Source organism: Macellibacteroides fermentans, from assembly GCF_013409575.1.
Classification (GTDB): Bacteria; Bacteroidota; Bacteroidia; order Bacteroidales; family Tannerellaceae; genus Macellibacteroides; species Macellibacteroides fermentans.
In genome coordinates this window covers 1,033,187-1,148,529 of the sequence record NZ_JACCCY010000001.1, presented here as the reverse complement: position 1 = coordinate 1,148,529, position 115,343 = coordinate 1,033,187, and the positions used below count along the sequence as shown (strand labels likewise).

Sequence of the window (115,343 nt, the reverse complement as noted above, 5' to 3'; positions counted from 1 at the left end):
ACTATGATCTTAATAATTGATAGTCTTATATCTTCGAGACTACAAAAATAAGCGTTTTAGAGCAGATTTTGTTCATTTATGCTAATAAATAGTGTTATAAAACATAAATAAAAAGGTTGCAGGTTAATTAAAATAAATACATGAGTTAAACTGTAAATAATATCTTGTTGTTTCTTAATTACTTAGGATTAATAAGGTGCAAAGATGAAAAATTGTTTACAAAATATCATTGTGTTTTCAAAAAAAGTTCTACCTTTGCAGAGCTTTTGAAAAGCAGCGCAATCGAAGCGTCATTTGGAGAGATGGCAGAGTGGTCGATCGCGGCGGTCTTGAAAACCGTTGAACTGAGAGGTTCCGGGGGTTCGAATCCCTCTCTCTCCGCAACAAAGGGTGTAAATTTAGCAGTTATGCGATTTACACCCTTTTTTTTATCCCCAAAAGTCATGGGTAGAGAATAAGATGAGGTTGACTGAAGGAGTCTCTTTGCAAACGGTTATAAAGCCAATTCCTTTATTTCTCTGATGTGGAGGTGCAGGTGATCAAGGTAGCCATCAATCATCTCTTTTAGTGTAACTTTTGTCCCTTCAAAGTCGCACCAGTAGCTGTCCAGCTTCGATAGATCTACGGAATTAATCACCTGGATGATGTGAAGATTAAAAAACTTCCACAGTTGAATCAGATTTTCCCAATCGGCATTTTGATAATCTTGTAAAGCGATCCACAAATCATTGTCCTGGCGATAGTCGGGAAAGAAAAGTAAGTCTTTACAATATTGCAGCCTAACCATGCGCTGGTGATTGTTAGAGGCCGAATCGACCAGGTGCCCCAGTATCTGTTTGATAGACCGATTCTGGCTGTTCCGCCTGAGGGTAATCACATCAACCGGCAGAGCACTTAAGAAGCCCTGTTCCGCATCAATTACTTTTTTAATGCCGTCGGTTATTAGTTTAAAATCATTTCCTTGCATAACATTCTCAAATTTGTATTAATAATTGGTCTTTACTCATTCTTACAACTTTGCATTTTCAACCTATTTCATCCATTTGTCGGCAAAGTTTAAATAACATTGCCAGTCGAAATCAGTTACATCATGTACACCAGTACGGATATGATATCCAACGCGGGATATTACAGGCGTATTCAATGCGGGCATCTCTTCGGAAGGAAGTCCATCGTAGCCGTACAAACGGTAAACTTCACCGGCATGGAATGCAGAGAGATATTCACCTTTCGGGTCGGCCCACCGATCATCAACGGCACTGGCTACATATACGGGCCGCGGAGCAATCAAGGCAATCAGTTCGTGCTGGTCGAAGGGCAGGGATTGTTCATTATTGGCAAATCTGCTGAAGTTCGGACAAAACCAATGTGGAAAGCTATTTGTAATAACTGCAACTGTTTCGCCGTATGCCCGTTTGGATAAGGCAGCTCCGCCGCATCCCGATTCATTCGAAATGACGATGGCAAAACGTTGGTCTTGCGCACCGGCCCATAGGGCCGCTTTTCCATGGCGCGAATGTCCCATCAGGGCAATCCTTTTCGCATCAATGCGAGAATCCGTTTCAAAGTAATCCATAGCACGGCTCATACCCCAGGCCCAAGCACCGATAGCTTGCCAGCTGTCGCCTTCCAGAGGCTGTCCCGGATTGTATCCCAACAGCGGAAGTATGCTTTCCGCATGCTTATCTTTTTCGTCGTAAAAGATATCGTGGTAGCAGGCAGTAGCTACTCCGTACCCTTTTGAAATAATCATTTCGATGGGCCAGCGGCGTACTTTAAGCCCTCTTTTGTTTTCCGATGTATGGTTGCTGAACAGAATGCCCGGATCAGAGCTTACAGTCTGGTTTCCATCAAAATTGTATGCGAAAAACAGGGGAACTTTCCCTTTTATATGATTGGGAAGATAGATCAACATCAGCATGCTCCGCTCAGTGTTGCCGTTGGAAAAGCTGATCCGTAGTTGCTTGCAGGTTGCTTTACCATCCAGCGCATTGGCATCTTCCGAAACAACCTCATAAGAAGTGGTAAATGGAGAAACGGGCGTTTTTCCGAACATCTGCGAAGAAAACATCTCCAGTATTTCCGGACGGCGGATAGACTCCCACTGCTTTATAGATTTAATCTGCTTTCCTTTTGCCGAAACCAGGAGCGGCGGCAACTCATAAACAGGAACTTTGGATTCATCGTAGTTAGGTTCAATCCGCTGTGCCACCATGGATATAAAGATTCCGGTAAGCAGCAAAGTAGTCAAAATCAGCTTTTTCATAACAAAGTATTTAATTAGAAGGATATGCAAATATAGAAAAAAACTATTGGTTCTTCCCCTTATAAAGTTTCAATCCGTCATTACACGGATTCAGATGCACATATTCCTCTATTATAGTTTCTCTCAAGCGACTTGGCTGACTGATAAAAAAAGGAAAGGTATTGCCCCACTTTCCCCACGACACAAAGAATGTTCTGTTGGTTGGCAACAGAACATTATATATCAGGAGAGACAATCAATTGGTTTGAAATGGAAGAATAGTTACTTCTGCGAACGAATGCGGCTGAGGGTGTAGATGGAGATACCCAGAAAGACGGCTACGTATTTTAGTTTCACCCGGTTGATTAGTCCGGGATAACGCAGCATAAAGTTCTCGTACCTCTCTTTGGGAGGCAGCTGCAGCCGGTCAACAAAGATATGGCTGAGTTCTTTGTTCACATCCTGGTGCAGAATCCGTCCCCAATTGGCAATGTCGATATATGTTTCGTACAGTTCATTCAGCTTATCGATGGAGATAACATACATTTTGCAGTCCTCCAGCGTCTCGATACTCTCTATCGATGGCCTGTTGTAGTAGAGCGAATCCATCCCGAAGGTAACATCACCCTCCTTGCTGAACCAGGTGGTGGTATCCTTCCCGTCGTGATGGAAAACCGACCGGGTGATACCTTCTTCAATGAAATAGACCATACGGTCGGTTGTGCCGGAATGAACGATACACGTATTCTTGGGGTAATACTTCACCTCCATTTCAGAAATGAGCGCATTCAAAGCTTCATCAGAAAGGGGATGTATCTGTTTTATCTTGGCAATAATATTTTTCATTGAATCATTATTTTATACTTTCTACAAAAATAATGAACTTTTCTCAGGCAGAAGCCATATAAAAGAAGAATCCCTTCTCAAAATAAAACGATCAGTTCATTTTGAGAAGGGATGAGGTATTGAATGCAAGAAGCTCTTTACTTGCTCTTCTTCTTTAAAAAGTGGGCTGCCAACCATTTTCGTACCGGTTCGTCGTAAACCCTCAGAACGATATAGGCCAAAAGGATATTCCAGAAATAAACACCCAGTGCAACCTGCCAGGTCTCGGCAAAGGTAAACAGCTGGTTCTTTATCAGCCAGGCGTAAAACAGATACATAAAAGGATAATGAACAATGTATAGCGGAAACGAGATATCTCCCAGAAATTTACAGATCTGGGTAGACCGTTTGTCGGTTGTATTTCCGGAAGCACCCATCCAGACAAGGATCGGGAAGATAACGATGATGCAGAACGCCTCGTAAAGTCCGTTCCACGATATGGGAGATGTTCCTTCAATATAAGGAACCGTAAACAACACCAGCAATACGGCAGAACAGATCCAAAAGGCACCCCTTACCTTGATAGGTTTAAAATTGCGAGAAAGAAGCATACCCATCGTAAAAGGGAAAAGCATCCGTAAAGCACCTCCCAGAAAGTTTACACTGTCTAATGTCCATCCCACACCGATACTTCCGTAACCCGAGATGTCGAACATGGCAAACCAGGTGAGTGCAATCCCCAAAAGGACAGTGAGAACCATCAACGCTTTGGTAGATAATTTACGGATAAACAGGGCATACAGTATATTGCCGATGTATTCAAAAAACAGCGACCAGCTCGGACCGTTCAGCGGAAACATCTCCCCATTACCGCGAACCTCATAGTTGGCCCCGGGAATGGCAGGGATAAAGAACATCGTAAGCAGCAAAGCCACCATCACCATCGAAGTAGCGATGTGCGTACCATCCCATTGCACACTCCCCTGAATCAGGAAGGTGATGGCACCCAATACCGCACCCATAACCACCATCGGATGGAGACGGATCAACCGACGTTTAAAGAAATCTTTCAGCGTAAGGCTCTTGCCCCATCGGTCGTCGTAGGCATAGCCGATAACAAATCCTGAGAGGATAAAAAAGAAATCTACGGCCAGATACCCATGGTTGATACTCTCAATAAGCGTTCCTCCGGCAAAGGCATAGCCCTCAAATATGTGATACCATACCACTAAAAGTGCTGCAACACCCCTCAATCCATCCAATAAGTTATAATGGGGTTTGGAATCGGTAAAAGCTGCAGATGCATAAATTTTCGACATTGCTAGATCAGTTTATTTGGTTCGTTCTTTAATCGGTGGACAAAAGTACGGATTGCCTCTTGACCGGGAATTGCTTTAAAGCAAAAAAAACAACAATTAAATACCATCTCATTTTATATTTTAGGCTTAAGTAATTCTTTTTTTATTTCCTTTGTACTATAAATGATTACTACGATTTTTGCAGCAACCAATTGCCCGTTAGCAATCATGTCTGATACAAAAAGAATGATAGTTAGAAACAGACCAATAAAAAGAATAAGAAAATGGAAAATCACAATGTAGCCTACTGCGGACTCTACTGCGGCGCCTGTAAAAGTCAGCTTAAGGGCAAATGCCCCGGATGCTATGGAAACGAGAAAGCCACCTGGTGCGAAATCAGAAAATGCTGCAACGAACACGGCTACGCCACCTGTGCCGATTGCCAGCTTATGCCGTTAAAGGAATGTAAGAAATACAACAACATCATTGCAAAGGTGATAGGCTTTGTATCGAGAACAGACCGTAGCAAGTGCATAGATCGCATCAAAGCAATCGGAGTGGCAGAGTTTGCTGCCGAGATGAAGCTGGCAGGAAGAATGACCATCAAAAGGTAACACACAATCCGGCTCAACTATGGAGATCACTCAAATAACCAACCATAAGAAACAATACCTGGAATTGCTGTTACTGGCAGACGAGCAGGAATCCATGATAGACCGCTATCTTGATCGCGGAGAAATGTTTGTGCTTGAAGATAACGGCGTGAAGGCCGTCTGTGTGGTAACAGACGAAGGCGATGGCGTATGCGAATTAAAGAATATCGCAGTGACCCCTGGCTCGCAACGGCAAGGATACGGAAAGAAACAGATCAACCACCTGCTGAACCACTACATCGGCAAGTACACCCGTATGATAGTAGGCACCGGCGATGTACCCAGTTCAGTCCGCTTTTACGAACGTTGCGGCTTTGAACCCTCGCACCGTATCGAAAACTTCTTTACAGACAACTACGACCACCCCATGATTGAAGACGGCATCCTGCTTAAAGACATGGTTTACTTTAAGAGGGAAGTTGGGGTATTCTAATTTTAGTGATGTATCAGAAATGGACTGTCTTATTATTCTATAAATCAATTATTAATCTTATATTTGAGAGCTACCTTTTTGTTGGCCAACATGTATTAGCTACCTTAATGGAATGCGCTGTGTCTCATTCGAATGCTTTAAAGAGTAAAGAAATAGAAAAACTAGATAAAAATGATGAAAAATAGAACATGGATTGTGTTTGCCAATGAAAATAAATGCGATCATATTGGCAGTTTTAAAAAACTGGGATTTATTAATTGGGTTGAAAATAAAACAAAATTTGCGTTAGGCGATATTGTTTATGTGTTTGTATCTTCTTCCACTGAAAGGCGTATAAGGTACAAAACCGAAGTTGTTGCAATACATTCTCAAAGAGAAGATTCAGCGTTCTGGATCGGAGAGGCTCCTAACGATATAACCAGTAAGTTGCAACTTGTTAAAGAATTTGAAGGAAATGAACTGAACGAGTCATTCTTGGTAAGTCATGGATTTAATGGTGGACGCAGCATACAAAGGCCTATGTGTAATAATCCCGAATTGTTTGAATATATAGAAGGTCTTTTTAATTCTAAATAGTTCATTAATATACAATCGAATAATGACCAGAAGCAAAATATACAAATTTGATGATGAGTTTAAACGTAAAGCTCGAGCTCATCAGTTTAAATTTAGAGATGAAATATTGAGAGTGTCATACGATGATAAAAATCCACAAGTAATGCTTACTCCAGAAGCGGCTAAAGATGGATTAATATTCTATGCCGGTTATCGGGATTATATTCGTAAGAAGGTCACAGATTTCAGAGCAACAGCTCTATATTCGAATATGTTACGCAGCGAGCATATACCATTTAATATATTTACTCCAATGGAACTAGATAAGTCTGGGGCTGTAAATCTATTTAACAAAATTATTGGAGGAGGCATTTCTCTTGTTAAAGACATAAAGATTGAATTTGCGGGGAATGAAAACCGAAGTGCTTATCTTAATGATGGTACTTCATTTGATGTTTATATTGAATATGTTGCTGTAGATGGAAGGAATGGAGGTATTGGAATTGAAGTCAAATACACTGAACAGGGATACCGCTTGGGTAAAAAGGAGAAAGAAGATATTTTAAAGCCTGACGGACCATACAAACTTAAGACAGAGAGATGTGGGTTTTATAAGGATGATTTAACTATTTCACGCTTTATAACTGATAATGACTTAAGGCAGATATGGCGTAATCACATATTAGGATTTTCAATGATTGATATTGGGCAAATTGCTTATTTTCATCACATTCATCTCTACCCAAAAGGTAATATTCACTTTGCAGAACACGCACTTCCTAATTATAAGAAACTTCTTACAGACAAAGGACGTGAGAGTTTTAAAGATATATGTTTTGAAGAGCTTTTCGAATTGATGAAGACAATTTTCAAGACAGAAGAACAAACTAACTGGATTAATTATTTACAAAGGAGATATATAGTCGATAATGAATAATATATACTTGATAGGTGAAGAGTTTTCAATTATAAATACTGCAAGTACAATTTAAAGGCAACCGGTCGGGGTGTTGTAATTTCTGACATTGTTAGATTTTACCCGCTAAAAGCAATTTTAGGTGACACATTCCTGCCCTAAACCTTGTTTTTCCTTGATCCCTATTTTTTGATACATCCTAAACGGAAACGACTGAGCCGACGGAAAGACGCATAAAAAATGTCGAAAACGCGAGAATAGATAAAAATGGGAACATGAGCTCTCTCATCTCTGAAATCTTCTTAAATATGGCGAGTCATGCTTTCCGGTTATTTCTCTCTTAGGCATGTCATCATTTCTTCAATCCTCGTGTCATCATCCTGAAACACATCTCCAAATTCTCTACCCAAATCATCATCATATTCTATTTCTGGTTCTTCAAACTCCTTTCTCTTTTCTTCTAGATAACCTAAAAAATCATTTTCAAAATATTCGTAGGGTATAAGATTTGTAATTTCATCAAGTAGTCCGTATAACTCTTCTGCCGTATTTTCATCAGAGACATTCGTGTCAATCTCAGAGTAAACATCTTCCTCTATTGTTTTTATTAAATGTTTATCCTTTTTTCTCTCAGACATCCCTAGCTCATCGAACATTAACAGTAAATCTCGATGTCCTACAATATCTTTAGGCTCATATAATATATCTTCTATTATTATATTCAAATCTGCGGAGATTTTTGTCCAATCTAATTTTGCTAAAAGGTTTGCTCTATCGGAAAAAGATGTAGTTTGATATGTAAATTCATTGGGGTCGATGCTTCTTTCTAAAAGCCCTTCATTTCTTCTGAGAAGTATAGGAAAACTATCTAAGAAGTTTTTATAGAATAAAATCTCATTATATCCTCTATGTCTGTACATCCAACCTTTGTACCTTGAAAGTTCACAAGATACAGGAGTGCCGTTCATTATTTGCTTGAATCTATCAACAATATCCTTGTAAAGGTTCTCAGTTATGATGACATAAGCATCAGCTCCAAAGAAAGACCTTGGAGAATCTCTGAATATCGTACAGAGTTGCTCTACAAAATAGGAGTTTTGTATAAGCAACCTCTGAATATCCTTGAAATCTGCCAAATAAACTATAATAAAATCAAGAACAGAGGGATTAAAATAAGATACTATCGTATGTCCTTCGCAATTTTTTGTTTTAATGAAACAGTCTTGCAAAACCTTTATAATTTTCCTCCATTCAAATTCATCGCATACTAATCCCAACTGGGAATGCGTTGTTTTGCAAAAATAGATAAAGGATGTGTACCAATCTTCAAGAAATATTTCTTTTCCTATTGACGCAAAAACTAGTAGCGCATAACGTGCTTTAATGTCAAGATTTTCAAAAGCTTGTTGCCAGACCATCGTAGGTTTGTAAAAGAATTCTTCAAAGCGTTGCATAAACTCTTCAACAGGATATTTTTTCCACAATCCTCTATCTATATAGGTTTCAATAATTCGTGGGTTAAAGTTAGGATGACCAATTAAACTTTTGTATCTCTTATTTCTTAATAATTGATCAATGTATGTATCAGGGAGATTTGCATTCGACAAATGGTTATATAAGATGTTCGCTCTTATGAATTTAGTATAGGAGCTAAGGTCCACTGTACACTTAGCTATTTCTATATTGTTTATTTGAAACTTTTCATATCGACTTTTGGCTTCAGAAAGGATGTATTCACGGGTGGTTAGAATAAACACCTTATCCTTTTCTCTTTTTATGGCATCAATAAAAGATGTCAGCTTCTTGTCAAAATCCTTTTCTACAGGTTCAAAGACATTTGAACCGAGAAAATCATCAAAGAAAAAAACTTGTTTTTTCCCCTTCTGAAAGAGTTTAGCTCCATCGCTTAAATTATCAGTAATACACACAAACTCTTCGTAGCCACTAGCAAGAATATTATATGACAACATCCTTGCCAAGGTGGTTTTACCTATACCGGGGATTCCAGAAATAATTACATAGCGATATTCTTTAAGAATTTCATATGCTTGATTAAAACTGTCATTGTGAACATATGAAGTGATTTGTTCCTTTATCTGGTTGATCTCAAAACTAGACCAATTAATAACATCTTTGTATATAATCTCCTGCAAAATATTTGTGCTTGCCAACCAAAGTTTATAGTATTTCTGCTCTATCTTTTTGTGCTTACCTAAGAGATTATTCAAATCATCACGACCGTAAATATCATTAGTGTCCTCTATATAAGGAGAGAACATCTCCATAATAATAGACTTATTCAGAGGAGAAAGACCAACAGAAGTAGATAATAAATATTTCTTCGGATTAAGTTTTTGTACTTTTGACACCTCCTTTTCTAGCTGGGTCTTAAGTTCGTTCCATTCTTTATATCTCTTTACTTGAACTATTGTTGTCTCTCCCTTAACTTTTCCAAAACGTAAGTCAATACCATTATCTCTTCCATCTTTAAAACTCTCTATATGAATACTAAACTCTTCTTGAAGCAAATCTCGAGTAAGGCATTCAAACTCGTTATATTGCAGAACTTTAAAATCGTAATCAATCATATGTTAATAGAATCTTAGAAAGCAAAGTTACGCCTTCATATGGAGAAAGACTAATATAATAATAAGAAAATATCCTTTCGAGTCAATAAATTCGCAAGAGGTTTAAATTGTAAGTCGTGGTATAAAAAAAGGGAAATTTCATCTACCTTTTTCGTAACAAATACCGCCCGTTACAACCTACTCCATGCATTAGCTAATGTTGTGTGTTGCAAGATTGATTCGTTACAGAAACGGTTCACAAATAATTATTTTTTTCTTGTTGGACGGAGCGGTAAATTGGCAATCTATAGTCGGCACGAGATTGGTTCTTTACAGTGCAACAGATGGTAACAAGCTCGTAGCCCTCGCCCCAGTCTGCTGGCAGGCATTGAGTCAAACGGTCTGTTCGCTTCGTAATTATCAAGAAGTGAAGGTTGCTCCGTTGGCGAATCATCTTCCAGGCATCGGAACTCCACAGGTTGTCATCCTCCACAAAGAAATCGGAAGTAAAGCAGGTTTAGACCAGCGTGCCGGAGGGGATCTTGTACTCTCCGTTTCGTTTCCCTCGGACGGGCACATCAAAACTTTTCGTCTGCGTTATCACCGATCTGTCTATGTTTCGTCGTGCATCCCCACGGTATACGTAACAATGGTGGCGACCCTCACTCAGCTTGTGGTATCGGTGCCACGGATTCCAAAGGGTCGATTTCTTTTCGACGGCATTTACCTCCATAGCACTTGCTTTTTAGAACCTTTACCATTTCAAACAGCTTACCTTTCCGTATCGATAACGTACAAATCTAATCACTATTAAACCTATATTATCCGAAAAAAAGGAATAATTTAAGACGAAATTTAGTAAGACAAAAGATTTAGTACATGTTATATCCAAGGAAATTAAACACCGTATTTGCAAAACGTAGAATGAAAGATTAAGCTCTTCTGTGGAGGCTTTTCTTATTAAGTAAAAACCCCCGTCCGTTGCGAAAAGTGGACGGGGGTAAGAGAGATAGATAACCTAAACCAAATAAATCAATCAACGTGAAAATGTATTTTAGGCAGCCGGTCAGGGTGTTGTAATTTCTGACATTGTTAGATTTTACCCGACCGGTGCCTTTTTTATTTATACCAGACTACGGGCCTGTTTAGTTGTTTGCTTACTTCGGAGAGTTGGGAACGGAGCTTCATCAATTCGGTATTGATCTGCATTCGCTCGGGGCCCTGACCGAAAAGGAAGCGTTTGCTTCCCAGCTTTCGCATTTGGTGTTGCAGTTCCTGCTCCCGTGCCATTAGCCGGGGGCGATCGCTTTGCAATACAGCGTCACTGCTGTTTCCTGATTGTCTTTCCGTTCCTTTTATATCTAAACTGTCAGCCTCCAGATAGTGACCTTCTATATTTGTTGCTTCCCCATTCATCTGGATTACTTCTTGGTTTCCGGTTCCGGCTGTTCCTTGTAAGCCTGAAGGGTCTCCATTTCTGTTTGACAGGGTAGAAGAACTTCCAAGTGTAGAAGATGCAAAACTTGCCAGCTCCATTCCGGTGCTTTCCTTTAGTGCTTGCAAATGTCCGGTTAGTTGGGATTCTGCAACGATGGTGCGGAAGGCGTGTTTTCCTATGCGGCGGAAGAGGGAGTCGGGGTCTTCGCCGGGTGGGAGAAGCAACTCGCTGGTCTGCATGCCGTGGCGATGGAGTACGGCGATGGCTGCAGCTGCTATCTCGCGTCCGCGGTCGTCGGCATCCATCAATACGGCTACGCGTTTGGTGTAACGCTTCAGCAGCTCGGCGTGATCGTCGGTAAAGGCGGCGCCGCACTGGGCAACGGTGTTCTTAAATCCTGCTGCCACCATGGCCAGGGTGTCTTTGTAGCCTTCGGTCAGGAACGCAAAGGTCTCTGTCCGTATGGCTTCTCCTGCCAGATGCAAACCGTACAGGGTGCGGCTTTTGTTGTACAAGTCGCTTGTTTGGCTGTTTACGTATTTAGGGGTGTAACTCCTGTTTTCGTCCGTGATGGTCTGGGTGGTTCGTCCTGCAAAGGCAACCAGCCGGTTGTTTTCGTCGCGGATGGGGAATACAATCCGTCCCCTCATGGCTTTAAATGCGCTGGGCACCGTACTTTTTGCCATGCTTACTTCGTAATCCACATAGGTCTGGGTAATGCCATCGCAATCGGGGTGGTATTTGCCTCCTTCCATCCAGCTATAGTATTCCGGTTTATAATGGCGGTTCAACCCGTTGCCGTTCCCACCAGTATTATCCTCCAATTCAGGGTTGTTCAATAACCCTGTGTCGTTTAACAACCCAGCATTACCCATCAATCTGGTGCCCTTTACCAACCCAGCATTACCCATCAATCTGGTATCGTTAACCAACTCAGCATTACCTAGTAACCTGGTGTCGTTTACCAATCCGGTATTAACTATTGATCCTGTATAACCTGCTTTCATTAAATCTCCCAATGTAGCCAGGGGAGGGTGAAACCCATACATCGACCGCATGAACTTTACGTTTTCGGCTTCCATGGCGGCAAGCTGTGCGGGCGTAGCGGCGGGCTTCTGTGCCTTGGCTTTTGCCCTTCGCTCGATGTGTTGTGGCGGAGGGGTTGATCCGTTGCACCATTCCTGGCGCAACAGATTAACAGCCTCGGCAAAGGTGCACGATTTTATTTTGCTGATAAAGGCGATCACATCACCGCCTTCGTTGCAGGCAAAACATTTAAAGATCTGCTTTCCGGTGTGTACGTGCATGGAGGGGGTGGAGTCATCGTGAAAAGGGCATAATCCTAAACACTTACCTCCTAATTTGTACTCCAGTTCCACGTAGGTGCCGATTACGTCTTCGATGTTCAAGGCCTCCTTCAGCTTCGCTATCTCTTCTTTGCTGTTACCCATAGTAGCTAGTAATCAGAGATTCTCGTCATGTGGGTGTTGTAGCGAAACTTCGTTGTACCGGTGGCTCCGTTACGGTTCTTCAGGATGTTGATGGTGCCAATACCCACCAAGGATTCGCCGTCATCGCCTTTGCCATTGCCCTGCAGTTCGGGGCGGTTGATAAAGTACACCACGTCCGCCGCCTGTTCCAGTACCCCGGAGTCGCGCAGGTCGCTCAGCTTGTGCTTATAGTTGTCGTTGCGCTTCTCAATCTCACGGTTCATCTGTGCTATCACGAGTGCCGGAATATTCTCTTCCACCGCCAGGTCCTTGATGCGCTTCATGGCATGGCCCAACGAAGTAGCCAGGTTCTCGCCGTGGGCATTTCCCAAATCCAACTGGTTGATATAGTCCAGAATCAAGAAGTCGCATTGCTTACGTTTACGTGCCAGCTTTACTTTGGCGCGGATATCTTCGGGTCTTGCCGATGGGATGTAGTCGATGTAGATGGGCAGTTCACGCAGCGTTGTTTCGTTCAGACTTTTGGCAACAGCAATCTCTGTTTCGGTAAGTCCGTGCATACGCAGGTTCTCCGGGGACACATTGGAGAGCGACATGAGGATACGTCCATAAAGCTGTTCCATACTCATCTCCAGAGAGATGATATAGACCGGTATGTTTTGAAGGGCAATCTGTACAGCCATGTGAAGGGAGAGGGCTGTCTTGCCGTGGGAGGTTAGGGCAGAGGCAATGGCAACCTCGCCCCTCATAAAGCCACCCATAATGTTATCCATGCCTTTAAGGCCAGTGGAGTAGCCCACCGAAGTACCGCCGTTTTCCAACAATCGGGTGTGGCGGGCAACCACCTCCTGACCGATTTCACTGATCTGTCGGGTGCTGGTGCTGTTAACGCCCATGCCGGCAATCTCTTCCAGCTTGCTGTTTGCCAACTGTAGGATTTGCTCTACGGGAATGTCCCGGCTACCGCACTTTCCGGATAGCTCCATGGCCAGCAGACGGAGGCTGTTACGCTGGTACTCTTCCACAATCAGATCGGCATAAGTGGTAACGTGTACATCGTCCACTACAGACAATAATCCGTCTCCCACGTAGTTTAGTCCGTTCATCTCGGCATATAGCTCGTGGTCCAGGGCCCGCATCTCGTGTTCTACCAGGGTGTAGTCCATGGCTTTTCCGTTGTTGAAAAGCTCGATAATTCCCTTGTATATCAGCGCTAATTCGCGGCTGGTAAGCATTTCTGCTGTAACGCGAGGATAAACCTGACTGCTTTCGGCTACTCCCGTAAGGAGAGCGCATACGAAACTGATTTCGTTTTTGAATCCAATATTTTCTGATTTCATGTTGTTTGTTATTTAAATTTAGGGTTAACGAACTGCCTGTCGGCGCCAACTTGCCTTTCGTGTTTTCCTGTGATTTTTTTATTTTTACCTTCCCAATGTTATTGTGTAGATGACTATCTGAAGATGGTTTTTTGTTTGCTTTCTACCTCTCTTCATCCCTTTTTTTAAGGGCCCGTAATTTCTCCAAATCAATCTCAAGCGGGGGAATGTCGCAACCCTTTACGTGGTGCTCGGGGTAGTAATTTTCTACCATCACACCCAGTTTAGGCTTTTTAGCTTTGGGAGCTGCATCTTCTGCTGCTTTATCACCTCCGTTGGTTTGCTTGTACTGGGCACTTTTCTTACCCACAATGCAGTCGTAAGCTACCAGAGTGATGCGGGTGCCGCCTCTTACCTGTTCGGTGCGGATGATGTTTTCTCTTGTAAACTCTGCCATGATGCGGGTCCACTGTCTGCGGCCTGTTTCAAAACGGACAGCCAGTTCATCCTGATTAACAATCAGCTCTCCCCTGAAGCAGGTGTAGATCCGTCCATCCAGAACTACATCGCCTTTGGCAAAGTAGACTTTTTGGTAGAAGTAACTGAGGATCCTGGCTCTGAGGGCTGTCTTTTTACAGCTGCTCTGCTCGTTATCCACGATTACCCGGGGTATGTTGTAAAACCCGCTTTTCAGTAAATTCTCCATGGCAAAAAACTTATTCATTGTATCGATTTGTTAGTTAATTAATTATGTTTTGTTTGAATGTCCAACTCAAATGTCGCCTACTACCCTGAATTGATGCGGGTTTTGGCTTCAAAATGTCCAACTCTATGTCCAACTCTTCTTAAATATATTATGCATATTCAAATACTCTTTTAAAAAAAACCGGAATTCAAAGACTTTCCATTACTGAGAATGCTTCAGACAATCGCTATTGTCTTTCCGGATTTGTTTTGCCCTCCGACCGGGCTTTGGTTAAATCGCTTCCGCAAGCGGAGGAGATTTGTTTCGTTCATTGCTTGAAATTGCTTTCGGCTGCAATGATACGACATGTTTTTGGAAGGTCAAAGTATACTTTTTTGACGGTTTTATTAATCTTTCGATCATTGACTGTGTTCCTTAATCTTCTTTATTACAGACTCATACGCGTTTATTACGGCAAATTTATCAGTCAAATTATACTCATTTTGTATACTTTGAAGCCTGTAATTTATTTTTAGCAGCTTACCGATGCACTTCAGGAAATGCCTTTTGGAGCTAAATTTTATGATTCGTGCCATACTAAGCCCCACAATTACTAAAAAGAACTCTCTGGCCAGCAACCTGTTTTTCTCATCACGATTTTTGCGGCAGCTATGCTCATTCAGTTCGAGCATGAAATTCTCGTAATGGTAATTCTTGTCCCACTCCTTATGCATGGTATGCAACCTGGGGAGGAAATAGCTTTTGAATTTGTTCTTAAAAACAATCTGTTCCTTGTTGTTAAAATAGGCGGGATCGTTTATGTATTCCATAATTTCGAGGATGATAGAGAGCGCATATTCATCCTTCCTTACATTGGCTAAAAACAGCTCGAAGTTGTAAGGGTTGGCTCCGCAATAGGTCTCGATCAACTCTTTAAATCGAGACCTTTTCTTCTTTAATTCGTTCATAATTTGAATTAGTTTATACGTTTGTAAAAGCATATTTTATAAGTTTATTTTCAAAAAAAAGCACAAGGTTTCCCTGTCTTGAAATCAATTGATTTTAAGACTCAGATAAGTTTATTTGAGTGTTGAAATAAGCTTATTTTGAAGTTCAAATAAGCTTATTTAGGACAGTGTGGAAGCCTTGGTTTTTTCAGGGTTCTCCCAGTACGGAAACGATGTGTTGCACCATTTTGGGGGTTAACCGTTTGTGTCCTTTTTCCCATCCTTCCTGTTGGAGGAGGTGGAGGAGTTTGGGATTGCCGGTAATCCAGCGTTTAAGTTGTTTGGAGGCCGAGGCCATGTTTATATCGGGCGAAAACAGGGAAGATAGCTCCCCGAAACCATAACTTTTAATAGTGAACACTTTCATTTAAGATTAAAAAATAAGATTAATAATATTTTATATCTATTATCAAAGATACATTTATAAGTTGGTATTTGCAACTTTTAGGGACGTAAATATCTATAATTAGGTATGCTGTAAAGCATATGCAAAGTGGACATATCTATACTTATCTCTACTTAAGTGGACATAGGTGGACACAAGTGTACACAAGTGGATTTGAGATTTCGGGGGGTGGTATATTTGTACTGTTGATCAGCAAAGCATTTATTTATAAACAATTAAAAACAATTTAACGATGGCTTTACAATTTACCGTTGTACGACGGAAGGATATGAGAAAGAATGCTGCGGCAGACAGTAAACTATTTTACGGTCAGACCAAGGCGAGTATGAAAATGGATTTCGATAAATTCTGCGAGGCAGTGGGCGATTACTGTACGGCCTCCAGTGCGGATGTAAAAGCGGTGCTGGATGCCACCACCCATACCCTGGCTTCCAGACTGGCGGAAGGCTATGTGGTCCAACTTCAGGATCTGGGAAATTTTCAGATGCTGGCCGGTAGCGGGGGAGCAGATACGGAGGAGGATTTTTCCTCTGTGATGTTCAAGAGACCTAAGATCGTGTTCCGTCCGGGCGCAAAGTTGCGTTATATCATCAATAACGCAAAGTTCGAAAAGCAGGTGGTTAAAACGATAACCGTAGAAGAAAAGTGCGATAAAGAGCACGTGTACTAACCCCAAGGCCCCTCCCGGAGGTTTAGTTCCTCCGGGGTGTGGCTTTTTATCTTGAAAACTCAATACAAACCTTCAATTCCAACACATGATAAAAGAGATTTTTGTACAGCAATTTTATCCCCTGGCCCAGGCGGCGGGGAAACTATTTAATATCAATCCGGTAGTGGTGCTTGCCCAGGCTGCCATCGAAAGCGGATGGGCAGAAAGCAGATTATCCAAAGATTATAATTCCTTTTTTGGAATAACCGGCTACGGTGGTCCAACCGATTATTGGGCAGGCGAAAAAATACGGCTCAACGAAACGGGATTGCTGTTTCGCAGTTATGCTTCGGCAAGGGATAGCTTCTTCGATTTTTGCCGACTCATACGAAGCTCGTATACCGTTGCCGCAAACGTAAGCAATGTACCTGCCGCCTATGCCCAGGAGATAGCCTACAGCCGATACATCAGCGAGGTAAACGGCGACAACCGCCAGAATTACAAACGGATGCTAATACGGATTTCCGCCGATATGGAAAGGCTGATAGCATTGCAGTTTCCGGAACATAAAGATTGATTCTCAACACAACCCCTTAAAACAAACAGAAAGATGAAACAAGTAAAACAGATCATTGAATTTATTTTGGTAGTGGCAAGCTGCTTTTTTCGGAAAAGGAAACAGCAAAAAGTCCACCCTCACGTTCCTGAAGATCCTTATCCTCCTGGCTCTTGTAATGGAAGAAAAGGAGATTGCCCTGGCTGCCCTGGGTGTAATTGTAACCCTCAGTCAGCGCCCGCCTCCGGATACCACAGCGCCTCCGAGCAATGTGGAAACTCCTGTCAATCCAATCCCTATAGCCAACCGGGTGATTCCGGACAGTACGGTCAAAGGCAGCGCCCCGGTAATATGCCCAACGAAAGGGCCGACGGAACCACCCCCGCCACCGGAGCCGCCAACCTGCTTGGTTGGTGTCTGATAGCAGTTGCCGGAACCAGTTACCTGTATAAGTTATTGGTTTAGGCTTCATACCATCAACCTTCATCTAGGTTGATGGTTTTTTAAATCACTAAAAGCAAGATGTCAGTTATGATAGACGATAAATAAATAGATGATGCTGTAAATAAGAATTTTATTACAGAAAAAGCGTTGGGTAAAATCAGGTAAGTCTTTGTAGGGCAAGGACGGAGCTTTGGCTCCTTTGCTAAACAGTATTCTTAATGCAGCATTGGAAGGAAAGATGGAAGCTCCTATAACAGAAGAGGAACGAAATTTTGAGAATAGTCGTATTGGTAAGATACAGAAGCCAGTTCAATCTAATCGGGGTACGACAGCTCAATAATTAACCATTAAATTTGGTGAACGATTTAAAATATTATAGATTTGTCGCTCGTCGGGACGGATGCTCCCGAGCCATGCCGCTGGGCGTTCCTCATGGCGATGAGTTTAGAATGAAAATTTATATCGTATAATACCTATAATCTGATATTATGTATGCAATAGAAACAAAGGATCTATCATTTAATTACAAAAAGAAACCCCTTCTAGAGAGCCTTGACTTGAAAATTCCAACTGGTAGCATATATGGCTATTTAGGTAAAAATGGTGCTGGTAAAAGTACAACAATCAAATTATTGTTAGGCTTATTACCTGCTTTGCAAAACACTATTTATCACAATGGTTTAGAATTAAACTCGCATAAAAGAGAAATACTTAGTATGGTAGGAAGTCTGGTTGAATCTCCAGCATATTATGGAAATCTAACTGGATATGAGAATCTTCTATATTTGAAGAATATTTACGGATGCAATAGTCAAAAAATTTATGATGTATTGCAAAAGGTGAATCTTATGGGGGATAAAGATAAAATGGTGAAGAGGTATTCATCAGGGATGAAACAGCGTTTAGGTATTGCAATGGCATTATTATACGACCCAAATACCTTAATTTTGGATGAACCATTGAATGGATTAGACCCTGAAGGTGTTTATGAGATAAGAGAATTAATAATAGATTTGAAAAAGGAGGGAAAAACAATATTGTTATCTAGTCATATTTTAAGTGAAATACAGAAAACATGTACACATGTGGGTATATTGCATGATGGAAGATTGTGTTACCAAGGAACTTTAGTAGAACTTATGAATAATGTTTCAGTTGAAATCAATATTCAGTCGAATGATATATTAAAAATTCAACAAATTTGTATGGAGTCAAAGATATTAATTAATGCCATTGAGCAGAACAATATTTTGATTACCCTAAATAAGGGGGAGCAAAAAGATTTCATGAATAAGTTGGATAATGAAGGGGTTAAAATACAGAAGTTTGATAGTGTTGATAAGGATTTGGAAGAAATATACTTGAATTTGACAAAACGATAATATGAAAACATCTTTATACAGATTATTCAAAGGTGAAATCTTTAAGAGTAAACGAGAACTCGGATTATATTTTATGCTTTTATTCCCGATTGCGGTTTTTAGTTTCGTAGATGTATATATAATGTACGATTCTACGAACTTAACAGAAGTCTGCACCGTAAATCCGTGGGTTTTTATTCTTCAACGGTATATATGGGCTTTTTATACGTTATTGTATCCTATAGTTATATCTATTTTTTGTTTTTCTTTGTTTGATATTGAATATAAAAACGATTATTTAAAGAAATTATTCACCCTTCCGGTAAATACATCAAATATTTTTGGAGCTAAAGTGTTATATATAATAATGATGTCATTTATGTCGGCAATGATTTCTTATTTATTGTTGCTCCTCTCTGCTTTCATATTAGAAAACGTATATTCGATATACCCCTTTAATAGTTATGATTATAGCTTTGCGAATTTTATATTTTTTATCCGCCTGTTTATTGCTACGCTTTCAATTGCAAGTTTACAATTGTTGGTAAGTACATCGTTTAAAACCTTTGTTATTCCAATTTGTATCGCAGGAGTTGGGGTTGTTCTATCCCTGATTTCTCAAAGAGCAGAATTTGTAGTATTTATTCCATATTTTTCTTTATTTGATTTAATGAATAAGTATCAATATGGGAGTACAGACTTACTTGGTAAAGTAGAGATTATTAATGTTACTTATATATTTGTTTTTATAACATTTGCGTATTTGAAGTTTATCTCTCTATGCAAAAAAAGAATATAAACATTCGAAAAAATAACGAGTAACGTGTCAACCTTTTTAAAACAGCAGCACAACATCTAGTTTCGTTGCCTATATTGTTTTACAAGGCAAAAATACCAATTTCTTTCCGAACGAATAAGGAAAGGAATTGGTATTAATGCAATTTAATTCAGGATTAATCTGCTTTATATGTAGATGTTCTTACACATTCCTCCATGCTATCAGGGCAGTGTTGCCCTGCGAAAGCTGGTCGACTTTCTGTATCCACACCAACTCATTTTGTGCTTTTGCCTTCAGGAACGAATTCTGTGTGTCTGTTAATGCCAGACAGGCATTCACCACCCACCATTTGTTATTGATTCCGGCACGTTGCAGGTCCATCTGCAAACGCTCTGCTTCAAATACCGGAGTTGCTTCGGGCAATGTTACAATCACTACCTCGGTCTCTTTAGGATTACGTAAACGGGGTAATAGATTGGCTACGGCTCCGGTAACTTCTCCCTGGGTGCGCTCCACCTCCTTATGGTAGCTCTGAGTGGCATCCAGAAGCAATAAAGTATGTCCTGTTGGGGCGGTATCTATCACAACGATTTCATTGTCGGCTTTATCCACTATTTCGGCAAAGGCTTTGAATACAGCGATTTCCTGTGTACAGGGCGAGCGCAGGTCTTCTTCGATATATTCCATATCGGCGGCAGTCATAGCTTCGGCCGCTTTGCTGCGGACTTCGTTTTTGTATTTCTCTAAAACTTCGGCTTCGTCGATGCGGCTTACCGTGATACCAGCCTTAACGGCAAGGTCGTAGTTTATATGATTTGCCGGGTCGGTGGTGGTTAAATGTACCTTGGCACCCAGGGCGGTTAATTTAAGAGCTATATCGGTGGCCAGTGTGGTTTTGCCCACACCTCCTTTTCCCATGGTGAAAATAACCCTTTTACCGGAGGTGTACAGGTCGTTTACCAGTTGATCCACTCCCCGGGGCTGGGCGATGGGATTATAGTTTGCTTCACCAATAAGGCTGTCGCTGTACAGCATACGGCGTATGTTTGCAATACTCGATAAATTGTACGACCGCAAAGGGATCGTATATAGCGGGTAGTTGGATAGTTCCTGCGGCATGTTCTGCAAGGCATGCTGCTGTCTTTCGTGCAGCTGGTTGGATATTGCATCGCTTTTATCCAATTGTTGCAGTACCCCGTTTATTATCAGAAGCTGGTTTCTGATGCCCAATAATAACAATTCGTGAGAGGAGCGGGCGGCTTCGTTAAGAGGGGCGGCTTCCGGGCGGCTAACCAATACAAGCTGGGTAGTTTGGGCATTTGAAAGCGTTGCTACCGCTTTTTTATAGATCTCTTTTCGTTCTTCCAATCCCGACAACTGACCTAAACAGGAGGCTCCGTGGGTGCTTTCGCTGATAAAGGTACTCCAGGCCGAAGGAAGTTGCAGCATCCGGAGGGTATGCCCCGTTGGTGCTGTATCGAAGATGATATGGTCGTATTCATCCTGTTTCTGGATGTCTGTAATGAAGTCCGAGAACTCATTAAAAGCCGCAATTTCCACCGTGCATGAACCAGAAAGCTGCTCTTCCATGTTCTGAATAACACTTGCGGGGAGTTTTCCCTTGAATGGAGCGATCACCCGTTCTCTGTACTCTGCAGCTGCCTGCTCGGGATCCAGATTAACCACCGTAAGTCCCGGCACATCTGCAATGGCAGAACCGTGTCCGTTAAGCGGCTGATTGAAAACATCCTGCAGGTTGGAAGCGGGGTCTGTACTGATAAGAAGTATTTTCTTGCCCTTATCTGCCAGTCCCACTGCGGTTGCACATGCGATAGATGTTTTACCAACCCCGCCTTTTCCAGTAAAAAAGAGGTATTTTGTAAGTTCTATATTTGATATATCAAAGGCTTTCATTGTGATGTATACTTTTTTGATTGTTTTATTTTACGGGAATGAATTCCAGGTTCACTCCACTCCATTCGCTCATTTGCCTGGTGGTGGGGTAGGTTTTAGATACAGCCACCTCGCCATCCACCAGGGTGATGGGTAACGCTTCGGCTCCGTACTTCTGGAGGTAATCGTTTACAACCTGATTCGTAACATATACCTGAGGTTCGTCCCGCAGGTTATGCCGGGTTACCGTAATTCCTTGTTTTTTTAATGTTTCAATCACGACAGCAATACGCATTAATTCCGTACTGATATTTGTACCACATAATCCTGTGGGACAACACATCGCAGGATCAAAAATTTCAATCTTTTTCATCATTATTTATAATTTGATTGTTACTAATTTCTATAGATAAAACATGACCGCGTAATAGATCCCCACCGCGATGAATAGGATGGCTACTATCTTACGAAACCATTTTTCAAATACCTGTATCCGGTTATAAAACTTTCCCAGTCCGGCTACGCTATAGGCCAGCACCCAGGCTACCAGAATGACCGGCAGTCCGGTTGCGATCGCATATACCACTGGCAACAGGTAACCGCCTGCTTCTGCCGCCGATAGCGGTATCAGCATTCCGAAAAAGAATATTCCGCTGGAAGGACAAAAGGCAAGGGAGAATAGAATCCCCAGAAACAGGGCTCCCCAGCTACCCTTTGTTCTTTTCTTTACGTATTCTCCGTTAATGCTGATTTTAGGTATGTTCAATTTAATTAGATCGAGCATATAAATACCGATTACGATTAATAGCGGAGCAATCAGTATCTCCCCGTATTTGCTAACAGCCTTTTGTACCGCAAACATGCTTGCGCCCTCACGGAGGATCGGTATAAGGATGAAGCCAAGCACCGTATAGGTTACGACTCTTCCTAAAGTGTAAAGCAACCCGTTTATAAATATACGGTGACGGTTTTCAATATCCTTACCGATAAATCCTATCGCCGTAATATTCGTGGCCAGGGGACAGGGACTTACGGCGGTTAATAACCCCAGTATGAATGCCGTAATAACGGGAACGGAACTGTTCTCTAGTATCGATTGAAGAAAGTTCATTGCATTTTATTTTAGTAATTCGTCAATCTTGCTTTTGATGCCGTTTTTAAAACTGTCGGGGTCGCTTTTTGCATTGGCAAAGCCAAACTCGGTCATGTTATTGACCTCCTCGGTTCCATTTTTCCATCGGTTTACAAACAGTGAAGACCATGTTACTTCGTACTTGTCAGCAACCTTTTCATTCTCTTTTTGAGATATATCTATTATCTTATATACAATCTTTCCTGATGCAATTTCAGTTGAATACAGACTGTCTAATAGTGCTTTCGTATTTGCTTCGATAGCTTTGCAGGTTACACACCGCTGAGCTCCGTGAAAATAAAGCACTTCTATCCGGTCGGCCTGCTTTACGTCGGTACTTGCTGTTTCTGTTTTCTTTTCTGCGCCATTGCTGCAGGATATTAAAAGAATCGCTGCAATTAAAGTATAGAATAAATTTTTCATGGAAGGGAGATTATTTAGTAAGTAATTCTTTTATTTCTGCCAGCGATAACCGTTTACCTGCCGAAACAACTGTTCCGTCTATTACTAATGCCGGAAGGCCTAAAATGTTATATTCGATGATTTTAAGCAAATCTTCTTCTTTGGTCAGCGTGGCATCGCTTCCTAATTCGGCAATGGCTTGCTGAGTCGTTTCAAATAGAGTTTTGCAACTGGGGCAACCTGTACCCAATACTTTAATTTCCATTCTTAAATAGTTTTGTGATTAACAATATGATTGATTGTAGTTCGTAGAACAACGAACTTTGTCTCTAAAAAAAAGTGCTGTATTAATCACAGCACGAAATATCTTTGCACTTACATTCACCGAAAAATCCGGCAAATAAGTTACGGGCAAGTTCCCATTTCTCGCGATTGATGCAATACTTTACTTTCGGCGTTTCTATTTCACCCTGTATAAGTCCCACCTCTTTCAGCTCTTTGAGGTGTTGCGAAACCGTTGCTTTTGCTATTGGCAATTCTTCGTGAATATCTCCAAAGTAGCAACTTTCCTGTCTTGCTAAAAAATAAAGTATCGCCATTCGTGCCGGATGTCCCAATGCTTTTGCAAAGCGGGCTATCTCTTCCTGCTCTTGAGTATACTGTTTTGTATCCACTATCTATTTCCCCCTTTTGTTTGATGTTCGCGAAACTACGAACATTGTCTGAGGTGACAAAATAAATATGATTATTTTTTATAAAAAAATCCCAATTGCTTTCCTTTTGCTTTTGGAGAGTAATTGGGATAACTTTGGATATGGTAGAGAAGCTTTACTTAGAGGCAACCAGTTCCATGCTGCTTTGCAGCTTGTTGTCTTTGTCGTAAGTTTCGCTTTTTACAGTACCAACTCCGGGGGCATACCAGGTGACGGTGGTGGTGGTCGATTTTATCTTCATCACGGTGGCCTGGGCGGTCTGCGTCACTTTATGGGATTTATAGGTGCCGGCGGGTACGGTTACGTCTTCTATGGCCAGGCATTTGCCGTTGGTAAGGTTTACCTCGGTTTTCATTTTAATGAATCCCATATTCATACTCATCACCATATTGGCATCCTTCAGGGTCTGACCTACCTGCAGGTTGGTGGGTATTTCGGTGGGAGCTCCTGTTATCTCCATCTTAAGTTCACCCATCTGGGGCTGATCCTTCTGAGCAGGCATCATCGAATTTAAATCGAAATACATAATTCCGTCCTTTATATGGATGGTTAGCGGAATAGACATCTTGGCCTCGCCATCCTTGTTCTCTTTGTCTATTATTTCGCTCAGGTAGCTGATGGTCATGTCGTTGCCGCCGCCTTTGATGTCTGTTATGGTCTGCCTTACATACCCTTCCACCTTGCCTTTGTTGTTGAGTGTCGCATAGGTTTGTACGGAGCCTACCTTGGTTGGGAAAAAGATGTTCTGCGCTTGTAATCCGGTTACGGAAAGCATAATAAGAATGATGAGTGTAATCTTCTTCATACGAGTAAATTTTAATCGGGTTGTACTAATTTGTTTTTGAATATCAGTTGCTTATGTGATTCTTAAAAGTAAACGGAGTTGATAAATATGGCTCCGAAGATGGCTCCCACAACCATCGAGACAACAATAATGGATAGCAGGCATACAATGAAGTAGCCCATCATCTTATCTTCCGGAACTTTTAGCATGGGCTTCATCCCGGTGTACAATATGTAAAGTCCGTACAGCCCGGCAAGGGGAACCAGAAACGAGAGCGAGGGAATAAGGTAAAACACACCTGCCACACACATGGGGGTGTACGAATAGGCCACTACTTTAAAGGCTACGTTGAAGCTGCTGGTGGCCTGAAACTTGTCTGCCAGAAAGTCGATTACAAAAGCAGAGATATAGGCTCCGCCAACTATACCGAGGTAGGAGGAGATGGCATGTCTGAAGCCCCAGCCTATGGAGCCGGAATGGATGCCGAATACATTTAATCCGATAAAGCCCATTCCGATAAAGCCTGCAACTGCAGGGATTAATGCGAGCACAAGCAGGTAGGTGAGCACGTGACTGCTGTTTACATCTTCTTCATCAATGGATTGCCACTCTTTGGCAGGTGCCAGCAGCAGGTTTTTTGCGCGTTGATAGATGTTCATAACCGAATGTTTTTAAGGTGTAGATAACTAAATAAATGTATAAATGAGGTGTGGAAGCAGGTTGTAAACACATTTTCTACTTGTGGCTTTAATGTGTAGATAAGGAGCCCCGGTTACGGGTATGAATACAGGTCTGAATAATGCAAATATAGAATATTTAATGAGATTTTTACCTATCTTTGCATTTTATTATTTTAACATTCTACATGAAGAAATTGTTTGTAACCTTCTGTCTGCTATTGATTGCCTGCCCGTTGTTTCCTGTCTTCTTCAAGCATATAGGAATGAAAGAGGGCCTGTCTCAACTTTCTGTGATGTCTATCTATCAGGACGAGCTGGGACGGATGTGGTTCGGTACCCAGGAGGGGCTCAGCATGTTTAATGGCAATCGTACCTTTTCCTTCAAACCCGCAGCTACGGATGATCCCTTCAACCAGCTTAATTCCAGCTATCTGGGTAATAGTAATTTTCCCATCGACGGCGACAAGAAGGGGAGTCTATACATTGTTTCGGACGGTGCCTTGCTGCGCTATGATTTTAAGGAGGATAAATTCTACCGGCTTGCAGAGAAGGGGGTGCGTACAGTTGCTTACCAGGATAATAAGGTGTGGTTCAGTGCTTCCGATTCGCTTTATATATGGAGACCGGAGACGGGGAAGGCCGACTTTGTACTGAAACTGGAAGGGAATTATGTACAGGATATATTTGTGGATTCAAACAAACAGCTTTGGCTGGGTACGCTAAAAGGGCTTTACCTGGTTGGTAAAAACAGGCAGCTAAAGTGTGTGATACCCAACGAAGATATCTATGAGATATTTGAAGATTCCAAGGCCAATTTGTGGATTGCCACGCGCGAGAACGGTATGTATTGCCGGGATAAGGCGGGGGATATACGCAAGTTTATGCACGAGGCTCATAACCCCAACAGTATAACCAGCAACCACATACGGAGCTTTGCCGAAGATAATTACGGAAACCTCTGGATAGGTACCTTTACGGGCCTGAATAAGTACAATCCGCGGACAAATAAAATGACGGTCTACACCCGAGACGATCTGCCGGGCAGTCTTACCCATGCTTCGGTATTTGCCACCTATAAGGATGTGCAGGGTACTTTATGGATAGGTACCTACTATGGCGGGGTTCACTATTTTAATCCGGAAACGGATTTATTTACCTATTATTCGGCCGATGCCTCTCGTAACGATTGTTTGAGTTACCAGTTTGTGGGACACATGGTGGAAGATAAGGATGATAATATATGGATGTGCACCGAAGGGGGCGGGTTGAACTTCTTTGACCGTAAAACCAAGCGGTTCACCTATTACAAGGCGGATGAGGGTGAAAACAGTATCGCCCACAATAATTTAAAAAGCATCTGTTATAGTGCCGGGCGTAATAAATTGTATATCGGTACGCATACCGGAGGTCTGTCTGTGTACGATATCACTAAAAGAACCTTCCGTAACCTGAACGAAGTAAGTGCTGTATTTCGCGAAAAGGCGGGAAATGTTGTGAACCAGGTGGCTCTTTACAATGATACATACCTTATTATGCTTACCCGTAAAGGGATTTTAAAAATGAATCTGGATACGGAGGAGCTGACTTCCCTGTTTGATTCGGACGTAAACTACAACGGAATAACTTTTGCCATAGACGGTAAGGATAATATATGGATAGGCCAGTCTGCAGGAATACAGCGTATTAATCTGAAGAACGAGCAGGATCAGACCGTCTATCGGAACAACGAGAAGGGACTGGGGCGCTTTGGTATTACCAAGGTGTTTGTAGATCGTAACGGGCGTATGTTTTTCGGTACGCACGGAGGAGGGGTTTTTTCTCTGAACCGGGAAACCGATACCTTTACGCGATACGCGACCGATAACGACCTGCTGCAGAGTAATTATTGTTACGACATTGTGCAGTCCAACCAGGGCTACCTGATTATCTCGGGCGATAAAGGGCTGTCGTTCCTTTATCCTGAACGTAAAACGCTGAGGGCGGCCGAACTGGGTACGGCGCTTCCCATCTCTGCCATAAACGACGGATGTGGTATGCTGGTGTGCCGCAACGACGAGGTGTTTGTTGGTGGAACCGACGGAGCTACCTCTTTTTATGAGGAGGCGTTGTTTGCGGCTTCCAAAGACTATCGGTTGTACTTTTCGGAGTTATACGTTAATAATGAGCTGATTCACCCTTTGGGTAAAATCAAATCCATCCACGAGTCTTTTCCCTACCTTAAAAAGATTGTGCTCAAGCATAACCAGAACAACGTTACCATTACGTTTGCCTCTAATAATTACATCAGTACGCTCAACAGGGCTACCTACGAGTATCGCCTGGAGGGCAACAGCGATCAATGGATTGCCAATACCAACCGAGAGATTACCTACACGAACTTAGCTCCCGGCCGGTACGTTTTGCATGTACGCGAGAAGGAGTACGATCCGTCGGTGTTGCCAAAGTCCATCGAAATGGAGATTATCGTAAAGTCGCCTTTCTACGCTACTCCGCTGGCCTATACACTGTATCTGTTGCTGATAGCGGCTGTTCTGATTGTTTTCTACCGCTTTAAACATGCGCAGCTGGTGTTGCGCACCTCCCTCGATTATGAACGAAAGGAGAAGGACCGGATTGAGGAGCTTAACCAGGCCAAGCTTCAGTTTTTCTCCAATATTTCCCACGAGTTCCGTACGCCGCTTACGTTGATTATCGCTCAGATTGAATTACTTCTGCAGGGAGGCAGCCTGGCGCCTACGGTTTACGGCAAACTTCTTAAGATCTATAAGAATGCGAGCCAGATGCTCTCGCTTATCAGCGAACTGCTGGATTTCCGCAAACTGGAGCTGGGGCATATCACGTTGAAGGTTTCCGAACAGAATCTGGTGGGTTTTGTAAAGGATATATATCTGTCGTTTAACGAGTATGCCGTTAAGAAAAATATTGATTATCGTTTTCAGTCGCCCGCCGATTCCATCCTGTGCTGGTACGACGCCAACCAACTGCAAAAGGTGTTCTACAACCTGCTTAACAATGCGTTTAAGTTTACAAAACAGAATGGTACCATCGAGGTGGTGATGGAGGAGACCGACGGCGAGATCGTTGTGAAGGTGATAGACAGCGGGGTGGGGATAAACAAAGAGGAGTTGTCCAGGATATTCGACCGCTTTTACCAGAGTGAAAGCGGAAGGTACGAGGCCAAGACTTCACCCGGAACGGGAATCGGACTTTCATTGGCAAAGAGTATCATCGAATTGCATCATGGAGTGGTGACGGCCGAGAGCAGACCGGGCTACGGAAGCATCTTTATTGTGAGGTTGCCCAAGGGGGCGGATCATTTTTCCGATAATGAGATTTCGACGGATGCAAGGGACCAGGTTACCCAGCCGGCTCCGGTTGTATGGGACCGGGAGGCTTTGGCGGACGATCTTACGGCTGCCGGCCAATCCGATGAAGCCGACGGTGAGCTTCGCACGATGTTGATTGTGGAGGATAACGATGAGCTGTTGCAGATACTTACGTCGTTGTTTACCGGTTTGTACCGCGTTGTGGTGGCCCGCAACGGCAAGGAGGGGTTGCAGATGGCTATGGATGAGAAACCGGATATTGTGCTGAGTGATATCATGATGCCGGAGATGACCGGTACGGAGATGTGCGTGAGGATTAAAAACAACTTTGACCTTTGCCATATTCCGGTGGTGCTGCTTACAGCGCTTACTACCTCGGATCAAAGTATAGAGGGGTTGCAGCGGGGCGCCGACGATTACATTGGTAAGCCTTTCAATGCGAAGGTGCTGGTGGCACGGTGCAACAACCTGGTGCGGAACCGTATCATACTTCAGAAGAAGTTTACCAGACAGCAGAATTTCGAAACAATGGAGCTTGCCAACAATCCCATTGACCAGCGTTTTCTGGATACGGTGAGTCAGATTATATCGGATAACATTGATAACATGGAGTTTGATATGAATCTGCTGGCCAAGGAGCTGGGCTTAAGCCGCAGTTCGTTGTTTGCCAAGTTCAAGGCGCTGACGGGGATGACTCCCAACGACTTTGTGCTGAATTACAAATTGAAACGGGCGGCGCAGATGCTGAAGAGTAATCCGGATATGCAGATTGCCGAGATATCCGACCAGCTGGGATTTGGTTCTCCGCGGTACTTCAGCCGTTGCTTTAAGGCCCAGTTCAATATTACCCCGGCCGATTACAGAAAGAAGGAAGACAAGCAGTAATAATTGCTTGAAACCATACAGACCTGCCTGTACAGGTTGAAATAAAAAGGGTGCCCCGGTTTGTTGGGGCACCCTTACTTTTGGAATCGGTTTGTTAGTAAGTAGTCTTATTTTATTGGTTTGATAAGTCCTTTTTGCGTTTAAGGGCTTCAATAAAATAGTAATCGGCGTAATTTAATGGAACGTCTATCTCCGAGTTGTGGGGGATACTTCCAACGGAGTGCATCAGCACAAAGTTTTTGTTTTCGCCCAATACCGCCCGGTAGGCAGGCGAAGCCAGAGAGGTCATAATACTATCGGCATAGCTCTTGTAGGAAGCGGCGTTATCTACATCCATCGTACTGATTTCGTACAAGGCCGAGGCGATGCACGAAGCCGAAGAGGCGTCTCTCGGTTCGTTGGGAATGCCCGGTGCATCCATGTCCCAGTAGGGAATAAGATCTTTGGGCATGCTTTTGTGATTCTTCATGAAGTTGAAGGTCTTGATGGCCTGGTCTATGTATTTACGGTCGCCAGTCTCGCGATAGCATACCGTATATCCGTAGATTGCCCAGGCTTGTCCCCGGCTCCAGGCCGATTCGTGCGAATATCCCTGTGCGGTGTGACGGTTTCTTACTGCTCCGGTCTTCATGTCATAATCAATCACATGGTAGCAACTTCCGTCCGGTCTGAATTGCTCAGCCATGGTACGGTCGGCATGTGAAACGGCAATCTTGTAAAAGGTGGAGTCGCCGGTAAGCCGGGTGGCATTAAACAACAGCTCCAGATTCATCAGGTTGTCCACAATAACCGGGCACTGCCAACCGCGTTCCGATTGCCAACCGCGTTCCACATTCCACGACTGGATGATACCCGGTACTTCGCGGAAGCGGGTAGACAGCGAACGGGCTGCCTGGATAACCACCTCTTTGTATACAGAATCGCCCGTGAGGCGGAGTCCGTTTCCAAAGCTGCATTCAACGATAAATCCCACATCGTGATGCCAGGTAAGGTTCTTGGCCTCCTCGATGGCCATCGTATATTTCTTTGCCAATGGCAGCAGGGCGGTATCTCCTGTCAGCTCGTACAGGTACCATACCGAACCGGGGAAGAAACCGCTTCTCCAGTCGGAAAAGTTACAATAAAATACCGAGCTGTCCGGTTTGATGGTCACCGGATTCAGAATCTTTCCGCTTGCTTCGATGGTTTTGATTTCGTTACCTATCTGGGCGTGGACAAAAGCAATGTTTTCGTCCAGGAAATTAGTTTTAGCAGGCTTTGTTCCTACGCAGGCAGAGAGCAAAGCCATGCATGCAAGTGCAATCGTTTGTTTCATGTATTCAAATTTGTGTTTTGTTATTTTACGGGTTGAATGGTAAAGACATACTTTCCTTTCAGGGAGCTGTTTTTGGCATTCAGCGAGATACGGTAGATTTCCTTTCCCCATACATTAGATAATCTGGGATCCGTAAGTTCGATAACCTCTTTCGCAGCAGAGAATGCCTGTTTGTCGTATACCAGTTTCATCTTTTCGCCATTCACGTTGATAAGTACCTCGCCCGGAGCCGACAGGTCGACATTTCCCCAGGTTAAGAAGTTGACCTGATTAGGGGCGACTATCTTGTTTAATGTAAAGGCATCTTCGATTCGTAAGCCGGCATCCGACAGGGTGTAAGATCTTACCCACGATTTTACCTCGCTTTGCGACGGGTAGGCCGAAGCGATATCTGCCGAGAAGGTGTTCTTACGGGGGTTGAATTGCACCCGGGTTGCTTTGTACTGTGCGCCGAAGGATTGAGGCACTCCGTTGATCATCGGCAGGTTATGGTAGTTGCTTTGCATGGTCCAGATGGAGTACCGCTCGCTGCTGAAGGTCTGACGGGTGTAGGTGCCCACACCTGCATCGATAAAGACAGGAGTGGTGTTCTGGTACAACGAGAATGTGCCCGCATCGTTGTGATTATGACTTTCGTTGTTGTATCCTCCCTTGGATGCAAAGAAGAGCCCTTTCTTATTGCTCATGTAGCAGAATTCGGTTTCGGGATACCAGGTGTAGGCAGGAACCTGATAACTGGCCTTTTCCTGCGCCATTTCGTTTGCATACAGAACACTTTGCAAGGTGCGGAAGATATCCCGACCGGAAGATAAGCTGCTGCTTCCCTGTTTTTGAAGGAAGGCGGCGTATTGCTTCATCAGCGGGCTGTTCACCGCTTTTCCGTAGCGGTAGATTATTTGTGCATCGCCTCCGCCTTTGGCCGAAGCGTCTGCAAAGTTAACCACCCATCCGTTGCCGACGTACGAGCGTACAATGTACTCGCCCATATTCTTTATCATGGGTTGGTCGAAAATAGATATTTTACCTCCGGTGCCGTCGTACAGCATCTGCAGGTAGTCGTACATCTTACCGGCTGCGTGCCCCCAGTAGGAGGGACCCTCTTCGCAGGCTCCGTCTTCGTGGGTGTAATTGATAAACTTATCTACCGACGTCATACTGCGCCACACCGCTTTGGCCAATACGTCCTTGTCGTTTTCCAGCAGCATGAAGCATTGCAGCGCATTGAAGTTACACCAGGGATTCCAGTTGTTTACCATACCGCCCGGCTGCAGGTTGAACGCCATCCACCAGAAACGGTCCACATTCATATAGGTATCCAGGATGCGCTCCTGCAGCTCCTTGCGCAGACGCTGGGAGATAACCGGATCCACCTTGTCGAATTCCTTGTTAAAGAAGTAATAGGTCCACGACAGCAAAGAGCCCATATCGCCTGCAGTAAGGTCGATTATATGTTCTTTGTAGTCGGGCAGCGAACGATGAGACAACTGTGCTCCCTGCGATCCGAGGTGGGCCGACAGTACCCAGGATGTCATTTCGCAGGATTGGAAAACACCGTTTATCAGCTGATCGATAAAGCGTCCTTTTCCTTCTGCCAGCTCGGCCATCATTAAATCGGCGATGGCTCCGTTATTTTTTCCAAATGGATCTTCCATGATCTTTCGGTTGCCGCTCCTTTCGTACTCGAGGTAATCGGTTGCCTTAACCACCTGCCATTGATAGTCGAGCAGTTTCTCTCCCCGGGCGATTATAGCATCTTTGTTGGATCCCAGCAACTTATCCCATCCGGCTCTGTCGGCATAGGCAGGGTAGGGAACCCATTTCTGATCCATGACCAGCGAGGCCTTTACTTTGTCCAGATCGCCCTCTTTCTGTAATAAGTTACGCTCCGTATAGGCAAACCCCGGAAGGCATACGATGGCGAGGAGGCAGCATGTGAAGATTTTAAGTAATGTATTCATATTCAATATTATAATGTGGTTTGCATGTTTGTGTCATGTAAGCATATGAAACTAATCCTGCATCTAAGATAATCAAAAAGGGCAGACAAAAGTGAGGTCTGCCCTTCTATTATTTTAAGTGTTATCCATTATGTTACTACATCAGATCAATCCCAACCCGGATTTTGTGTGAGTGCTTCATTCTTTTCAATTTCAGTTGCCGGTATAGGCCATAGATAATCACGTTCGGTAACTACTCTTGTGAAATATCGTTTACCTGTAAATCCGTACTCTTCTTTGTTTGAAAGCGTCATCAATAATCCCCAGCGGCGCAGATCGTCGAAACGGTGTCCTTCTCCGGCAAGTTCAACGGCACGTTCTTGTTTGATGCGTTGGAATACCTGCTCTTTGGTTCTGGCTTCCAACCAGGACGGACCGCTGTTGAGGGCTGCCAGGTTAACGGAAGGACGCTGACGAACCTGGTTGATCAGAGCTACGGCTTCGGCTTGTTTGCCTGTTTCGTTATAACATTCGGCCAACATCAGCAACACGTCTGCATAACGGATAAGCGGGAAGTTGATGGGCGTGTGGGCACGGTTGTTTATACCGCCGTCCATATTGTACTCTGCAACGAACTTACGCCACAGATACGAATCCCATTGTTTGTTGTTGCGGATAAATCCATTGGATTCGTTTGTACCTACAGCAACCACAAATTCGCAGTCCTTACGGGCGTTAGACACCCAGCCTTTGTAGTTGGTATACGGCAGGATAAGACTGATGTTCATACGTGGGTCGCGTTGTTTGTACATTTCAAGCAACAACTCCTTGCTCTGGGGATAGGCAACCACCGTTTTCTTGTCGGCCGACAAAGTTGCACGGAATGTTTTATCCTTTACGGTAGCGCTTTCGTTGAATCCGGGAACAATCTCGTTCCAGTTGAAAGGGCGTCCGTCTTTGTATTCGTACATATCCGCCAGGTCGGTAGAAGCCATCACGTTATTCCAGCAACTGCCAAAAGAGGAGCGTGAACCCATATAGAAAGTCATAGGCATACCGTAATCCAGACCAACTCCACCCGAATTCTGGATGGCAAAGATCATCTCGCTGCTCTGGTCGCCCGTTGGTTTAAACAGATCTTCATAGCTTGCATACAAGGCATAGCCGTATCCTTTGCCCGTAGGGTCGTTTACAATCTCTTCGAAGTTTGCAGCAGACGCAGCATATTGCTTGTCGAACAGTAAAACCTTTCCTTTCAATGCATAGGCAGCCCCTTTGGTGGCTCTGCCGTAATTGGAATTATCCCATTTAACCGGCAACGAAGCAATGGCTGCATCCAGGTCTGCCAGAATAAAATTGCGGGTAGCTTCCAGTGTGGCACGTGGCTCCATCATGTTGTTGAAGTCCTTATCTACAATAAGTGTTTCGTCGTACAATGGCACACCGCCGAAGAAGTTCATCAAGGTAGAGTAGTACAACGCACGCATGAATTTAGCTTCAGCAATGTATTGATTCTTGATATCGTCTGTTGTTTCTACACTGGCGATGTTCTGAATCACGGTATTGGCTCTTACCACGCCGTCGTACAGGGTCTGCCAGCGGTTCACGATCTGTCCCGTTCTGGCGGTGTAGGTTCCAAGGTACACGTTTACATACCCCGGATCGTCGTACCCAACTCCTAAATCTGAAAGGCAGTCGAGGCCATATACCGTACCGAAGGCATTCTCACTTTTCATCACATTGTATACACCCATCATACCTTGTTTAGCCTGACTCTCGGTTTTCCAGAAAGTACCCGAACTCACCTGGTCGTATGGATATCTATCCAAATCATAACATCCGCCAAGTAATAGTAGCGATGCCATCGACACCAATATTTCTTTATATCTTTTCATAATTGTTTCCTCTTAAAATGATAAATTTAATCCAATAACAGCCTGCTTCATAGTTGGATAGTTTGTGTTTGAAACTTCCGGGTCCATTCCTTTGTAATCTGTAAAGGTGAAGAAGTTCTCCAAACTACCGTAGATACGTACCCGCTCGATATCAAGTCTGCTTAACCAGCTTTTAGGAAGGGTGTAACCCAACTGGATGTTTTTGATCTTGAGGTATGATTTGTCCTGTATCCACAAGTCGCTGTTTTGAGTGTTACGAGAATTGGAGTAATGCAACAAACGGGGGAAGGTTGCGTCTGTACGGCCTTCGGTCCATCTTCCGTCCACAATATCCTGATTTATCTGATAGCCCAAACGTACGGTTGGCGTGTAATAGGTATCGCGGTATAGCATTTGGATGCCGCTTACTCCCTGGAACAGTACAGAGAAGTCTATTCCCTTGTAAGCTGCAGTAAGATTCAAACCGTAGGTAAAGTCGGGATTCGGACCGTTACCGATGGTGGTGCGGTCGTCGTCATTAATCAAACCGTCGTTGTTGAGGTCTTTATACAGTACATCTCCCTTTTCCGGTTTTCCGTAGGCAGCGAACGGATTCTTCTGTTTGCCTGTAAGTTCATCCAGCGGAGCATTATCCACAATCTTTTGTACATAGGCAGCATCCTCGTCGGTCTGCACAATGCGGTCAACTGTCAGCACATACTGCGTATTGATGGGTAAACCCTCCTTGATCATGCTGGATCCTGACAATGAGTAATCGTCGCCCTTAAACTTGGTTACTTCGTTCTTCAACCAAGTAACATTCCCGTTTATACCGTAAGAGAAATCACCTATCTTGTCTCTCCAGCCCAATGTTAATTCAAGACCTTTGTTAACTACGATCGCGCTGTTCTGTTTGGGGATAGAGGCATTACCATGTACTGCAGGAGCAGGAAGGTCGATAAGGATACCGTCGGTCTTTTTGTGGAAATAATCCAGTGTACCGCTCATCCGGCCATTCAGGAACCCAAAGTCAACACCGATATCCATAATCTTGGTAGACTCCCACGTAAGAGCTGCATTGGCGATAGCCGTCTGCGATACACCCATGGCAAGTGCATTATTCAGAATGTAGTTTGTAACCGAGTAAGTAGACAAAGCACTGTAGTTACCTGCATTCTGGTCGCTTCCACCTACGGCATTGTTACCCAGTGAACCGTAAGACACGCGCAGTTTGAGGTTATCCAGCCAGGTGGAGGTAAGCTCTTTCATAAAACCTTCCTGGTCGATACGCCATGCTGCAGAAACCGATGGGAAATAACCCCAGCGCTGATCCGGCAGGAATCTGGAAGAACCGTCGGCACGCATATTAAGTTCGAGAAGATACTTATCCGCCCAACCCAGGTTGATACGGCCAAAATATGAACGCATGGCCCATTCCACACGGGTACCTCCCGCCGAAGCGTCACCCACAGCACCATTGATTACGCCCAATCCCGGATCCACAAGGTCCAGTTTGGTTGCATTGAACCACTGCCATCCGTATTGCTCCTGACTGGCTCCGGCCATTACATTCAGATCCAGCTTATCCATAAATCTGTTTTCGTAGCGGGCAACCACATCCATAAAGTTTCTTTCCTGTTTGATGTTCTTGTTGGTTACCGAAGTACGGCCAGTACCGGCTTTGGTGATGGTATTGTTCTGGAAGTTCCACAAATCGATGAACACCGGTTTGCTCTCCTGTTGCTCGTCCACCATCTCGTAGGAATAAGAACCCGTCAGCGAAAACCCTTTTAGGGGAGTCAGCGTACCGAACATACGGGCTTTTGTATTTCTTTTCTGGTAATTTCCTGTGATGGAGTTCAAACGGTACAACGGGTTGTTGTTGGCCGACTGAGCATCGTCTTCCAGGTTGTTCATGGCACCGTAACGTCCGTCGGGAGCCCTGAATACCATCCCAGGAGTGGTGGCACTACCGTAGGTGAACACATCCGAGATTTTATCTGTTCCCGGTTCGGTTCTGGCAACATATCCGCTTAAATTAGTACCCAGTTTCAACCACGATTTTACGTCGGCTTCCACATTGGCACGAAGGTTGAACTTCTCGTATCCCGAATTATCCATTACACCCGGATCATCCATATATCCGAAAGCGGTATAAAAACGTATCTTTTCTGAACCTCCGCTCATAGAAATAGTATGATTGGTGGAGACAGAGGTGCTGAATGTAGCATCAATCCAATCCGTATTGGGGTAAAGCAGCTGATCGCCTCCTTCGTTGCTTCTCCACAAATCAATGCTTTCCTGCTTGAAAGGAATGGGCTGATTCGAATTTTTATATCCTTCGTTTACCAGCTCCATGTAGTTGGCGTAATTGCTTACCGATTTGAGTGTCTTGCCGATGGATTCGAACGAAACATAGCCGTTGTATTCCATCTTCAGGGCCCCTTTCTTACCTTGCTTGGTGGTGATAAGGATTACCCCGTTGGCGGCACGCGAACCGTAGATTGCTGCCGAAGCCGCGTCCTTTAATACAGAGAGGCTCTCAATATCCTGAGGGTTTACGCTGTTTATATTACCTTCGGTACCATCGATAATAACCAATGGAGCGGAGTTGTTAAGCGTACCCTGACCACGAACCAGGATGGATGAATTGTCGTTTCCGGGACGGTTGCTGGACGAGGTAACCTGTACCCCTGCCGCCATACCGGCAAGACCGTTGGAGATGTTAGTGATAGGACGTCCGTCGGTCAGATCGTCCATATTTACAGCCGCTACCGATCCGGTAAGATTTACCTTCTTTTGCGATCCGTAGGCAACCACAACCACCTCTTCCAGATTTTTGGAGTCCTCCTTCAGCTTAATGGTGAAATTTTTCTGATTACCAACCGGTATCTGTTGTTCTGTGTATCCGATGTAAGTGATTACCAGTACTGAATTTGATGAAACGCTGAGTGAGAAGTTTCCGTCCAGATCAGTGATGGTACCATTGCTTGTGCCTTTTTCTACTACGTTGGCTCCAATAATGGCTAAACCAGACGGGTCGGTTACCGTACCTGTAATGGTAGATTTTGCCTGTTGAGGAGAAGAACTGTATACACTTTCTTTGGAAGGAACCAGACCCGATTCTGTTGCTCCGGCCTGAGCGATTCCAACGGGAGTGAAAAGTGCGATGGCACTTACAAACACCGTTTTTTTGAGATTAAAATAATTTAAATTGTTCATCATAATAACAATAGACTATTGTTGGTTTAATAATATAAATTTAGTCGCGTTTTATAAAGTCCATTCCGACTTTCTAAGGGAGGTCATGTTTTCATGCTGATGTTTGTAAGTATTAAATGATTTAACAAATATTTCTTTAAAAGATGTTGACAAAAGTAGAGGTTAGTGTCTGGTCGAAACATACAAATTAGTCTGAAATAAGTGTCAAAATTGTCCAATACCGATGTATTAACGCTGTATTATAAGTGTTTGCTTATCAAGGTGACTTTGTCGGATAATGTATCCTTTCTGTTGGTGCTTCGTACTTCAACCTCATTAGCTCCTTTACGTAATTTAACGTTTCTCCAGCAGATAGTGGCCTGCTTATCCGTTACCTGTTTACCCATGCTTTGTCCGTTTACCAGCAGTTCGGCCTCGCGGATGTTGGCGAAGACAAGGATGTCGGTCTCTTCTTCACGGTCAACGCACCGGCGGTTTGCTATGTAGATGAATTTGTCTTTTTTATTCCAGTTGGCTTTGTAGAAATAGAAAGCATCTTTCTTTACTTTACGGTCGAATGTAACCAACCCCTTGTCATTTATCCCCGGGCGGTCTCCTTCGGTACGGTGCGCTGCTCCGAAGTCGAATAGATTCCATATAAACGATCCCCATATAAACGGACGTTCGGATATAGCTTTCCAGTTCTCCATATGGTAGTGGGTTTGCCAGTTTTCGGGATGCCACCAGCTGGACGGATCACCCGGTTTTAAAGAATCCTGCTGGTGATAGATGCTGGCGCCTGCCCCGTATTCGCTTATGCCTAATTTGTATGAAGGATAGTTCCGGTGAATCTGATCGGCCCACTTGGCTAAGTCGGCTGCCGATCCTCCATACCATCCGTAATATTTGTTCCAGGCAATCAGGTCTGTTATTTTACTGATCTCGTTGCCGTCTTCCAGAAAAGAGGCCGATGTAGTGGGGCGGGTAGGGTCTTCGGCATGGGCAATCTCGTTTAGCTCTTTTATGTATGGAACCGGACTGTCACCCAGTGTTTTTAGTTCGTTAAACAAACCCCAGAAACAGATGGAGGGATGATTGTAATGCTGACGGATCAATTCGCGAAGCTGTTCTATCCCATTTGCCTTGAACGAAGGAAGATTGATAAAACCTCTGTCCTGATAACCGCCCGGTCCGATAAAAGGAATCTCCGCCCATACCACAATTCCCCCTTTGTCCATCAGATCATAAAAATAGGAGGCCTGCGGATAGTGAGCCAAACGTACTGCATTGGCACCCATCTCCATCATAATGGCGGCATCCTCGTCGTGATGCTCACGCATAAGCGCGCTGCCCCGTTCGGCACGATCCTGGTGTCTGCACACACCCTGAAGCTTCAGGTAATTATCATTCAGAAAGAACCCATTGTCGGAATCCACCCGGTAGTACCGTACCCCCAGAGGCTGCACCACCTTGTCGGCTTCTATTCCCCCGGCAACCAGCACAACTTCCGCCTTATACATAAACGGATCCGTACGGCCATTCCACAAACGGGGATTTGAAATCGTAAAAGGAACCGTTACCGCCTGATTTTCGCCCACAGCCAGATTGGTCTTAAGCGACTCGGTAAGCACCAGACGCTCTCCGTCCCACACATTGATCTTCACCTCTGCCGGAACAGCCTCTGCACTATGATTGGATAACATCACCTTAGCCCGGATATCCGCCTGCTGCCTGCTTACTTTCTGCTGTTGCAGGTATACTCCCGGAGAGGCATAATCGGTAAGAGAGATGGAAACCGGATCTGCTACAATAAGGTTTACATCCCGGTAGATGCCCCCGTAGATATTAAAGTCGCCCACCAGAGGCATAACATCCTGCGTAAGGGCATTGCTTACTTTAACCAATAGTTTGTTGTCCTGATTGTATGTGATGAAATCGGTTATATCAAAAACGAAAGCCCCGTATCCACCCCGGTGTTCACCCACATGCCGGTCGTTTACCAATAGGTTGGTCACCGTATTTACCCCTTCGAAGCGAAGGTAAATTCGTTTACCCTTCCATTCGGGACGTATAAACAGACTTTTCTCATAGTTTCCGGTCGTACGCAGGTAATCCTGTTTCCCCGACAAAGCATCGGTGGCATTCCATGTATGAGGTAAGTCCACGCGATGTTCACTTTTAAACTGAACCTGGTGAGAGAAACGGAACTTCCAGTTGTCGTTTAAAGACAATACGCTGCGTCCGGCATAGGCAGAACTGCATAGCAATAAAAGTGCAAAAAGCACCACGGCGTTTTTCATGATCTCTTTTTTTATGCAAAAATAGCGCCGGATGAGGTGGAGCAACTGCCCAAATTGTCCGATTTAAGACAACCGATTGTCCAACTACGCCCTTTTAGCAGTCAAAGAGAGCACTTCAGGCATCCTTGTACAGCTCGATCACCAGCGTAGTGGTAAGCACAATCCCAATGCCTACACAAACAGCTATCAGCAACCAGTTGATGAATTTTGCTTTGGGTTTGGTGTCTTTATGCAGATCGGTAAGGTAATACTCTTTAAAGAAGAGGTACAATGCCGGAACCGAAGCACTGGCCAATAGAAAATCTTCCGGAATTTTAAAGAAGTAGGTCTTCGATAAACCGATAAGCGACCAGTGGCACAGCAACAGTATAATGAAAAGATTGCTCTTGCGGGAGAACAGCAACAACAACCCGATTGTAAAGGTAACGACCGAGCAAGGCATTACCGGCGATGTGATACCCGGAAAACTAAGTCCCCTTACCATGGAGAAAACAGGATAGATAAAAGGCATCAGCACCAAAAGATATCCCAGCACGTTGTATTTGGGGTTACGCTCCAGCTGGGTGTAGCCGGCCAATAGATCCCACAGCCAGGCAATGGCCAGGATAGCCCAGAAGATAGACAATACATTATTGTAGCTTCTCTCCGAACAGTAGATATGATAGTAAACCACCGATATCCAGGTATAGGTGGCGATAAAGTAAATCTTCATCCCTATCTTTACCCAACGTTGCGGGTTACGCAGAAGCATCAGGGTAAGAAATACACCGATCAGTACGATAAAGATCTGATACATCCAGGTGGCGGAGTTGTACTCGGCAATTGTTTTCCAGAAAGTATTCATAGTTGTTTTTTATGTCTGGTAAGAGAATAAGCGCGGTTTGGAAACAAAAACATAGGCAGGGTGGTACCTACGGCAAGCAGAAAGATCACCGTACAGGTAACCATGGTGTTTGAAAAAAACATCTCCATATATTTGGCCCTGTCCAGGGGATTATCCATATTCTGCAAAAACATCAGTTGGGCAAATACCATGTTGTAGGCAAATTTACCGGGTACCATCGGCAGCAGAGCCGGAATGGAAAGCACCGTCATAGGCGAATGAATCCTTTTCCCCAGCCAGATACTGCCCAGACCGATTACAAGAGCCCCCACAAAGGAAGCCGATGCAATGTTAATACCCACCAAAGTCATCAAACAATAACGACAAGCGTGGCCGGCGGCAGCCAGTAAAGCGATGTAAGGGAACGAGCGTAACGAAGGATCGGAGATTGCTCCGAATCCGATTCCTGCCACAGCAGCAAAGAATCCGTCTATAAGAATATCCGTAAGTATCATAACAAGCTGTTTTTTACCAGTAATAATGTAAAGGAAAGTCCGATTGCAATGCATACGATAAGCAGAGCCGCCTGGGTAAGTCGGGCAAACCCGGTAAGCACATGCCCTTCTACAATATCGATCACACCATTGATAAGCGGAACGCCGGGAACCAGATACAGAACGCTGGTAGCCAAGGCTATTTCGGAAGTGGTATCAAAGATAACGGACGTTGAGGCACACATGGAGGCAACAAAAGCCGATGCAATAAAAATTACAAAGTGATTGATCCCTTTGCCGGCCATCTGCTGTCTTAAAAACAACCCTGCAATTGTAGACGAAAACACGATTCCAACAGAACACCAGTCGCCGCCGAATAACTTGCAGAAAGAGGCATTGGCAAAACCCACCAGAATCAATACAAACAACGGATTGATACGGGGAGAGGAGACAATCTTCCGGTACTTTTCTTTCAATGTGTCGAGAGACAAATGTTCGTCGAAGGTCTCCCAACTCAACGCACTTAATTCTGAATTCCGTTCAAAACTGATGGGAAGCGACGGGATGTCTATTACTTCATTGTAATTTTCCCTCGTTTCCAGATCAAGCAGTGTAAGAATAATACTTCTCTGGAGTACACTGATCTTAACAGTATATCCAAAAGACTCGCCGATTCGTTTCGTACTACGTATCACACGGGAAGTATGTACCCCACACCCCATCATGTGTGCAGCATATTCGGCTACAAATACCCCTACCTGCAGCAGAGGTTCTTTTTCCTGTTTCATAAAAGAAGACTATACCTTAAATAATCTAAACAATAACGAATGTCCCGGGAGGACTAATAGAGTGTCTTCACGAAATTAAATAGAGGGTGAACAATGAAAAAAACTGAATCGGCTGCAAAAGTAAAAAAAAGATTTCAGAGAGGAGGCGATGCCGGCCTATTTTTGAGAGATAATCTGCACATCGATGTCCCATGTCCACTTGTCGAAGTACAGATTGCCCCCTTTCCATTCCACTTCACCCCGCTGGAAGTCCACCGTCTCACTGCGGGTAAAATGCTTTTCGGGAACAAGCGGAGCCGAAAAGTCGTCGTTCACAATCAACCGGTAGGCATCAATTCCGTTGGAGAAGAAATAGCGGGTATCGTTATCCTCAGCAAAAGGAGGGATGCCGAACGACTGATCCACAGGAACCCATCCCACACCCTCGAAATAGACTTCCGACCAATCGTGCAGATTCACTCCGCCGGGATGTAACATAAACCCGCTTTGCCACTTGGCAGGTATACCGTTTAACCGGCATAAGGTGATAAACAACAACGACACCATGCCGCAATCGCCGTGCCTGTTGTCAATTACATACTCCGGAATATTGGGAACAGTGGAATATTCGCGTGCACTCGCCCAGGGGTAGGCATCGTTTATGTAGGTAAATATCTTACGAACTTTTTGAAGCGGACTATCCCCGTTGCCTGCAATATGTCCGGAGAGGTGCCGTATCGCCGGCGTAAACAGAACATGGGCAGCACACTCTGCCGTATATTTCTTGTATAAGTCGGATTCCGTATGGTAAGGACGCAGCTGTTCCTCCTTCAGGTCGAACCACTCGGCCGAAGATGTAAAACGGTACGCAACCGAAAACTGGGTAGGCGTATTCTTTTCGGCTCTTTTCTCCATATACAACGTACGATGCAAGGCCTCCTTAGGAGCAATCTGATAGTCGGCATTACTGGCGGAAAGCAGTTCCACCTCACTCTGTCGCCGGTTATCTTCGCGGGGGTAGGGAAGCCAGCAGCGGATCACCTCTCCATCGGGAACAGCATCCGCCTTAACAGTCAGCTTATAAGTAACCTCAAAGCGTACAGGCACCCCCTGGGTTGTATTCGACGAATGTAATGTATTAATCACCTCCGGCAGATGCTTTTGGTTTACCAGTTCGGAAGCCGACAAAGAACGGCCCTCTTTGGCCTCTTTCACCTTTTTCGCTTCCGGATCAATGCGGAACAGATTGGGGGCAGCCTGATTAAAGTAACACTTCTTCCCGTGCACATACATCACCTCAAGTGCCTTGGACTCTTCCCAGGCATCCAGCATGCTGTCGGTCACCAGCGGATAGTAATTTTGTATATACGCCACTACACTCTCCTTGTCTTTTCGGAAATCCAGCGCGATGCGTCTGTGCCGTTCCGTTTCCGAAATGCGTATGGCATCCGGAACAATCTCCGTAACCACCTTCTGCTGTTGGCAGGCCGTTATACCCAACAAGGCAACTATCCCTACAATACACTGTTTCATGGCGGACTGTATTAAATTTTCTCGATACCGATTCCCGGTAAATCCGTAAGCGTGATTTTGCCCTTAACCACCTGCATACCTCTGAACAGATCGTTGGAGATAAGAAGATTTCCATCCAGGTCGGCAAAATCCACCGCAGGCGAAAGTTGGGCCGCGGCAGAAACCGCACACGAAGTCTCCGTCATACACCCGATCATAACCTTCATCCCCAGCGACCTTCCCAAGGTTAACATCTTCCACGCTTCGCGCATGCCGGTACACTTCATCAGCTTGATGTTAATTCCCGAGAAGGCACCTTTCAACCTCTCCACATCGGCCAGACGCTGCAGCGACTCGTCGGCAAAGACGGGCAGGGGACTCTGAGCCGTCACCCACGCAATATCGTCCAACTGCTCTTTGGGCATGGGCTGCTCAACCATAACACAACCCTGCTCACGCAGCCAGTGAATCATATCAAGGGCATGCGCCCGGTCCTTCCATCCCTGATTGGCATCAATGGCAATGGGCAGGTTGGATACAGAACGGATGGCACGAATCATCTCCTTGTCGTTATCCTTGCCCAGTTTTACCTTCAGGATATTGAACTGCCCTGCCACTTCGCGTGTTTTTTCCTTCACCACCTCTTCCGTATCAATCCCGATGGTAAACGTAGTGGAGGGAGTCTTATCCCGGTTCAGTCCCCATATCTTATACCAGGGCGCCCCCAACAGCTTCCCCACCAGATCATGCAGGGCGATATCTACCGAAGCTTTGGCCGCCGTATTGCCCGGAGCAAGTCCGTCTACATACAGCAGGATATCTTCCAACTGGAACGGATCTGCAAATTGCGACAGATTTACCTTGCTCAGAAAGGCCACGACCGACTCCACAGATTCCCCCAGATAGGGCGGCATGGAAGCCTCTCCGTATCCGGCTACACCTTCGTAGGTTACTTCCACCTGAACCCCCGGAGTGGTAGTTCTCGAATAACTGGCTACCGTAAACACATGCTTAAGCTGAAGGTTGTACGGACGAAATGATAGTTTCATATTCTTTTTGTTCTGAATGAGCGCCGGAACACACTGTATCCCGTTGCCGGCTTGTATAAATTGAACCGCAGCGGCACTGCCGGCAAGGGCAAGTGCGCTGGTCTTAATAAAATCTCTTCTTCCTTTTTCCATAACAAACTTATTGAGGTTGGTAAAAAGGATTGGACTGGATCGTAGAGATCCCCTGCGTTCCTACCGCACCCAAAATGCGGGAGGCACGGAGGAAACGCTTCGTGTTATAATCGTCGTACAGGTCACTTTCGGGATCGAAACTGCCGGTATGTACGTTGTTGATAGAATGAATAAAGGTCTTGTCGCCCACATATAACCCCACATGGATGATACGCTCATTCTTATCGGCGGTTGCCTTTTCGCCAAAGAACAACAGATCCCCCGGCTGCAGATTATCATAACCGGCAGATATATCCACGGGAATACCCGTGTGAACCTGTTGCGAGGCATCCCTCTGCAAGATCAGTCCGTGTAAAAATGTAATTGTCTTTATAAACCCGCTGCAATCCACCCCTTTGGAAGAGGTGCCACCCCACAGGTAAGGCGTCCCGTTCAGGGAGTAGGCCGCATTGATCAGACTTTCGGCCGACAGATTAATCCCTTTCAGCCATTCATCCACGGGCTTTGCCTCGGTGGTGCGCACATAGCCCGTCCGTCCGTCGGGGTAGCTCACCTTATAAAAGCTACCTTCAACACCCTCCAGCTTCAGCATACATCCGCTTACCAGGTCGGATACGGGTGTAGACCTAAGATCCGGTTTGCTGTAAGCGGTACCATAGTGCGAAAGAAAAATCACCTTGGGGGCAGTCATCCAGGCATTGTACACCTCCCTGCTAACCTGTTTGATGTAACCCGCCACGGTCCACGCAATATAATTGTCGGCCATCTGCACCCGCAGCCACGAATCCTTTTGGAGGATACGCACCGGCATACCGAGCAATGCCTGGGTAGACATCTCCGAACTGAAACGTGGTTTCGAATTCATGGGAACCACCGAATGATTTACAATACCGTAAATGGAACCCACCGAAGCAGAGTCGGGCAGAAGCCTGATACTGTCGGCCACCTGCCACTTAAATTGCGCAAACAAATTGAGAGTTGCTTCTTTTGCCTCCTTACTGGTGGTAACCCCTTTTAGGATAAGCTGACTGTCCGTTACCACAGGCTCCACATCAAAAACAGCCGTTCGCTTGTCGGGGATAATGGAATCAGACATCAGAGTAATCATTGCTTCAGCCATCTCCTTTTTCTGTTCCGGAGAGATGCTGCAAGCATAAAATATGCAGGACGCCAACCCTAAGCATATACATTTTGCATAATTCATACGATCTAAAGTTAGAAGTAAATCAATTTAAATTTCAACAAAGTTATTAAAATAGATTAATTTACCTCTTTTTGAGCATAAAAAAAGGGTAATAAACTCTTTCAAATTTATTACCCTCAGATTAGTCGGGATAAGAAGACTCGAACTTCCGACCTCCACGTCCCGAACGTGGCGCGCTACCAACTGTGCTACATCCCGCTAATTCAATACGGCTGCAAAGGTACAAACATTTTCAAAACTTCAAATATTTAGCACTAAAATTTTTACTTATGCAGTTAAATTCCCTTCGCCCGAAGCCAATGTAAAAAAAGATATATTTATTTTAACAGAAAGTTTGGAGATATAAAAAAAACGCTTACCTTTGCACCCGTAATGAAAACGATGGTGCCATAGCTCAGTTGGTAGAGCAAAGGACTGAAAATCCTTGTGTCCCCGGTTCGATTCCTGGTGGCACCACTCAAAAAAGACTTCAAATTTGGAAAATCCCTGAAACGCTTTGGTTTCAGGGATTTTTTTTTCCAAGAAATCCTCCATTTTTAGCAAAATTAGGCAATTCCCTCGGGCTAAATCGTGGTCATTTTTTGCCACTTAAAAATTGACCACGAATGGTATTGTAAGTCTCTGATTGTCTTGTTGTTTGATGTCGTCTATTATGTATGGTTCAAGTATCTTTAAACCATTAATTTATAGAGTATGAAACAGACTTTTAATGTACTTTTCTTTATTAGAAAAACAAAGTTGAAAAAATCGGATGATACGCCAATCATGTTGCGAATCACAATTGAAGGGCAGTTGGTAGAAATGCAACTGAAACGTGATGTAAAGCTCAACTTTTGGAATCAGCACAAAGAACGCTGTACAGGCAAGGGTTCCGATTCAGAAAGAACGTCAAAGATTTGCCGGGCAAGCCAGACATTGTACTACACAAATACAAAACCATTATATTTGTTCACGGATGCTTCTGGCACGGACATACCTGTAAACGTGGAACATTGCCCAAAACCAACCAAGAATTTTGGGTCGAAAAGATTGTCAGAAACACCAAACGGGATAATAACAATATCTGTCAATTGCGGAAAAAAGGCTGGAATGTTATCATTGTGTGGCAATGCGAAATCAGGAGTATTAAAAACCGGGAAATACGTTTGGAACGGTTATTTAAAGAAATAACCGAACCAAGTCCGTCACATCAATGCTATTAAGGTCTATTCGGTGAAATAGTCGCGAAGTTTCTTAAAATGCCGCATCTCTGTGCGTCATAAATATAAGAAAAAGAACCCTTTCTCAATCTTTCCCTGTTTTCATTCCGTTTTTCAACGTAATTAACTGATAATTGAATACCCGCTATGGCTGCCACTCCGAGAATATTCAACGGAAGAGAGATATTAATAAGGTTCATTCCCTGATTAATCATACTACTTACTGCTGCCAATGCTGTAGGCGACTTTATATTAATCAATAAATTCAAACCTTTTAATGCATACTTAATCTTTGAATCGTTAAGGATTGCAGCCAAATCATTTGTTTCTTTTGTAAGCTCTTCTTCAAAACCGACCACAATGCTTTTAACTCAGAAGTCGAGCTAGCACCTGATAACTTGGATTCGAAACCGGATATCATTTTTCTGAATTCAATCAGATTATCATTTCGTTTTCGTTTAAACTCAATAATCTTTTCATAGGAGACATCTTCAACAGGCGTAGGAAGAATTTTATTTAAATAAAAACTGAGTGTTGGGTCACCTTTTATACTATTGACCGACCTAAAATTATATCTCTAGTAAATTGAATTATCTGTTCCTATTGTAACATGTTCCCAAAATATATCATTGATATAAACAGCTGTTTACATATTGTTCTTTATAAAAAATGGATACAGATATAATTCTACATATCCTCTAACGACAAACAAATCATCTCAATCTGAAACTTAGGCAACAACTTTTTCTTAAGATGTTCTACTTTTGTAGCCAGCAGTTCTGGTTTGAAATTTTTCTTCTGTCGTTTTACTTCCGCTACTACCGCTTGATTTTTCTCCAATTTTAAGGCAACAATATCAACCTCATTCTGATTACCTTTAGGCTCCCACCACGAACCAATAGCACGATATTGAAAGCTTTCAGCAAACTGTTGTTTGAAATACCTTTCCAACATAATACCTGAATAGGTAGGATAATCGGATTTGATGATAGCCTGCAAACCAACAAAGTTCTTTATCTCTATCAACGAGCGATGACGGTCAAAATAATTGAACCAAAATCGGATAAAGTTATCCTGTATTTCATATCGGACAGCTTGACTTCCTTCTTTTGCTAAAATTGGGCGTTGGCGAACAATGATGTTATAATCCTCAATCAATCGTTTGATTTGACCGCCAATGCTTTTATCTCCCAATGCTGATTCTATTTCAGGTTGTGTATTGGTACCTCCCGAAATGGCACTTAAGATAGAGAAGTAGGTTGCGTAATTTTTTCCGAACTCTTCTATTAACAGGTTTTTCCCTTCATCGGTAAATGGAGAGTTTTCCCGAACCATAAATGAAATCATTTCATCTATGCTCAATGTGATGTTGTCACAGAACAATTCAACATACTTAGGAACCCCACCTGTAAAAGAGTAAAGGGCTAGCAAATCATCATTTGTGTAATCGGGGTTATAGTCACGTATAATTTCTTTTAGCGTGGTCAAATCAAAGGCTGATAATTTTATAATGTTATCCGCTCTTCCAAATAGAGGCTCTTTCTTGTTCTGGAATATTTTCTGCATCAGCGAATAAATGGAGCCGGAAACAATCAGATTCATTTTGGATTTTTTCCGATAGGTATCCCATATGTTCTGCATATCACTATATACAGATTCATTGATATTATAAAACTCCTGAAATTCGTCAATAACCAAATTGAACGATCTTAGCGAAGCCAGTTCCATTAAATATTGGAACAATGACCGGAAAGTGCGTATTTCCGCAGGAACAAATGTGTCGAGCGATTGACTGATAATCGGAATAAACTCTGAACAGAGCGTTGCTTCGCTTTTACGACCAACAAACAAATAGACAGTTGGTAAATTTTCAACCGACTTCATGATAAGGCTTGTTTTACCTATTCTTCTTCTTCCAGTTACTACTGTCAGTCGGGAATGGTCACTGAACGATAAATTCTGTATCCGTTGAAGCTCAGCTAATTCACTTGTCCTATTGTAAAATTTCATGCTCTATTGTTTTTGTTATTTCCGCAACAGTTACGACGGTTACAAAGTTAAGAGAAAGTTTGGATATACCATACCTTTTTAATAACTTTGCAAAAGCAACCCTGCTAATAGCGAGCAGAACGATGAAAAATAATCGTGTGCTAAATCGTGTTGATTTTCCAATTTGAAATAAGATAAAAGATTGACTATCAATAGAGATGTCGAAATAGCTCTCTTCCTGGTGGCACCACTCAAAAAAGAAGTAGTTATCAAACAGATAGCTGCTTCTTTTTTTATGCCCGGTTGTAAGGCCCCCTTCCGTGTAGGCCCTTCAATATCACGGATCAACTTAAAAAGTTGAGGGATTTACTTTATGCATATAATTTACATACTCTGGAGAGTATTCATTTCATCACGTTTACTGTTTCAGCGTTTTATATTAGAACATATTGCCAATTATTAAGAAGGCAAGGACGAGGAAGAAATATTGAAAGATATAAAATAATTGCCCGGATGCGATTATTGCGATTTTTATTGCAATTACCACACCCGGGCTATTATAATAATCTGATATATATTACAGATTAAAAGGATACATGCTTCACATTCAGGTTTTTGTCAATCAGCATTCCGTCAGATGGAATCAGGCTGCCAGCGTTGAATGCTCGTTTGACCTTGAATTTTATTACAAACAGGTCGAGTTCCGCATCGCTGGTAATTACAGGTTTATCTCCAATGTTTGCAAAGGTGGGATATAGAGCCTTTTGTCCATTTGTATGCAGACGATCATTACTCATGTTTTCCATTTCCTTCATTGCCAGAGGCTCAACTCCGATAAATTCTAAATCATCCGATTTGTAAGGTATGGCAAAGCTAAGAGCATTTACACTCTTAAGTCCGCGTCCCTTTACCCGTATTTCCAACCTATCGCCGGCCTTGCAGATGTTTCTGGACGGTGTAAGCTTAAGGCTGCCTTCAATTTTATCCATGCCTGCACCTTTGGCACCACCACCCAGCTGGGTTGTAAGAACTGAAATGTCATAGGCATCAATAAGTCCGTTCTTGTTAATATCTCCATTACTTATATAGCCTTCAAAATCAGAATCACCCATTCGGAGACCTGTGTAATTGAGGTATGAAGTAAAATCGTTCATATCAATAAGACGGTCGGCATTTATATCACCGGGACGGTAGCTTTCTGATCCGGGTACTTTAAAGATATACAATTCGCGTCCTGAACCATAATTACCTACAGCGCTTGTAACATCGATTTTTACATACTGTGCAACTGGCTGATTGTCGAATGTATATGTCTTGACGGTCGACGATCTGTCCCATTTAAAATCACCGGCCTTCACCCAATTCTCACGATCTACACTTGTATAAATGCTTCCGGTAAGCAATATTCCGTTCCCACCATCGGTACGGGGCAGATATTCCATTTTATCAAAGTGATTTACACTGTTTAGATTAATAATAATATTAAAAGGAACAGCCTTTTCACTCCAGGATGTATGCCATGCATCACCCTCATCAAAGTTAAACAGCTTGTTTATACCTTGGCCACCCTGATTTTTCACCGAAGTTTCTGCCGTTATATTCTGAATAGTAAATTCCAGCGGATTAGACTTAGTCGTTGCGGTGTACGAATCCCATTGAGAAACACCATCCATGTTCACGCTGCGAATCTTGTAAGAATAGGTTGTTTCGGGAACAAGGCCGGTAAAAGTAAGGTGATTATTCTGAATGGTAGAATAGATCATACCGTCAAATTCTATTTCGTAATAATCGGCATTCGGTTGCTTATCCCAGGTAGGTTTAAGCGTATAGGCCGTTATGTTTTCGTCGGTAGTCTTCACATTTGCAGGAGCAGATACCGTTCCGGTATGCGACAGCAGATGATCTTTTTTGTTAACCTTATAATCTGCGATAGTCAGCTTCAGATCATTATTAACAATATCAAAAACATCCGTCTTAACCATTAACTTTGAACCTCCTTTAATGGACAGAGAAGCAAAATCACTGCCTTTGGTAGCAAACTTGTTCAGTTCCGGAGCAGCGTCGTAGAAATAAACATTTTTACCCTTTTCAAATGCATCAAGCGAATTAACCTCGGTAAGTTTTACCTTTGAATTACCGATCTTCAGCGATATCTTTTTGGGTTTCTCAGACGGATGTAAATTAATCACCGTATACTTATTCCTTTCAAATCCGTCAAAACTACCCTTCGAGGCAGCAATATAAAAGACCATTTCACCCTTTTCGTTCAGCGTAGATTTCAGATCGGTAGTAACAGAATATCCACGAGTATAAGCCACAGTGCGGCCATCGTCATCATACTCGGAGAACGAGGAGTTACCATGAGGATAAACATCGTACATTCTCAAATCTTTTTTGATTTCCGAAACATTGTTATTTGGTTCGGTCACAGGGATAATAGCACCACTTCTTACAAATACCGGAAGTTTCCAAAACGGGGATTTGAAATTATTAATGATACGTCCACCTGTATAACGCTCACCGGTAAAGTAGTCAACCCATTCTCCGTCGGGCAGGTAAATACCATTGCGAATATCATTTCCAGCTTCGTCTGCTTCGGTTTCTTCAAATATTGGAGCAACCAGAAAATCCGGTCCATACATAAATTGGTACTGAGTGGCAGATCCATGTGTATATTTGTTTGGATACTCCAGAAACATCGCTCTAATCATAGGCATACCGTCAACACTTATACGAGCTATGCTATAAGTGTACGGCATAATCTCCGATTTAAGCTTTAGATACCAACGGTTGACCGATGTAGCCGGTTCTCCCAGAGCATGGGGATATTTTTCATTAGAACCCCATCCGTCCATATTCAACTGCATAGGAGTAAACGCCTTCCACTGGAAGTCACGCATATTAACCACAGCATTGCGGCCGCCAAAAATACCATCCATATCACTGGATATGTTTGGCATTCCGGACAATCCTGATCCTATATATGTAGGAATGTGGAAACGTATATATTCCCACACACCACCGGTTTGGTCGCCGGACCATACTCCGGCATAACGCTGTGTTCCCGCCCATCCGTCGAGAGATATAATAAACGGACGCGCTTCATTCCCGTAATAAGTCATAATCCCTGACACATCGGCAATACCGTTCAGACCAAAAGAATAACCAGAGCCAACCCATGCAACATCGGTTTTTAAAACTCTTACACCGGCATCACGCACCTCTTTAACAATATCTCTTTGAAGCAAGGCACTTACTCCAGCCTTAGGATGCAAATCGGACTGCGTCCACAATCCTATTTCAACCCCTTTTCCATGCGCATAATCGCTTAAAGACTTGAGATTGGCAATATTACCGTCTAATGTCTCTGTTTGCCCATATCCGGCACCATATCCGTCATTGGGAAGAATCCAACCCAAAGGCATGTCATGTGTATTATAACGATCAATCACAGCTCGTGCCGAAAATTGATAATTATTCAACTCTCCGTTCAGCGATTCTTTCACACCGCCGTTATCCTTCTGACTTTCAGAATAACGTTTGCCATCCTCAAAAAGAATACCCTTTTCATTTTCTTTCCAATAATCACGGTTATAGGCATTGAGATGCCCCTCGTAAAATCCGAATTTTGGAAGCAGAACCGGATTTCCTGTCAGCTGGTAGTAGTCATTCAGTAAAGCAACAGCACCATTATTCACCGTAAAGAATACGTCCAGGTAATTAGTATTATGGGAAAGTATCACTTCACCATTACGCTTCGAGTCAAAGTCATATTTACCTTTACGGAAAGTATGGAACATAACACCATAACCCGCAGTAGACCAGTAAAATGGTACGGGCGAAGCCACTCCTCCGTCCGTCCAGCTGTTCTGGTTCTCAATGGCAATAATTTTACCCTTGTGCGAGAACCGTCCATTCTGGACGCCACCACCATAGAAATACTCATTATTACTATCGGCCGACAATGTAAGAGAAACATTGTCTTCGTCAAACATTGTGGGATTCAGTTCTTTAACCACAGGTTGGTTATCGGAGATTCTGATAACCGTCATGCAGGATGACTTTTTATCCAGTCTGACCTCCACTCCCGGTGTACGCATAAAAAAGAAATCGCCGTCAACACCTGTTTCAAGTTTTGACACAGGTTTACGCGGATTATTTACAAGAATATCAGCTTTGGGATTAGATTCCGGATTACGAATCAATCCGCCGCGAATATCACGGAACAGGCGGAAGATATTATCTCCGTAAAAATCGAAACTTATCCTGTTTCCATCCTTACAAATAACTTCAACCGTTGTGGAATTAAGCTTTTTAATACCTGTTACCTCTACACTCTGAGCCCTGACTGTCAGTGATACGCACGCCACTGCAGTCAGCATAATTAATAATTTGATCGTTTTTTGCATAAAAGATTTGTTTTGTGCGACAAATATAGACCAATAAAAGGGGAATCATGAACAATCAAAGAATAATAAATATCTCTTCATATAAATATAGTATCTTATACTAGTTTGAGGAATCAGATAAGCTATCTACTCTCCGGAAGTCGAACTAAAATGTATTTCGGGGAAAGAAATCCTTAAACACCGAATTATATTCGGCAAATAATTTGCTATTTACCGAATTATACCTAGTTTTGTGTAAAACTCATTAACGATGTACATCCATCAATTAAATAACTGGAACGATTTCAGATACTCGTCCGAAGGATTGGTTTCAGCATTAGCACAAGTTCGCTATATGCAAGGGAGATTACTCGGTCAGATGCAAGGGTTAGGTTTCTCGCTTCGAGCGGAGGCTCTGCTCACAACGCTTACTCTTGACGTATTGAAATCTACCGAGATAGAGGGTGAGATCCTAAATAAAGAACAGGTGCGTTCGTCAATAGCTCGTAGATTAGGATTAAATGTTTCGGGAATGGTAAATTCGACAAGAGATGTTGATGGCGTTGTGGAGATGATGCTTGATGCAACCCAACGATATAATGAGCCACTCTCTCATGAAAGATTGTTTGGTTGGCACGCTGCACTATTTCCAACTGGTTGGAGTGGAATGTATCGTATTGAGGTAGGGAAATATCGTACAGGCGAAATGCAGGTTGTGTCCGGAGCAATGGGGAAAGAGAGAGTCCATTATGAAGCCCCGAAGCCAGAAATAGTGAGCGATGAAATGGAGAAATTCCTTTCGTGGTTTAACCATGAGTCATCATTGGATAGTGTCATAAAAGCAGCAATAGCCCACTTGTGGTTTATCACAATACACCCTTTTGATGATGGGAATGGGCGTATTGCCCGTGCAATAACAGATATGCTGCTTGCTCGCAGTGATGGATCTTCTCAGCGTTTTTACAGTATGTCAAATCAGATTCTAAATGAAAGAAAGACATACTATGATATTTTAGAACGTACACAACACGGTAATGGAGAAATAACCGACTGGCTACTATGGTTTATAAAGTGCCTTAACGGAGCTTTATCATCAACTGAAATACTATTGGGGTCTATATTGACTAAAGCTCGGTTTTGGGATACACACGCTCAAACATCACTTAACGAGCGTCAGCGAACGATGCTCAATAAATTGCTTGATGGATTTGATGGCAAATTAACCTCAGGAAAGTGGGCTAAAATAACCAAATGCTCCGCAGATACAGCACTTAATGACATCAAGGATTTGATGGTAAAAGATATTCTATGCAAAGCTGAAGATGGAGGTCGTAGTACAAATTATGTATTAAGTATATAGCCTTTCGAATTTTTTTGACAAAACTTTTGATAATTCATTAACTTAATCCTGTATAATCCGCTAAATCTTGTTGAGAAAAAAACAATAATGTACGACTTGTCTTTTTCCTCAAGATTAGTAATTTTCACTTATGATGGATATGTTATAATTCATAATTTTACTTCTTCATTGCTTCTGCTTTTAAATCGACAGGCATTTTTTCGATAGCGTAACGCAGGGCAGTGCGAGGCATAACAGACTTATTTGCCATTACGTAATCAAACACCTCTTTTTGATGAGCTTCACTGGCAGCTTTTAACATCCATCCGTAGCCTTTCTGTACTAAATCGTCTTTATCTAACAGCAGGATATCGGCAATTTCAAATACATCCTCTAAAAACAAGCCTTTTCTGGCTGGGATAATCAACGTTACTGCTCCGGCACGTTTTACAAACCGCCGGGTCGATTTAGCCCATTTTTTTAGTTCAGCCACATATTCGGGATACATTGTAACGAAACTGCCCACAGTGTGATTACATAGTGTGTCGCAATCGGCCCAATTGGTCACACAATCGTGTACCCAATGCTCAAATATCTTAAAGTCGGCAGGCTCGTACTGTTTATGTAAAGATTCGGCCCAGACACAAGCAACAACCGATTCTTCCAAATAGCCTGTCTGCCAAAGTCCTTCGCATAATTCAAATATTTCCTGCTTAGGTAAATGTTTTATCTGTTTAAAAGCCTCTTTGGCTATTTTACCAACATTTGCCATTCCTACACCATATACTTTGGGAGCTTCGCCTTCTTTGTGATAGCGGGCGGATGAAGCAAGGATTTTAGGATCAGCATTGTCTTTCAGTAATTTTCTTACATTGTCGAGTGTCGTAAACATCATCTTTAGTATAAATTATTACATATTAAACGCCTATTTCAGTGTCTTCTTAAAGCGGACAACAGTCAGCAATTCCTCCAGTTGACTTGCGTTGTTTATATTGAAAATCATGGGGATAAGTCGGCCTACAGCTTTTGAAGAGGCAACCTCTGTTTTGATGGCTTCCGATATATCAAGTGCAGCGATTGCTTCGAGGTGCTTTTCGGTAAAAAAGAAACTCACCTTGAAGAAGCCTTCCCACACCGAAAGCCACAAAATAGTCTTCTTTTTATGTTGTACTTTGCAGAGCCAGGCTTTGCCATCGTTGTAGTATCTCCATTCAATGTTTAAAAGATAGGCTTCGTTTGTAATCGTTGCCAGAAAAGATTCCAGCACGTCGTACACATCACCAAGTGTATCCTTCAACACCCTGTCTGACGGGAATATCTCCGCATCCCTCAATGCCATTTGTGATTCCATTTCCAATCTGTATCCTATAAATCTATTAGTATTCAATCGTTTAATCTCAGCCTGAACTGACTGGGGGTAACACCAAGTGTTTTACTAACATACCGGCTGAAAAAAGATTGACTCGAAAAATTCATCGTGTCAGCAATTTCAGTAAAACTAAGATCTCTATTCCGAAGCAGCATAATCAGGTTCTGTGTAGTATAATTCTGTATCCATTCAGACGAGGTCTTTCCACTGGTTTTCTTACAAACCTCGGATAAGTATTTGGGCGTGATACAAAGTTTGTTGCTATAAAATTCTACTTCCCGTTGTTGCATGCAATGCATCTGAACTAATTGCAAAAACTTTTCGAAAATAGAACCTTTCTCGTTGCTCAATATTCTTTTTTCCATTTTTTCATTAAAAATATGCCACATTTCCATTACAAATATTTGTACCTGAAGATTGACAATTTCTTTTCTGAACCGATGATAGGTATCTTCGTACTTCTCCTTTAATAAGAAAAAGTTACGCAGACATCTCTCCTTATCTGTTTCTGAAAGCGAGACTACAGGATTATCTTTGGAAAACATAAATCCTTTTATTCCCCAACCGATATCGGGATTGTTATTGCTCATCAGTCCGAAGGATATTAAAAGATACGTAGCTTCGAAATCAGGCGAAAAAAGGATATCATCAATTTGTAAAGATGGAATAAGAATTACAATATCATTAGGTGAGAATTTATAAACAGTGTTATTCAATCGGAATTGACCGGTGCCATGATGACAAATAATGTGGGTGAAATAGTTTTTCTGGAAATCAGTTGGGATATTTTCGTTATCCAAACTTTTTACGACAATAATTTCGTTCTCTTGTTTTTTCATGGAGTGATAGAAATTCATTATTTCAGTAATAATTGTAAAAATACTATTTTGATTTATATAATTATTGTAGTTACTTACTAATTTTAATCGGAAATCAGAATTTTGTGAAAATGTTGACGTAATATGTGTTATACTATTCTGGTAATTAGCAAGTACTTTTGTATCAGTAGGTTCATGATAATAACTTTAATAAATTACACGTATGAAATCAAACATCAGTAAATTAAACAGAAGAGATTTTTTAGCAAAATCCGGACTTGTTGGTACAGGTTTGGTTTTAGGTGCTCCGTTGTTTTCCTTCGGTCAGACAGATAGATTAAGTAATACAGTTGAAAATGATAACATTCAAATAAATAATAACTTGAAAAACAAAACAGATCTCAGAACGCGCAAACTTGGAGAGCTTGAAGTATCAGAGCTTGGACTTGGTTGTATGAATATTGCTTGGGCATACGGTAATTCTCCTGGTAAAGAAGACTCAGTTAAGCTCATTCGAAATGCATACGAATATGGTATCCGTTTTTTTGACACAGCAGAAATTTATGGGCCACATATTAGCGAACAGATAGTAGGTGAGGCTCTTCAGCCATTTCGGGATGAGGTTGTACTAGCGAGTAAGTTCGGCTTTGATATTGATTTTGAAACCGGACAGCTAAAAGGCGGTCTTAACAGCCGTCCGCAACATATCAAGCTTGCAGTGGATAGGATGTTGAAGCGATTAAAAACCGATAGGATCGATTTGTTATATCAGCATCGTGTTGATCCCACGGTTCCGATTGAAGATGTAGCCGGTACTATGGGCGAACTCATTAAGGAGGGCAAAGTGAGGTATTACGGGTTATCAGAAGCCGGAGCCGCAACCATAAGAAGGGCTCATAAAGAACACAAAGTAACAGCTATCCAAAATGAATTTTCCTTCTGGACCCGCGATCCGGAAGCCGAAGTAATTCCTGTTTGTGAAGAACTGGGCATTGGCTTTGTTCCCTGGTCTCCACTTGGAATGGGATATTTAACAGGAAAGGTTACCTCGGATTTTCCATTCGCAGAAGGTGATATCCGTAAAAACTTAAATTTCCCCCGGTTTACGACTGAAGCCTTGGTGAAGAACCGTCCGATAGTAACGTTGTTGGAGAATATGGCACAGAAATACGAAGCTACTTCCGGTCAGATTGCATTGGCCTGGCTGATGGCTAAAAAACCGTTTATAGTACCCATTCCCGGAACAAGATCAATAACGCATATGAGAGAAAATACAGATGCACATAAGGTAATTTTACAAACTAGCGATATAGATGAATTAGAATCCGGGTTCGCTGCTATGGAGGTATTTGGAAACAGAGCTCCCGAAGGATTGAAAGCATCACACGATATTGGAACGAGCCTTGGTACATCATCAAAAGGAACAAATGGCAAAACGCCGTTACCCGATAAAATTAAATAAACAGTATATTCACCCGTTGGCGGAATTAATTCACTAAAAAATGTCAGGAAATAAGTTGTGCATATCATTGATTATTAGTATTTTAATGGTGATCAAACTATTAATATACAGCTCAATTATGCACAACTTATATGCAATATTCGCTAAATTTCTTGATATATGCAAGATGTTTTCTGCTGATTTAGTAAACGAAAAAGGGAATATACCTCGCAGAGGAGTCGTCCCGAAGTTCTCTGACTTAGAAGTGATCAGTTTAAGCCTTGCTGCCGAATCAATAGGTATAGATAGTGAAAGCTTTTTGTTTTCTAAATTAAATGAATACAAAGATGATTTTTCTTCTCTCATATCCCGTCGTCAATATAATGATCGCAGGAAGCTCACTATCGGCTTATGTAATCAGGTGCGTGAAAGAATTGCATCAAAAGTTGATGGTGGAGAAGCTATTTTCTGTATTGATTCTATGCCAATTGAAGTCTGTCGTCCCATAAGGTCAAAACGTTGTAAAATGGGAAAGAATAATTATGATAAAGCTCCCAATTATGGCTATTGTGCTTCACAGGGTAAACATTATTACGGATATAAATTACATTCTCTCTGTGGGTTGAGCGGTGTCATACACTCTTTTGACCTGACAAAGGCGAGTGTTCACGACATTCATTATTTGAAAGACGTAAAGTGTAACTTTCAGAATTGCACCATCATCGGTGATCGTGGATATATTGGAGCAGCCATACAACTTGATTTATTTGAAAAAGCTAATATCAAGTTGGAAGTTCCATATCGGTCGAATCAAAAAGATTGGAAACCTGTATTTAGTCCATTTGCTAAAGCAAGGAAAAGGGTTGAAACGCTTTTTGCACAATTATGCGATCAATTTATGATAATCAGAAATTACGCAAAACAAACAGAAGGATTGTTTACCAGAATTACGGGGAAAATTAGTGCACTTACAATCCTTCAATATATAAACAAGATTAATAACAAACCCATTGGACAAATTAAATATGCACTAATTTAATTCCGCCAACGGGTTATATTCTATAACTTTATTAAAATAATCAGATGAAGAAAATCATGTTATTCGTAGCATTCATTGCTACAACATTTAGCTGTTCCCAGGTTTTAAGCGACTACACGGAGGTTAGCAGTCTTCAAACAATTGAAGATAAAATGGCTATCAAAGAGGTAGTAGATGTATTCTCTAACCTTGCCGATACTAAAGAGATCGAGAAACAGGTTCAGCTCTTTACCGAAGACGGGGTGGTTCAATCGTATACCGACGGAGCATTATCATCCTATTTAAAAGGGCGAAAACAGCTGTTCGATGCATTTTCCGGGTTCTTATCCAACTTTAAAACAGTCTATCATCAAAACGGACAACAAACAATTGATGAACTTACGGCAACTACTGCCAAAGCAACTTCATATTGCCGTGTTATATTGATCGGTAATCAGAACGAAAATCCTGTAAAAATTACCATGTATACCATTTACAAAGATGAATTCGTGAAGCAGAACGGGAAATGGCTTATAAAAAAACGAACTTCCAATTTTGTACATCGTGAAACAGAATAATTCTACCAATTGATACTACTTCATAATCCACAACCAAAGGATATTAAAGGAAGCTCCGGCCGATTAAAGAGATGTAAATCTTTAGTCAACCGGAGCTTGGATATTTCACGCCGTAAAAGTGTAGGCACTATGTATGCATGAGTGTATGCCGTTACCAATCCTGATGTGGGGATATTTATTCGGCGTCTTCTCTTAGTTCGTGCTTTATTGCGCGACGAATGGTTCTGAATTTGGGATGTATGGCATACTTCGGACGAAGGGAGCTTTCTTTTACCATGAAGACAAACAGACAGAAAAGTCCGATCATCAAAAGCCATCCGTACAGTTCCTTCATCGAAATCAGCAACGCATGCTGCTGAAGTGCACCGTAAAGCGCTCCTGCCGGCAATTTATACGAGGCGGGATTTACATGGTCGAAGCCGGCACTCAGAAGCATTGCATTCTTTTTGGTTACAACCTGTAACGCATGTCCCACTATCGAATCGCCCAAAGCCGACCCGAAAGCCGCACTTACAAAAGACTGGATTGTAAGAGCCTGAAAGAAATTCTGGAACGGCACCCGCGACAAAGAGGTAAGAAAGCAGATCGCAATAATTACATAACCGAACGACCGTAAGAAAACAGGCAGGATAAACGCCTGTTTCGGCAAGTTATAATCGATGGTAAAGTAGCTGATCGCCAGATACCCCAGAATACAGGCAAATCCAATAACCGTCATCGTCTTGTACCTCCATTTACGCAAAGCAAACAGCTGATAGGTGAACAAAGCCCCGGTAGCCGTACCTAATATGGCTGTCCAATTGAGCGAGTTTACGTGCAAAGCATCATATCCCAGGATTGATTCCATCAAAATGTGTTCAAAAAGATGCGATGGGGCAAGCAACAGGTCGATTACGATGAGCAGTGCAAATGTAAGAGACATTCCCACAAGGGAGGCATAACCCGCCATCATGATATCTTCATGCAGCAAGGCCAGCGAACCAACCATCTCGGCTACCGAAGCCAGGTAAACCCCTCCGGAAAGCTGAAATACGATAACGATGGCAATCATTATCCACGGTTTCCATTTTTTCGGAACAAAATCGCGGATAGCCGGTAAAGTAAAAGGACCTGATTCGTGCATATCAATAGTTTATAATACATTCGGCATTCATTCCGGCACGTAAACGTTCCAGGTCGGCCTTTTTATTCTCGGCAGTAAATTCGATGCGGATGGGAATCCGTTGTTCAACCTTTACAAAATTACCGGCCGAATTATCCTGAGGGAATAATGAAAAGCTGGCCCCCGTAGCACTGGAGATAGATCTCACAACCCCTTTGAAGATTACATCCGGAATGGCATCCACCTCTATCTCCACCGGCTGTCCCTCTTTCACATGGGCCGTCTGCGTCTCCTTACACCACCTGCAGTTCGGCGCTAAGCTTGGAGTTGCCGGCATCCAGCATATCGGTAATCAGAGCCAGGTCGTTCAGATAGCGGTTGTTTATCACATCATAGTTTTGTTCTGCCAGTTCGAGGCTCTTCTTTTGCGTGTCGTACATAGCGAATGCCTCTGCGAATCTTACATGCGAAGCCTTTACCAGGGTTTGGATATTATCCCTTAGCAACAGCTCGTTCTCCACCGCCTTTTGATACGAATACCGGGCAAGTCGAGATTTACTACTGGTTTTGTACTGCGAGGCCAGGTTGTATTTAATACCGATACCCACGTACCAGTAGTTAAAGTTTTTGTTGATGGGAGGCACCTCGATGGTGATAGGGCCGTCCAGATGATCTCCGGCTATCAATGCCACCGAAGGCAGACGTTCTGCATTTACTATCTTTTCGTTGTGTCTGGATTCTTCGATGCCCAGTTTGGCCTGTTGCAGCAACGGCGACGATTCCAATGGATGCTCATCAATTTACTATCAGCACGTTGTGAAAATAAAAAATGGGAACTGTGTATGAATAGAATCAGTAAAAAAGTAACCTTCAATTTCGTCATATATATTTAAATTTCAGTTTGTTAAGTGTTTTAGAATGACGGGTGCAAAGGTCGGGTTTCTTACTAACTTCACGAAATCTCTAATTGTGCAGAATTGGTTTAATTTGGACATAAAAAGAAAAAAAACTACTTTTGCACCTCATTTCAATCTTGATGAATGAAAGGCAAAATTCACATTAAAAACATCAGCGAGCTGCTTCCTTCAGGTACATCTCCAACCGACATACGAGTAAAGATAAACTGTACAACAATCGATTCAACCGATGTTTTATCTCAATTTTCTGTTCCGCTGTATTTAAATGCTTCCATTGCCATATTGGTCTTATCCGGAAATGCGACTGCATGTATCAACTATAAATTCCATAAAGTAGAGCCGGATACATTGCTTTTGCTATCGGCCTCACACATGTTTAACTTCGACAACTGCAGTGCCGATTTTAAATGTATCTGCCTGTTTGTAAGTAAAGATTTTATGGACGATATGGATTCCACCGATATGATTTATAAACGGATCAAGTATGGGGTAAGGATGTTTAATATGCCGGTGTTGCGGATCAGTACCCACCAGTCGGAGTTGCTGTACAAACGAATTACGTCCGTAAATGATGCTATAGAAGATGCAGAGCATTTGTATCACAAGGAGATTATCTTAAATTGCCTTTTCGGGTTCTACCTGGATTTAAGCAATATGATAGACCGGACCTCCGACCTGGAGACCGAAGCCAACCTTACCCGCTACGAAAGCATCATCAAATCGTTTATCGAATTACTGGTGGCAAACTACAGAAAGGAGCATAAGGTAGATTTCTATTCCTCGAGGCTGAATATCTCGGATCATTACCTTATACATATCGTAAAACGGATAACGGGACAGACGGTGACCGACTTTATCTACGAAATGCTTTACAGTGATGCCAGGACATTACTGATGCATTCGAAGCTCTCCATCCAGGAGATAACTTCGCTGCTACACTTCTCGGATCAATCTTCCTTCGGGAAGTTCTTTAAACGTAAAGCCGGTCTTTCGCCCATCGATTTCAGAAAGCAAAAAAACTGATTATTTGGCCGTTTGCTGAGCAGATATACCTGTATATCTTTCGCCAACGATCTTGATCTTATTAATCTGGTCGGTAAGGCTCTGCTGTTCTTCGGCAGTAAATTCAAAATCGGCCGCCCACATGTTTTCCTGCAGATGGGCCAATTTGGTAGTGCCCGGAATTGGAACGATAAACGGTTTCTGCGCCAGTAACCAGGCCAAAGCCACCTGAGCAACCGTTAGTCCCCGCTGATCTCCAAATGCCTTCAGGGTATCTATCAACGGCCAGTTGGCAATCACATTATCCGGTTGATAACGGGGCAGGGTGGGCCTGTTGTCGTTGTTGGGATTGTATTTGGAACGCTCGTTAAGGTAACCGGTAATCATCCCCCGGCTTAACGGGCTGTAGGGCACAAACCCGATACCCAACTCCTCGCATACGTTAATCACATCCTTTTCCGGTTGGCGGGTCATCAACGAATATTCACTCTGTAAAGCAGTCACCGGTTGCACGGCATGCGCCTTTCGGATATTGGCTTCGCCGGCCTCACTTAGCCCGAAGTACTTAACCTTCCCCTCCTGTATTAAATCTTTAACCGTTCCGGCAACCTCCTCCATGGGAACGGCCGGGTCAACCCTGTGCTGGTAAAGTAAATCAATATAATCAGTCTTCAGGCTTTTCAACGAATGCTCCACCACGGCCCTGATTCGTTCCGGACGGCTGTCCAACCCTTCGCTCGGCCGGCCATTTTTAAATCCAAACTTAGTGGCAATTACAATCTCTTTGCGGAAAGAAGAAACAGCTTCGCCAACCAGCTCCTCATTTACCAGCGGTCCGTATGCCTCAGCCGTATCAAAAAAGGTAACACCTAAATCGTATGCCTTATGAAGCATGGAGAACATCGCTTTCTTATCGGGCACAAAGCTGCGGTGATAGCTCATCCCCATACAACCCAGTCCCAATGCCGAAACCTTAAGCGCCTGACTGCCCGAGCCTAAAGTACGGTACTTTACATCCGTGTTAGCAGGCATGCTTAACCCGTTTTCGGAACCCTGTGCCTTGCCGATTGCCGGCGAGAGTATGACCGACCCGCTTAACAAAGCACCTGCTTTTAAGAAATCTCTCCGATTGTTCTTTTCCATAACTCCCATTTTTAGATTTTTGATAATGCAAAATTAGTAGCTTATTTGGTGAACCACTTATATAAATTACGGCTTTATTTATACATTTTACGGATTAACATTCCTGTTTAAAACGAATAAATGTCAATTTCATCTGTCATCTCTCATAAAATGGCTCAGATCCCTTTGTGGATAAGGGTTCTGGAAATGACAGATGGGTGTGACAGATCCAAATCATCTGTTATCTGTCACCAACGGAATCAGGGACGCAGCATATACAATACGTTCTTTCCGTAGCCCAGTTTTTCTATCTTTCCACTCTCGATCAGCGTATTAAGGTCTTGCAAGGCGATGTAGCGTGAACACTGATTCACACCCATACAGTCGGTACAAGTAACCGTGCGCAGCTCATTCATTTTACTTATAATCCGCTGCAAACGCTCCTCTCCGGTAAACTCTTTTTTCTTTACGGCAGGTACACGTTCCAGCTTCATGGACTTCAGACTTGCTTTCATCTTATTTGAGCAGCGGAAATTCACATTCCTGAAGCGTATCGATTCGGCACGTATCCGCTTTTCGCTGGTGATATCTTTGGGACAATCCAGCGAAACGGAATAGTATCCCAGTCCGTCCAGGTTTACATTCTCGCCGTTTTTAAGGCGATTGGTAACCACTTGGGTGAAACTTTCGAGCAACCCTTTTATGTCGCCCGATGAAAAGGTGGATATAGTGGAAATCTCTGCAGCCAGGTCATCAATTGTTGCCGTACGTGAAGGAACAATACGGGCATGTAAGTTTTGTATTCCGTTCTTTGCTGATGCAGGAGGATTTTCTGTTAGCTTATACTTAGCACTCATGTAATGATTAAATATTAGAAAAGATTAAGGAAACTAATTGTAAAACTTAAGGCAAGTATTCGTTTGTCAATTGTCAAACGCAAAGTCAACATATGGATAACTTGCGTTTAACAATTGTTGAATGCAAAGTGTCCATATGTTGAACAAATACTTCCCTTAAGGCAAAGATACAAAAGTATATTGGGAAAAAAATAATTTACAAGATATTAATGATAAATAACCTGTTGATTGCGGGTGTTAAGCTCTACTTCCGGAAACTGGCACGCAATCTTTCGTATGCTTTTCCATATTTTTCCTCGTTCAACCCCTTTAAAGGATAATCCTTTGCCGGCAGAATCGGAATCACTTTTGCAGGATAATCGTTGGCATCGTATATGTTTCCACAAATACTTGCAAAGGCCTTCCCGTCAACCGGTTGATAATAGGGCTGAATGCACTCAATCCCTACGCGACGTGGCTGAGCACCATGCAGAAACGCCTCATCACCTCCATAGAACCCCACTTTCTGAAGCCAGTAATTGGTCTGCAGAGACATTGGGAGAATCCATTCGATGGTAGGATATTGTTCCAGAATCCATTTAATATGCTCCACACCCTTCAGGGCCTTTTCCTCTTTAATCAGCACCCGTTTCCCTTTGGGGGCAGGTTCCACGTAATCGTTGCAAAGATTTGTAATATACATATCCTCCGGCTTGACCGAATTGAGTGTAACATACATGATGTGATTAAATAAATCGCGCGCCTCCACATTGCGGCTTCGTTCGCCATGATCCTCGGGGAAACGACGAAAATAGTAGTCGGCAAACATCGCATATTCGGTTGCCGTATCAGACCATTGCAGATTTGAATCTTCACCTATAACTAATAATCTGGCCGTGCCAGCCGCTTTCAAATCTTTAGATCTCATTTATTGTTTGTTTGATGGGTGTAAAAGTAGGCATTCCTTTTCAAACAAACATCAAATAGGCAGACCAACAGGCTGTTATTTTTGCTTTACCCAAATAAGTTTGGAGGTATCGTACCCTCTTTCCCTGGCCTTTTCCAGCAGCATATTCACCGTTTCATGCGGTAACTGCGGCGTACGGCTTAATATCCAGAGGTATTTATCCGAACTGCTGCCTATCAGAACATAGCTGTAATTTTGCTCGTCCAGTTCCAGAATGTTATACTCGCCGTAAAACCAAAGGAAAAAAGAGACCTCCAGTTTACCCGGTTCATTAGGATCCGGCCTTCTGGCCTTCCCCTCCGCCGTTTTAAACTTTCCGTTAAAGTCGGGTTTGTACCCACTGTTCAGCACCCTGATTTTCCCATCCGGACGCAGTGAATACTCGGCAGTCACCCCCACCATATCCCGTTCAAAAGGATGATCGAAGCGGGCAATTTCGTACCATTTACCCAGATACCGGTCCAGATCGAGCGATCGGACCGTCTGCTTATTGATTGTATTTTTCTTCTCAGCCTGAGAACAAGCCGTAAAAAAAGGCAAAGCCAAAAGGACACTCGTAAGAATAAATGCTTTCATAGCGTTGTTGATTATGTTATATAACCCGTTTGCAGGCATTGCGGTTCATGTAAAAATGGCAACTTCCGGCATCTGTTATTAATTATCGCAGACCATTTGCCATTTGGAAAAGATATTGCTACTTTTGCAGTACACATCAGTCATTTTCTTCCTCTTCAATAGATACTTTAAGTATCCTTCTTTTATTCTTTTATTAATATAATAAGATAGGGCGTGCACGATGCGTGCAAGTTGTGCAACGTAATCTCTCAGAACCCGCATGGGCACAGCGTTTCAAGCGACCACTTTGCGACCACTTAGCGTGCAGTATTTATAAGTCCTTTTTTGTTGATTTATCAGATAATAAAAAACACTCTATTTTAATCAATTGATATGCCTTGTATTGTTAAAATAAGTGTTATATTTGAAAACGAAAAGCACGGATTATACTCCGAACTCCCGTTTTTGTTAGCTCTCAAAGAAAAAACCACCAGGTAGTTTATTTGTGACTGACGCAGATTAAGAGTGTTATAAATTCGAATCAATATTGTTATGAATTAAGGCTAAAGAATTGAAACCATTAATGAGCGGTATGAATAAAAAAACAAAAATAATTTTATGGATTTTATTGTTGACGACAATAGATCAACTCGTAAAATTAGTTATCCATGCTTATTATATGGATGTGCGGTTTGAAATAATACCATCATTGTTTGAATTCGCGCCTGTATTTAACTCTAATTACAGCTACATAAATGACCTGCTTAATAAAAAATTAAATATTGATATAGGCTTTATTCCTCACATCGTTTTATATGTTGTTTTGCAGGTGGTTGTAACAAATATTTATATTTCCTTTAAAATCAAATTGGATAACACTTTCTCGTGGTTACTAGATACAGCCTTTGTATTTCAGGTGTCTGCATTACTTTGTGCGCTAATAGGAAACGTAATTTGGGCTGAGGGAGTGCTTGATTATATCTATTTAAAACCATTGTACGTTTTCGATCTCAAAGATGTATATTCATGGGTGTTTGTTTTCCTGTTTCTTGCATATACGATAAAGAACAAAGAGCAATTAAAAACAGTAAACTTAGACCCTAAAGATGTGATTGATTATATCAAAAAAACAAAGTTGTTTTCCAAATATAAGTGAGTCATTGTTTTAGTAGAACGATTCAAGAGAGTGTGCATGATTAAATGAAATTTGCTGTGAAAAGACTTAAATAGATGCTTGTTTCCAGAATACCTAAACTTTCTAATCCTCTAACTTAAAATGTCAGAATTAACAACTATATTTATTGCAATAAAATATAAGATACATTGATATGGCATCATTTAAAAACCTTAGGATAAAAAATTTCAGAGGGTTTGACTCCATCGAATTGAAAGGATTTAATCGCATTAATATCTTGATGGGGAAAAATAATTGCGGAAAGTCGTCTGTTCTGGAGGGGATACTTCTTTTGATTGGATTGCATAATCCTACGTTACCTTCTTCAATTAATAAGTTGCGGGGTATGCAGCCAGGACAATCAGGTTTTCTAAAATCAATGTTCCATAATATGGATATGATTGCTCATCCTGTTATTATGGGAGATTACGACGCAGACAGTTTTCGGAAACTGGAGATTAAACCCATTCTGAAAACATCTATGCAGGGGGGAGGTTCTCCCTTGGTGTCATCTCCTACACAGGATTTATCGGGAGTGGAACTAAAAGGAATTACTAAAATACAGGATAAAGAAACAAGTTCTTCTGTTTCTCTTACGATAGAAGGGGGTAGTGAAACAACTTTATTTTCGACTGTTTCGCCAGATGGTCTGGATGGCACATTTATTTCATCGCATATGGGTGAAGGGCTTTCTTTAGCGATGATTTCTGATTTAGTTAAAAAGAAGAAAGATCATATTGTTCTTGAGGCTATTCAACGTTTTGACGATAGAGTGAAAGCCATAAAGGTTTTACCCGATGGTATTTATCTGGATATGGAAGGCATTGATGAGTTGGTACAAATAAATGCAGCAGGGGATGGTATCCGTCGTTTTTTAAATATTGTTTCAACGATTGCCAATCTTGAAAGTAAGATTGTTTTAATTGATGAGATTGAAAACGGTTTGCACTATTCGGCTTATAAGCTTTTATGGCAATGTATTTTGGTAATTAGCGAGGTGACAAACGTTCAGTTATTTATTACCACCCATAGTATGGAAACCTTGAAATGTCTAAATGAAATTCTTCGGAAAGAATCTAATGCCAAATACCGTGATTGGGTTAATAGCTATACGATTGCGAATACTAAATTAAAGGGTTTTCAAACCTATCGATATAACTACGAGGGATTTACTAATGCTATTGAAAATGAAATAGAAATACGAAGCTGATTGTGAAACGACCTGTGAAAATAATAGTAGAAGGCGTTGCTGATGTTCGCTTTGCAAATGACCATTTTCGCGACCTCACGAAAATGGTGGGTATTTTAATTTATCCGGTTAAAGCGGCTTACCCTTTCTTCGTAGGTGCGGAGATACATTCTTTTGGATCGTTCATCCAGATATGAATTTGAAATTAATAGCTTCACTTGCTCGTCTGAACCAGTAAAAGAATGCAGGGCTTTCTGGACCTGGACTTCATTCAATCCTATCAATTTCCCAAAGGTTTCAAAATCTTCTTTACAGGGATGTCCGGTGCGGGAATATACATCCGACTTAACCAGATTTGGTGATAAACCTTCTTCAAGTGCAAAATCGGAATCTTTTACATGGAGTGAGGCATTTAGTAAATCGTAAGCAGGAGAGAGGCAATAATCTCCATCGGGGGTTTGCTGCAAAGAAAAGTTTTTTAGGTGAGCATCGCTGTTGCAGAACTGATAGTTGAATACAACCAGTTTAAAAAACTTAGCCATTTCTGCCTGCCATGCAGCCACATAGCGTTTTATACAGGTTGCTATATCTTCGTAGCTCCCCGTATATTTAAATGATCCGCCATGAGTTAGCGAGGTCTTGCCAAGCAGGGATGCAAAATCTTCCTGTTTTATTTTAGTTCCATCCCGGGCAATATCAAATCGCCTGATTATATAGGCTGGTGTATTGTCCTGAAAAAACAATAAACCATTTTCGCCCGTTTCAATAGCGAACACCTGTCTGGCAATCTGCATGGTTAGGTGTTCATTGGCCGGTATCTGGTTTCGGAACCTCAGGGATTTATTGGATGGTGCTGGTTTAATAATATATAGTCCCTGTTCGCCTTCGGGAGTCAGGCATATTTTGCCTTTTCGAATAATAGCAGACAGCTTTTCTTGTACTCCGGAAATGGATATCCTTTTTATATTTTCAACAATCTCTTCCGTTGTGTCTTCATTGTCGTACAACAATTCCATAAATGGACTCACCTTTTTCCCTCCAAAAAGTCTGCGTAATGCCGTAGTGCTGTATGTAGCATAGTTGGGCGCAAGCGTGCCCGGACAGTTTTTAATCTCAAACATAATCAGGTAGTTTTAGTTACGGTAATTGCTCCAATAGTATCGATGCCTGCTGTTGCCAGTAGGAGTCCGAAGAAATCATTTTCGTCTATCTTCAATCTACGACATTGAATTGCTTTATTGTCTCCTTCGGAAAGCATATTGAAAAAGAAGGGGAATAAGGTGTCGCTTTGGTATGGCTCTGTACGTAATGGCAAGGTGAGCGATATAGCATCACTCCCGGGTGATACAAGATACTCTTTATCGTAAACAAACGTAAAGGTGTTATCATCATTTTCTGTGAGATGACCTGCCAACATCTGGTTGGAATATACGACTGCTTTTCTCATAATTTATCTGTTTGCCGAATTCTAAATACCAGCTCCAGACCTAGTGCATCTCCAAGCCTGGAAAGAACATCAATGGAGGGGTTTCCCTTTAATGATTCCACCAATTTAATGGTACGCAGCCCTACGCCCGAGATATCTGCTAAGTCCTGCTGAGTTAACCCCAACAATACACGCCTCTCTTTTATTGTTTCATACAGCTTCATAGTGCAATATATTACCTCTTTGATGCAAATGTAATGAAATATATTCTTAAATCATTCCAAAAGTGCCATATTTTACACGTTTAAGTGTTGTAATTTAAGGGAGGCCATAAGAGGGCAATCCGGACTGATTGGGTTTCCTTTGCGGTAAGAATCAAGCAATTCCATCGATAGCTGGGCCAATACATTGCGTATGCGGCGGCGTTCTCCTTTAATACGTGCAATCGGCATTTGATCGTAAGCCGTGGTTTTATGGCGCATCCAGGCGATAACTGCTTTTGCTGCCCGTTCTTCGACCGGAATGGTAGATGTTCGGGCTACGGTTCCACTTCCTACGGGTGTGGCATGGAGGGTTACCAACCGGGCAATCTTTGCTTCCTGCTCTGCATAGCATGGATGAAAGTTGAGAAAGGATCTTACTTGTTTGCAAAAATCATCCACATAGGCCGTTTGAATTTTTTCACGGCGAAGCTTGGATGCTTCGGCTTTTTTGTGAAAGGTCTCGGTTTCGCGGAGATGCTTCATCTCAAGTTTGGCTTGTTCGATGGTATCTTTAGGTGCCCAAAGCCCTTTGGAAATGATTCGTCTTCCCATTTTTACCTGAACCCGCCAGAAGATTCCTGTTGCACTTACTTTTCTGGTTACTCCGGCATCTCCCGCAGGAAGAAAGATCCAACCAAGGGGTGGTGTAACGAGCTGGCCTTTTTCGTCCAGTAAATTGCCGTTTGCTGCAAGGGTTACAATACGCAATTGCCCGTTCATCATATCTGAATTTTTTTTAAATGCAAAAGTATTATTCTGAAATTGAATGTGCAATTAAATTGAAAGTAAGATGTTTTTTTGGCTTTAAACCTTATGCTATTAATTTTTGTGTTTTATAACATGTATAGTTAGCTGGTACTTTTTTGATTGTATTGCGTGTTACTTATAAATGATACTGTTTATGAACAATTTTATTAATTCTTTATATTTCCGCTTTTTGTTTCGAAAGCTTAGTCTGGATGAATTCAGAGAGTTAAAACACAATCTGAATAAAATGCCCGACAATGACTTAAAGGATGTAATGGAAACTGCCTGGGACGAAAATCACTCGCTGCCATTAATGAATCAGCAGGCGAAAACGCAGGTAAAGCAGAATCTTTCTTTTTACATAGAGGATGAAATAAAACGTACCCGACAGTTGTTGTGGCTTAAACGAGGAATTGCCGCATCGGTAATCCTGTTGGTTTCGCTTGGCGTTTGGCAATTTGCTTATCACGATACCCCAGACCGAAGACCTTTTGTTGTTGAGGTGAAAAGCGGAGATAAGGCTCAATTGATTTTGCCCGATGGTTCGGCGGTAAAATTAAATTCGGCAAGTTCGCTTGTCTATGATTTTTCTGATCCCGGCAGGCGAAATGTTATACTTACCGGCGAAGCCTTTTTTGAGGTTACAAAGGATAAATCAAAGCCTTTTATTGTGCAGGTAGGAGAGCTGAATATAGAAGTGCTCGGAACAAGCTTTAACGTGTCGTCGTATGGAGAGGATAGCTTTATTGAAACGTCTCTGTTGGAAGGCAGTATTATGCTTTATGGCAAAAATCTGCCCCATGCATATCAATTGAAACCTTCGCAAAAAGCCATTTATAACACAAAAACTAAAACAATACAGATTGAGCCTACGAACAATGGGTATGAAACAGCGTGGATGCAGGACCGTTTAGTGTTTGAATCGGAGCCGTTGGAGAGGGTGATTGATAAGATTGAACGCTGGTATGGAATTACCATTGATTTGCAATGTCCGGAAATTGCCCGGGATATAATATCGGGAAGTTTTAATGGCGAACAGCTTATGTATGTGCTGGAGGCTCTCAAAATACAGTATAATGTGGATTATTCAATTCATGGAGATGATGTTGTCATAAAAAAGTGTAAACCTTAAAATCGTTCTGCCTATGTAAAATATATAATGATGCAATATAAATGAAAATGAGCCAAAGAATGTGGAAGATTCCTTGACTCAAAATCTAAAAAGTTCGTACTTGTGATCCTTGTACAAGCTAAGTAGTTAAACCTTTATCTAAAAAGATTTTATGAATGTAAAATTAGTATTTAATATCAATATGCATAATATACTTTTTAAATATTTGCTAAAAATAATATGTTTATCGCAAATATTTTTTTTCTGTACCGAGGTATACGGTCAGGATCTTTCTCAAAATGTGACGATTAACCTTAAAGGAGCTACCCTGAAAGAGTTTTTTAAGCAAATGGAGAAGCAATCGTCTTTTACAATTATTTACCGGGATGTTGTAATTTCCGAAGTAAAAGATATTTCGCTGAATGTGAAAAACAAACCTGTAAGCTCTGTGCTGGAACAGGTGTTGAGCCCGCGTGGTTTAACCTACCAGGTTACTAATAAAACATTGGTAATCCTTAAAAGCGGAGGGAATTTGGGACCCCAGGAATCAAAACGTAAAGTGACAGGTAGGGTTATCGATGAATTTGGGGAGGCTGTAATTGGCGCGAATGTGTTTGTTAAGGGTTCTTCTACCGGAACAACTACTGATTTGGACGGTAGATACGAATTAAATGCAGGTAACGGAGATGCGTTGCAATTTACATTTATTGGCTATGTACCGCAGGAAGTACGTGTTGGATCTGCCCCGATTATTAATGTTACTATTAAAGAGGATGTAAGAGGGCTGGATGAGGTAGTGGTTGTTGGATACGGTACGCAAAAGAAATTGAACGTAACAGGTTCCATTGCCCAGATTTCTGCAAAGGATTTGGTAAAAGCACCTATGACCAGTGTTACCAATATGCTGGCAGGAAAACTGCCCGGTTTGATTTCTACCCAAAATTCCGGTCAGCCGGGTTCCGACCAATCCAGTATGGTTATTCGTGGAGCCGGTACATTTAACGATTCGTCTCCTCTTCTATTAGTAGATGGAGTGGAGCGAAGCTTTAATACGATAGATCCGAATGATGTGGAGAGTATCAGTATCTTGAAGGATGCCGCTTCTGCTTCGGTATACGGAGTGCGTGCTGCGCATGGCGTGATTCTTGTGAAGACAAAACGAGGTAGTACCGACGGAAAATCAAGTATAAAGTATAGTGGCTCGTATACATTTTCTACAAATACCCGCTTTCCGAAGTTCTTAAATGGTGTTGATTATGCGAAATGGCATAATAAAGCCAGAGAACTGGATGGCAATGAAGGATATTTTTCCGATGAGGAAATAAGTAAGATACAGAATGGTGATCCGGATGGAGTACTTGGTAATACTGACTGGACCGGAGCATTGTTTAAAGACTTTGGTGGTACGCAGCAGCATAATATTTCAATTATCGGTGGAACGGATAAATTCCAGTATTTTGTTAGTGGTGGTATGATGGATCAGGAGGGTATTATTCCTAATTCTTCTTTTAAACGATATAACCTGCGTTCGAATATGGATGTACAAATAACAAACGAGCTTAGGTTTTCGGTTGATATGGCTGGTCGTAATGAAGACAGGGATAATCCGGGATTTAATATTGCACCTAACAATGAATATAATCCTATTACCCAGGCTATCCGCGTTCTGCCTGTTATACCCAAAGAGTATAATGGTTTGCCAACAGCTACAGGTGAAGGTGCAAGTACCTGGAATCCTTTAGCCGGCGTAAATGACAGCGGATTTTCGCAAAATGATCGTTCTGTGTTTGAAAGCTCTGCTTCTTTGGAATATAAGGTTCCGTTTATCAAAGGACTAAAGGCAAAGATGTTCTTTAGCTTTGATAAAAACTACACGGAAACCAAAACATTTCTGAATAAGTATAATGTTGCTAAATATGATCCGGCTACTGGTACTTATGCAACAACACAAGCGGATGGAACAGGGACCTCGTCTTTATTTCAATCTTCGTCGAGCGGACAGATGTTAATGTCGAGACCTTCGGTTGAATATGCAAATACATTTGGCGCACACGACTTGGGCGTTTTATTTCTGTATGAATATCGAGAAACCAGAGGACGTAGTTTCCAGGCTTCCCGGAGGAATTTTTTACTTGATGCTATTCCCGAGCTTCCTTTCGCACAGGAGGATACCCCTAATAGTGTAAAGGGGGGGAGCAGCAATACAAAAACTGCCGGTTATGTAGGTCGCTTGAATTATTCTTATAACAAAAGGTATCTGGCCGAATTTTCGTTCCGCTATGATGGATCTTATAAATTCCATGAAGATTATCGCTGGGGTTTTTTTCCATCTTTTTCGGCTGGATGGGTAATGTCTGAAGAGTCTTTCTTTAAGGATGCTTTTCCGAAGGTGGATAAATTCAAGATCAGAGCTTCCATAGGGGAATTGGGACGCGATAATATCAGTGATTTCTTGTATAAACGATTTTTCTCCCTTACTGGCTCGCCTTCATATGCCTTTGGAAGTGTTCCTGATGCTACATATGTTTTGTATACTACAAACTCGGTTCCATCATACAACCTTACCTGGGAAAAAACAAGAACTGTAAATGTGGGAATGGAATTTGTTGCGTGGAATGGTTTGTTGTCTGCCGATGTGGATGTATTCTATAAGTATACGCATGATATATTGGAAAAAGTGGAAGGGTTATATCCTCCGTCTATCTCCAATAATTATCCTACAATACGTAACTCGGGAGCTGTGGATGCCCGAGGTGTGGAATTGGTTTTGGGACACCGGAATAAAGTTGGAGATGTCTTTTATTCGGTTAACGGAAATATTACATGGGCCCGAAATAAAGTGTTGTCCAGAGCTCAGAATGCAAATATACCAATGTGGAAGAATATTATCGGCAAGCCAATTGGTGGTGTTTATGGTTTTCATGCGTTGGGTCTGTATCAGACGGAAGAACAGTTGCAAAATCGCCCTTCTGGTCCGGGAGGCGTTCAACGTTTGGGTGATTTAATGTACGAAGATATTAATGGCGATGGGAAGATTGATTTGGACGACCAGATCCGTATTGCCGGATCGCATACTCCGGAGATGATGTTTTCTCTGAATGCTGAGGCTACATGGAAAGGGTTTGACATTGGTTTGCAATTTCAGGGAGCTGCATTCTGCGATGTAATTACTAGCGGTTTGTATCCGAACGGTGTTATGGATCAGACAGAGTTTGCCCGTGCTTTTTATGGTGGAGGAAACTCTCCGTATTATTTGGTGGAAGGTTCGTGGACGCCAGAGAATACGAATGCAAAGTACCCGAGATTGGGACAGGCGTGGAATGGAAACAATGGTTGGACAAGCGACTGGTGGGTTGTGGATGGTTCATATCTGCGTCTGAAAAATGCGCAGATTGGCTATTCGTTGCCTAAGAAGGTGATTAGCCGGTTGCATGCTCAGAATATGAGAGTTTACGTGGCGGGAACAAATTTGTTTACATTAGACGGTCTTGACTTTATGGATCCGGAAATGCCAAGCAACACCAATGGGTACTATCCGCAGCAACGTACGTACAGTGTAGGTATAGATTTAACTTTTTAAATGGGATGAAGATGAAAAAAATACTATATGCTTTTCTGGTTTCTTTATGTATTTCTTCCTGTAATTTGGAAGTGGATCCCCGTGATCAGTATTCGGATGCTGTTGCCTGGCAAAACGAGGAATACCTGGATCTTTACGTAAAAGGCCTTTATGCGGCACTGCGTGATAATGCCGAAATTTATACAGATATGTTTTCGGATGGATACTCCGATATTTTGAAATACAGTATTTCAAATCTGAATAGTAGTACCAATCAAAATAAAATTCTACAACAGGAAAATTTTATTACTCCCGCCAATGGGGCTTTGAGTACGTGGGGGAATTACGAGCGAATTAAACGGTTGAATGAGTTTTTGTATGATGTGGATTCTAAAACTGCTCATCTGGATCCCGAATTTGTAAAAGTACGTAAAGCTGAGGTCCGTTTCCTTCGTGCTTTTCTGTATTATAAAATGATTCGTAATCATGGTGGGGTGATCGCAAGATTACATAATTCGGGTGTTGATGGAGGTTTGGATAATGAAAAGGATGTTTCAAGAGCCAGATTGTCCGAAGCTGATTCGTGGAATTTTGTGATTAGTGAATTGGAAGCAATCGCTCCGGAATTGGCTGCAAAAATTCAATGGGATAGCAAAAATACGGGTAGAATTACCCAGGGAGCCGTATATGCACTACTAACGCGTTGTGCTTTATATGCTAAACAATACGATAAAGTTATTGCTGCAGGTAACGCTTTGGAGGCTCTGAAAGTGTATGAATTGTCGGCCGATTATAATTCGGTCTTCAAGAATATTACAAATAAGGAGCTGATTCTGACAGTCGCTTTTGATTCCCCGAGTTATGTGCATTTTCACGACAGGAAATTTCGTCCAACCGGAGATATGGCAGACCGGGGAGGCTGGGCTTGCCCTACAGAGGAGCTGGTTGGTAAATATCAGATCAAAGAGGGGGATACATACGTAGATTTCAACTGGAATAATCCTGCTCATAAAGCGGATCCTTATACAAATAGGGAGCCTCGTTTCTACGCTTCAGTTTTATATAATGGTGCTCGTTGGAACAACCGGACGATAGAAACTTTCGTAGGTGGCAAGGATGGTTATGTTGACTTCGATTTTTCATCCAACAAACCGGCTTGTGTTACCGGATATTTTATGAAAAAATTCTTACAAGAGGGAAACACTAATTTTGATCAGGCTGGTAGTGATGCTTATTGGATTGAACTGCGCTACGCTGAGGTGCTGTTAAATATGTCGGAAGCTTATGCCCAGTCAGGTAATATGCCAAAGGCTTATGAGTATATGAATAAGGTTCGTACACGTGGTGGTGCCTTATCTCCTCGTAATTCTGGCACAAATCTGGATGTGTATTTGACTTATCTGATGGATGAACGTATGCTGGAACTGGCTTTTGAGGGTCATCGCTATTGGGACTTAAGACGTTGGCGAAAGGCGGAAGAGGTGATTGACGGTCAGCGCGCGCATGGAATTAAAATTGTTCGAAACGGAACAGCCTTAACGTATACGAAAGTGGTGTGCGACGATTCGAACAGACATTTCCCGGAAAAGTATTATTATATACCTGTTCCATCTTCCGAGATCAATAATAACTCAGCCTGCGAACAAACTATTCCGTGGTAATTTATATAATTTAAACGAACTGTGTTATGAAATTTAATAAAAATATTGGATACAATTTGTTACTTGCCTTACTAATACTCTGTAGTTCCTGCGCTGAAGACGAGGTCGCCTTTAGTAATACGGATTATTTGTTCAATGCAATTCAAATTCAAAAGTTTGATTACGCCCAAAGAGTGGGTGTGGGAAAGATTTACCAGGGTAAGTACTCTGCAGATAAAGACTCTATCTATTTTGATGTGACTTATTTCCCTGACGAGAAGGCTCCCACTTATCAGGATTGGGTTATACAGGGCTCTGTTTTTAAAGGGGCCAAAGTTGTACCGGGACTTTCTGGCGTGAAGGATTTGACAGATCCGGTAAGTGTTACAGTCTATGCTCCTGACGGGGTAACGAAGCGGGAGGTTGTAATCGTTACTAAGATATATGAGATCCCTTACGGTGAACTGGAAAAGGGCTTTGGCAGATATAATAAGTTGTGGACTAAATCTGCAGCCGACTTGGGGGGATGGGTAACTAATGCGCAGACTTCGCTTGTGGTTGTTGGTGACGAACTTATTGTAAACAATGATACGAAAGATTTTTTGGTGTATGACAAACGTACGGGTTTGAAAAAGGACAAAACAGTGCCTGTACCTGCTGGTAACAAGTCGCATATTTTTGCACTGGCTGTTGATAAGAATGACGTCTTGCATGCCGTGTCCTTTATTAATGCCAACACAACGGATATCTTTAAAATTTACAGATGGTCTTCTGGATTAGACAAAGAGCCGGAAGTATTTTTTCAGGTTTCCGGAACGGATATTCAAACGACCAAAAATACGGGAATGGGTCGTTCTTTATCTATTTGCGGAGACACATACGGTGATGCTCAGCTAATGGTAGCTTTGGATGGATATGGAGGTGCGGAAAGTAGAATTGTACGGATACCGGTGGTTAATGGTGTACCTACGCAAATGCCGGATGTGTTTGAGGCTCCTAATGTAAGCTGGACGTGGAGAGGAAAAGGTATTGCTGCTTCGCCTACGGGTAAAACTCCTTATTTTGCTTTAAGTCTGGGTAGTCCGCAAGGCCTGGTTTATTATGATAATGCGGGTGAGCATAAATTTGTTACAAATGCAGCTAATTCTAATTTCCTTAATAAAGTGGCTGTTTCTGGTGCCTGTTATTTTGAATTTAACCATGCGAGGTATCTTGCAGCATCTTCGTGTAGCTGGCCGGGAGATCTCCGTATGTTGATATTTAGTGTGGATGATCCGACATTGATTTCTTCTAATAAAAGTGAAAATGCGGAAAGATATAGTATTCTTAACCCGTTTTGTGAAAACTGGGAGATTAAAAGTAATGGCAATACAAATGGTACTGGCGATATTACAGTACAGATTCAGAGGGATGGTAAAACTGCGTTGGTATATATGCTTGATACGAATACGGGTATTATGGCGTATGAATTAACGAATGTGGGTTCTTCAAGTAAATAATTAATAACAAGAAATGGGGACGGAGCATTTGTTTTTCTGTCCCCTTTTTAATAACTGCTATCAGAATTATGAAATTATTATTTATCTTTTGTTTGTTTCTGAGTATTTCCTGTAATGGAGCGGAGGTTGAAAAAACAGTTGTACCTCCGATTCCTGAAAAAACAACGGAAAAACCCAAATATCTGTGGTTTGATGCGGAAGCCAATTTTGAGCGTTTTTCAAACCAGGATTCGATTCGTTATTACCTGGATAAAACCAAAATGACAGGTTTTAATCATATTGTGGTGGATGTACGTCCTGTATATGGGGATGTATTATATAAAAAGACCTCTTTTATGACGGAGCTGACTAAGATGAGTGGCTTTTCTCGTACGCTTTCGTGGGATTATTTGCAGTTCTTTATTGACGAAGCGAAGAAGCGGGACCTGAAGGTGACGGTTTCTACTACTATTTTCCCTGCCGGCCGACCGGACACTAAGGAGGGGATGGTTTACCGTGATGCCTCATGGGCCGGCAAAACATCTATCCAGCATACGTCTAAAGGAATACTGAAAGAAATGGATGACCCATCTAAAGTGGCTGCGTTCCTGAATCCGGCATTGCCTGAAGTGCAGGAGTTTGCTTTGAAATTTATCCGCGAACTGGTTGCGAATTACGACTTTGATGGATACGCACTGGACTATTGCCGTTATCTGAGTATCGATTCAGATTTTTCAGATGAGTCGCGCAAATTGTTTGAAGCTTATATAGGAGAAAGAGTGACTAACTTTCCCGATGATATTTTTTATTGGAAAGATGGTCAGCGTCATTTTGGAAAGTACGCTAAAAAGTGGTTCGAGTTCCGGTCAAAGGTTATTCATGATTTCGTAAAGAAGGCAAAAGAAGAGATCAAGATGCATAAACCGGCTGTTCAGCTTGAATACTGGGCTGCTTCGTGGTATGGTGCATTGTATGCGCAGGGGCAGAATTGGGCAAGCAAGAAGTATGATCCGTCTGTGGAATATCCTTCGTGGGCCTCATCAGACTATAAAAAGACTGGATTCGCAGAGCATTTGGATGCATTTATTATAGGGACTTATCTGGAAAAGGTATATGGCATGGAAGATGCTGAGTCAATTGAATATGGCTTAGCAAGAGGTAAAAGGTTACTTAAGGGAGATTGTAAGATGTATGGGAGTATTTATGCTTTAAATTATAAAAATATAGAAGATGCTGCATATATCTGCCTTATGCAGTCTGATGGTTTGATGGTTTTTGATATTGTTCAAGTGATTCAGTTCGATTTATGGGATGAGCTGAAAAGAACTATTGACAAGTCTGGCTATTAATAAATTAAATAATAAATGTAAACAGATAATTGTATTTAGACAGTTCTGTTCGAAGTGTTTTAAGGGCTGCCGACAAATGGTTCTTTACCGTTTGTTCGGTGATGCCTAATTTTGATGCTATTTCTTTGTTTGAAAGTCCGGATTCCCTACTAAGTTCAAAAATATGTCGTTGCCCTTCTGTGAGAAGCCTTTTTGAAAGAGTTAATTTTTCAAGAAATTCATCATAATAGATAATCTCCTCTGATGAATTGTCTGCAACAATTTCATTATCGAAGTATTTGATATAATCTTCGAATTCGGGTTTATTTATTTGCTTTCTGAAAGCATCAATAATAAGATTACCGGCGATTGTGAAGAGCATGGATTTAAAATCTCCTTCTTCGGTAAGTTTTTCTTTATTACTCCATAATTTCAGAAAAGTTTCCTGCACAATATCTTCCGCTATTGAGGGCGATTTTGTATGCACCAATATAAATCCGTAAAGTCTGTCTGCGTAGATGTCGTAGCATGCGTTAAATGCCTCATGAGATCCTTTGCGTAGTTTACGGATTAATTCTATATGGATCGTTTTTTTCATGTACAGTATCAGTTGAGATATAACATTCAAAGATACCTATTAACATTGGTTTATTTCGTTTTTTATCAGATTAATATAAATTATTTCTCTCTAATTTCGTAGTAATAATTTTTGTTATTCTACTCGCGCGATAAGGATGTTTGACGTTGGTATAAAAGGCAATTTAAAAGCAAATTACTCGCGAGATGTGGAGTTTATATGATATAATGTGCAATTAAATTTATATTTTTGTGCTAAATAATAAGTAAATAAGCAAATGAATAGCTTTAAGGTAGTTAAGACGAAGAAGGCAAGCATGGATGCCTTCGACCTCAAGAACAAATGGATGTTGGTTACAGCCGCAAAATCCGATGGTAGTGTGAATACGATGACGGCCAATTGGGGCGGGTTGGGTATTATGTGGAACAAGGAGGTGGCGTATGTTGTAATTCGTCCCCAACGATTTACAAAAGAATTTGTAGATGAGGCTACTACATTTACACTAACCTTTTTTGCCGAAGATTACAAAAAGAAGGCGCTGACTTACCTGGGTAAGGTGTCGGGCAGAGACGAAGATAAAATAGCGAAAGCGGGACTTACAATCTGTAAGGATGAAGAAGGTGTTCCTTATTTTGCTGAAGCTGAATCTGTCTTCTTTGTAAAGAAACTTTTTGTTCAGCCCATGGTGGCGGAATCTTTTCTGGATAAAGAGATCATTTCCCAATGGTATCCGGAGGGTGATTTCCATCATTTGTACATTGCTGAGGTTTGCAAAGTAATGATAAAAGAATAGGTAGCTTCATTGATTATAAAATTTATACAGATGAAATATTTTAAAACAGTTTTGCTTGGTTTATGTCTTGGTACAGCGCTGTTTTCGCAGGCACAGGTCCCGACTAAGCCTTTGGCGTGGGAAGATGTGATTGGTTGGAAGCGTATAACGGCGCAGACTATATCGGATAATGGTAAATGGGTGGCTTGCCAGATGGAGCCTTGGCGTGGTGATGCGTCCGTGACTCTCTATAATGACCTTGGGGCTGAAAAAGCTTCGTTTGCCTCGGCCGAAGGAGCCTCTTTTTCGGCTTCGTCAAACTTTATGTTGGTTACCCTGAAGCCATCTGTTGCTGTGGTGGATTCGCTGAAGTTGAAAAAGACTAAAGAGGATAAGATGCCGATGAACAAGTTGGTGATTTACCACCTGGTTTCGGATAAAAAGGAGGTGATCGATTCTGTGAGAACCTTCAAATTGTCGGAGTCTGCCGATTGGATTGCTTACCAGAGAGGTAGTAAGGCCGATTCTGCCTTGTATGTGAGGTCGCTGGACGGATCAAAAATGGATTCACTTCCGGCGGTGACAGATTTTGGTTTTGCAAAGAAGAGTAATGTTTTGTATTTCGTTAAATCGGAATCGGACAAAAATGATAAAGAAGCGCTGGTAAGTCTGCATACGTTTGTTCCTGAGAAAGGAAAGTCGTTGCTTTTTGAAGGAAAAGGGGTGCTTAAAAAAATGGCTTTCGATGAGAATGGCTCTAAGCTGGCTTTCTTGTATTGTGCTCATAAAGATTCAACGTTCAAGGGGTATTCCCTGTATGTTTCCGAAAAAATGGAGAAGGCTCGTTTGATTGCCGATAAGAAAAATAATGCTTTTCCGGCAGGATGGGTGTTGAGTGAAAATGAATCGCTTCAGTTCTCACGGAATTCTTCGCGACTGTTTTTCGGAACTTCGCCCGAACCGAAGCAGAAAGATACGACTGTGCTTGCCGAGAACCGACCGAATGTGCATATCTGGAATTGGGATGAAGACACGCAGTATACGCAACAGGATTATGATAGGGCAAAGGACTTGAAGAAAACCTATACGGCAGTGTATAACTTTGCTTCGAAACAGGTGTTCCAATTAGCTACTGCAGATATTCCGGATTTGAAGTTGGCCGATGAGGGAAATGCCTCATGGGCTTTGCTTTATTCAACCAAAGCGTATGATACAGAACGGATGTGGACAGGTGATAGCCGGGTGGATATGTATCGGGTTAATCTGGAAACCGGTGTACGTGATGTGATTAAATCAGCAGTGAATGCTACCATGCAACTTTCTCCAAAGGGCACTTTTGCCTATTGGTATAATGCTCCTGATAGTTCGTGGTATACCTATGATATGGCTGCCCGTAAGGAATACAAACTTACTACTCCTGAAAATTTTACTGCCTGGGATGAAGATAACGATGTTCCCGATTATCCGGCAGCACATGGTGTGGCGGGATGGACAACCGATGATAAGCAGGTGCTGATTTATGACAGGTATGATATCTGGCAGTTTGATCCCAGAGCAACGAAAGAGCCGGTTAATCTTACTGTGAACGGCCGTAAGGAGATGATTACTTACAGGTTAGTGAAACTGGACAAAGAGGAGAGGGATATTTCGTTAAATAAGCGACAGATTCTCATCGGATTCAATGAGAAGAGCAAAGGGTACGGATATTACCGTGCGCAGTTTTCGAAAGCCGCTGTGCCTTCCATGTTGATGGCAGGGAATTATATGTTGAAGTCGCCGTTAAAAGCTAAAAAGTCGGATGCCGTTCTTTATACTGTGGAGACTTTCCAGCAGTATCCGGACCTACATTTGTCGGATCTTGATTTTGCCAAGGGCATAAAACTGACTAACGGAGTGGCCCAACAAGAGGGTTTCAACTGGGGTACGGCCGAACTGGTTCATTGGATTTCGTTGGATGGCCGTCCGCTTGAAGGGGTCGTTTATAAACCGGCTGATTTTGATCCTGCCAAAAAATATCCGATGATTGTTAACTTTTACGAACGGAATGCCGAGACGTTGTATGGCTATCGCATGCCGGAGCCTCATCGCTCTACCATAGATTACCATTATTATACCAGTAACGGTTACCTTGTTTTTAATCCGGATGTACGGTATAAAGATGGATACCCGGGAGAAAGTTGTTATAATAGTATAATGCCGGGTATTTCTGCCTTGATTGCCCAGGGGTATGTAGACGAGAAGGCAATCGGTGCACAAGGACATAGCTGGGGTGGTTATCAGGTGGCTTATCTGGCAACCCGTACCAATTTGTTTGCAGCTATCGAGTCGGGTGCTCCGGTGGTGAATATGTTCAGTGCCTATGGTGGTATTCGATGGGGTACAGGTTTGAACCGTTCATTCCAATACGAACATGGACAAAGTAGAATAGGGGGGACACCCTGGCAGAAACCGCTTAACTATATGGAGAACTCTCCATTGTTTACGATGGATAAGGTGCAGACTCCCATTCTGATTATGCATAATGATAACGACGGTCATGTGCCCTGGTATCAAGGGATTGAGTACTTTGTGGCGCTGAAGCGTTTGCAGAAACCAGCTTGGCTGCTTAATTATACCGGCGAGGTACATTGGCCCATGCGTATGGCAAACCGGATTGATTTCCAGAAACGTATGTTCCAGTTCTTCGATCATTATTTGCGTAACCAGCCCATGCCCGATTGGATGAAAGAGGGTGTTCCTGCAGTGGAACGAGATTTTGAATTGGGATACTGACAATAAAAAAATGTTTGCAAAATTGTTTGAGATGTTTGGGGAATATTATAGCTTTGCAGCTATAAAACGTGATTAGTTCCACGTATGTCTCTGGAGAGATGGCAGAGTGGTCGAATGCGGCGGTCTCGAACACCGTTAAACCAATAGGTTTCGAGGGTTCGAATCCCTCTTTCTCCGCAAGGATTTATGTAAACAAAGATAAACCGGGTGAATCAGGATTGGTTCACCCGATTTTTTTATATATTAATCGGGATTGAGTTATATATCTTTACACTAGTGTCCGGTTAAGGACTTTAACAAACTCCTGAAACCCGCATTGATAAAGGCTTTCAAATACGTTCTTTAATTTTTCGATTTGAAAATATTGGAAATTCCCTAGATTTACGAAAAATACCGTAAATCATGAATATAGGGAAAACCGTTTTCGCGCAACTGATGTCATTTTTACCGACTTATGAATTCAACAAGTGTGTTGAAAAGTACAAGGGTAACCATCGCGTAAGGAACTTTACCTGTAAGGAACACTTTTATGTGATGGGTTTTGCTCAACTTACCTATAGGGAAAGTTTACGTGACATCGAATCTTGCTTGACAGCGTTTTCCAATAAATTATATCATTCAGGCATAAAGCAGCCGGTTCCTAAATCCACATTGGCAGAGGCCAACGAAAGTCGGGATTGGCGAATTTATGCAGACTACGCACAAGTTCTGATCAAGGAGGCTCGACACCTTTATGAAAAGGATAACGAGTTCAAGCTTGATGTCAAAAACATGGTGTACGCCTTGGACAGCAGCACCATCGACTTGTGCTTAAGTCTTTTTCCATGGGCGAAGTTTCGCAAAAACAAAGGTGCTGTTAAAATGCACACGTTGCTGGACTTGCGGGGCTCCATACCCACATTTGTACATTTGACGGATGGTTTATGCCACGACGTCAATGTAATGGAACATATCGTAGTCGAGCCTGGTGCCATTTATGTAATGGACAAAGGTTATGTCGATTTCTTTCGGTTCTACACTATCATCCACGAACAACGCGCGTTCTTCGTGACTAGGGCCAAGGATAACATGGCTGCCAGAAGAGTGTATAGTCGAAAGGTGGACAAGACCACCGGACTCAAATACGATCAATCTATAAAACTGACAGGCTTTTACATCAAGAAAGATTATCCAGACTATTTGAGGAGGATAAAATATCAAGATGCCGAAACCGGCAAGATTTATGTTTTCTTGACGAATAACTTAGAGTTACCAGCCTTTACAATTGCTCAGTTATACAAAGAACGATGGAAGATTGAACTGTTTTTCAAATGGATAAAACAGCATCTTCGGATAAAAGCTTTTTATGGCACCAGCAGAAACGCAGTGTACACCCAAATATGGATAGCAATCTGTATGTATCTGCTTGTCTCAATAGTCAAAAAGAAAATGAAATTAGAGCCGCCGCTCTACACTTTATTGCAGATTTTCAGCTTGACTTTGTTTGAGAAAATGCCTATAAATGAGCTATTTATAAATACAAATTACAATTTAACCAGTCCGAATAGTTCTAACCAGTTGAATATCTGGTAGTTTTAACCGGACACTAGTGATATCTTTATTTAATAAAAAACAGAATATGATATTTTATTTCTCTGGCACAGGTAATTCGAAATGGATAGCTCGCGAAATTTCTGTAGTTCAGCATGAGAGGTTGATTTCAATTGCAGATGAAATGACCAATCCGGATGCTGCTTTTCAATATAGGCTGACCGACAATGAAATGATTGGTTTTGTGTTTCCGGTATATTCGTGGGCTCCGCCTGCGATTGTGATGGATTTTATTGATAAGATCCGTTTCGAAAACTTCCGGAATCCATATATGTTTTTTGTTTGCACTTGTGGTGATGAGGTGGGACTTACCGTCGATATTATTAAAAAGGCGGCCGGTAAAAGAGGTTGGAGCTTTAATGCAGGTTTTTCGGTTATAATGCCCAATAATTATGTGTGTCTGCCCGGGTTTGATACTGATCCGAAAGAGCTTGAAGAAAAAAAACTTTCGGAAGCGGTGCCGGCTGTAGGCCATATCAATGCACTTCTTACTGCCAGAGAATCGGATGTATTTGAATATAGGAAAGGTAGTTGGCCTTGCTTTAAGAGCCGGATTATTAATCCACTATTTAATAAATACCAGGTTACCGCCAAGCCTTTTTTTGCAACGGATAGCTGTATATCCTGTGGATTGTGCGAAAAGGCTTGTCCGGTTCATAATATAAGAGTAGTTGATAAACCTGTTTGGGGCGAATTCTGTACTTCTTGTCTGGCTTGTTATCATGTTTGTCCCCAACAGGCAGTACAATATGGAAAGGCAACCCGAAACAAACATCAGTATTTTAATCAGCATCATTAACTAAAAAAGCTCTGCATTTGGCAGAGCTTTTTAGGGGTGTTATTTTGGAACAACATTATAATATTCCAATTTAACGGTGGTTTAGAATATATTAAACGAAAAGGGTTAGTGACAGGTAGCAACCCTATGTGTTGTTGTTACCTGTAACAAAGAAACATATTTATTTTTCATTTTCAGGGGTGTAATTTGAATCCGACAGCAGTAAAGATATATTCGCTTGTTTTGCCTTTGAATTTATTACATCCTGTTCAGGATATCTATCAGTTGTTGTCTTCGTCGGCCGGATATAGGTATCTGAGTCTTATCTTTTAATACAATATATCCCCCTTCGCTTTTATCTAATTTCTTAATGTATTCTATATTAACTAAATGAGATTGATGAGGCCTGATAAATCCATATTCGGATAGTAGCTCGGCATATTCGCCGATGCCCTTAGACACCATTATCTTTTCGCCGGTGTTAAGGTAAAAAGTAGTATAGGCATTGTCGGATTCACAATGTACTATGTCATTAAAGTTGACAAGATGAATTTCCTGCGATGTACGTAATGCAAGTTTTTTATCTTTTAGTGATTCTATATTTACAACGAGAGAGTCGGTTGATGCCCTATTATTCTGTTTATTAATTGCTGCAATGGCACGTTCGACTCCCGACTGAAATTCAAATTCATTAATTGGCTTTAAGATATAGTCTATCGCACTGAATTTTATGGCTTTAATGGCAAAATCGTTAAATGCCGTAATGAATATCAGTTTAAAGTCGTGGTTGTTTAATTGTTTCAGAACCTGGATGCCGGTTCCTCCTTTAATCTCAATATCCATAAATACCAAATCCGGTTTATACCTGGTAATGACGTTTACGGCTTCATCCACGCTCTCTGCTTCAGCCGATATTTCTATATGAGAAAAGTATTCGGCAATCAGATATTTGATTGTTTCTCTTGAAGTGATTTCATCGTCTACAATAATAGTTTTTATCATGATTAAAATGATTTTAAGGGGATTTTTACTGTCACCAAAGTCCCGGATTCAACGGACGGGTCTTTGGCTAAAATAGAATAGAGGATTTCGGTGTCATATCTTTTTCTCAGATTGGCTACTCTTTCTTTAAATATCTGCAAGGCATAAGATACATGGGTTGCGTTTTTATTTTTTGAGCTATCCTGTATTCCAACCCCATTATCATCTACTTGTATGACAAGGTGGTTACCGTCTTTGTAAAACCGTACTTGTATAATTCCCTCTTTATCCATTGGCTCGATGCCATGAATGATTGCGTTTTCAACAAAGGGTTGAATCATCATGGGAGGGAGGTAAACCTCTTCCTGATCGAGTTCGTCTGATACACTGACTACGTAATTCAAGCGTTCACCTAACCTTAGTTTGTGTATTACCAGGTATTTTTCAAGGGTTTCTTTTTCTTCTTGCAAGGAGATAACTTCTTCTCTGGAGTTTTTTAGAATGGAGCGCATCAACGAAGACAGATTACTTAAATAGAATGCGGCTTTTCGTCCATCGTTTTTAAGCATATAACTTTGTATGGCTCCCAGCGAGTTAAACAAAAAATGCGGGTTCATTTGTGAACGGAGTAGTTTTTGTTCAAGCTCGACCTGCTTTGCTCTTTGCTTGATTCGTTTTTGTCTGACTATCCATACGGATCCTGCAGAAACCAATATGAATAAAAAACTCACCCCCCATATATATACGTTTTGTAATTTAATACGGGCATTTTTTAATTCATTTTCATTGTGAAGTAATTCAATTTGTCTCTCTTTTTTCTCTGCCTGGTATTTTGCTTCAATTTCGAGCACTTTCTCCTGAAGCTCGTTATTTTGAAGCGAGTCGGTCAGACGATGAGTTTGTTCGTGGTAATAAAGAGCCTCCTTCCAATTACCTTCTTTTCGGTATGTTTTGTATAACCCTTCGTACGAATTTACAAACTCTGTCTTAAAATTGTATTTGTTAGCCAGATTAATACCCTCTTTGTAGTACTGTTTAGCTTCAAAAGTGTTGCCTAAAGCCAGGTAAACATCTCCCATGAGGTTATTGGAAAAAACGAGTCCGTAATAGTTATTGTCTTTCTTATTAAGCGTTAATGATTCCTGCGTTGCTAATAATGCTTTCTTATTTTGCCTTGTTTCTAGGTATACGGAAGCAAGATTGTTTAGAGCCGTTGCCATTCCATTAATGAATCCTTCTTTTTTGCTTAGGTTATACATTTCCTGATAGGCACTGATAGCCTGATCGTATGCTTTATTGTCATCGTACATCGAACCCAGTTCATTAAGGATGCAGATTTTGGTGTCGAATGTAGCATAATTGGGGGTGGCTGCCAATGTTCGCGCTTTTTCAAGAAATAGCTTCCATTTTTTATCAATATTCAATTGTTTATAAACATCACCGATATTCAGGTAGTAGGCTGCAAGGTTAGTTGAATCACCGCATTGAATTCGTAGCTCGAGCCCTTCGAGCATTACTTTTAAGGCCTCTTCAAACTTTCCTTCGTCAATATAATCGGTTCCGATATTGATTTTGACATTAGCTGCTCTGGCTGAATCAGCCAACATTAAATAGGCTTCGTAGGCTTTATATGATAATTCAATACCTTCCTGCCGCAAGCCGGAACCGCTTAAAAGTATTGCCAGATTATTTAAGATCTCTGCTTTCAGTTGCAGGTTGTTTTCGTATTCTGCATGATTCAGGGCCTGTTTGTATGTTTGTATACTTTCTTCTATTTTGCCATTTTTCTCGTATTCTACAGCAAGATCGAACCATCGTTTAGTTTCTGTGGGGATATGCAACATTGAATTTTGCGAATGATTTGTGCTCGCAAAAAGGTTTTGTTGAATAAATGTATTCAATAAAACGAATAATAAGATGTATAGAGTAATACGTTTATTCATTTAACTGCTAGTGTAGGATACCTTATGATCTATCTAATAGATGCAAAAGTATCGCTTTTTACTTGTTAATTGCGGACTTATAGGCCTGTTTTTGAAAAGAAGGTCCTGTTTGTGGTGTTTCAATAAAAAACCTAATTTTTGGTGTTTTGAAGGAATAACAGGATCTCATCCAGATCAGCATCCTTAAGCAGTACCTTTTTCCCCTTATCAAGCAGATAAAGGGTGGGCATGGCTTTTAGGTCGTATAGCTCTTCGTTGGCTATTTCCTGATTTGAATCGAATCCGTTTATCCAGTTAGCCGGCATCTTTTCAACTTTATGTTTCCAACCTTCTTCGTCAACACCGGTATAAACAGACAGCACTGTAAGGCTTTTATTTTTTATATATGAATTTATTACATCAGAATTGGATAGATCAGTTGTGGTTTGCAGGCAATTTTCACAATCGATATCGTTTAAAAACAGTAAAATGTAGGGCGACTGAATATCATTCAGTTCTTTTTTCGTGTTGTTATTAAGGATAAAAGAGAAGTTGAGAGCAATCGACCCCGGGAGATTCTTCTTCGCCAGGATAAGCAAAGCATTGTATCGTATCTTGTCTGATTCTGATGAGTAATCCGACTTAATAAGAGTTTCAAGTACCGGAATATAAAGTTGATCGTTTTGGAAGGGCGAGTTTGGATCGTATAAATACTTTTCGGCTAAGTCTTCGAAATAACCGAAGATCAGTTTGTTGGCTTCCGCCCTATGCATCGTTTGAGCCATGTAGCCTGTTGCTTTATCTCTATCTATAAGTTTGAGAACATCAATATAATTTACATAGGCCTGTTCTGTGATTTCAGGCATATGGATATAGGTTGTGTCTGTAAAGTTGAAATGCGTCCAATAATGTTCTGCAAGATAGTCAGCTCTATCTTCAGGAGAAGTAAGTGTAACAGGCACAGCCGGATACTTAAATTCCTTCACAACGCTTTCTGCAACAGGAGCAGTCTTTCCCGCCTGGCCACAGGAAGTATTGCTAATGCCTAACCCCATCAAAATTATAAATATAAATGTCTTTTTCATTTCGTAATAGTGTTTATTGGAAATGTATTTTCAAAAGTAATGAAATAATTGAATAAAAAAAGCCCTGGCCGAAATAATTCGCCAGGGCTGCTAAAAGTGTTCACTGCATTCTTGGATTTGGTTAATATCATGGATATACTTTAGAATTAAACGGAAGACCCTAAAAACCAGCTATATGTATGCACCGAATGCAGCTAAGAATACCACGTTTACTTTCTTGCCCATTATTAAAAAGACAGGTGAATATGAAGTGTTTTTCTACTGTATTCCTTTAGGAGATAACGTTTCAAAAGAAATGGTTGTACAAGTTAAGCATGCTAAAGGAAAAACAAAAATCGTAATTGATCCTGTAAAAAACCACAGCTCATGGGTTAGCTTGGGTACCTATTCATTCAATAATGGGGATGGTGCCGAGATCATGGTTGACGGAACAATGACTAACGGAGGACTTATTGCCGATGCTGTTATCCTACGGCCGGTAGGTGCAACGGCAATTGCAAATAAATAAGTTTTATGTAAATAGCTTAATGTTAAAATAATAAGGGCCTGATCAACAATCAGGCCCTTTGTTAGTTATTCAACCGTAACAGACTTGGCCAGATTACGTGGTTGATCTACATCTTTTCCTTTACAAACAGCTATGTGATATGCCAGCAGTTGCAGAGGAATGGTTGTGATTAGCGGATCAAGGCATTCGGTTGTTTGAGGTAATTCAATACAAATATCCGCAAGTTTAGAGATTACTTCATCACCTTCCGACACAAAGGCTATTACACGCCCTTTACGAGCCTTAATTTCCTGAATGTTACTCAATATTTTGTCATACATGCCATTGTGTGTTGCAATGACTACTACTGGCATTTCTTCATCGATAAGTGCAATCGGACCATGCTTCATTTCAGCAGCCGGATAACCTTCTGCATGGATATAAGATATCTCTTTAAGCTTTAATGCCCCTTCCAATGCTACAGGGTAACTATAGCCCCTCCCTAAGTAAATAAAATTATGGGCATAGGTAAAGACTTTAGCAATACTCGCAATTTGATTGTTAGTTTGTATTGCTTTTTCCATTTTATCGGGGATAGACATTAGTTCTCCCACAATCTTTAAGAACTCATTGTTGCTTATCGTTTGTTTGTTTTTTGCAAGAGTCAGAGCTAACATGGCAAGCACAGTTACTTGCCCCGTAAATGCTTTTGTTGAAGCAACTCCTATTTCCGGACCTACATGTATGTATGACCCGGTGTGGGTAGAGCGGGGAATTGAAGATCCAACAGAATTGCAGATCCCATAAATAAAAGCTCCGCATCTGCGGGCGAGATCAATAGCGGCTAAAGTGTCGGCCGTTTCTCCCGATTGAGATATGGCAATCACAACATCGTTTTCATCAATTACCGGATCTCTGTATCGAAATTCGGATGCATATTCTACTTCAACAGGAATTCTGCAGTAACTTTCTATAAGGTGTTTGCCAATAAGTCCTGCATGCCAGGAAGTACCACATGCCACAATGATGAATCTTTTTGCTTTTAGCAGTTTTTCCTTATGATCAATGATGGCGGATAGAACAACATTTGTGCCTTCCACATTAATTCTACCTCGCATACAATCTCTGATACAGTTGGGTTGCTCAAAAATTTCCTTCAGCATAAAGTGGGGATATCCTCCCTTTTCAAGCTGACCGATATTAAGGGCAACGGTTTGAATCTCGGGTGTAACAGAAACATTTTGAATATTAACTACTTTCAAATCCTCTCCATATCTGATTAACGCAATTTCTTCATCTTCGAGATAAACCACTTTGTCGGTATATTCTACAATGGGAGTCGCATCAGAGGCTAGAAAAAACTCGTTATCTCCAATTCCGACAACAAGCGGACTGCTTTTTCGTGCCGCAATGATTTCGGAAGGCCGGTCCTTATCTAATACAGCAATGGCATATGCTCCGATAACTTCGCGAAGGGCTAATTGAACTGCTGTAAGCAGATCAAGGTCTTTAGACACCTTTATGTACTCAATCAGTTGAACTAATACTTCAGTATCGGTACTGCTTTTAAAAGTGTAGCCTTTTTCTTGCAATCGATTTTTCAGAACAGCATAGTTTTCTATTATACCGTTATGAATTAAAGCGATATTTTCGGATGAGGAATAATGAGGGTGTGCGTTCGCTTTACAAGGTTCGCCATGAGTTGCCCAACGTGTATGCGCTATACCAATGGTTCCAGATACATCTTTATCTGAAATATAGGCTTCAAGTTCAGACACCTTTCCTTTCGCTTTATATACATTTAAATTTTGATTATTGTTGATTATCGCAACTCCGGCACTGTCATATCCCCGGTATTCTAGTCGCTTTAATCCTTTAATAAGAATAGGATATGCTTCACGCATTCCAACGTAGCCCACAATTCCACACATAGTATCTATATTGTTTTACATTAATTGGGTACAAATATAGATATATATATTACATAAAGATTTAATTGAGATTAAATATTAAGCAATTTGATCGTTTTTGCTAAGTTTTAATATTCTCAATGCTCCTCTCATGACTATGAGAAATACAATAGAACCAACAACCAGATCCGGTATGCCACTTTTAAGAAAATACACTAAAGCTCCAGCCAGAATAACGCCGGCATTTATTATTATATCATTGGATGAGAAAATTATACTTGCTTGAATATGGGCATCTTTACTTTCTGCTTTTTGCAAAAAATATAAAGATAAAACATTTGCCATCAAAGCTGAAATCGAAATCCCGATCATTACCAGATAATCCGGGATTGTTTCCATCCCAATAAATCGTTTTATTACCTCCGTAAATCCCCAAACAGCTAGTCCAATTTGTAAATAACCGCTAATTCTGGCTACCTGTTTCTTTTTTCGAACCGATGTCCCAACAGCAAGCAAACTCATACCATAGACTAATGCATCAGCTAACATATCCAGACTGTCTGCTACAAGTCCCATGGACCTGGATAAAATTCCAGATAAAGATTCTATCAGAAAAAAAAGGAAATTAATTAGTAGAACTATCCATAATATTTTCTTTTCAATATGATTGTTATTTGATGGTACTGAGTCGGAAACTACAGTTGAAGACAAAAGCTTTGAATTCAAATTAAGGGAACTAATACTAGAGTCAATTAACTTGACGTCTTCTTTATGAAGCACAATTAAGATGCGATTTTCTAAATCAAATTTTAGAGAGATTTCTCTAAAGTTTTGTAGTTTTAAACGGATTAAACTTTCTTCACTGGGGCAATCCATTTTTTCTATTTTGAATATGCTCTTTATCATTTGATATTATTTTCAGTATAAAAAAAGGATTAGCGGTAAATAGTCTTTCAGATCAATACGTAATTGTTTCAATGCTTGCTGGATTCTATAATCCACAGTTTTGGATGAAACATTAAGTTGCGAAGCAATTTCTTTATATGTAAGCTTTTGAAAGCGGTTCATTTCGAATGCCTCCCGATAATTTGAAGGTAAAGCCTCTAATGCTGATTGAATTTTCTGAGAGAGTTCCTCAACTACATAGAAGTCGGGATCATCAAAGAGATGATCATCTCCTTCGTACAAAGTCTGAAGAATACGTTGTTTGAGATCATTCCTATTTATTAAAGTTATACATCTGTTTTTTACGGCTTTGAATAAGTAGCTTATCAGGGAAGTTTCCCACACAGGCATAGTCCGGTTTTCCCAGAACCAAATCATAATTTCCTGAGCAATCTCTTCTGCATCTTCCCTCTCAACAAATTGATTGGCATAGCTACATAATGCCGGATAATGTCGCAGAAAAAAAGTGTCAAAGGCTTTCTCAACACCTTTTTGTATTAGTTGATAGAGTTCTTCATCCGTATTTCGTGAAGTATAGGCGGCCATTAAATCTTCTTCTTTTTTGCAAACATAATACTTTTTAAGAAATAAATTCAAAAAAAAAGGATTTTGATTTAGGACATTTGAATTCTGGTTAGTCTTACTTATATAAACGAAAGAACAGTTGAAGACATTAATATGGTTGATGAAGCACTAATATTAAGATACTTTACAGGCGAGATCACTGCAGAAGAAAGATCTTATGTAGAGAAATGGATATCAGAATCCGAACAAAACAGGAAATTGGCTAAAGATATCTATTACCTATATTTTGCAGTTGATACATTGTATACGATGAAATCAGTCGATTCGAAGCAGGCCTTAAAAAATGTAAAAAAGAGAGCGGCAAAAAGAAAGACCGGAACCATTTTTACATGGATTCAACGTGCTGCAGCAATTCTTTTTATTCCATTGTTACTGAGTACTGTTTTCAGTAAATTGAAAAAAGAACCGATTGAGTATATGGAGATTCGTACAACACCAGGCATGGTGGCTTCTGTAAATTTGCCCGATGGATCTGTTGTCTGGCTTAATTCCGACTCGTATTTACGTCATCCGGTAAAGTTTACAGGCAAAACAAGGGAAGTGAATTTAATTGGTGAAGCCTATTTTAAGGTGAATCGTAATGAAAAGTTACCTTTTTTTGTGAATACAAAAGAAAATCTGCGTGTTGAAGTTTTAGGAACCGAGTTTAATGTTGATGCTTATGATGATAATCAATATGTTTCCACAACTTTACTCTCAGGATCGGTTAAACTTAATTATAAGGGAAGTAATAATCAGGAAAAGAATATAGTTATGCAACCCGGACAGAAAATATATTATGATGAACTGTCTAAGACAATAGCTGTTTCGCAACCATTTCTTCCATCGGAGGTGGCATGGAAAGAAGGAAAGATTATATTAAGAAATACATCTCTTGAAGAGACTTTAAAAATGTTAAGCAAAAGATTCAACGTGTCTTTTGTGCTTAAGAATAAAGCTTTGAAAGATAATTATTTTACGGGGACATTTGATAAGCAACAATTGCCCCGAATCTTGGAACATCTTCGGATTTCGTCCAACATCAGGTACAGGATAATTGATCCAAAATCCGGAGATGAGGGATTGAAAGAACGTAGCAAAGTGGAATTATATTAATGTGGAGACTATTTGTTTAACTGAAAAATAAAAGAAATGAAAACACGCTCACCATAAAAGAAAAAACATACGGGAAAATATTGGCGTATTTCCCCGTATGAAACAATTGCTTACTCGTTTGGCGACGAGATTTCAGCAATCATTATTTTCTAACTTTAAATCCGTACAAAAATATGACAAATTATTTAGAAGTCCAACCCCATAGGGTTGTGACATTACCAATTATTATCCTGAATAAAATACCATTATGTATGAAACTAACAGTTCTAATGTTGTTTCTTTCTATCGGATTGATTCAAGCCACAAGTAGCTACGGGCAATCAACTACGTTATCATTGGAGGTAACCAATGCAACCGTACAGGATGTATTGGATAAGATTGAGTCTCAATCAGACTTCCATTTCTTTTATAACAACAAACAGATTAATACCAAGCGGGTTGTTTCCATCAAGAAAACCAAAGAGAATGTATTTGTAATTCTGAATGAGTTGTTTGATGGAACCGATGTGTCTTATCAGGTTATGGATAAGAATATTATTTTATCCAACACAAAAAAAGCCGATAAGGCTCAAGTGCTGCCACAAGCAGGTAACCGGGTTACAGGTGTTGTATCAGACGCTTCAGGGGAACCTATTATCGGAGCAAATGTCTTTGAGAAGGGATCAACAACCAATGGTACCATCACGGATATTGATGGACGGTTTACATTGGAAATTCCTTCCAATGGATCGTTGGTAGTCTCTTACATTGGTTATCAGACACAAACAGTTTCTGTTGCCAACCGTAAGGATATCAAAATTCAGATGAAGGAAGATTCCGAATTGATTGAAGAGGTGGTAGTTGTAGGTTATGGTTCTCAGAAAAAGGCGAACCTTACCGGAGCAGTTTCTAATATTAATGTTAGCGATGCATTGCAGAATCGTCCAATAGCCGACGTAGGTAGAGGTTTGCAAGGAGCTTCTTCTGGTCTTTCAGTTATTGTTCCAAGTGGTGAAATTGGTTCTGACCCGTTAATTAAAATTCGTGGACAAATCGGTTCAATTCAGGGAGGTTCTTCTCCGTTAATCCTGTTGGATAACGTTGAGATTCCTAGTATTCAAATGGTTAACCCAGATGATATTGAAACAATTTCAGTTCTTAAAGACGCTGCATCATCTTCAATTTATGGTGCAAAGGCTGCCTTTGGTGTAATTTTGATTACTACTAAGAAAGGTGCTAAGACAGAAAGTGTTAATATCAGCTATTCAAACAATTTCTCCTGGCAAAATGTAGCAAAAGACATGCGCATGGGAGATGTGGATGCAATGGAATATACTGTAAACGCCTTCGAAAGAGTGGGAAGCACTTATGTAGGCGCATTAAACTGGTATGTTACCCGCGAAAGCTGGGAAAAAGCTAAAGCGTGGAAAGAACAATATGGAAGTACAATTGGTGCTGATGATCCTATGACTTATGGTCGTGATTGGGAATTTGATGCAGCTACCAATAGAAAATATGGTTACAGAACGTACGATCCGTATGATTATATGATTCGTGAATGGGCTCCATCTCAGACCCACAATTTATCGCTGAATGGCAAGAGCGGCAAAACGTCTTATAATATCGGTTTGGGCTATTTGAATCAGAATGGTATGATGAAGCCAGCCAAGAAAGACGACTTTACCAGATACAATGCATCAATAAGATTAAGCACTGAATTGAATAAATATGTAACCGTTCGCGGAGGTTTATTGTATTCAAAAAGAGATAAGCGCTATCCGTATGTAACCAACGCAACGACAGCCGACCCATGGTTATACCTTTATCGTTGGGGACCGACTATGCCTATCGGTTACGATGATCAGGGAGTTGCATTAAGAGGGCCAGCATCTGAATCAAGTCAGGCAAATACGGCGAATATACTTAATAACTATACCAATATTAATATTGGGGCGACAATCAATATTACAAAAGATTGGACAGTCGATGCCGATTATACCTATGCTAATGAAGGCGAGACTACGACTCGTCCGGGTACACGCTATTCTGCCGGTAATACATGGGCAGTTCCAACCAAACGATTGGATGAGGCTGGTAAGCAGGTATATGTTAATGCTGCCGGACAATTGGTTGATGCATCTACTCCCGGAGCTCTTGCTGCCTATGAATTTGCAAATATTGAATATACCGGTAAAGGGTCAAATCCAGACCATATTTATCGTAAAGAATATGGAACCAAACGTAGTACATTGAACGCGTTTACAACCTATAACCTTTCTTTGAATGATATCCATTCATTTAAGTTTATGGGAGGTATCAACCGGGTTACATTTGATGAAACAATGAGTTCGGCTCTTAGAACACAGTTGATCGATATTAACAACCCTCAGTTTTCACTTGCAAATGGAGCGATGACTACCGATGGTGGTAACTGGTGGGAAGCTCAGCTTGGGTATTTCGGACGTGTAAACTATACTCTGTACGACAGATATTTACTCGAGGCCAACATTCGTTACGACGGAACTTCTAAATTCCCTAATCAGTTGAGATGGCGTTGGTATCCTTCATTCTCTGCCGGATGGCGTGCCAGTGAGGAGGCATTCATGGAATGGGCAAAACCGATGTTAAGTACGTTGAAATTCAGAGGATCATGGGGATCAATCGGAGACCAGACTGTTCCAAATAATTTGTATGTGCCAACCATGAATAGCTTTGACTCTTCCTGGTTAAGTTCAGGAGGCACTAAATTCTATGGTTTTAATGCTCCTGCGGCGGTTGCCAGATCTATTTCATGGCAAAACATCGAAACATTAGACTTAGGTTTGGATTTACGTGTCCTCGACAATAAGTTGGGAATGACATTCGACTGGTATCGTCGTGACACAAAAGACATGATTATTCCCGGAACTCCGGTTGCAGATACCTATGGAACTACATCTCCAAAACAGAATTTTGGAGCACTTAGAACCAATGGTTGGGAAATTTCTATCGACTTCAATCATCGCTTCGAAAGTGGATTGGGAATCAATGCTACGTTGAATGTGTCTGACGCTGTTACAAAAGTGACGGATTACCTCACCGATGTTGAATCAGTTAAAGAGAATGAATGGTATAAAGGTAAAACTTACGGAGAAATCTGGGGATACCGTACAGACAGATTATATCAGATGGATGACTTCGAGCTTGATGCAAACGGTAAACCATATAAGATTGTATTGTCAAAAGAGGAAAGTGCTAAATATGCTGGTAAAACAGTTTATAAGCTGAAATCAAAGAACGGAGAAAAACCAGTTTATCAACCTTATCTTCAGAACAGTTCAACCTTCTTCTTTGGCCCGGGCGATGTTAAGTTTGTTGATCTGAATGGCGACGGAGAACTGAATAACGGTACCAGCACTGTTAAAGATCATGGTGACCTGGAAGTTATCGGAAATACAACACCACGTTACGAGTATAGCTTGCGTTTAGGTGCCGATTATAAAGGTTTTGATGTATCAATATTCTTCCAGGGAGTTGGTAAGCGCGAAATTTGGGGAGGTGGATCTTTAGCTATCCCAGGATTTAATACTGCCGACGGTGCAATGCCGCAAGCATTTGCAGGCGATTTCTGGCGCGAAGATCGCACCAATGCTTTCTATCCTCGTCCTTGGAATATGGGTGGTTCTAACTCGGGTAACAACCTGCAGGTACAGTCACGCTACTTGTTGGATATGTCTTATTTAAGAGTTAAAAATATGACTGTAGGTTACACCTTGCCTTCAGCGCTGTTAAAGAAAGCCTATATCAACAATGCCAGAGTGTATGTTTCGTTGGAAAACTTCTTGACATTCGACAATTTGAATGATCTGCCAATCGATCCAGAATCGATTTCCGGTTATTCAATGTATAATAGTACCAACTATAATCTTGGAAGAACTGGTACAGGTACACCAACATTTAAGAGTGTTTCATTTGGTCTGCAATTAGGATTTTAAATTCGGTAAATTATGAAAAAATATATTATAACATTACTTTCTGCGGCATGTATATCGGTCGGTTTCTCTGGTTGTAATGACGATGTTCTAGATCGTCCGCAACTTACCGAAATGAATGATGATAATTTCTGGACAGGAGCTGAAAACCTCCGCATGTATGCAAATCAGTATTATACAAATTATTTTGTAGGGTACAACTCGGCCTGGGGAGTCGATTATGCTCCACTGAGAGGATACACATTTAGCGATGACTTTACCACAGTCGGTGTACAGTCAAACTTTGAAACAAATGTTCCTGCTTCTAAAACAAGCAGTGCCTGGATGACTCAGTATCAAGGTCCGTCATGGTATTTCGGCAGAGTGCGCTCTATCAATATCTTCATTGATCGTATTGAAACAAAAACGAAACCGAAGCTGACTGACGAAGAATATCGTCATTGGATGGGTATAGCCCGATTCTTCAGAGGATTGGAATACAGTGGACTGGTAGGTTCATTTGGAGATATCCCTTACTATGATCATGTCTTGGCCGAAGACGATTTACAGGAGATGTACAAAGACCGTACCCCTCGTGGTGAGGTAATGGATAAAGTATACGATGACTTCAAGTATGCTTTTGCAAATGTTCGTCTTAATGATGGGGATCAGTATGCGAACCGTTACGTTGTGGCTTCTTTCATCGCAAGATGGATGCTTTTTGAAGGAACATGGCAAAAATATCATAAAGCAGATAATACACGGGCTAAGAAATATCTTGAGTTCGCAGTCGAGGCTGCTCAATACGTAATGAGTAGCGGTAAGTATGATATTGTTACCGATTTTAGATCTCTTTTCGGTTCGGATGATTTGAAAGGTAATAAGGATTGTATCATGTACAGACATTATGATGCTGCTCAATCCATTACTCACAGTGTTGCATCATATTCGAATGTTGAAGAAAGTCAGACAACCGCACCCAACTTGTCGTTGGCAAAAGCATTTATTTGCAACGATGGCAAGGTGTACCAGAATTCAACATTGCCTGATGCTGATAAATTGGATGTTGCAAGTATGGTAAAAACACGTGACCCGCGTTTTGAAGCAACCTTCTGGGATAAACCGGTCGGTAATTCATCCACACTGTTGTATGCATGTAAATTTATCAGTCGCGAAGGTCCGTCCAATACAACATTGGATAAGTACAAGAGCAATACAAACACCAATGACTATCCGGTGATGCGTTATGCCGAAGTATTGTTAAACTGGATTGAGGCCAAAGCAGAATTGGCTACTTTAGGTGGTGCAGCTGTTACACAGGCAGATCTTGACTTGTCTGTAAACAAGATAAGAAACAGACCTTTGGATAAAGTTGCCATAGATAAGGGGGTAACTAAAACAGCCCCGATGAAACTGGCTGCGCTTCCGGAAGATCCTGCCCGTGATGCAGATGTATCTGCACTGATTTGGGAAATCCGTCGCGAACGTCGTATGGAATTTGTTTTCGAACATTCACGTCTGTTGGATATCAAACGTTGGAAGAAAATCGAGTATATGAATTGTACTAAGTACAGCGATAACCTTAAAGGTCCGTGGATTAATTTCAAAACCGATCTTCCTTCATTCTTAAAAGATTCTAACAAAGGAAAGCTCAAGGTTACGAAAAGAGATGGAACAGTGGTGGTATACAATGGTACTAACGGAGACGATATGGTAGGCTTCTACAATGTTGAGAATGCTTCGGATCGTCAGGCGTTTACCGATCGTGTTTATCTTTCACCTGTTGGACAGGGACAAATTGATGCTTATGCAGAAAAAGGATTCACGTTGTCTCAGAACCCTGGATGGACAAATTAACAATAGATATAGATCTTAATAGTATGTAAAAAGGCGGGGGGTAGTCACTCCAGAAGAGGCTACCCCCTTTTTATAACTTTCCACAAAGTTGTTGAATCATGAATAGAATAATAGTAACCATTGTTTTTTGTATAGGATGGATGGTCTGCTGTGCACAGACAAAGCCTGTAGCAGTCGGTGCAGAAGCTACCAATGAGTATTTTCCTTTGTTAAAGGGCAAGCGTATCGCTGTATTATCCAATCATACAGGCATGGTCGGAAATGAACATCTGGTGGATTTGTTGAAACGTAAAGATTTTAATGTAGTTTGTATTTTTTCTCCTGAACATGGCTTCAGAGGGAATGCAGATGCCGGCGAACATGTATCGAGTTCGGTGGATGAGAAAACCGGGATTCCCATTCTTTCTCTTTATGACGGAGATACCGGAAAACCATCTGTAAAATCAATGTCTCTGTTTGATGTATTGGTATTTGACCTGCAGGATGTAGGCTTACGATTTTATACCTATTATGCTACCATGGTACGTATGATGGATGCCTGTGCAGAGTCGCAGAAAAAAATGATAATTCTTGACCGGCCTAATCCGAACGGACACTATGTAGATGGTCCGATTCTGGATATGAAGTATAAGTCGGGTGTGGGCTGGCTGCCTATTCCGGTTGTTCATGGAATGACGTTAGGAGAACTGGCAATGATGGTGAATGGCGAAAAATGGCTTCCGGAAGGACGTATTTGCGACATATCCGTAATCAAGTGTAAAAATTATACCCACCAGACCATGTATCAGTTACCCATTCCTCCTTCACCCAATCTACCCACTATGAAGGCGGTTTACATGTATCCTTCCACCTGTTACTTTGAAGCTACACCGGTAAGTCTGGGAAGAGGAACCGACAAACCGTTTTTGGTATACGGACACCCCAATATGCTTTCCTATTCTTTTAGTTTTACTCCCCGAAGTATTCCCGGAGCAAAGAATCCTCCGCAGCTCAACAAAATTTGTTATGGAGTAGATTTAAGTAACCTTTCCGATTCTGATATATGGAAAAAAGGTGTAGATTTGACCTACCTGATTGATGCTTATACCAACTTGAATATGGGAGATCATTTTTTCAGATCTTTCTTTGAGAAGCTTATAGGTGTAAGTTACGTCAGAGAGATGATAAAAGATGGATGTTCTGCTGATGAAATTAAGAAAAAGTGGTCGGATGATGTTGAAAAATTCAAAAAGCAGCGAGCGCCTTATCTTTTATATCAAGAGTAATCGGACTAATTAAATTCTAATATCATTTAAATCTAACACAATGACTCCATTTCTTGTATTGGCTACGATTGCTGTCTATTTTATTGTATTATTTGCAATCTCATGGCTGGCCGGCAGACATGCCGATAACCAAGGTTTCTTTATTGGAAACAGAAAATCTTCGTGGTATGTTGTTGCCTTTGCAATGATCGGTTCCAGTATTTCGGGAGTGACTTTTATTTCGGTACCCGGCTGGGTGGCGGTAAATAACTTTTCTTACTTACAAATGGTGCTCGGCTTTATTGCCGGAACCTTGTTGATTGCTTATGCTTTAATTCCTTTGTTTTATAAACTCAAGGTGGTTTCTATCTATGAATATCTTGAAAACCGCTTTGGCATCTCCACCTATAAAACAGGAGCATGGTTCTTTTTTATTTCCAAAATGTTAGGAGCCTCCGTCCGGTTGTTCCTGGTTTGTGTCGTGTTACAGTTGCTGGTATTCGACCCCATACACCTTCCATTTATACTGAACGTATTTTTTACGGTTGCGTTGGTTTGGCTTTACACATTCAACGGTGGAGTAAAGGTCCTGATCTGGACAGACACATTAAAAACCTGCTGCCTTATTATCTCTGTTGTTCTTTGTATAACTTTCATCGCATCCGATCTGCAGTTGGATTTCATGGGAATGGTTAGAGCCGTTACTGATAATGATTATTCCAAGGTGTTTTTCTTCGACGAAGTGAATGACAAACGATTCTTCTGGAAACAATTTCTGGCTGGAGTATTCACTGTTATAGCCATGACCGGATTGGATCAGGATATGATGCAACGGAATCTGAGCTGTAAGAATCCGGCCGATTCTCAAAAGAATATGGTTACCAGCGTTATCTTTCAATTTATCGTGATTGCCATGTTTCTCATGTTGGGAGTCCTTCTCTACATATATGTTCAGGCTAAAAATATTGCACTCCCTGCAAAATCAGACGAATTATTTCCGATGATCGCCACGCAGGGATATTTCCCAACAATTGTGGGGATCTTGTTTATCGTAGGGTTGATCTCTTCAGCCTATTCGGCTGCCGGTTCAGCTTTAACGGCGCTGACCACCTCTTTTACGGTCGACATATTAGGTACTCTAAAGAAACATACCGACGAAGAGGCAGCCAGATCAAGAAAAAAAGTCCATATCGGGATGGCGTTTGTCATGGGGCTGGTTATCGTCGTTGTAAACGCACTCAACAATACCAGTGTTATCGATGCCGTCTACATTCTGGCCAGTTATACATACGGACCCATTCTCGGATTGTTCGCGTTCGGTATCTTTACAAAAAAGGCTGTGAAGGACAAGTATATTCCCCTGGTTGCTATTCTTTCCCCCCTGTTTTGTCTGATGGTGGATTTGAATTCGGAAAAATGGTTTAACGGGTATTCATTCAGTTATGAACTGCTTATCATCAATGCCCTGTTCACGTTTGTCGGACTTTGTTTATTTATTAAAAAAGGAAAAGTACAACCATGAAAAAGAATATTTGTCATAGCTTGATCCTGTTACTGCTGGTTAGCATCGGATCTTTAACTGCGCAGAATGGATCTTTGGCAACCCGGCAGTCCATCGCCCGTTTTCTTAATTCGCATGTGTCGGGTGAGCTGGCTATAGGAAAGATTACGGTAGATTCGCTTACCATCCTCGATAAAGCAAAAAAGGTCCGGGTGGTTGCCTCTGTAAACTGTTCGTATATTCCCTTTACACAACAACGTGTTGAGGTTGTCTATGATTCGATCCGGAATATTCTTCCTTCGTCCTATGCCAGTTATAAAGTGGAATTGGTGACCGATAATCAACCCATCGAAAATCTGGTTACCGGTCAATCCAGAAAATATACTTTCCGCAATAAAGTGGACAAACCTTTAGTTACTGCGTTGTCTAAACCATTTAAAGCAGAAAAAGGATTACGTAACAAACATATAGCCCTTTGGCAAAGTCACGGTTTTTATTTTGAACAAAAATTAAACCGTTGGGAGTGGCAACGGGCCCGTATTTTTCAAACGGTAGAAGATTTATATACACAAAGCTATGTACTTCCATTCCTGGTACCCATGCTCGAAAATGCAGGCGCCAATGTCTTGTTGCCCAGAGAAAGAGATACGCAGACACTTGAAGTGATTGTAGATAACGACAAAGCGACCCATTCATCCGTTTACAAAGAGATTCAGGGAGACAAGCCCTGGTCGGTCGGATTTGGTAAAGGGTTTGCGATGCTGAAAGATCAGTATATTGAGACTGATAACCCGTTTCAGGACGGTACATTCCGGCAAACGGTTACCCGTAAGAAAGGAAAAGAGAGCCTGGCCGAATGGATTCCTTTCTTATCAAAAGCAGGTAGGTATGCTGTATATGTATCTTACAAGACTTTACCGGAAAGCACCGAAGATGCCTTATATACGGTCTACCATAAGGGCGGAAAGAGCCAGTTCCGTGTGAACCAGCAAATGGGAGGCGGCACCTGGATATACCTGGGGCATTTCATGTTCGACCAAGGAATGAACGAGTCTTGTAAGGTTCAACTCTCCAATCTTTCGTCTAAAAACAACCGTATTGTTACGGCAGACGGTGTGAAAATAGGAGGCGGATATGGTACCATTGCACGTAAAGTGAACAATTCGGGTATCGTATCGGAGAACACGAAAAGCTCCGACAACTCCGGACCGAAAGTGCTTCAGAGTCAGCTTTCCATACCTTATCAATACGAAGTGAGCGGCTATCCCCGCTTTACCGAAGGCGCCCGGTATTGGTTGCAGTATGCAGGCTTTCCGGACACGGTATATACACAAAGCAAAGGGGTAAACGACTATACGGATGATTATAAGAGCAGAGGCGTCTGGGTGAATTATCTTTCGGGAGGTTCAAGCGTTGCACCAAAAGAAAAAGGGCTAAATATTCCGGTTGATCTGGCTTTTGCGTTCCATACAGATGCCGGGACTACCCTGAATGATTCTATTATCGGAACGTTGGGTATCTTCTTTACCAAGGAGGGAGACGAAACCTTCGGGAATAAGGCTTCGCGTTATGTTTCAAGAGATCTGACGGATTTGATCCAGACAGAAATTGTGAAGGATATCCGCAGCCTGTACGAGCCTGCCTGGTCGAGAAGAGGTATGTGGAACCAGTCCTATTTTGAGGCACGTACCCCCAGAGTCCCCACCATGCTGCTGGAGCTGCTCTCGCATCAGAATTTTGCGGATATGCGTTACGGACTCGATCCTCGTTTCCGCTTTACGGTAAGTCGGGCTATCTATAAAGGGATGCTTAAATTTATCGCCTTGCAGTACAACCAGCCCTTTGTGGTTCAACCCTTGCCTGTCGACCATTTCAATGTCCGTTTTACAGGTGCCGAAGAGGTGGAGCTTGGCTGGCAGGCCGTCCGCGATTCGCTGGAGCCTACCGCTGTGGCCAACAAATATATACTATATACGCGTAAGGGTGACGCCGATTTCGATAACGGAGTGGTGGTTACATCCAATAAGATCAGGCTGCATCAGGAGCCCGGGATTATCTATAGCTATAAAGTGACCGCTCTGAATGAGGGAGGGGAGAGTTTCCCATCCGAAGTTCTTTCGGCGTGCCGTGTAAAAGATGAGAAAGGGGTGGTGCTGGTCGTTAATGGGTTCGACCGGGTAAGCGGACCGGCCGACTTTGTCGCGGATAGTATCGCAGGGTTCTACGATCCCAAAGATCATGGCGTCCCCTACTTGAACGATATCAGTTTTATTGGAAGTCAGTATGAATTCCGTCGTTCCAAACCTTGGACCGACGATGATGCTCCTGGCTTTGGAGCCAGCCGTGCAAACTACGAAACTAAGGTGATTGCCGGAAACAGCTTCGATTATCCTGCTTTGCACGGACAGTCTATCGTAAAGGCCGGGTATTCATTCGTATCCTCCAGTGATGAATCTGTAGGATCCGGCAAGGTTAATCTAACGGAATACCCAGTTGTAGACCTGATTCTGGGCAAAGAACGTCAGACCCAAATAGGTCGTGGCGTATTTGATTCTCAGTTTAAGACATTTCCTGCCGAGATGCAACAAACCATCACCGCCTATTGCAATCAGGGAGGTAATGTGCTTGTAAGCGGAGCCTACGTGGGAACCGATCTATGGGACAACGGTGAGGTGAACGTACAGGATCTGGATTTCGCAAAGAAAGTACTTAAATATAACTGGCGTACCGGACAGGCTTCTGTAACCGGCGAAGTTAAAAGTGTACAGTCTCCTTTCCGGATGATTTCAGGCCACTATGTGTTTTACAACGAGTTGAACGAGCATTCGTATGTGGTGGAGTCGCCCGACGCAATCGAACCTGCCGATCCGGCCTGCTTTACTATTTATCGATACAGCGAAAACAATCTGAGTGCAGGTGTTGCCTATAAAGGAAAATATAAAACCTGCGTATTGGGTTTCCCTATCGAGACCCTTAAGTCGGACGAGCAACGTGATAAACTGATGGCAGACATTTTACTTTTTATGTCGTCCAAATAACATATTGAAATAGAAAATAGTAGTATAGATTATAAAACTGAATTGAAATGAAAAGAATTAACTGCTTTGTACCGTTCCAGGATGCTGCACAGGTTGCACACACGGTTAAAGGACTGAAAGAATCGGATTTGGTATCCAAAATATATTTATTAGCAACCGAAACAGTATCGGATGCTCCGGAAGGTTGTACGGTTGTTCCTGTACAATCGCTGAATTCCACCGATGCTGTCCGTAAAATAGCTGCGCTTGCGGATGCCGACTATACCATGCTGTATACAAAGTATACTTCGCTGGAGTTAGGTATGTTCGCACTAGAGCGTATGTTGCATATTGCAGATGATTCGGCTGCCGGAATGGTGTATGCCGACCATTATATCGTAACCAACAGAACTGCCAAAAATAATCCCGTTATTTCTTACCAGCAGGGAAGTCTGCGCGACGACTTTAATTTCGGGTCTGTCCTCATCTATAATACCAGTGTATTGAAAGAGGCTGTGGCGCAGATGACTGCCGATTACCAGTTTGCCGGACTTTACGACTTGCGACTCAAAGCCTCTCAGAAAGCATCCCTGGTTCACATCAACGAATATCTTTATTCGGAAGCAGAGCAGGATACACGTAAAAGCGGCGAAAAGATCTTCGACTATGTGGATCCTAAAAATCGGGCCGTGCAGATCGAGATGGAAGAGGCCTGTACGCAACACCTTAAGGCCATCGGCGGATACCTGGCTCCGGAATTCAGACAAATTGAATTCAATGCAGGCGACTTTGAATTTGAGGCGTCCGTAATCATCCCGGTCAGAAACCGTATCCGTACCATTAAAGATGCCATACGCTCGGTCCTGAATCAGAAGACTACCTTCAAATTCAACCTCATTGTGATTGATAATTATTCCACCGACGGAACTTCCGAAGCGATCGACGAATTTGCTTCAGACTCCCGTTTGATCCATCTGATTCCGGAACGGAAAGATCTGGGTATCGGAGGTTGCTGGAATGCCGGGGTACATCATCCCATGTGCGGTAAATTTGCCGTGCAGCTGGACAGCGACGATGTTTACAGCGACGAGAACACCCTGCAAAAGATGGTCAACGCCTTCTACGAACAGAACTGTGCCATGGTGGTAGGTACCTATATGATGACCGATTTCAATATGAACATGATTGCACCGGGTATTATCGATCACAAAGAGTGGACACCCGAAAATGGCCGTAACAATGCCCTGCGTATCAATGGACTGGGAGCGCCACGTGCTTTCTATACCCCCGTTCTCCGGGAGATAAAGGTGCCAAACACCAGCTATGGCGAAGATTATGCACTGGGACTAAACTTCTCCCGTCACTATCAGATCGGCCGTGTGTACGACGTCGTATATATGTGCCGCCGATGGGAAGATAATTCCGATGCATCGCTGGATGTAGTAAAGATGAATGGACATAATACCTACAAGGATCGTATCCGTACGTGGGAATTACAGGCCCGTATTGCGTTGAACAACCGAAAATAACAACTATGGTTTCCAATCAAACGGTAAAAGAATTACTGGCAGAACAGCTGATATCCTGGCCCATGGCCCGTACGGGCTATGAGGCTCTCCGCGAGGTGCAGTCGAAGGAGCTGGATGTTAACGGCTACACCTTCCGGGTGCAGTTCAATCCGGCCCGTATCCGCTCTTCGGCAGCCAACGTAGATGCCAAAGCCATTCAGGAACGGCCTTGCTTCCTTTGTAAGCAAAACCTGCCTGCCCAGCAGAAGGCTCTTCCATTCGGCGAAGGCTACAGCATCCTGGTGAATCCGTTCCCCATATTCGAACAACATTTCACCATCCCTGCGGTAAAGCACGAAGACCAGCTGATACACGGGCGGCTGACAGTTATGCTGGAGCTTGCAGCGCTGTTATCCGATTTTGTATTGTTCTACAACGGTCCCAAATGCGGTGCATCTGCTCCGGATCATATCCACTTCCAGGCCGGAAACAAAGGGTTCCTGCCTGTGGAAGCCGATTGGCGGCGTGCTGCCGGCGAGCCTGCTGTCCGTCACAACGGCACCAGTGTATATGCATTAAAAGGATATCCGGTCCCGATGCTGGTACTTACCGGAGACAACGCAGCTGCGATCACCGGATTATTCGACCGTATTTATTCGCTGATGGACACCGGAACAGAGGCAGAGCCGATGATGAATCTGCTGGCCTGGGTGGAAGACGGACAATGGATTCTCTGTGTGATGCCAAGAACACTTCATCGTCCGGCATGCTATTTCAAGGAAGGAGACGGAAATCTGCTGATCAGTCCCGCTTCGGTGGACCTTGGTGGGGTTTTCATCACTCCTCAGGCCAAGGATTACGAGAAAATAACCTCACACCATATCCGGGAGATCCTTCAGGAAGTCTGCCTGAGTGAAGCCGGAATTCAAGAAATAATACATAAACTTACGAAGTCACTGCAGGTCGACGCCTGAGTGTACTTCCGAATCTTAAAGCTTAAGTCATGAAAAATAAACAAGTTTCACCCTGGGCGTGGGTACCCACCTTGTATTTTGCACAAGGACTACCTTATGTCGCCGTTATGACCATTTCTGTAATCATGTATAAGCGCCTGGGTATATCCAATACCGACATCGCCCTGTACACAAGCTGGCTCTATCTGCCGTGGGTAATCAAACCATTCTGGAGTCCGTTTGTAGATTTACTGAAAACAAAACGGTGGTGGGTTGTTACGATGCAGATGTTGGTAGGTGCAGGATTGGCGGGAGTAGCCTTTACGCTTCCAACGGATTTTTTCTTTCAGGCCTCGTTAGCCGTATTCTGGCTGGTCGCTTTCAGCTCCGCCACCCACGATATCGCTGCCGACGGGTATTACATGCTGGCCCTCGAACCGCATGAACAGGCCTTCTTTGTGGGAATCCGCAGCACGTTCTACCGTATTTCGACCATAGCCGGACAAGGTATCCTGGTTATGATTGCCGGCGCACTGGAAACCAGCACCGGCAAGATACCTATGTCGTGGTCCATCACCTTCTTCATCATGGCAGGTCTGTTCATCGCCTTTTGCCTGTATCACAAATTTATACTGCCTAAGCCCGCTTCAGACAAGCCGTCGGTTACGGTTACAGCCTCCAATCTGATGAAAGAGTTTTTTGCCACTTTCGCCTCCTTCTTCAAGAAGAAACAGGTAGCCATCGCCATTCTGTTTATGTTGTTCTACCGTTTTCCCGAAGCGCAGCTGGTTAAGCTGATCACTCCATTCCTGATCGACCCGCGCGAAGTAGGGGGACTGGGACTTACAACCACCGAAATCGGGCTGACGTATGGTACCATCGGTATCATCGGACTTACCATAGGTGGAATTCTGGGAGGTATCCTCGCTTCAAGAGGTGGATTGAAAAAATGGTTATGGCCTATGGCGTTAATCATCTCTTTGCCGAATATAGCCTTCGTATACCTGGCCAGCGTTCAACCGGAAAGCTTTTGGGTAATCAATCTTTGTGTGTTCATCGAGCAGTTCGGATACGGATTCGGATTCACAGCCTATATGTTATACATGATCTATTTCTCGGACGGCGAGCACAAAACAGCCCACTATGCCATCTGTACCGCATTCATGGCACTGGGAATGATGTTGCCGGGCATGGCTGCCGGGTGGTTGCAGGAACAGCTGGGTTACGAAAACTTCTTCATCTGGGTGATGATCTGCTGTATCGGAACCCTGGTGGTTACGGCCTTCCTTAAAGTGGATCCTAATTTTGCTAAAAAACAGAAAGAATAATGAAAGTTATAAAATACATCCTACTTGCTATGATCCCGTTTTTTGCGGGAACGGCATTTGCTCAGAAAATAAGAATCCAGACAGGAATAGAGGTTCTTAAAAATAGTAATTTCAAGCTATTGGAGGGGAAAAGAGTGGGCCTGATCACCAATCCTACCGGAGTGGACAACCAGCTCAAATCCACCATCGATATTCTGCATGAAGCTCCCAATGTAAATCTGGTAGCGCTGTTCGGTCCGGAACACGGCGTGCGCGGCGATGTCCATGCAGGCGATCATGTGGACAACTCTTCCGATCCCACCACCGGCCTTCCCGTAGGTTCGCTCTATGGCAAAACCCGCAAGGCTACCCCCGATATGCTGAAGGGGATCGATGTGCTGGTCTACGATATCCAGGATATCGGTTGCCGTTCGTTCACCTACATCAGTACGATGGGACTGGCTATGGAAGCCGCAGCCGAAAACAATATCGAATTTGTGGTGCTCGACAGACCCAATCCCCTGGGGGGACTCAAGGTGGAGGGTAATCTGGCCGAAGATGGATACATCTCTTTTGTAAGCCAGTTCAAGATTCCTTACCTCTATGGCCTTACCTGTGGCGAGTTGGCACAGATGCTCAACGAAGAAAACATGCTTGCCAAGCAATGTAAACTAACGGTAGTGAAGATGAAAGGATGGAAGCGCAAGATGGATTATACGCAGACCGGATTGCAATGGATCCCGTCGTCGCCCCACATCCCCCATGCCCATTCGGCCTTTTTCTATCCGGTGTCCGGCATCGTAGGCGAGCTGGGTTATCTTTCCATCGGCGTAGGATACACCATCCCTTTCCAGATGTTTGCAGCCGATTGGATCAAGGCGGAAGAGTTTGCTTCGGCACTCAATAAACTCAATCTGCCGGGCGTTCACTTCCGTCCCATGCACCTTAAACCCTTCTATTCCGTAGGAGTAGGCACACAGATGCAAGGGGTACAGGTACATCTTACCGATTACCAGAAGGCCAACCTGTCCGAGATTCAGTTTTATGTCATGCAGGTGATCGCCCAGCTATATCCCGATAAAGCAGTCTTCGCCAACGCCAACGAAAAACGCTTCGATATGTTCGACAAAGTGTCCGGCAGCAACCAGATCCGTCTGCTGTTTGCCAAAAACAACCGCTTCGAAGACATGCAAGCCTATTGGAACAAAGATGTGGAGGCATTTAAGAAACTTTCAAAAAAATATTATCTCTATAAATAAAGAGATAAATAAGACAGACAGATATGATACTGATAGCAGATAGTGGTTCAACTAAAACCGATTGGTGCCTGGTTGATAAGGGGACGCTGGTTAAGCAGGTCTTCACGAAAGGGACCAATCCCTTTTTTCAGACTGAAGATGAAATCAGCAGCGAGGTAGAGCAGAACCTGCTGCCTTTTATAGAGGCAGCCAGGGTGGAAGCCGTATGGTTCTACGGAGCCGGTTGCGCTTTCCCCGAAAAGAATGAAATTGTACGCAAGGCGATAGCACGCCACCTGGATGTACCCATCGAGGTAGGCAGCGATATGTTGGGTGCCGCCCGAGGCTTGTGCGGCAGAAAGCCGGGTATCGCCTGCATCATGGGCACCGGATCCAACTCCTGTTTTTACGATGGGAAGGAGATTGTAAGCAACGTATCGCCGCTGGGATTCATCCTGGGCGACGAAGGGAGCGGTGCGGTACTGGGCAAACTGCTGGTGGGCGATATCCTCAAGAACCAGATGCCGGCCGCATTGAAAGAAGAATTCCTGGCTAAGTACGAATTAACACCGGCCATCATACTGGAGAGAGTCTACAAAAAGCCTTTCCCCAACCGGTTCCTGGCCAGTGTATCGCCTTTCCTGGTGGCGCACCTCGATGTGCCCGAAGTACATTCGCTGGTGCTCAATGCCTTCAAAGCCTTTTTCAACCGCAACGTAAAACAGTACGACTATCAGCATAACCCGGTTCATCTCATCGGATCCGTGGCCTGGTATTACAGAAACGTATTGGAAGAGGCAGCGGCGGAGACCGGCATACAGCTCGGCACCATTATGCAGAGTCCCATGGACGGACTTATTTCCTATCATTCAGAAAAAAATTAAATTGGACAACAGATGGCTTTTGTAAAAATAACAGAACAACCCTCCTTGTACGACGACCTGGAAAAGAAGTCGGTACTGGAACTATTACAGGAGATTAACGCCGAAGATCAGCGTGTGGCACTTGCCGTACAGAAAGTGATTCCGCAGATAGAGAAACTGGTTTCGCAGATTGTTCCCCGCATGAAGCAGGGGGGACGTATTTTCTATATGGGTGCCGGCACCAGCGGACGCCTGGGGGTATTAGACGCCTCCGAGATTCCGCCCACCTTCGGCATGCCCCCTACGTTGGTAGTGGGACTTATCGCCGGTGGAGATGTGGCCCTCCGTAATCCGGTGGAGAATGCCGAAGACGATGCGGAGCGTGGCTGGATCGAGCTGCAGGAACGTCACATAAACGAAAAAGATACGGTTATCGGTATTGCCGCCTCGGGTACCACACCCTATGTGCTGGGCGCTTTACGTAATGCACGGGCCCATGGAATCCTTACCGCTTCCATAAGCAGCAACCCCGATTCTCCCATTTCCAAAGAGGCTGAGATCCCAATCGAAATGATTGTAGGTCCGGAGTTCGTTACAGGCAGTTCCCGCATGAAATCCGGAACGGGACAGAAGATGATCCTGAACATGATCACCACCACCACCATGATCAAGCTGGGCCGGGTAAAGGGCAACCGCATGGTGAACATGCAGCTGAGCAACCAGAAGTTGGTGGACCGGGGTACACGCATGGTGATGGAAGAACTTAATCTGGAGTACGACCAGTCCCAACGCCTGCTCCTTATGTATGGTTCGGTAAAGAATGCGGTGGATGCCTATCGCGAAAATAATAAAGGATGAACCTCATGAGACGTATACCCTATATTTTGATTCTATGCCTGAGCATCTTATTTGTTCAGGCAAAGGATTTTCGTTTTGCGTTGTTCACCGATCTGCACATCACCCATTCCACTCCCGCTGTGGAGGACCTGCAGCGTGCCGTGGATCAGGTGAATGCTACATCCGGAATCGACTTCGTACTTGTTTCCGGCGATATCACCGAAGAGGGAGACCTGGCCTCGTTGCAAAAGGCAAAGTCCCTCCTCGACAAGCTGAAGGTTCCCTACTACATAACATCCGGCAACCACGAAACCAAGTGGAGCGAGTCCGGCTGTACCGATTTCAACAAGGTATTCGGGGCCGATCGCTTTCGATTCGAACACAACGGATACCTGTTCCTGGGATTTAATTCGGGTCCGGTGATGCGTATGGCCGACGGCCATGTGGCCCCGCAGGATATCTCATGGCTCAAACAGGAGCTTACCAAGGCAGGAGCAGAGAAGCCGGTGATACTGGTATCCCATTATCCCCTGCAGGATGGCGACGTGGACAATTGGTACGAGGTGACCGATGCCGTGCGTCCGTTCAATATCAAAGTTGTACTGGGAGGTCATTACCATAGCAACCGACAGCTGTTCTACGACGGGATACCGGGACTGCTCAACCGTTCCACCCTGCGGGCGAAAGCGGACGCAGGTGGCTATTCCATCTACCAGGTAACCAACGATTCCATCGTTGTATCTGAACAGACCATCGGCGGCGAACCCAAACGGTGGGCGGGTGTGTCTTTGTATAAACGTCCCGATTTCTCTGTAAATAAAAGCTATCCCCAGGTAAAAATGGGTTGGTCGGCCGCCACCGGAAAAGGCATCTACTCATCCCCCGTGGTATACAACAACTCCGTGTATGTGGGCGACGATTTAGGCGATCTCTCGTGCTACACCCTGAAGGAGGGTAAGCTGAAGTGGACATTCAAAAGTAACGCACGTATCGTAGGCACCCCCGATGCCGGCAACGGCGTGGTGG

General features: G+C 42.4%; 92 protein-coding genes, 4 tRNA genes and 6 pseudogenes (1 of these 102 cut by a window edge). 46 read left to right on the top strand and 56 right to left on the bottom strand.

Annotated features, from left to right (window positions below; genetic code table 11):
* The first annotated feature begins 296 nt into the window (after positions 1 to 296).
* Positions 297 to 381: transfer RNA gene (locus tag F5613_RS04870), tRNA-Ser, on the top strand.
* Between the two features lie 112 nt (positions 382 to 493).
* Here the strand turns inward: F5613_RS04870 and F5613_RS04865 are convergent.
* The 4 genes from F5613_RS04865 to F5613_RS04850 form a co-directional block, all read right to left on the bottom strand.
* Entirely contained in the window at positions 494 to 967 is a 474-nt protein-coding gene (locus F5613_RS04865) for a DinB family protein (protein WP_179398881.1), read from the bottom strand.
* A 63-nt stretch (positions 968 to 1,030) separates the two neighbouring features.
* Positions 1,031 to 2,266, bottom strand: a complete 1,236-nt coding sequence (locus tag F5613_RS04860) for an alpha/beta hydrolase family protein (protein ID WP_179398880.1) — start codon at positions 2,264 to 2,266, stop codon at positions 1,031 to 1,033.
* 261 nt (positions 2,267 to 2,527) lie between these two features.
* Entirely contained in the window at positions 2,528 to 3,091 is a 564-nt protein-coding gene (locus tag F5613_RS04855; RefSeq protein WP_179398879.1) for a Crp/Fnr family transcriptional regulator, read from the bottom strand.
* A gap of 137 nt (positions 3,092 to 3,228) precedes the next feature.
* The gene (locus F5613_RS04850) at positions 3,229 to 4,389 is read right to left on the bottom strand and encodes an acyltransferase family protein (protein ID WP_179398878.1); all 1,161 of its coding nucleotides are present in this window, start codon (positions 4,387 to 4,389) and stop codon (positions 3,229 to 3,231) included.
* A gap of 263 nt (positions 4,390 to 4,652) precedes the next feature.
* Here F5613_RS04850 and F5613_RS04845 point away from each other — a divergent pair, with 263 nt between their 5' ends.
* The 4 genes from F5613_RS04845 (at position 4,653) to F5613_RS04830 (ending at position 6,946) form a co-directional block, all read left to right on the top strand.
* Positions 4,653 to 4,982, top strand: coding sequence for a DUF3795 domain-containing protein (locus F5613_RS04845; RefSeq protein WP_179398877.1), 330 nt, complete (start codon positions 4,653 to 4,655; stop codon positions 4,980 to 4,982).
* Positions 4,983 to 5,001: 19 nt separating this feature from the next.
* On the top strand, positions 5,002 to 5,454 hold the full coding sequence (locus F5613_RS04840) for a GNAT family N-acetyltransferase (RefSeq protein WP_179398876.1): 453 nt from the start codon (positions 5,002 to 5,004) through the stop codon (positions 5,452 to 5,454).
* 171 nt (positions 5,455 to 5,625) lie between these two features.
* The gene (locus F5613_RS04835) at positions 5,626 to 6,030 is read left to right on the top strand and encodes a hypothetical protein (RefSeq protein ID WP_179398875.1); all 405 of its coding nucleotides are present in this window, start codon (positions 5,626 to 5,628) and stop codon (positions 6,028 to 6,030) included.
* A 22-nt stretch (positions 6,031 to 6,052) separates the two neighbouring features.
* Entirely contained in the window at positions 6,053 to 6,946 is an 894-nt protein-coding gene (locus F5613_RS04830; protein ID WP_179398874.1) for a PGN_0703 family putative restriction endonuclease, read from the top strand.
* Positions 6,947 to 7,254: 308 nt separating this feature from the next.
* On the opposite strand, the gene F5613_RS04825 is transcribed toward F5613_RS04830, so the two are convergent.
* The 7 genes and pseudogenes from F5613_RS04825 to F5613_RS04795 form a co-directional block, all read right to left on the bottom strand.
* A complete protein-coding gene (locus F5613_RS04825) occupies positions 7,255 to 9,513 on the bottom strand; it encodes an nSTAND3 domain-containing NTPase (protein ID WP_179398873.1) in 2,259 nt (752 codons plus the stop codon).
* A gap of 225 nt (positions 9,514 to 9,738) precedes the next feature.
* Positions 9,739 to 10,225, bottom strand: a pseudogene (locus F5613_RS04820) (DUF5131 family protein); the annotation flags it as partial.
* Positions 10,226 to 10,611: 386 nt separating this feature from the next.
* On the bottom strand, positions 10,612 to 12,381 hold the full coding sequence (locus tag F5613_RS04815) for a CHC2 zinc finger domain-containing protein (RefSeq protein ID WP_179398872.1): 1,770 nt from the start codon (positions 12,379 to 12,381) through the stop codon (positions 10,612 to 10,614).
* A 5-nt stretch (positions 12,382 to 12,386) separates the two neighbouring features.
* A complete protein-coding gene (locus F5613_RS04810; protein ID WP_068185923.1) occupies positions 12,387 to 13,721 on the bottom strand; it encodes a replicative DNA helicase in 1,335 nt (444 codons plus the stop codon).
* Positions 13,722 to 13,863: 142 nt separating this feature from the next.
* Positions 13,864 to 14,424 (bottom strand): hypothetical protein, encoded by a 561-nt coding sequence (locus tag F5613_RS04805; RefSeq protein ID WP_068185927.1) that lies wholly within the window; start codon positions 14,422 to 14,424, stop codon positions 13,864 to 13,866.
* Positions 14,425 to 14,804: 380 nt separating this feature from the next.
* On the bottom strand, positions 14,805 to 15,353 hold the full coding sequence (locus F5613_RS04800; protein WP_179398871.1) for a hypothetical protein: 549 nt from the start codon (positions 15,351 to 15,353) through the stop codon (positions 14,805 to 14,807).
* A gap of 187 nt (positions 15,354 to 15,540) precedes the next feature.
* Positions 15,541 to 15,759 (bottom strand): DUF4248 domain-containing protein, encoded by a 219-nt coding sequence (locus F5613_RS04795; protein ID WP_068178820.1) that lies wholly within the window; start codon positions 15,757 to 15,759, stop codon positions 15,541 to 15,543.
* 271 nt (positions 15,760 to 16,030) lie between these two features.
* Here F5613_RS04795 and F5613_RS04790 point away from each other — a divergent pair, with 271 nt between their 5' ends.
* The 6 genes and pseudogenes from F5613_RS04790 (at position 16,031) to F5613_RS04770 (ending at position 19,607) form a co-directional block, all read left to right on the top strand.
* Positions 16,031 to 16,468, top strand: a complete 438-nt coding sequence (locus tag F5613_RS04790) for an HU family DNA-binding protein (protein ID WP_068178817.1) — start codon at positions 16,031 to 16,033, stop codon at positions 16,466 to 16,468.
* Positions 16,469 to 16,553: 85 nt separating this feature from the next.
* Positions 16,554 to 17,024, top strand: coding sequence for a glucosaminidase domain-containing protein (locus tag F5613_RS04785; protein WP_179398870.1), 471 nt, complete (start codon positions 16,554 to 16,556; stop codon positions 17,022 to 17,024).
* Between the two features lie 33 nt (positions 17,025 to 17,057).
* Positions 17,058 to 17,468, top strand: coding sequence for a hypothetical protein (locus tag F5613_RS04780; RefSeq protein ID WP_179398869.1), 411 nt, complete (start codon positions 17,058 to 17,060; stop codon positions 17,466 to 17,468).
* Positions 17,469 to 17,622: 154 nt separating this feature from the next.
* Positions 17,623 to 17,772 (top strand): annotated as a pseudogene (locus F5613_RS16675) (IS256 family transposase); the annotation flags it as partial.
* 163 nt (positions 17,773 to 17,935) lie between these two features.
* Complete coding sequence (locus F5613_RS04775) at positions 17,936 to 18,829, top strand: ABC transporter ATP-binding protein (protein WP_179398868.1); 894 nt, start codon at positions 17,936 to 17,938, stop codon at positions 18,827 to 18,829.
* 1 nt (position 18,830) lies between these two features.
* Entirely contained in the window at positions 18,831 to 19,607 is a 777-nt protein-coding gene (locus F5613_RS04770) for an ABC transporter permease (protein WP_179398867.1), read from the top strand.
* A gap of 180 nt (positions 19,608 to 19,787) precedes the next feature.
* Here F5613_RS04770 and arsA read toward each other — a convergent pair whose 3' ends face one another.
* The 8 genes from arsA to F5613_RS04730 all read right to left on the bottom strand — a co-directional run bounded on the left by arsA (position 19,788) and on the right by F5613_RS04730 (position 25,169).
* A complete protein-coding gene (gene arsA / locus F5613_RS04765; protein ID WP_179398866.1) occupies positions 19,788 to 21,500 on the bottom strand; it encodes an arsenical pump-driving ATPase in 1,713 nt (570 codons plus the stop codon).
* A 25-nt stretch (positions 21,501 to 21,525) separates the two neighbouring features.
* Entirely contained in the window at positions 21,526 to 21,852 is a 327-nt protein-coding gene (gene arsD / locus F5613_RS04760; RefSeq protein WP_068185969.1) for an arsenite efflux transporter metallochaperone ArsD, read from the bottom strand.
* 30 nt (positions 21,853 to 21,882) lie between these two features.
* Positions 21,883 to 22,590: an aromatic aminobenezylarsenical efflux permease ArsG family transporter gene (locus F5613_RS04755; RefSeq protein WP_179398865.1), complete on the bottom strand. Its 708-nt coding sequence runs from the start codon at positions 22,588 to 22,590 to the stop codon at positions 21,883 to 21,885.
* A 6-nt stretch (positions 22,591 to 22,596) separates the two neighbouring features.
* Entirely contained in the window at positions 22,597 to 23,034 is a 438-nt protein-coding gene (locus tag F5613_RS04750; protein WP_179398864.1) for a nitrophenyl compound nitroreductase subunit ArsF family protein, read from the bottom strand.
* Between the two features lie 10 nt (positions 23,035 to 23,044).
* Positions 23,045 to 23,278: a thioredoxin family protein gene (locus tag F5613_RS04745; protein ID WP_068185976.1), complete on the bottom strand. Its 234-nt coding sequence runs from the start codon at positions 23,276 to 23,278 to the stop codon at positions 23,045 to 23,047.
* A gap of 82 nt (positions 23,279 to 23,360) precedes the next feature.
* Positions 23,361 to 23,687 (bottom strand): ArsR/SmtB family transcription factor, encoded by a 327-nt coding sequence (locus tag F5613_RS04740; protein ID WP_179398863.1) that lies wholly within the window; start codon positions 23,685 to 23,687, stop codon positions 23,361 to 23,363.
* 154 nt (positions 23,688 to 23,841) lie between these two features.
* The gene (locus tag F5613_RS04735) at positions 23,842 to 24,531 is read right to left on the bottom strand and encodes a TapB family protein (protein ID WP_179398862.1); all 690 of its coding nucleotides are present in this window, start codon (positions 24,529 to 24,531) and stop codon (positions 23,842 to 23,844) included.
* 62 nt (positions 24,532 to 24,593) lie between these two features.
* Entirely contained in the window at positions 24,594 to 25,169 is a 576-nt protein-coding gene (locus F5613_RS04730) for a Yip1 family protein (protein WP_179398861.1), read from the bottom strand.
* A 206-nt stretch (positions 25,170 to 25,375) separates the two neighbouring features.
* Between F5613_RS04730 and F5613_RS04725 the strand changes: the two genes are divergently transcribed.
* Positions 25,376 to 29,401 carry a hybrid sensor histidine kinase/response regulator transcription factor gene (locus F5613_RS04725; protein WP_179398860.1) on the top strand — a complete coding sequence of 1,342 codons (4,026 nt, stop codon included), beginning with the start codon at positions 25,376 to 25,378 and terminating at the stop codon, positions 29,399 to 29,401.
* 112 nt (positions 29,402 to 29,513) lie between these two features.
* Here the strand turns inward: F5613_RS04725 and F5613_RS04720 are convergent, their stop codons facing one another.
* The 12 genes from F5613_RS04720 to F5613_RS04665 form a co-directional block, all read right to left on the bottom strand.
* Positions 29,514 to 30,689 (bottom strand): glycoside hydrolase family 88 protein, encoded by a 1,176-nt coding sequence (locus F5613_RS04720; RefSeq protein WP_246303356.1) that lies wholly within the window; start codon positions 30,687 to 30,689, stop codon positions 29,514 to 29,516.
* Positions 30,690 to 30,736: 47 nt separating this feature from the next.
* Entirely contained in the window at positions 30,737 to 32,674 is a 1,938-nt protein-coding gene (locus F5613_RS04715; protein ID WP_179398858.1) for a heparinase II/III domain-containing protein, read from the bottom strand.
* A gap of 146 nt (positions 32,675 to 32,820) precedes the next feature.
* Positions 32,821 to 34,548: a RagB/SusD family nutrient uptake outer membrane protein gene (locus tag F5613_RS04710; RefSeq protein ID WP_179398857.1), complete on the bottom strand. Its 1,728-nt coding sequence runs from the start codon at positions 34,546 to 34,548 to the stop codon at positions 32,821 to 32,823.
* 12 nt (positions 34,549 to 34,560) lie between these two features.
* Positions 34,561 to 37,752: a SusC/RagA family TonB-linked outer membrane protein gene (locus F5613_RS04705; protein WP_179398856.1), complete on the bottom strand. Its 3,192-nt coding sequence runs from the start codon at positions 37,750 to 37,752 to the stop codon at positions 34,561 to 34,563.
* Positions 37,753 to 37,988: 236 nt separating this feature from the next.
* Positions 37,989 to 40,028 (bottom strand): beta-glucuronidase LacZ4, encoded by a 2,040-nt coding sequence (gene lacZ4 / locus F5613_RS04700; RefSeq protein WP_179398855.1) that lies wholly within the window; start codon positions 40,026 to 40,028, stop codon positions 37,989 to 37,991.
* A gap of 115 nt (positions 40,029 to 40,143) precedes the next feature.
* A complete protein-coding gene (locus F5613_RS04695) occupies positions 40,144 to 40,872 on the bottom strand; it encodes a DUF6064 family protein (RefSeq protein ID WP_179398854.1) in 729 nt (242 codons plus the stop codon).
* Positions 40,869 to 41,366 carry a threonine/serine exporter family protein gene (locus F5613_RS04690; RefSeq protein WP_068185991.1) on the bottom strand — a complete coding sequence of 166 codons (498 nt, stop codon included), beginning with the start codon at positions 41,364 to 41,366 and terminating at the stop codon, positions 40,869 to 40,871. Before F5613_RS04690 ends, F5613_RS04695 begins: the two co-directional genes overlap by 4 nt.
* Positions 41,363 to 42,133 carry a threonine/serine exporter family protein gene (locus tag F5613_RS04685; RefSeq protein ID WP_179398853.1) on the bottom strand — a complete coding sequence of 257 codons (771 nt, stop codon included), beginning with the start codon at positions 42,131 to 42,133 and terminating at the stop codon, positions 41,363 to 41,365. The genes F5613_RS04690 and F5613_RS04685 overlap by 4 nt, the downstream gene beginning before the upstream one ends.
* Before the next feature lie 156 nt (positions 42,134 to 42,289).
* Positions 42,290 to 43,645 (bottom strand): transglutaminase-like domain-containing protein, encoded by a 1,356-nt coding sequence (locus F5613_RS04680; RefSeq protein WP_179398852.1) that lies wholly within the window; start codon positions 43,643 to 43,645, stop codon positions 42,290 to 42,292.
* A gap of 11 nt (positions 43,646 to 43,656) precedes the next feature.
* Positions 43,657 to 44,805 (bottom strand): dipeptide epimerase, encoded by a 1,149-nt coding sequence (locus tag F5613_RS04675; protein WP_179398851.1) that lies wholly within the window; start codon positions 44,803 to 44,805, stop codon positions 43,657 to 43,659.
* Positions 44,806 to 44,812: 7 nt separating this feature from the next.
* Positions 44,813 to 46,009, bottom strand: a complete 1,197-nt coding sequence (locus F5613_RS04670) for a C40 family peptidase (protein WP_179398850.1) — start codon at positions 46,007 to 46,009, stop codon at positions 44,813 to 44,815.
* 125 nt (positions 46,010 to 46,134) lie between these two features.
* A tRNA-Pro gene (locus tag F5613_RS04665) sits at positions 46,135 to 46,207 on the bottom strand.
* A 185-nt stretch (positions 46,208 to 46,392) separates the two neighbouring features.
* Between F5613_RS04665 and F5613_RS04660 the strand changes: the two genes are divergently transcribed.
* The 3 genes and pseudogenes from F5613_RS04660 (at position 46,393) to F5613_RS04650 (ending at position 47,211) form a co-directional block, all read left to right on the top strand.
* A tRNA-Phe gene (locus F5613_RS04660) sits at positions 46,393 to 46,465 on the top strand.
* A 237-nt stretch (positions 46,466 to 46,702) separates the two neighbouring features.
* A pseudogene (locus F5613_RS16635) lies at positions 46,703 to 46,843 on the top strand (site-specific integrase); the annotation flags it as partial.
* The gene (locus F5613_RS04650; RefSeq protein WP_179398962.1) at positions 46,843 to 47,211 is read left to right on the top strand and encodes a very short patch repair endonuclease; all 369 of its coding nucleotides are present in this window, start codon (positions 46,843 to 46,845) and stop codon (positions 47,209 to 47,211) included. The pseudogene F5613_RS16635 and the gene F5613_RS04650, both read left to right, overlap by 1 nt.
* Here the strand turns inward: F5613_RS04650 and F5613_RS04645 are convergent.
* From F5613_RS04645 to F5613_RS04635, 4 genes are all read right to left on the bottom strand, one after another.
* Positions 47,208 to 47,567: a hypothetical protein gene (locus F5613_RS04645; RefSeq protein WP_179398849.1), complete on the bottom strand. Its 360-nt coding sequence runs from the start codon at positions 47,565 to 47,567 to the stop codon at positions 47,208 to 47,210. The two genes, F5613_RS04650 and F5613_RS04645, sit on opposite strands and share 4 nt — an antisense overlap.
* Entirely contained in the window at positions 47,483 to 47,677 is a 195-nt protein-coding gene (locus tag F5613_RS16670) for a hypothetical protein (protein WP_394353439.1), read from the bottom strand. The genes F5613_RS04645 and F5613_RS16670 overlap by 85 nt, the downstream gene beginning before the upstream one ends.
* A 218-nt stretch (positions 47,678 to 47,895) precedes the next feature.
* A complete protein-coding gene (locus F5613_RS04640) occupies positions 47,896 to 49,218 on the bottom strand; it encodes an ATP-binding protein (protein WP_179398848.1) in 1,323 nt (440 codons plus the stop codon).
* A gap of 563 nt (positions 49,219 to 49,781) precedes the next feature.
* On the bottom strand, positions 49,782 to 53,579 hold the full coding sequence (locus tag F5613_RS04635; protein ID WP_246303354.1) for a TIM-barrel domain-containing protein: 3,798 nt from the start codon (positions 53,577 to 53,579) through the stop codon (positions 49,782 to 49,784).
* A gap of 277 nt (positions 53,580 to 53,856) precedes the next feature.
* On the opposite strand from F5613_RS04635, the gene F5613_RS04630 reads away from it, so the two are divergent.
* Complete coding sequence (locus tag F5613_RS04630) at positions 53,857 to 54,945, top strand: Fic family protein (RefSeq protein ID WP_179398846.1); 1,089 nt, start codon at positions 53,857 to 53,859, stop codon at positions 54,943 to 54,945.
* 157 nt (positions 54,946 to 55,102) lie between these two features.
* On the opposite strand, the gene F5613_RS04625 is transcribed toward F5613_RS04630, so the two are convergent.
* The 3 genes from F5613_RS04625 to F5613_RS04615 are packed head-to-tail and all read right to left on the bottom strand — an operon-like array spanning position 55,103 to position 57,132.
* Positions 55,103 to 55,819, bottom strand: coding sequence for a DNA alkylation repair protein (locus F5613_RS04625; protein WP_246303335.1), 717 nt, complete (start codon positions 55,817 to 55,819; stop codon positions 55,103 to 55,105).
* Between the two features lie 30 nt (positions 55,820 to 55,849).
* Positions 55,850 to 56,275, bottom strand: coding sequence for a DUF3788 family protein (locus tag F5613_RS04620; RefSeq protein ID WP_179398845.1), 426 nt, complete (start codon positions 56,273 to 56,275; stop codon positions 55,850 to 55,852).
* A gap of 32 nt (positions 56,276 to 56,307) precedes the next feature.
* Positions 56,308 to 57,132 (bottom strand): helix-turn-helix domain-containing protein, encoded by an 825-nt coding sequence (locus F5613_RS04615; protein ID WP_068181759.1) that lies wholly within the window; start codon positions 57,130 to 57,132, stop codon positions 56,308 to 56,310.
* Between the two features lie 202 nt (positions 57,133 to 57,334).
* On the opposite strand from F5613_RS04615, the gene F5613_RS04610 reads away from it, so the two are divergent.
* The 3 genes from F5613_RS04610 to F5613_RS04600 are packed head-to-tail and all read left to right on the top strand — an operon-like array spanning position 57,335 to position 60,148.
* Positions 57,335 to 58,573, top strand: a complete 1,239-nt coding sequence (locus F5613_RS04610) for an aldo/keto reductase (protein WP_068181756.1) — start codon at positions 57,335 to 57,337, stop codon at positions 58,571 to 58,573.
* A gap of 40 nt (positions 58,574 to 58,613) precedes the next feature.
* Positions 58,614 to 59,591: an IS982 family transposase gene (locus F5613_RS04605; protein ID WP_034753041.1), complete on the top strand. Its 978-nt coding sequence runs from the start codon at positions 58,614 to 58,616 to the stop codon at positions 59,589 to 59,591.
* A gap of 44 nt (positions 59,592 to 59,635) precedes the next feature.
* Positions 59,636 to 60,148: a nuclear transport factor 2 family protein gene (locus F5613_RS04600; protein ID WP_179398844.1), complete on the top strand. Its 513-nt coding sequence runs from the start codon at positions 59,636 to 59,638 to the stop codon at positions 60,146 to 60,148.
* A gap of 175 nt (positions 60,149 to 60,323) precedes the next feature.
* On the opposite strand, the pseudogene F5613_RS04595 reads toward F5613_RS04600, so the two are convergent.
* From F5613_RS04595 to F5613_RS04585, 3 pseudogenes are all read right to left on the bottom strand, one after another.
* A pseudogene (locus F5613_RS04595) lies at positions 60,324 to 61,064 on the bottom strand (hypothetical protein); the annotation flags it as partial.
* Positions 61,065 to 61,272: 208 nt separating this feature from the next.
* A pseudogene (locus F5613_RS04590) lies at positions 61,273 to 61,545 on the bottom strand (HlyD family secretion protein); the annotation flags it as partial.
* Positions 61,544 to 62,029, bottom strand: a pseudogene (locus F5613_RS04585) (TolC family protein); the annotation flags it as partial. The pseudogenes F5613_RS04585 and F5613_RS04590, both read right to left, overlap by 2 nt.
* Positions 62,030 to 62,290: 261 nt before the next feature.
* Between F5613_RS04585 and F5613_RS04580 the strand changes: the two are divergent.
* Positions 62,291 to 63,190 carry a helix-turn-helix domain-containing protein gene (locus tag F5613_RS04580; RefSeq protein WP_179398842.1) on the top strand — a complete coding sequence of 300 codons (900 nt, stop codon included), beginning with the start codon at positions 62,291 to 62,293 and terminating at the stop codon, positions 63,188 to 63,190.
* Here F5613_RS04580 and F5613_RS04575 read toward each other — a convergent pair whose 3' ends face one another.
* The 4 genes from F5613_RS04575 to F5613_RS04560 all read right to left on the bottom strand — a co-directional run bounded on the left by F5613_RS04575 (position 63,191) and on the right by F5613_RS04560 (position 66,670).
* Entirely contained in the window at positions 63,191 to 64,312 is a 1,122-nt protein-coding gene (locus F5613_RS04575; RefSeq protein WP_179398841.1) for an aldo/keto reductase, read from the bottom strand. It lies immediately after the preceding gene.
* Positions 64,313 to 64,551: 239 nt separating this feature from the next.
* Positions 64,552 to 65,148 carry an HU family DNA-binding protein gene (locus F5613_RS04570; RefSeq protein WP_179398840.1) on the bottom strand — a complete coding sequence of 199 codons (597 nt, stop codon included), beginning with the start codon at positions 65,146 to 65,148 and terminating at the stop codon, positions 64,552 to 64,554.
* 244 nt (positions 65,149 to 65,392) lie between these two features.
* A complete protein-coding gene (locus F5613_RS04565; RefSeq protein ID WP_079684633.1) occupies positions 65,393 to 66,055 on the bottom strand; it encodes a uracil-DNA glycosylase family protein in 663 nt (220 codons plus the stop codon).
* Between the two features lie 75 nt (positions 66,056 to 66,130).
* Positions 66,131 to 66,670, bottom strand: coding sequence for a lipocalin family protein (locus F5613_RS04560; RefSeq protein WP_179398839.1), 540 nt, complete (start codon positions 66,668 to 66,670; stop codon positions 66,131 to 66,133).
* 571 nt (positions 66,671 to 67,241) lie between these two features.
* On the opposite strand from F5613_RS04560, the gene F5613_RS04555 reads away from it, so the two are divergent.
* Positions 67,242 to 67,805 carry a signal peptidase II gene (locus F5613_RS04555; RefSeq protein ID WP_179398838.1) on the top strand — a complete coding sequence of 188 codons (564 nt, stop codon included), beginning with the start codon at positions 67,242 to 67,244 and terminating at the stop codon, positions 67,803 to 67,805.
* Positions 67,806 to 67,977: 172 nt separating this feature from the next.
* Positions 67,978 to 69,033 carry an AAA family ATPase gene (locus F5613_RS04550; protein ID WP_179398837.1) on the top strand — a complete coding sequence of 352 codons (1,056 nt, stop codon included), beginning with the start codon at positions 67,978 to 67,980 and terminating at the stop codon, positions 69,031 to 69,033.
* Between the two features lie 95 nt (positions 69,034 to 69,128).
* Here F5613_RS04550 and F5613_RS04545 read toward each other — a convergent pair whose 3' ends face one another.
* The 4 genes from F5613_RS04545 to F5613_RS04530 all read right to left on the bottom strand — a co-directional run bounded on the left by F5613_RS04545 (position 69,129) and on the right by F5613_RS04530 (position 71,424).
* The gene (locus tag F5613_RS04545) at positions 69,129 to 70,133 is read right to left on the bottom strand and encodes a type II toxin-antitoxin system HipA family toxin (RefSeq protein ID WP_218858862.1); all 1,005 of its coding nucleotides are present in this window, start codon (positions 70,131 to 70,133) and stop codon (positions 69,129 to 69,131) included.
* A 2-nt stretch (positions 70,134 to 70,135) separates the two neighbouring features.
* Positions 70,136 to 70,459, bottom strand: coding sequence for a HipA N-terminal domain-containing protein (locus F5613_RS04540; protein ID WP_179398836.1), 324 nt, complete (start codon positions 70,457 to 70,459; stop codon positions 70,136 to 70,138).
* Positions 70,456 to 70,662: a helix-turn-helix transcriptional regulator gene (locus tag F5613_RS04535; RefSeq protein ID WP_068181695.1), complete on the bottom strand. Its 207-nt coding sequence runs from the start codon at positions 70,660 to 70,662 to the stop codon at positions 70,456 to 70,458. The genes F5613_RS04540 and F5613_RS04535 overlap by 4 nt, the downstream gene beginning before the upstream one ends.
* Positions 70,663 to 70,734: 72 nt before the next feature.
* Positions 70,735 to 71,424, bottom strand: a complete 690-nt coding sequence (locus F5613_RS04530) for a DUF2293 domain-containing protein (RefSeq protein ID WP_218858861.1) — start codon at positions 71,422 to 71,424, stop codon at positions 70,735 to 70,737.
* A gap of 178 nt (positions 71,425 to 71,602) precedes the next feature.
* Between F5613_RS04530 and F5613_RS04525 the strand changes: the two genes are divergently transcribed.
* The 5 genes from F5613_RS04525 (at position 71,603) to F5613_RS04505 (ending at position 80,585) form a co-directional block, all read left to right on the top strand.
* A complete protein-coding gene (locus F5613_RS04525; protein WP_179398835.1) occupies positions 71,603 to 72,580 on the top strand; it encodes a FecR family protein in 978 nt (325 codons plus the stop codon).
* 280 nt (positions 72,581 to 72,860) lie between these two features.
* Positions 72,861 to 76,139 carry a TonB-dependent receptor gene (locus F5613_RS04520; RefSeq protein ID WP_179398834.1) on the top strand — a complete coding sequence of 1,093 codons (3,279 nt, stop codon included), beginning with the start codon at positions 72,861 to 72,863 and terminating at the stop codon, positions 76,137 to 76,139.
* An 11-nt stretch (positions 76,140 to 76,150) separates the two neighbouring features.
* Positions 76,151 to 77,779, top strand: coding sequence for a RagB/SusD family nutrient uptake outer membrane protein (locus tag F5613_RS04515; protein WP_179398833.1), 1,629 nt, complete (start codon positions 76,151 to 76,153; stop codon positions 77,777 to 77,779).
* Between the two features lie 26 nt (positions 77,780 to 77,805).
* On the top strand, positions 77,806 to 79,257 hold the full coding sequence (locus tag F5613_RS04510) for a DUF5018 domain-containing protein (protein WP_179398832.1): 1,452 nt from the start codon (positions 77,806 to 77,808) through the stop codon (positions 79,255 to 79,257).
* A gap of 68 nt (positions 79,258 to 79,325) precedes the next feature.
* Entirely contained in the window at positions 79,326 to 80,585 is a 1,260-nt protein-coding gene (locus tag F5613_RS04505; RefSeq protein WP_179398831.1) for an alpha amylase family protein, read from the top strand.
* Between the two features lie 4 nt (positions 80,586 to 80,589).
* Here F5613_RS04505 and F5613_RS04500 read toward each other — a convergent pair whose 3' ends face one another.
* Positions 80,590 to 81,162, bottom strand: coding sequence for an RNA polymerase sigma factor (locus F5613_RS04500; protein ID WP_179398830.1), 573 nt, complete (start codon positions 81,160 to 81,162; stop codon positions 80,590 to 80,592).
* A 256-nt stretch (positions 81,163 to 81,418) separates the two neighbouring features.
* Here F5613_RS04500 and F5613_RS04495 point away from each other — a divergent pair, with 256 nt between their 5' ends.
* From F5613_RS04495 to F5613_RS04475, 5 genes are all read left to right on the top strand, one after another.
* Positions 81,419 to 81,934 carry a flavin reductase family protein gene (locus tag F5613_RS04495; RefSeq protein WP_179398829.1) on the top strand — a complete coding sequence of 172 codons (516 nt, stop codon included), beginning with the start codon at positions 81,419 to 81,421 and terminating at the stop codon, positions 81,932 to 81,934.
* 30 nt (positions 81,935 to 81,964) lie between these two features.
* On the top strand, positions 81,965 to 84,685 hold the full coding sequence (locus tag F5613_RS04490) for an alpha/beta hydrolase family protein (protein ID WP_179398828.1): 2,721 nt from the start codon (positions 81,965 to 81,967) through the stop codon (positions 84,683 to 84,685).
* Between the two features lie 92 nt (positions 84,686 to 84,777).
* A tRNA-Ser gene (locus F5613_RS04485) sits at positions 84,778 to 84,862 on the top strand.
* 225 nt (positions 84,863 to 85,087) lie between these two features.
* Positions 85,088 to 86,257 carry an IS4 family transposase gene (locus tag F5613_RS04480; protein ID WP_179398827.1) on the top strand — a complete coding sequence of 390 codons (1,170 nt, stop codon included), beginning with the start codon at positions 85,088 to 85,090 and terminating at the stop codon, positions 86,255 to 86,257.
* A 46-nt stretch (positions 86,258 to 86,303) separates the two neighbouring features.
* Complete coding sequence (locus F5613_RS04475; protein ID WP_179398826.1) at positions 86,304 to 87,074, top strand: EFR1 family ferrodoxin; 771 nt, start codon at positions 86,304 to 86,306, stop codon at positions 87,072 to 87,074.
* 237 nt (positions 87,075 to 87,311) lie between these two features.
* Here F5613_RS04475 and F5613_RS04470 read toward each other — a convergent pair whose 3' ends face one another.
* The 3 genes from F5613_RS04470 to F5613_RS04460 all read right to left on the bottom strand — a co-directional run bounded on the left by F5613_RS04470 (position 87,312) and on the right by F5613_RS04460 (position 91,041).
* Positions 87,312 to 88,055, bottom strand: a complete 744-nt coding sequence (locus F5613_RS04470) for a LytR/AlgR family response regulator transcription factor (RefSeq protein ID WP_179398825.1) — start codon at positions 88,053 to 88,055, stop codon at positions 87,312 to 87,314.
* Positions 88,056 to 88,057: 2 nt separating this feature from the next.
* The gene (locus tag F5613_RS04465) at positions 88,058 to 89,878 is read right to left on the bottom strand and encodes a tetratricopeptide repeat-containing sensor histidine kinase (protein WP_179398824.1); all 1,821 of its coding nucleotides are present in this window, start codon (positions 89,876 to 89,878) and stop codon (positions 88,058 to 88,060) included.
* 230 nt (positions 89,879 to 90,108) lie between these two features.
* Entirely contained in the window at positions 90,109 to 91,041 is a 933-nt protein-coding gene (locus F5613_RS04460) for a DUF5106 domain-containing protein (protein WP_179398823.1), read from the bottom strand.
* A gap of 103 nt (positions 91,042 to 91,144) precedes the next feature.
* Between F5613_RS04460 and F5613_RS04455 the strand changes: the two genes are divergently transcribed.
* Positions 91,145 to 91,549, top strand: a complete 405-nt coding sequence (locus F5613_RS04455) for a golvesin C-terminal-like domain-containing protein (protein ID WP_455639257.1) — start codon at positions 91,145 to 91,147, stop codon at positions 91,547 to 91,549.
* A 65-nt stretch (positions 91,550 to 91,614) separates the two neighbouring features.
* Here F5613_RS04455 and glmS read toward each other — a convergent pair whose 3' ends face one another.
* From glmS to F5613_RS04440, 3 genes are all read right to left on the bottom strand, one after another.
* Positions 91,615 to 93,459, bottom strand: a complete 1,845-nt coding sequence (glmS, locus tag F5613_RS04450; protein ID WP_179398821.1) for a glutamine--fructose-6-phosphate transaminase (isomerizing) — start codon at positions 93,457 to 93,459, stop codon at positions 91,615 to 91,617.
* Between the two features lie 78 nt (positions 93,460 to 93,537).
* Entirely contained in the window at positions 93,538 to 94,344 is an 807-nt protein-coding gene (locus F5613_RS04445; protein ID WP_179398820.1) for a cation transporter, read from the bottom strand.
* 12 nt (positions 94,345 to 94,356) lie between these two features.
* A complete protein-coding gene (locus tag F5613_RS04440) occupies positions 94,357 to 94,929 on the bottom strand; it encodes an RNA polymerase sigma-70 factor (RefSeq protein WP_179398957.1) in 573 nt (190 codons plus the stop codon).
* Between the two features lie 132 nt (positions 94,930 to 95,061).
* Between F5613_RS04440 and F5613_RS04435 the strand changes: the two genes are divergently transcribed.
* The 13 genes from F5613_RS04435 to F5613_RS04375 all read left to right on the top strand — a co-directional run.
* Positions 95,062 to 96,063: a FecR family protein gene (locus F5613_RS04435; RefSeq protein WP_179398819.1), complete on the top strand. Its 1,002-nt coding sequence runs from the start codon at positions 95,062 to 95,064 to the stop codon at positions 96,061 to 96,063.
* A gap of 521 nt (positions 96,064 to 96,584) precedes the next feature.
* Positions 96,585 to 100,016 (top strand): SusC/RagA family TonB-linked outer membrane protein, encoded by a 3,432-nt coding sequence (locus tag F5613_RS04430; RefSeq protein ID WP_179398956.1) that lies wholly within the window; start codon positions 96,585 to 96,587, stop codon positions 100,014 to 100,016.
* 12 nt (positions 100,017 to 100,028) lie between these two features.
* Positions 100,029 to 101,849, top strand: coding sequence for a RagB/SusD family nutrient uptake outer membrane protein (locus F5613_RS04425; RefSeq protein ID WP_179398818.1), 1,821 nt, complete (start codon positions 100,029 to 100,031; stop codon positions 101,847 to 101,849).
* Positions 101,850 to 101,989: 140 nt separating this feature from the next.
* Positions 101,990 to 103,114 carry an exo-beta-N-acetylmuramidase NamZ family protein gene (locus F5613_RS04420; protein WP_394333154.1) on the top strand — a complete coding sequence of 375 codons (1,125 nt, stop codon included), beginning with the start codon at positions 101,990 to 101,992 and terminating at the stop codon, positions 103,112 to 103,114.
* Between the two features lie 40 nt (positions 103,115 to 103,154).
* Positions 103,155 to 104,615: a sodium:solute symporter gene (locus tag F5613_RS04415; protein WP_179398817.1), complete on the top strand. Its 1,461-nt coding sequence runs from the start codon at positions 103,155 to 103,157 to the stop codon at positions 104,613 to 104,615.
* Positions 104,612 to 107,632 (top strand): golvesin C-terminal-like domain-containing protein, encoded by a 3,021-nt coding sequence (locus tag F5613_RS04410; protein ID WP_246303333.1) that lies wholly within the window; start codon positions 104,612 to 104,614, stop codon positions 107,630 to 107,632. Before F5613_RS04415 ends, F5613_RS04410 begins: the two co-directional genes overlap by 4 nt.
* 47 nt (positions 107,633 to 107,679) lie before the next feature.
* Positions 107,680 to 109,140 carry a glycosyltransferase family 2 protein gene (locus F5613_RS04405; RefSeq protein WP_179398816.1) on the top strand — a complete coding sequence of 487 codons (1,461 nt, stop codon included), beginning with the start codon at positions 107,680 to 107,682 and terminating at the stop codon, positions 109,138 to 109,140.
* Between the two features lie 5 nt (positions 109,141 to 109,145).
* The gene (locus F5613_RS04400; RefSeq protein WP_179398815.1) at positions 109,146 to 110,093 is read left to right on the top strand and encodes a DUF4922 domain-containing protein; all 948 of its coding nucleotides are present in this window, start codon (positions 109,146 to 109,148) and stop codon (positions 110,091 to 110,093) included.
* 29 nt (positions 110,094 to 110,122) lie between these two features.
* Positions 110,123 to 111,400, top strand: coding sequence for an MFS transporter (locus tag F5613_RS04395; RefSeq protein WP_179398814.1), 1,278 nt, complete (start codon positions 110,123 to 110,125; stop codon positions 111,398 to 111,400).
* A complete protein-coding gene (locus F5613_RS04390; protein ID WP_179398813.1) occupies positions 111,400 to 112,638 on the top strand; it encodes an exo-beta-N-acetylmuramidase NamZ family protein in 1,239 nt (412 codons plus the stop codon). Before F5613_RS04395 ends, F5613_RS04390 begins: the two co-directional genes overlap by 1 nt.
* Positions 112,639 to 112,661: 23 nt before the next feature.
* Positions 112,662 to 113,501 (top strand): ATPase, encoded by an 840-nt coding sequence (locus F5613_RS04385; protein ID WP_179398812.1) that lies wholly within the window; start codon positions 112,662 to 112,664, stop codon positions 113,499 to 113,501.
* Between the two features lie 12 nt (positions 113,502 to 113,513).
* Complete coding sequence (murQ, locus tag F5613_RS04380; RefSeq protein ID WP_068181615.1) at positions 113,514 to 114,338, top strand: N-acetylmuramic acid 6-phosphate etherase; 825 nt, start codon at positions 113,514 to 113,516, stop codon at positions 114,336 to 114,338.
* A 5-nt stretch (positions 114,339 to 114,343) separates the two neighbouring features.
* Positions 114,344 to 115,343, top strand: partial view of an outer membrane protein assembly factor BamB family protein gene (locus F5613_RS04375; RefSeq protein ID WP_394353430.1) — the 5' portion only. 812 nt of this gene lie beyond the right edge of the window; the window shows 1,000 of its 1,812 coding nt (coding positions 1-1,000); it begins with the start codon at positions 114,344 to 114,346; the stop codon falls past the right edge of the window.

What these genes read in the sequence shown, in the direction of transcription:
- F5613_RS04570 (WP_179398840.1), bottom strand. Translation starts at nt 65,148, where the DNA reads ATGAGTGCTAAGTATAAGCTAACAGAAAATCCTCCTGCATCAGCAAAG.
- F5613_RS04580 (WP_179398842.1), top strand. Translation starts at nt 62,291, where the DNA reads ATGAAAGGCAAAATTCACATTAAAAACATCAGCGAGCTGCTTCCTTCA.
- F5613_RS04860 (WP_179398880.1), bottom strand. Translation starts at nt 2,266, where the DNA reads ATGAAAAAGCTGATTTTGACTACTTTGCTGCTTACCGGAATCTTTATA.
- F5613_RS04535 (WP_068181695.1), bottom strand. Translation starts at nt 70,662, where the DNA reads ATGAAGCTGTATGAAACAATAAAAGAGAGGCGTGTATTGTTGGGGTTA.
- F5613_RS04790 (WP_068178817.1), top strand. Translation starts at nt 16,031, where the DNA reads ATGGCTTTACAATTTACCGTTGTACGACGGAAGGATATGAGAAAGAAT.
- F5613_RS04385 (WP_179398812.1), top strand. Translation starts at nt 112,662, where the DNA reads ATGATACTGATAGCAGATAGTGGTTCAACTAAAACCGATTGGTGCCTG.
- F5613_RS04525 (WP_179398835.1), top strand. Translation starts at nt 71,603, where the DNA reads ATGAACAATTTTATTAATTCTTTATATTTCCGCTTTTTGTTTCGAAAG.
- F5613_RS04730 (WP_179398861.1), bottom strand. Translation starts at nt 25,169, where the DNA reads ATGAACATCTATCAACGCGCAAAAAACCTGCTGCTGGCACCTGCCAAA.
- F5613_RS04755 (WP_179398865.1), bottom strand. Translation starts at nt 22,590, where the DNA reads ATGAACTTTCTTCAATCGATACTAGAGAACAGTTCCGTTCCCGTTATT.
- F5613_RS04430 (WP_179398956.1), top strand. Translation starts at nt 96,585, where the DNA reads ATGGATAAGAATATTATTTTATCCAACACAAAAAAAGCCGATAAGGCT.
- F5613_RS04415 (WP_179398817.1), top strand. Translation starts at nt 103,155, where the DNA reads ATGACTCCATTTCTTGTATTGGCTACGATTGCTGTCTATTTTATTGTA.
- F5613_RS04865 (WP_179398881.1), bottom strand. Translation starts at nt 967, where the DNA reads ATGCAAGGAAATGATTTTAAACTAATAACCGACGGCATTAAAAAAGTA.
- F5613_RS04695 (WP_179398854.1), bottom strand. Translation starts at nt 40,872, where the DNA reads ATGAATACTTTCTGGAAAACAATTGCCGAGTACAACTCCGCCACCTGG.
- F5613_RS04495 (WP_179398829.1), top strand. Translation starts at nt 81,419, where the DNA reads ATGAATAGCTTTAAGGTAGTTAAGACGAAGAAGGCAAGCATGGATGCC.
- F5613_RS04490 (WP_179398828.1), top strand. Translation starts at nt 81,965, where the DNA reads ATGAAATATTTTAAAACAGTTTTGCTTGGTTTATGTCTTGGTACAGCG.
- F5613_RS04670 (WP_179398850.1), bottom strand. Translation starts at nt 46,009, where the DNA reads ATGAATTATGCAAAATGTATATGCTTAGGGTTGGCGTCCTGCATATTT.
- F5613_RS04515 (WP_179398833.1), top strand. Translation starts at nt 76,151, where the DNA reads ATGAAAAAAATACTATATGCTTTTCTGGTTTCTTTATGTATTTCTTCC.
- F5613_RS04610 (WP_068181756.1), top strand. Translation starts at nt 57,335, where the DNA reads ATGAAATCAAACATCAGTAAATTAAACAGAAGAGATTTTTTAGCAAAA.
- F5613_RS04440 (WP_179398957.1), bottom strand. Translation starts at nt 94,929, where the DNA reads ATGGCCGCCTATACTTCACGAAATACGGATGAAGAACTCTATCAACTA.
- F5613_RS04725 (WP_179398860.1), top strand. Translation starts at nt 25,376, where the DNA reads ATGAAGAAATTGTTTGTAACCTTCTGTCTGCTATTGATTGCCTGCCCG.
- F5613_RS04750 (WP_179398864.1), bottom strand. Translation starts at nt 23,034, where the DNA reads ATGAAAAATTTATTCTATACTTTAATTGCAGCGATTCTTTTAATATCC.
- F5613_RS04545 (WP_218858862.1), bottom strand. Translation starts at nt 70,133, where the DNA reads ATGTTTGAGATTAAAAACTGTCCGGGCACGCTTGCGCCCAACTATGCT.
- F5613_RS04635 (WP_246303354.1), bottom strand. Translation starts at nt 53,579, where the DNA reads ATGCTGACTGCAGTGGCGTGCGTATCACTGACAGTCAGGGCTCAGAGT.
- F5613_RS04600 (WP_179398844.1), top strand. Translation starts at nt 59,636, where the DNA reads ATGAAGAAAATCATGTTATTCGTAGCATTCATTGCTACAACATTTAGC.
- arsD (WP_068185969.1), bottom strand. Translation starts at nt 21,852, where the DNA reads ATGAAAAAGATTGAAATTTTTGATCCTGCGATGTGTTGTCCCACAGGA.
- F5613_RS04680 (WP_179398852.1), bottom strand. Translation starts at nt 43,645, where the DNA reads ATGAAACAGTGTATTGTAGGGATAGTTGCCTTGTTGGGTATAACGGCC.
- F5613_RS04480 (WP_179398827.1), top strand. Translation starts at nt 85,088, where the DNA reads ATGAATATAGGGAAAACCGTTTTCGCGCAACTGATGTCATTTTTACCG.
- F5613_RS04500 (WP_179398830.1), bottom strand. Translation starts at nt 81,162, where the DNA reads ATGAAAAAAACGATCCATATAGAATTAATCCGTAAACTACGCAAAGGA.
- F5613_RS04630 (WP_179398846.1), top strand. Translation starts at nt 53,857, where the DNA reads ATGTACATCCATCAATTAAATAACTGGAACGATTTCAGATACTCGTCC.
- F5613_RS04560 (WP_179398839.1), bottom strand. Translation starts at nt 66,670, where the DNA reads ATGAAAGCATTTATTCTTACGAGTGTCCTTTTGGCTTTGCCTTTTTTT.
- F5613_RS04505 (WP_179398831.1), top strand. Translation starts at nt 79,326, where the DNA reads ATGAAATTATTATTTATCTTTTGTTTGTTTCTGAGTATTTCCTGTAAT.
- F5613_RS04775 (WP_179398868.1), top strand. Translation starts at nt 17,936, where the DNA reads ATGTATGCAATAGAAACAAAGGATCTATCATTTAATTACAAAAAGAAA.
- F5613_RS04720 (WP_246303356.1), bottom strand. Translation starts at nt 30,689, where the DNA reads ATGGCTTTGCTCTCTGCCTGCGTAGGAACAAAGCCTGCTAAAACTAAT.
- F5613_RS04855 (WP_179398879.1), bottom strand. Translation starts at nt 3,091, where the DNA reads ATGAAAAATATTATTGCCAAGATAAAACAGATACATCCCCTTTCTGAT.
- F5613_RS04425 (WP_179398818.1), top strand. Translation starts at nt 100,029, where the DNA reads ATGAAAAAATATATTATAACATTACTTTCTGCGGCATGTATATCGGTC.
- F5613_RS04810 (WP_068185923.1), bottom strand. Translation starts at nt 13,721, where the DNA reads ATGAAATCAGAAAATATTGGATTCAAAAACGAAATCAGTTTCGTATGC.
- F5613_RS04390 (WP_179398813.1), top strand. Translation starts at nt 111,400, where the DNA reads ATGAAAGTTATAAAATACATCCTACTTGCTATGATCCCGTTTTTTGCG.
- F5613_RS04745 (WP_068185976.1), bottom strand. Translation starts at nt 23,278, where the DNA reads ATGGAAATTAAAGTATTGGGTACAGGTTGCCCCAGTTGCAAAACTCTA.
- F5613_RS04410 (WP_246303333.1), top strand. Translation starts at nt 104,612, where the DNA reads ATGAAAAAGAATATTTGTCATAGCTTGATCCTGTTACTGCTGGTTAGC.
- F5613_RS04805 (WP_068185927.1), bottom strand. Translation starts at nt 14,424, where the DNA reads ATGAATAAGTTTTTTGCCATGGAGAATTTACTGAAAAGCGGGTTTTAC.
- F5613_RS04460 (WP_179398823.1), bottom strand. Translation starts at nt 91,041, where the DNA reads ATGAAAAAGACATTTATATTTATAATTTTGATGGGGTTAGGCATTAGC.
- F5613_RS04785 (WP_179398870.1), top strand. Translation starts at nt 16,554, where the DNA reads ATGATAAAAGAGATTTTTGTACAGCAATTTTATCCCCTGGCCCAGGCG.
- F5613_RS04400 (WP_179398815.1), top strand. Translation starts at nt 109,146, where the DNA reads ATGGTTTCCAATCAAACGGTAAAAGAATTACTGGCAGAACAGCTGATA.
- F5613_RS04405 (WP_179398816.1), top strand. Translation starts at nt 107,680, where the DNA reads ATGAAAAGAATTAACTGCTTTGTACCGTTCCAGGATGCTGCACAGGTT.
- F5613_RS04690 (WP_068185991.1), bottom strand. Translation starts at nt 41,366, where the DNA reads ATGATACTTACGGATATTCTTATAGACGGATTCTTTGCTGCTGTGGCA.
- F5613_RS04435 (WP_179398819.1), top strand. Translation starts at nt 95,062, where the DNA reads ATGGTTGATGAAGCACTAATATTAAGATACTTTACAGGCGAGATCACT.
- F5613_RS04710 (WP_179398857.1), bottom strand. Translation starts at nt 34,548, where the DNA reads ATGAAAAGATATAAAGAAATATTGGTGTCGATGGCATCGCTACTATTA.
- F5613_RS04445 (WP_179398820.1), bottom strand. Translation starts at nt 94,344, where the DNA reads ATGATAAAGAGCATATTCAAAATAGAAAAAATGGATTGCCCCAGTGAA.
- F5613_RS04465 (WP_179398824.1), bottom strand. Translation starts at nt 89,878, where the DNA reads ATGTTGCATATCCCCACAGAAACTAAACGATGGTTCGATCTTGCTGTA.
- F5613_RS04850 (WP_179398878.1), bottom strand. Translation starts at nt 4,389, where the DNA reads ATGTCGAAAATTTATGCATCTGCAGCTTTTACCGATTCCAAACCCCAT.
- F5613_RS04575 (WP_179398841.1), bottom strand. Translation starts at nt 64,312, where the DNA reads ATGGAAAAGAACAATCGGAGAGATTTCTTAAAAGCAGGTGCTTTGTTA.
- F5613_RS04625 (WP_246303335.1), bottom strand. Translation starts at nt 55,819, where the DNA reads ATGATGTTTACGACACTCGACAATGTAAGAAAATTACTGAAAGACAAT.
- F5613_RS04800 (WP_179398871.1), bottom strand. Translation starts at nt 15,353, where the DNA reads ATGAACGAATTAAAGAAGAAAAGGTCTCGATTTAAAGAGTTGATCGAG.
- F5613_RS04795 (WP_068178820.1), bottom strand. Translation starts at nt 15,759, where the DNA reads ATGAAAGTGTTCACTATTAAAAGTTATGGTTTCGGGGAGCTATCTTCC.
- F5613_RS04510 (WP_179398832.1), top strand. Translation starts at nt 77,806, where the DNA reads ATGAAATTTAATAAAAATATTGGATACAATTTGTTACTTGCCTTACTA.
- arsA (WP_179398866.1), bottom strand. Translation starts at nt 21,500, where the DNA reads ATGAAAGCCTTTGATATATCAAATATAGAACTTACAAAATACCTCTTT.
- F5613_RS04475 (WP_179398826.1), top strand. Translation starts at nt 86,304, where the DNA reads ATGATATTTTATTTCTCTGGCACAGGTAATTCGAAATGGATAGCTCGC.
- F5613_RS04395 (WP_179398814.1), top strand. Translation starts at nt 110,123, where the DNA reads ATGAAAAATAAACAAGTTTCACCCTGGGCGTGGGTACCCACCTTGTAT.
- F5613_RS04605 (WP_034753041.1), top strand. Translation starts at nt 58,614, where the DNA reads ATGTCAGGAAATAAGTTGTGCATATCATTGATTATTAGTATTTTAATG.
- F5613_RS04715 (WP_179398858.1), bottom strand. Translation starts at nt 32,674, where the DNA reads ATGAATACATTACTTAAAATCTTCACATGCTGCCTCCTCGCCATCGTA.
- F5613_RS04555 (WP_179398838.1), top strand. Translation starts at nt 67,242, where the DNA reads ATGAATAAAAAAACAAAAATAATTTTATGGATTTTATTGTTGACGACA.
- F5613_RS04815 (WP_179398872.1), bottom strand. Translation starts at nt 12,381, where the DNA reads ATGGGTAACAGCAAAGAAGAGATAGCGAAGCTGAAGGAGGCCTTGAAC.
- F5613_RS04705 (WP_179398856.1), bottom strand. Translation starts at nt 37,752, where the DNA reads ATGATGAACAATTTAAATTATTTTAATCTCAAAAAAACGGTGTTTGTA.
- F5613_RS04615 (WP_068181759.1), bottom strand. Translation starts at nt 57,132, where the DNA reads ATGAAAAAACAAGAGAACGAAATTATTGTCGTAAAAAGTTTGGATAAC.
- F5613_RS04825 (WP_179398873.1), bottom strand. Translation starts at nt 9,513, where the DNA reads ATGATTGATTACGATTTTAAAGTTCTGCAATATAACGAGTTTGAATGC.
- F5613_RS04620 (WP_179398845.1), bottom strand. Translation starts at nt 56,275, where the DNA reads ATGGAATCACAAATGGCATTGAGGGATGCGGAGATATTCCCGTCAGAC.
- glmS (WP_179398821.1), bottom strand. Translation starts at nt 93,459, where the DNA reads ATGTGTGGAATTGTGGGCTACGTTGGAATGCGTGAAGCATATCCTATT.
- F5613_RS04640 (WP_179398848.1), bottom strand. Translation starts at nt 49,218, where the DNA reads ATGAAATTTTACAATAGGACAAGTGAATTAGCTGAGCTTCAACGGATA.
- F5613_RS04530 (WP_218858861.1), bottom strand. Translation starts at nt 71,424, where the DNA reads ATGATGAACGGGCAATTGCGTATTGTAACCCTTGCAGCAAACGGCAAT.
- F5613_RS04835 (WP_179398875.1), top strand. Translation starts at nt 5,626, where the DNA reads ATGATGAAAAATAGAACATGGATTGTGTTTGCCAATGAAAATAAATGC.
- F5613_RS04685 (WP_179398853.1), bottom strand. Translation starts at nt 42,133, where the DNA reads ATGAAACAGGAAAAAGAACCTCTGCTGCAGGTAGGGGTATTTGTAGCC.
- F5613_RS04470 (WP_179398825.1), bottom strand. Translation starts at nt 88,055, where the DNA reads ATGATAAAAACTATTATTGTAGACGATGAAATCACTTCAAGAGAAACA.
- F5613_RS04550 (WP_179398837.1), top strand. Translation starts at nt 67,978, where the DNA reads ATGGCATCATTTAAAAACCTTAGGATAAAAAATTTCAGAGGGTTTGAC.
- F5613_RS04735 (WP_179398862.1), bottom strand. Translation starts at nt 24,531, where the DNA reads ATGAAGAAGATTACACTCATCATTCTTATTATGCTTTCCGTAACCGGA.
- F5613_RS04845 (WP_179398877.1), top strand. Translation starts at nt 4,653, where the DNA reads ATGGAAAATCACAATGTAGCCTACTGCGGACTCTACTGCGGCGCCTGT.
- F5613_RS04675 (WP_179398851.1), bottom strand. Translation starts at nt 44,805, where the DNA reads ATGGAAAAAGGAAGAAGAGATTTTATTAAGACCAGCGCACTTGCCCTT.
- F5613_RS04420 (WP_394333154.1), top strand. Translation starts at nt 101,990, where the DNA reads ATGGTCTGCTGTGCACAGACAAAGCCTGTAGCAGTCGGTGCAGAAGCT.
- F5613_RS04780 (WP_179398869.1), top strand. Translation starts at nt 17,058, where the DNA reads ATGAAACAAGTAAAACAGATCATTGAATTTATTTTGGTAGTGGCAAGC.
- F5613_RS04830 (WP_179398874.1), top strand. Translation starts at nt 6,053, where the DNA reads ATGACCAGAAGCAAAATATACAAATTTGATGATGAGTTTAAACGTAAA.
- F5613_RS04840 (WP_179398876.1), top strand. Translation starts at nt 5,002, where the DNA reads ATGGAGATCACTCAAATAACCAACCATAAGAAACAATACCTGGAATTG.
- lacZ4 (WP_179398855.1), bottom strand. Translation starts at nt 40,028, where the DNA reads ATGAAAAACGCCGTGGTGCTTTTTGCACTTTTATTGCTATGCAGTTCT.
- F5613_RS04540 (WP_179398836.1), bottom strand. Translation starts at nt 70,459, where the DNA reads ATGAGAAAAGCAGTCGTATATTCCAACCAGATGTTGGCAGGTCATCTC.
- F5613_RS04770 (WP_179398867.1), top strand. Translation starts at nt 18,831, where the DNA reads ATGAAAACATCTTTATACAGATTATTCAAAGGTGAAATCTTTAAGAGT.
- murQ (WP_068181615.1), top strand. Translation starts at nt 113,514, where the DNA reads ATGGCTTTTGTAAAAATAACAGAACAACCCTCCTTGTACGACGACCTG.
- F5613_RS04565 (WP_079684633.1), bottom strand. Translation starts at nt 66,055, where the DNA reads ATGAGATCTAAAGATTTGAAAGCGGCTGGCACGGCCAGATTATTAGTT.